Genomic DNA, 115,343 nt, shown 5'->3' with positions numbered 1-115,343 from the left:
TTCAGTGTTCATCAGATGTACCAGCAGCAGATATCACTGTAGTAACAGACGAGGCCGATAACTGTGGAACGCCAACAGTAGCGCACGTAAGTGATGTAAGTGATGGCGGATCAAATCCAGAAGTAATCACCAGAACATATAGTGTTACCGATGCAGCAGGAAATAGCATCAATGTAACCCAGACGATCACGGTAAATGATACAACAGATCCAACAGCGAGCAATCCAGCAGCAGTTAATGTTCAGTGTTCATCAGATGTACCAGCAGCAGATATCACTGTAGTAACAGACGAGGCCGATAACTGTGGAACGCCAACAGTAGCGCACGTAAGTGATGTAAGTGATGGCGGATCAAATCCAGAAGTAATCACCAGAACATATAGTGTTACCGATGCAGCAGGAAATAGCATCAATGTAACCCAGACGATCACGGTAAATGATACAACAGATCCAACAGCGAGCAATCCAGCAGCAGTTAATGTTCAGTGTTCATCAGATGTACCAGCAGCAGATATCACTGTAGTAACAGACGAGGCCGATAACTGTGGAACGCCAACAGTAGCGCACGTAAGTGATGTAAGTGATGGCGGATCAAATCCAGAAGTAATCACCAGAACATATAGTGTTACCGATGCAGCAGGAAATAGCATCAATGTAACCCAGACGATCACGGTAAATGATACAACAGATCCAACAGCGAGCAATCCAGCAGCAGTTAATGTTCAGTGTTCATCAGATGTACCAGCAGCAGATATCACTGTAGTAACAGACGAGGCCGATAACTGTGGAACGCCAACAGTAGCGCACGTAAGTGATGTAAGTGATGGCGGATCAAATCCAGAAGTAATCACCAGAACATATAGTGTTACCGATGCAGCAGGAAATAGCATCAATGTAACCCAGACGATCACGGTAAATGATACAACAGATCCAACAGCGAGCAATCCAGCAGCAGTTAATGTTCAGTGTTCATCAGATGTACCAGCAGCAGATATCACTGTAGTAACAGACGAGGCCGATAACTGTGGAACGCCAACAGTAGCGCACGTAAGTGATGTAAGTGATGGCGGATCAAATCCAGAAGTAATCACCAGAACATATAGTGTTACCGATGCAGCAGGAAATAGCATCAATGTAACCCAGACGATCACGGTAAATGATACAACAGATCCAACAGCGAGCAATCCAGCAGCAGTTAATGTTCAGTGTTCATCAGATGTACCAGCAGCAGATATCACTGTAGTAACAGACGAGGCCGATAACTGTGGAACGCCAACAGTAGCGCACGTAAGTGATGTAAGTGATGGCGGATCAAATCCAGAAGTAATCACCAGAACATATAGTGTTACCGATGCAGCAGGAAATAGCATCAATGTAACCCAGACGATCACGGTAAATGATACAACAGATCCAACAGCGAGCAATCCAGCAGCAGTTAATGTTCAGTGTTCATCAGATGTACCAGCAGCAGATATCACTGTAGTAACAGACGAGGCCGATAACTGTGGAACGCCAACAGTAGCGCACGTAAGTGATGTAAGTGATGGCGGATCAAATCCAGAAGTAATCACCAGAACATATAGTGTTACCGATGCAGCAGGAAATAGCATCAATGTAACCCAGACGATCACGGTAAATGATACAACAGATCCAACAGCGAGCAATCCAGCAGCAGTTAATGTTCAGTGTTCATCAGATGTACCAGCAGCAGATATCACTGTAGTAACAGACGAGGCCGATAACTGTGGAACGCCAACAGTAGCGCACGTAAGTGATGTAAGTGATGGCGGATCAAATCCAGAAGTAATCACCAGAACATATAGTGTTACCGATGCAGCAGGAAATAGCATCAATGTAACCCAGACGATCACGGTAAATGATACAACAGATCCAACAGCGAGCAATCCAGCAGCAGTTAATGTTCAGTGTTCATCAGATGTACCAGCAGCAGATATCACTGTAGTAACAGACGAGGCCGATAACTGTGGAACGCCAACAGTAGCGCACGTAAGTGATGTAAGTGATGGCGGATCAAATCCAGAAGTAATCACCAGAACATATAGTGTTACCGATGCAGCAGGAAATAGCATCAATGTAACCCAGACGATCACGGTAAATGATACAACAGATCCAACAGCGAGCAATCCAGCAGCAGTTAATGTTCAGTGTTCATCAGATGTACCAGCAGCAGATATCACTGTAGTAACAGACGAGGCCGATAACTGTGGAACGCCAACAGTAGCGCACGTAAGTGATGTAAGTGATGGCGGATCAAATCCAGAAGTAATCACCAGAACATATAGTGTTACCGATGCAGCAGGAAATAGCATCAATGTAACCCAGACGATCACGGTAAATGATACAACAGATCCAACAGCGAGCAATCCAGCAGCAGTTAATGTTCAGTGTTCATCAGATGTACCAGCAGCAGATATCACTGTAGTAACAGACGAGGCCGATAACTGTGGAACGCCAACAGTAGCGCACGTAAGTGATGTAAGTGATGGCGGATCAAATCCAGAAGTAATCACCAGAACATATAGTGTTACCGATGCAGCAGGAAATAGCATCAATGTAACCCAGACGATCACGGTAAATGATACAACAGATCCAACAGCGAGCAATCCAGCAGCAGTTAATGTTCAGTGTTCATCAGATGTACCAGCAGCAGATATCACTGTAGTAACAGACGAGGCCGATAACTGTGGAACGCCAACAGTAGCGCACGTAAGTGATGTAAGTGATGGCGGATCAAATCCAGAAGTAATCACCAGAACATATAGTGTTACCGATGCAGCAGGAAATAGCATCAATGTAACCCAGACGATCACGGTAAATGATACAACAGATCCAACAGCGAGCAATCCAGCAGCAGTTAATGTTCAGTGTTCATCAGATGTACCAGCAGCAGATATCACTGTAGTAACAGACGAGGCCGATAACTGTGGAACGCCAACAGTAGCGCACGTAAGTGATGTAAGTGATGGCGGATCAAATCCAGAAGTAATCACCAGAACATATAGTGTTACCGATGCAGCAGGAAATAGCATCAATGTAACCCAGACGATCACGGTAAATGATACAACAGATCCAACAGCGAGCAATCCAGCAGCAGTTAATGTTCAGTGTTCATCAGATGTACCAGCAGCAGATATCACTGTAGTAACAGACGAGGCCGATAACTGTGGAACGCCAACAGTAGCGCACGTAAGTGATGTAAGTGATGGCGGATCAAATCCAGAAGTAATCACCAGAACATATAGTGTTACCGATGCAGCAGGAAATAGCATCAATGTAACCCAGACGATCACGGTAAATGATACAACAGATCCAACAGCGAGCAATCCAGCAGCAGTTAATGTTCAGTGTTCATCAGATGTACCAGCAGCAGATATCACTGTAGTAACAGACGAGGCCGATAACTGTGGAACGCCAACAGTAGCGCACGTAAGTGATGTAAGTGATGGCGGATCAAATCCAGAAGTAATCACCAGAACATATAGTGTTACCGATGCAGCAGGAAATAGCATCAATGTAACCCAGACGATCACGGTAAATGATACAACAGATCCAACAGCGAGCAATCCAGCAGCAGTTAATGTTCAGTGTTCATCAGATGTACCAGCAGCAGATATCACTGTAGTAACAGACGAGGCCGATAACTGTGGAACGCCAACAGTAGCGCACGTAAGTGATGTAAGTGATGGCGGATCAAATCCAGAAGTAATCACCAGAACATATAGTGTTACCGATGCAGCAGGAAATAGCATCAATGTAACCCAGACGATCACGGTAAATGATACAACAGATCCAACAGCGAGCAATCCAGCAGCAGTTAATGTTCAGTGTTCATCAGATGTACCAGCAGCAGATATCACTGTAGTAACAGACGAGGCCGATAACTGTGGAACGCCAACAGTAGCGCACGTAAGTGATGTAAGTGATGGCGGATCAAATCCAGAAGTAATCACCAGAACATATAGTGTTACCGATGCAGCAGGAAATAGCATCAATGTAACCCAGACGATCACGGTAAATGATACAACAGATCCAACAGCGAGCAATCCAGCAGCAGTTAATGTTCAGTGTTCATCAGATGTACCAGCAGCAGATATCACTGTAGTAACAGACGAGGCCGATAACTGTGGAACGCCAACAGTAGCGCACGTAAGTGATGTAAGTGATGGCGGATCAAATCCAGAAGTAATCACCAGAACATATAGTGTTACCGATGCAGCAGGAAATAGCATCAATGTAACCCAGACGATCACGGTAAATGATACAACAGATCCAACAGCGAGCAATCCAGCAGCAGTTAATGTTCAGTGTTCATCAGATGTACCAGCAGCAGATATCACTGTAGTAACAGACGAGGCCGATAACTGTGGAACGCCAACAGTAGCGCACGTAAGTGATGTAAGTGATGGCGGATCAAATCCAGAAGTAATCACCAGAACATATAGTGTTACCGATGCAGCAGGAAATAGCATCAATGTAACCCAGACGATCACGGTAAATGATACAACAGATCCAACAGCGAGCAATCCAGCAGCAGTTAATGTTCAGTGTTCATCAGATGTACCAGCAGCAGATATCACTGTAGTAACAGACGAGGCCGATAACTGTGGAACGCCAACAGTAGCGCACGTAAGTGATGTAAGTGATGGCGGATCAAATCCAGAAGTAATCACCAGAACATATAGTGTTACCGATGCAGCAGGAAATAGCATCAATGTAACCCAGACGATCACGGTAAATGATACAACAGATCCAACAGCGAGCAATCCAGCAGCAGTTAATGTTCAGTGTTCATCAGATGTACCAGCAGCAGATATCACTGTAGTAACAGACGAGGCCGATAACTGTGGAACGCCAACAGTAGCGCACGTAAGTGATGTAAGTGATGGCGGATCAAATCCAGAAGTAATCACCAGAACATATAGTGTTACCGATGCAGCAGGAAATAGCATCAATGTAACCCAGACGATCACGGTAAATGATACAACAGATCCAACAGCGAGCAATCCAGCAGCAGTTAATGTTCAGTGTTCATCAGATGTACCAGCAGCAGATATCACTGTAGTAACAGACGAGGCCGATAACTGTGGAACGCCAACAGTAGCGCACGTAAGTGATGTAAGTGATGGCGGATCAAATCCAGAAGTAATCACCAGAACATATAGTGTTACCGATGCAGCAGGAAATAGCATCAATGTAACCCAGACGATCACGGTAAATGATACAACAGATCCAGTAATAACCTTAACAGGCTCATCTACGCAAACCATAGAATCTTGTGGTACTTATACAGAAGAAGGAGCTACGGTTACAGATTGTGAGGCAAATTTAGCAGTAACAATCGGAGGCGATACAGTTGATACGACTACACCAGGTGTTTATACAGTAACCTATAATGTAACTGATACAGCAGGAAATGTAGCGACAGAGGTAACGAGAACGATAACTATAATAGGATCAGATACTGATGGTGATGGAATTACTGATTGTGTTGATCCAGACGATGACAATGATGGTAATCCAGACGGCACAGATTCAAACCCACTAGTACCTATGGTAGCAGATGATACCTTAACAGTAGTAGCAGGAACAATAGGAGTAGTGAATGTATTGTCGAATGATGATTTCTTAGCAGGAGCTGATACAAGTTTAACACAAGTAGGCGGAACCGCTAGTGGAACAGTAAGTTTAAATCCAATAACAGGAGAGTTAAGTTACGCGCCAGCAGTAGGAGAAGCAGGAACTACGGTAACAGTAGAGTATCAAGTATGCAACACAGGTGTAACACCAAATGTATGTGCGATTGCTACAGTAACAATAACGGTAAACGAAGCGCTTGTTGACACCGACGGCGACGGTATCCCAGATGTTATAGACGTAGATGATGACAATGACGGTATTCCTGATGTAGAAGAAGGAGATGGTTCGGTAGATACAGATGGCGATGGTATACCAGATAGTTTAGATTTGGACAGTGATAACGATGGTATTAATGACGTAATAGAAGGAGGAAATGGAGATTTAGATACCAACGAAGACGGTGTTATAGACTCTGGCGATTCAGGATATTCAGATACAAATGGAGACGGACAAGCAGATGCTTCAGTAGATAATAATGAAGAGCCAGATACAGATGGCGATGGAGTTCCAGATTATCAAGATTTAGATAGTGATAACGATGGTATTAACGATGTAATTGAAGGAGGGAATGAAGAATTTGATACTAACGGAGATGGTGTTATAAATACAGAAGATACTGGAGGTTTAGATTCTGATGGAGATGGAATTTCTGATAGCGTTGACGGTGATACTACCAGGTTTGGTGAAGGTAATGGAGGAGATGAAGGAACTATTGATTCGGATGGAGATACTATTCCTGACTATCAAGATTTAGATAGTGACAATGATGGAGTGAATGATGTTGTTGAAGGAGGAAATCCAGATACAGATGGAGATGGTCAAGTTGATAATCCTCATGACGATTCTGATAATGACGGTATAGCAGACAGTGTTGATGATTTAGATGGTTTTGGTGATGCTGATAATCCAGATTATAACTCTAATCCTACAGACCCTAATGATGGAGGAAATGGAGTAGTAGATGGAGATGATTCTGATGGAGATGGAATACCAGATCCTGTAGATGGTCTTGAAGGATTTGGAGATGCAATCAATGAAGATACTTGTGTAAAGGTAAATAACTTGATGAGTCCAAACGGAGATGCTGCAAACAATTATTTACATATCGATTGTATTGAAAACTTCCAAAGAAACACTATTGAAATTTTTAACAGATGGGGTAACACTGTATTTAGAATGGAAGGGTACTCAAATAATAATCCAAACAAGAGATTCGAAGGTATTTCTAACGGACGCGCTAATATAAATGTTAATGATAAATTGCCAGTTGGAACTTACTTCTATATCTTAGATCTTGGAAACGGAAGTAAAGTTAAAAAAGGTTGGATTTATATAAATAGATAACATGAGTATGTTACAACAAAATAAGCTGATAAATAAAAGTTTTAATCAAATGAAATTATATATAAGTTTACTACTAGTATCTGTAATGAGTATCTGTATAACTACAGATATTCATGCGCAACAAGATCCTCAGTACACACAATACATGTACAATACCATGAATGTGAATCCAGCTTATGCAGGATCTAGAGGTCATACTGTAATTACTGCTTTAGGAAGAATGCAGTGGGTTGGTTTTGAAGGAGCGCCAAATACTCAAAACTTATCTTATGATACACCCTTAGGCTATTCTGGTTTAGGGTTAGGAGTGAATTTGATGAATGATCAAATAGGACCTTCTAGTGAGATATATTTAGATGCGAATGTATCGTACAACATCCAAACAGGAGAAGAAGGCAATTTAGCTTTTGGTTTGCGTTTAGGAGGAAGATTATTAAACATAGATTGGTCAAAAGGAACACAAGCAGACCAAAATGATCCTTCTTTTGCTCCTGTTAATAATAAATTTCTTCCAACAGTAGGAGCAGGTATTTATTATCATCAACCACAATGGTATGTCGGATTGTCTGTTCCAAATATTTTAAGAATGGAACATTACGATGCTGAAACTCCAGGAGAAGTAGCAGTTGAGAGAATGCACTTTTTCTTAATAGCAGGATATGTTTTCGATATTAATGAAGATTTAAAATTTAAACCAGCAGCTTTATTAAAAGGAGTTTCAGGAGCACCTTTATCATTAGATATTTCAGCAAATTTATTATTTAATGAAAAGTTCAGAATAGGAGCATCTTGGAGGTGGGATGATTCTGTAAGTGCACTTTTAGGTTTCCAAGCAACTGAATCGCTATTAATAGGATATTCATACGATTTAACAACATCAAATTACAATGTAACAAACTCAGGAACGCATGAGATTTTGTTACAATACGAAATATTCCAAGATATTAGATATAGATCCCCTAGATTCTTTTAAAAAAGAAAAACATGAATTTTAAAAAAGTACTAGCATCATTTTTATTGATGTTGGCAGTAAGTAGTTTTGCACAAAGTAAAAAAGTAGCAGATCGTTATTTTGAAGAGTTTTCTTACGTGCAATCAGCTAAACTGTACAAGGATTTAGTATTGATTAAAGGAGATACTTCTAAACATGTGTTGAGTAGATTAGCAGAATCGTATTACAATAATTCAGATACAGAAGAAGCAGAAGTTTGGTATGAAAAATTATTAGCGAATTATAATGATTTAGATGATAAACATTTATTTAAATACGCTCAAACGTTAAGAAGTAACGGAAAATATAAAAAATCTGATTCTATTTTTTTAAAGCTTACTGAAAATCAAAAGGGGAATTTAAACGAAGCATTAAACAGAGAAGGATATTTACAAGATTATTCTAAGCAAGAAAAGAGAATAGGAATAAGAAACTTGGCAATAAATACTCCTTTTTCAGATTTTGGAGGATTTTTATTAAACGGTAAATCATACTATTCATCTTCTGTTCCAAGTGGAGATAAAAGAGAGAATATTTATAAGTGGAACAATCAACCATTTTTAAATATTTATAAGGCTGAAGAAGATATTCAAACATTAGAAGGAAGAGAACAAGATACCGTACTAGTACTAGCAAATAGCCAAAAATTAGAAGCGCCAATATCTTCTGAATTGCATGAGTCTACTCCAGTATTTACGAAAGATGGAAAAACAATTTATTTTACCAGAAATAATTCAGACGGTAAAAGAGCTAGAAAGAGTAAAAAGAATACTTCTAACTTAAAAATATATAAGGCTAGCTATATAAACGGATATTGGGTAAATGTTAAAGAATTACCGTTTAACAATGACGAATATTCTACAGGACATCCAGCATTAAGTCCAGATGAAAAAACATTATACTTTGTTTCTAACATGCCTGGTGGTTATGGAGATTCAGATATTTATAAAGTTGAAATCAAAGGAAAAGACGAATACGGAACACCTGTTAATTTAGGAAGTACAATTAATACATCAGAAAAAGAAGTTTTTCCTTATGTAGGAGGTGACAATGTGTTGTATTTTTCATCAAACGGACATTTAGGATTAGGTCTTTTAGATGTTTTTCAATCAAAAATAAATGATGATGGTACTTTAACTTCACCAGAAAATTTAGGATACCCTTTTAATAGTAAGAAAGACGATTTTTCATTTTTTATAAGTGAAGATGGTAAAAGAGGATTTTTCTCATCGAATAGAGATAAAGGAAAAGGAGACGATGATATTTACAGTTTCTTTATTTATACAGATCCTCCTGTTTGTACTCAAATAGTAGAAGGTGTTATCAGAGCAAAGAATACTAACGAGATTATTGAAGCTGCTGTTGTCAAATTAATTGATAAAAATAAAGAAATTGTAGCAGAGGTAATTTCTGATGTTAATGGTAAATATGTTTTTAAAGAAGTTCCTTGTAATAACACTTATACAGTTACAGCAACAAAGTTAGATCATCGAGCAGGAAAAAATAAGGTAACTACTTTAAATAATCGAAACGAGGTAATTAAAACGAATATCGAGTTAACTCCATTAATTGTTGGTGATCAAATCGTGATTAATCCTATCTATTTTGATTTTAATAAGTCAATTATTAGAGAAGATGCTGAGTATGAATTAGAGAACATTATTACTGTTATGACTAATCATCCTGAATTAGTTATTAAAATTGAATCTCATACAGATAGTAGAGGACCTAGAGAATATAATAGAATGTTGTCAGACAAAAGAGCTAAATCAACTAGAGATTATATCCTATCTAGAGGAATAGCTAATGATAGAATTGAAAGTGCTATAGGTTATGGAGAAGACAAACCTTTAAATGATTGTGTTGATGGAAGAAAATGTTCTGAAAAAGAGTATCAATTAAACAGACGATCTTATTTTTTTATTGTAAAAGGAGGAGAAAATATAGAAAAGAGACACGAAATAGAAGAACGAAAAGTAAGGAGAAGAATATCTACAAGAAAGAGTAATTTCTTAGAATACTTGAGAAAGAATTTTAAAAAATCAAATAATTCAAGACCTGAAAGTAGAAAATGTTTCAAAGAAGATGATGAAAATTGTGAGACACCAAAAAAGGAGATTAATGTGAATTATAAGAGGTAATTTACTATGCTAAAAACTTACAATTAATAAAAGAAGAAAGTCCCTTTAAAAAGGGGCTTTTTTTTATTGATAATATAATATTATAGTAAAAATTAAGTTATAGGTGTACATTAACTTATTATATCATTATTATTAATTATGAAAAAACTATTTATCCCCCTAGCGTTATTAGCTTTGACAATGACGTCGTGTGTGTCAAAAAAGAAGTATGTTGAGTTAGAGCAAAAGTACAATGACACTAGAGGTAACTTGCAAAAAACAACTCTAGAGAAAGAGCAATTAGAAGCAAAGTTTGCTAAAATTGAGAAGAGAGTTGATGACTACAACCAAAAAATAAACTCGTTAAAAGACGTAAACGAGTCGCTGCAAGAAGAAAATAATGTTAAGTTAGATATGGTTGGTAATTCGGCTGTAATTTCTAACACTATGAAAGAAAAAATGAGAGAGACACTTAAAAATGTTGATCCAGCAGAATTAGCTAATGCAAAAACATTAAAAGACTCAATGAATGTTGCAGTAGCTTATAACCTTAAAAAGTCAATTAACTCTTCAGAATTAGAAAATGATGAAGATGTAAATATTGACATAGACCAAACAGTTGTAATGATTTCTGTATCAGATAAAATGTTATTTAACACAGCTAGTTATAGAGTTAAGAATAATGCTCATAAACTAATTAAAAAATTAGCAGATATCATTAACTCTGAGCCTAGTATGGATGTTATGATTGAAGGACATACAGATGCTAGATCATATAACTCAGGTGTATTACAAGATAACTGGGATTTAAGTGTAAAAAGAGCAACGTCTATTGTTCGTCTTTTAGAGAAAAAATACGGAGTTGATCCAAGTAGATTAATTGCTTCTGGTAGAGGTAGTGCAGTTCCTTTAGTAGAGAATAACTCAGCTAAAAATAGAGCAAGAAATAGGAGAACAAGAATTGTAATCTTACCTAATTTAGATAAGTTCTTTGGTTTAATGGCTAAAGAAGAAACTATCAAACCTTAATTACATCTTTTAGAAGCAAAAAACCAGCATTAGGCTGGTTTTTTGCTTATTTCAAGTGACTTATAATAATAAAAGTGTCTTACAATATATTAACCCAATCTATTAATTAAATTATGAAAAAACTACTGATTTTAACATTTGGAATCCTTTTTATGATTTCATGTACAGACAAAAAGAAAAAAGAAGATGAAAAGAAAGTTGAAACCGCTATTCAAAAAATAGATTCTATAGAAAAGAATCTTGAAGAAGGTATGGATAAGCTTAACGAAGCAGCGGAGAATGTAGAAGAGCAGTTACAAGAGTTAGATAGTATATAAACTAAAAATATGATTACAATGAAAAACATAAAAATTATAGTATCTATTGTAATGTTTTTTGCATTCATAAGTACACAACAAGTGGTAGCACAAGGTCAAGGAAAAGAAAAAGACAAGAGCACAGAGGTTAAGCAAAAAGGAAAGGATAAAGCTAATGAAGCAAAAGAAGAATTAGAGCAAGAAGTTAAAGAAAAGAAAAACGATAAAGCTCAAGATAAAAAAGAGAAGAAAAATAAAAGAGAGGAGCTTCACCAAAAAAACCAAAAAGAGTACAAAGGAAAAGGGAATGCTTACGGTCGTGATAAAAATGGAATGAGCGGAAGAGAGTTTGGTCAAATGAGGTCAAATGAAGCTAAAGAGAAAATAGAAGAGCAAGAGCGAAATATTCGTGAAAGTGAAGATGTTTTAAGAAGAGGAAGATCAAGAGTAAAAAACGCGAACGATAGAATTAAAGAATCTAGAGAGAAAAAAGAAATAACCGACGAAGAAGTTAAGGTCAAAGAAGAGGTAATTCGCAAAACGAATGAAAGACTTAGTGAGTTGAGTAAAAAAATTGAAGAGCAAAAGGAGAAAGTAAAAAAAGATAAAGAAGCTTTAAGTAAAATACTTTTTCCTAAAGAAGATAAATAAACACTCTTTTTTTTACTCTAAAGTTTAAGAGTATTAGAAACAAAAAAGCAACCTTTAGATTACTGAGCGTAGTCGAAGTAAGGTTGCTTTTTTTGTTTATGGTATATTTAAATACTTATGTGTTTGTAAGGATATTTTCCATTTCGGATTTTCCATTACATAATCAATAATTTGTGGAGTCATTTTTTCTTTTTTACTCCATTCGGGTTGTAAAAATAACTTACACTTTTCACCAACTTTAGCGGCTTGTTCTTCTGCAAACTGAAAATCATTTTTGTTGTGAATAATCATTTTCAATTCATCAGCCTCTTGGTAAGCACGCTCTAATGGTAATTTCGTTTTTTTAGGAGATAAACAAAACCAATCCCAAACCCCAGAAAAATCATAGGCTCCAGAGGTTTCAATATGTGTTTTAATACCTTCTTTTTGTAATTGTTGGGTAATATGATCTAAACTCCACATTAAAGGTTCTCCACCTGTAATTACCACAGTTTCGGCATATTTTTTAGCATTCTCAACAATAATATCTGTTTTTGTAGGCGGATGTAAATTAGCATCCCAACTTTCTTTCACATCACACCAGTGGCAACCAACATCGCAACCACCAATACGAATAAAATATGCAGCAGTACCTGTATGCGCACCTTCTCCCTGAATTGTATAAAATTCTTCCATTAACGGAAGCATTTCTCCCGTATTAATTAACTCTTGTACTTCTTTTTTCAACATAAGGGTGCAAAGATAGGCAACATTAAAATTTAATGAATGATTTTTGTTACTTTTACGTGTTTTTATCACAAAAAAGTTCAAAAAAGAATGAGTAAAACCGAAGAGTTTTTCAAGTACATCAACGAAGGATATACCACTAAAGGAGAGTTTATTACGTTAGGGGCAGGAATGCTAGGTGAAGAAACCGTAACCAATGCCTTGGTAAATATTCCTTTAAAAACGTTAAATCGTCACGGATTAATAGCTGGCGCAACAGGAACAGGAAAGACAAAAACCTTACAAGTATTGGCAGAAAACATGTCAGAAAAAGGAATTCCTGTATTGTTGATGGATGTGAAAGGAGATTTGAGTGGATTAGCACAACCCAGTCCAGGACATGCAAAGATTGATGAACGTCATGAAAAAATCGGGATTCCATTTACAGCAACAAAATTTCCAATAGAAATTTTATCAATTTCAGAACAAAACGGAGTTCGTTTACGTGCTACAGTTTCTGAATTTGGCCCTGTTTTATTATCACGTATTTTAGATTTAACGGAGACACAATCTGGTATTGTAGCCATCATTTTCAAATATTGTGATGACCATCAGCTACCGTTATTAGATTTAAAAGATTTCAAGAAAATCCTTCAATATATAACCAATGAAGGAAAAGAAGAAATTCAAGGAGAATACGGACGAATTTCTACGGCTAGTACAGGAGCAATTCTTAGAAAAATAGTAGAAATAGAGCAACAAGGAGGTGATTTATTCTTCGGAGAAAAATCGTTTGATGTTGATGATTTAACTCGTATCGATGAAAACGGACGCGGTGTTATTTCTGTGCTACGTTTAACCGATATTCAAGATCGACCAAAGTTGTTTTCAACCTTTATGTTACAGTTGTTAGCAGAGGTATACGAAACTTTTCCTGAGCAAGGCGATAGTGGTCGACCTGAACTTGTTATTTTTATAGACGAAGCTCATTTAGTGTTTGATGAAGCTTCGAAAGCACTTTTAAGCCAGATAGAAAGTATTGTAAAGTTAATTCGTTCAAAAGGAATAGGATTATACTTTGTAACACAAAATCCGAAAGATGTTCCAGAAGATGTGTTAGCACAATTAGGAATGAAGATTCAACACGCTCTACGTGCATTTACGGCAAAAGATAGAAAAGCAATTAAATTGGCTGCTGAAAACTATCCAGATTCTGAATATTACGATACTAAAGAAGTATTAACGCAGTTAGGTATAGGGGAAGCATTGGTTTCAGTATTGAATGAAAAAGGAATTCCAACTCCGTTAGCACGAACGATGTTACGTGCTCCGATGAGTAGAATGGATGTGTTAACAGAAAAGGAAATTAAACAAGTATTAGACAATTCTAGATTAATTCCTAAGTACAATGATACTCTAGATAGAGAAAGTGCTTATGAAATACTAAATAAGAAAATTGAAAAGATAAATAAAGAAGAGGAAGCAGTAGCAAAAAGAGAAGAGGAGGAGAAGACGAGAAGGAGAACTTCTTCAACTCGAACTAGCACGCGTATGAATCCAGTAGTAAAGGTGTTAACCAGTGCTACATTTATAAGAGCTGCTTTCGGAATTTTAAAAAAGGTACTAAAATAACAAATAGAAAAAATAGACGTTTTAAATATAAAAGAAGAACAATGAGAACATTAATGAAACCTTTAGTAATTGCTGTAATGGCAGTAGTATTTGTACAATGCGGTAATAGTAAGTTTGATATTGCTAAAGGAAAAGTAGGGGAATTAACTACAAAAACAACGGTGCAAGAAATTGAAGGTATTTTCAAGCAAGATTCAATAGTAAAAGTTTTAAGTGAAGGAGCTAAAGGAGATAATCTTTTTCAAGAAGATGACAAATATTTAGTGTACGAAAAAGGAGGAAAGCATTTGTTAACTATTACTCCTAAAGAGCAGTTAGACTCTACTTCAACAATTAAGAGTATCGAAATTTTTGATGAGCGTTTTAAGACAAAATCTGGAGTAAATATTAAATCTACTTTCCAAGACATTGATGCAAATACGAAAGTAAATAAAGTAGAATCATCTTTTTCATCAGCAACGCTATTTATAGATGATTTAAACGCGACAATTACAATTGATAAAGAAGACTTAGGATTAAAAGAGTTTAGTACTCAAAAAGTAACCAAAGAACAAATTCCTGATTTAGCAAAAATTAAATCGTTTACCATTTGGTTTAACTAAAATATACGAAGCCGAAACAACTGTTTCGGCTTTTTAATTAATAATAGCTATGTAAATTTTAAAAGATGGAAGTAATAAAAATAGTATTTTTTGTATTGGGTGTTTTTTTTGGAGAAGATAGTAGAATAGGAGCAGAGAAAACAACAGTAACAGTAAATTCAAAAGAAAAAGAGGTAATAATTGTTCAAGAAGGGTTGTTTACACTTATAAAGAAAGAACAAGACAGCGTACAAGTTAATTCAGAGCTAGAGAAAATTATAGCTAGAAATTGGAGAAAAGAAATTAAGAGTTATCCGTCAAAGTCATGTACTTTTCATACTACGAAAGAGGGTAATTTAAATGCAACAATCATTTTAAATTATTCATCAGTAAAAGACTTAAAAGATTTTGCTCTAGAATTTAATGAAGAGACCAATGAGTTTTCGTTAATAAACATTCCTAATTGGAATATTGAAACAAAGCAAGGTGAGTTAAATGACAACTATTGGAAGTTTAAAGCAAACGACAAGTTTACTTTTGTTGTTACACCTTTTAAAAACATGCCCGAACAGCTTATAAGTGCTAAAAGAAATCTTAGACCAATTTTAGAAGCTAAGGAGTCAAAATAAAACGATATGAATAAAAAATATACAATTCAAAAAAATCCCTTTGTAGTGCCAACTACCGATGGAAAGTTAATTGAAGAACATTTTGGAAATGCTACCGATGGAAATTCAAATGTGAGTATTGCACACATGATAGCACCTCCAGGTTGGAGTGAGCCTTTTCAAACACCAGAATTTGAAGAATTCACGTATATTATTAAAGGAAAAAAACAATTCAATATCGATGGAGAAATAGTTGTGCTAGAAGCAGGACAATCTATCAAAATTGAAAAGAATGTGCGTGTACAGTATTCTAATCCTTTTACAGAGCCTTGTGAGTATTTAGCCGTTTGTTTACCAGCTTTCTCAATGGGGTTGGTGCATCGTGAAGATAGTTAACAACACCCCTAAAATAATAGCTGCAAACTTTTTATAGTTGAATTTGTGGTTTTCAGTACTTTCAAAAAGGATAATAGTTGAAATATGTAAAAACACTCCGATAATTAACGCCGTAATTTCAGTGTTATACTCTATAATTACAGGTACTTTATCAGCCACTAAAATCCCTAAAGGACTCATCAACGCAAATACCGTTAAAAAGAAAAAGATTATTTTTTTCGAATAGTTAGCGTGTAATAAAAAAGTGGTTAATACAATAGCAATTGGAATTTTATGTACGATAATTGCCCACAATAAGTTATCATCAGCATGATGAATTGGTAGTCCTTCAGAAAACGCATGAATACATAAACTTACAAATAGCATCCAAGGAAATTCAGAAGAATCTGAATGTAAATGAATATGTCCGTGTTCAGCACCTTTAGAAAATGATTCTAATATCGATTGTACAATGATTCCTACTAAAATCAAAATACCTGCTAATTTAGTATTGTCGGTATGATGGTATACTTCTGGTAATAAATGTAAAATAGTAACAGAAAGAAGGTAAGCACCACTAAAAGCTAATAACAAACGGACGAAGTTATTGCTTGGTTTTATTATAAAAACTAATAAAACACCTACTAAAACGGCTGAAATTAATAAGAAGTAACTCATTTAGCAACGATAATTAAACGATCAGAAGATTGTGAATTGAATTTATTCAGGCTATAGTCGCCAAAAATATGTATTACTTGCAAATTCACTTTATCAAAGTACGATTGCAATTTTTCTAAGGTTAAAAACTTTACGCGTTCGGTATACAAATGTGATTTTTCTTCCGCAGTAAAAGAAATGTGTTTTAAGATGAATCCGTCTTTGATTTCTTTTTGAATATTGAATTCAATATCATCAATAATTTTTACTTCTTCTTTAACCAACGTGTTTTTTACTTTTTCAACATTTAAGAAATCCAAGACAAAAACACCGTCTTCTTTTAATCCGTTTTTAATACTTCTTAAAACAGCAATGTCTTCATTGTCATCTTCAAAATAACCAAAACTAGTAAATAGATTAAATACGGCGTCGTATTTATTTTCTATAGGTTTTCGCATATCCCAAACCTCAAAATGAAGCGTATCATTTTCAAATTGTTTGGCGTGTTCAATACTCTTTTCGCTCAAATCACCACCTACGACATCGTAACCTAATGAGTTTAAATAAACTGCATGACGCCCTTTTCCGCATGGTAAATCAGCAATCTTACTCGATTTTGGTAATTGTAAAAAAGAAGTAATGTTTCGCATAAAAAACTGAGCGTCGGCATCGTTTCTATGCTTGTATAAAATATGATAGTATGGTGTGTTAAACCAAGAAGTAAACCAATCTGTTGTTGAATTCATAACTCTAAGGTCTGCAAAAATACATAAAACTTACGTTTTTTGTATTCAAAGTAGAAAAGATTGATAACAACCCAAAATTAGCTGTACTTTTGCAGTGAAATTTTACAGTTACATGGAAAAAGATTTTAAAATGACCGCCGTTACCATGGCAGGTTTAGAAGGGGTTTTAGCAGACGAATTACGTCAGTTAGGAGCAATGGAAGTGAAAGAAGGGATAAGAAGTGTTGCTTTTAGAGGTGATAAGGGCTTTATGTATAAAGCCAATATTGCGTTGCGTACTGCTATTCGTATCTTAAAACCAATTAAACGCAGTAAAATTTATGATGAAGAAGATTTATATGAAGCGATTCAACGTGTAAAATGGGAACGTTTTTTAGATGTTGACGGAACATTTGCTATCGGAGCGGTGGTAAATTCGAATAATTTCACGTCTAATTCACATTATATCAGTTTAAAATCGAAGGATGCTATTGCTGATTATTTTATGCATAAGTATAAAAAGCGTCCGAATGTAGATTTAAAATATCCTGATGTTAAGGTTCATATTCATATTCATAAAGAATGGTTGACTATTTCGTTAGATTCTTCAGGTGAATCGTTACACAAGCGTGGATATCGTAGTGCTACGAATATTGCACCGATTAACGAGGTGTTAGCTGCAGGATTATTATTACTTTCAGGGTATAAAGGAGAAGAAAACTTTATAGATCCGATGTGTGGTTCTGGTACTATTTTGATTGAAGCTGCGATGATTGCTAATCAAATTCCAGCAAACATTAATCGTAAACATTTTGCTTTTGAAAATTGGAACGATTATGATGAAGATTTATATTTCATTATTCAAGATTCATTGTTGAAGAAAATACGAAGTTCTCATTTTAAAATTATGGGATTTGATAAGGCTCCATCGGCAGTTAGAAAAGCGCAGCAAAATATTATCAATGCTAATTTGGATGAGTTTATAGGAGTACATCACGTAAACTTTTTCAATTCAAAAAAAGAAGTATTTGGTAAAACTACAATTTTGTTCAATCCGCCTTATGGAGAGCGTTTAAATATTGATGTAGAAGAGTTTTATAGAAAAATAGGAGACACGCTAAAGAACAATTATCCTAATTCAACAGCGTGGTTAATTACGTCGGATATTCAAGCCTTAAAACATGTAGGATTACGAACGTCGAAAAGAGTTCCGTTGAAAAATGCCGATTTAGATTGTCGTTTTGTAAAGTATGAGTTGTATGAAGGTAGTAAGAAAGAAAAAAAGAATTCTTCATTTAACGATGAGGAAGAATAAAAATAAAACTCCGCTGAAAAGCGGAGTTTTATTATTTATAGTTTAAGAGAAAGTTTTCTAAGATTATTTTTTCAGTAAGTATTTGTTAAAACTTATACCATTTATTTTAGTGTATTTTGAATCAATATCAAAGGCGACTTCCATACCTGTTATATCAAATTCGCCTGATACTTTGGTGTATTTTATGTTTAAGTCTTCTTCAAACTTTACATTTCTAAATGATACCCCGTCTTTAAAATCAGTGTATTTAAAAATAGCACTTTCGTTAAATATTGAGTTTTCAAAACTTACAAAACGCTTAAAGTTTGCATATTTAAAAGTAGATGGTTCTTCAAATAAGGTGTTCTTAAAAGAAATGTCTCTATTAAACTTAGCATATTTAAAAGTAGAGTCTCCTTTAAATTTAGAGCCAGAAAAGTCTGTGTTTTTCTCAAAGTCAGAATATTTAAACATTGCTTTTTGTTCAAAGGTACAATCCTTAAAGATTACGAAGTCTTCAAAATTAGCAACAAACGTATATCCGCTTTTTTCATCAGGAATATAGGCTAACACATCATCTTCAAAAACACAGTTTATAAATGAAACTTTATTGGTAATTTGTTTTTCAATAGTGTTTGAGCCACCGTTGTTCCACCAACTTTTTCTGGTAGGAAGTTTAGAAAGTGCTTCTTCCATAAAAGTAAAATCTAGTGTCCCTTTAATTGTAGCATTTGAAATGGTTATAGCTTCACCGTTTTTAACATCTTTTATAATATCAGATGCATTTATGGTTTTTTGAGCAAAAGTAGTTGAGAAACAAAATAGCAGTACGATAAGAGTGGCTATATTTTTCATTGTATAATTGTTTTAAGTTCTATTTTAAAGACAATAGCTGTATGTTTTTGTGACACTAAAGATAAAAAAAACAGCATTTAGTTGCCTAAATGCTGTTGTGATATGTTTTGAGGAGGATATTAGTTTACAGAGTCACTTAAACCAGCACCAGCTTTAAATTTAACTACGTTTTTAGCAGCAATTTTGATTTCTTTTCCAGTTTGAGGGTTTCTACCAGTTCTAGCAGCTCTCTCAGAAACAGACCAAGTTCCCCATCCAACTAAAGCAACTTTACCACCTTTTTTTAGAGTATTAGTTACGTTAGCAGTTAAAGAATCTAATGCAGCTTTAGCAGCAGCTTTTGAAATTCCTGCATCAGCAGCCATCGCATCGATTAAATCTGATTTGTTCATAATTTAAATAGATTTTAAAATTAATTAATATTTTTTTGCTTCAATAGCTCAACAAATATAGACGGAATGCGGGATTGTGCAAGATTTGGCCTAAAAAAAACACTCTTTTGTTAATAAGTTACTTCGAATTGTTAATAACCCTGATTGTTTTTTTGTTAAAAACGCTAAAACCTTATAAATAAAGGGCTACAGCATTTTAGCTCCTTTTTCAAATTGGTAGCCATTTAATAAACTTTGAGCATCCATTAATTTTTTACCTGAAATTTTAATTTGATGAATATTTAAGTAACCATCTGTAACCGCTACTTTTAACTCTTTTTTTGAGGTAATAATTGTTCCGTTATCTAAAGAATGTGAAGTGTTTTCTTTTGAAACCTCATAAATTTTAGCTGAAACTTCCTCTTCGCCGTTTATAATGGTTGTCCAAGCGGCAGGATATGGGTTTAATCCACGGATATGGTTGTATATATCTTGTAATGGCTTAGACCAATCAATTTTACAGTTGTCAGGATACAGTTTAGGAGCTGATTTTTCTTCTAATTCTGGTTGCTTGGTAGTGGTTACATCACCTTTTGCAATTAAATCAACTGTCTCAGCAACTAAGTTGGCTCCTAAATACATTAGTTTGTCATGTAATTCACCTACAACTTCATCTTCTTTAATATCAACTTCACTTTGTAAGATGATTTCACCTGTATCAATCTTATCATCAATAAAGAACGTAGTAACGCCTGTTTTGGTTTCACCATTAATAATTGCCCAGTTAATAGGTGCTGCTCCACGATACTCTGGTAATAAAGAAGCGTGTAAATTAAACGTACCATATTCTGGCATTGCCCAAACCGATTTTGGTAACATTCTAAAAGCAACTACTATTTGTAAGTTGGCGTTCCATTTTTTTAGTTCTTCTTGAAACTCTTCACTTTTTAAGTTTGTTGGTTGAAGAATAGGTAAGTTTTGAGATAACGCATATTTTTTAACTGCAGATTGATTTAGTTTACGACCTCTTCCTGCAGGTTTGTCTGCCGCGGTAATAACTCCCACAACATTATAATCATTCTCTACTAAGTGTTGTAAAATAGTAGCAGCAAAATCTGGGGTTCCCATAAAAACAATGCGTAAATCTCTCATTTATATCAAATAATATTTATTGTTATTCGTGTGTATTTTTTCTTCAGCCAGTAGCTGTCGCAAAAGTATTAAAATGTTCGCTTCTTTTTCATTAAGAAGCGAGCAGATTTCAATAACTGTATAGCTTTTTCCGTCTTTAAAAAGAGATAATACATCTTGCTGATTTACATTAGTTCTAGTTTTCTTCTGTAAACAAACATCACAAATTCCACAGTTTTGAGCATTCTGCTCATCAAAGTAGGAGAGAAGCTGCATACTACGGCAAACTGTATCGTTTTTAATAAACTGAAGTAAATCGTTGTTTTTTTGTTCTTTCTGCTTGATGTATTGCTGAATGTTTACTGAAATTCGGTTAATGGTTTTGTCATCTTCTCTAGGGTGCAAAAAGAACAATTCAGCATTGTTGGTTGATTTTGTATAGGTAATCAGTTCTTCTTGGGCTAATTTTTCTAACATAGTAATGACACTCCAAGAAGTAGAGCCTAGTTTTTTAGCGATATAGAATTCATCAATTTTTACAGGGTTTTCAAAAATTCCACCATATAAACGTAAAATTTGCTGAATAAAGTTTTTAAGCTGTATGTTTTGATGCGTTTGAGAAATGACTTGTTTACTCGTTGCTAAAAACTGAACGGTAGACTTTTGTTGAAAGTTATGGTTGAGTTCTATAATTCCATTATTAGTTAGAATTTGAAGCGCATTAAAAGTTTTATTGGGTATAAAACCATATTTGCTACAAAAATCCAAAAAGTTGAAGTCAAAAGCAGATTCGATCAATTCTCCCTTGGCAATTTGAAAATGTTGATATAACTTTTGATGAACAATTTTTATTTCATCAATACTAGGAAGCGATTTTTTAAGTAATTCACTACTTAGAGAAATATCACTGTTATTTGTTAATACTACAGAAAAAGCTTTGTTTCCATCACGACCGCCACGACCTGCTTCTTGAATGTAATTTTCGATAGAAGAAGGTAAATTGATATGCACAACTACTCGAACATTTGGTTTGTCAATTCCCATCCCAAAAGCATTTGTAGCAACGATTATGGGAGTTTTTTCTGTCATCCAATTATCAAAAGCAAGTTTTTTTTCTACAGCAGATAGTCCGCCATGATAAAAAGAGCTTTTAAAACCTTGTGCATTTAGGTAACTACTAATCTCTTTTGTTTTGCTACGTGTATTCACATATACAATCGCAGGAGCTTTTGTTTTAGTGAAAATTTGATTCAGCTTACCAAGTTTGTCTTCTGTCTTATAAATTTGATAGGCTAAATTTTCTCTAAAAAAAGATTTTTTGAAAACAGTTGGGCTTTCCAACTCAAGTGAACTAGTAATATCTGAAATTACTTTTTGTGTAGCAGTTGCGGTTAAAGCAATTATAGGGGCAGAAGGTTGTAATTCTTTTAAAATTGTAATATTCTGATACGACGGACGAAAATCGTGTCCCCATTCAGAAATACAATGTGCCTCATCAATAGCAATCAAATTAACATCTAATTGCTTAATTTTCTCTTGAATAAAACGAGATTGTAATCGTTCGGGCGAAAGGTATAAAAACTTAGTTTTTCCAAATCGGATGTTGTCAAAAAGTGTAATGATTTCATCCTGGGTACTTCCAGAAGGAATTAAAGTAGCTTTAATACCTCTTTCAGTAAGATTTGCAACTTGATCTTGCATCAAAGCAATTAAAGGAGAAATGACAATACAAATACCTTCTTTTGCTAAAGCAGGTACTTGAAAACAAATAGATTTACCACCACCAGTAGGAAGTAGCGCAACTACGTTGTTTCCTGCTAATACTTCTGTAATTATATTTTGTTGAGGTTCTCTAAACGAGTTGAACCTCCAGTAGTGTTTTAGTATTTGAAGCGCTGTATCATACATCGTGTTTTAACGTATGTAAAATAAAATCGCAACGCTCATGTACCGTCCCAAAAGGAACATCAATTATGTTATAGCCTATTTCTTCGTAAGCTTCTTTTAAAAAAGTATCAATTTTTACTGATTGTTCAAACGTTTCATAACGCTCGTTGTCAGATTTATAAATATCTTCCCAAGGGGCACACATAAATACTTTGGTGTATAAGTATTTATTGCTTTTTTCTATAAAAATATCAGGAAAGTCAGAACCCAAATAATTCATATAGGCATGTATATCAGGAATTCCTCTATCAAAAAAGATAATTTCAGCATCACTTTGGTGTGCATCTATATATTGTTGTTCTCGTCCTTCTAATAAAAGTTGACTAAATAGTAAGGGTTGCTCTAAAAAAAGTTGATCTATTCCATCTTTTTGAGCTTTTAGGGTAACCTCTCTTGAAATCTCTGGCATACATTCATATCCACGCTTAATAAATTCTCTTAAAATAGAGGATTTACCCGTACCAGGACCACCTATTAAAACTATTTTTTGTTGCATGGGGCAAAAATAAAAGTTTCAAGTTATAAATATAATAAATAGTGTAATTTTGTGCTTCATCATCATGAATTCTATATTTTTTGATGATTTTTAATAAAAACAGTAATTATTGAGTTATGCAAGATAGAGAGGCTTTTTACGCAAAATTAAAATCACAGTTAGAAGACACTACAACTTTTCCAGCTAAATACTTATACAAGTTTATTGTTCCTACGGATGGAAATCAAGTACAAGAAGTACAAGATTTATTTAATGAAGGTGGAGCGGTTATTGATACCAAAAAATCTAAAACAGGCAAGTATGTAAGTGTTTCAATACACTTAACGGTTAAAAGTTCAGACGAAGTTATTTCTTATTACAAAAAAGCAGAGGCTATAAAAGGAATTATTTCTTTGTAAATTTATAGCATGAAAAATCTACTTTTCATACTAGCTGTTTCATGTACAATTCTTCCAACTTTTTCACAAAGAGATCAGGAATTGTTTCGGATTAATGATACTCCTGTATTAGTTTCGGAGTTTAAGCAAGTGTATGAAAAGAATTTACCTTTAGTAGAAGACGGAAAAGGTAATAGTCTTGATGATTATTTAGAGCTTTTTATTAACTATAAACTGAAAGTAAAAGAAGCCTATAATTTACGCTTAGATACTGTAAAAAGCTACCAAGAAGAGTTGGAAATATATAAGAATCAACTCATTATTCCATATTTATACGATAAAGAGACGCTTAATGAATTGGTAAAGGAAGCCTATGAACGTACCCAAACAGAAATTAAGGCGAGCCATATTTTAGTGAAATATCCGAGTAATGGAATAGCTGTTGATACTTCGTTTTTAAAAAGCAAAATTGACAGATACAGAAGTAGAATAATACAAGGAGAAGATTTTGCTAAAGTTGCAAGAGAAGTGTCTGAGGATCCGTCTGCGAAAATTAATGGAGGGAATTTAGGGTACTTTTCTGCTTTTCAAATGATATATCCTTTTGAAAATGTAGCTTACAAAACAAGAATAGGAGAAATCTCAGAGCCTTTTCAAACCAAATTCGGACTCCACATCATAAAAGTAACAGGAAGCAGATTATCTAAAGGAAAATTTGAGGTAGCTCATATTTTAGTGACGAATTCAGCAAAAGGTAAGTCTAAAATAGAAGAGATCTATCAGCTTTTAGAATCAGGAGCTTCTTTTGAAAAGTTAGCAAATGAATATTCAGATGATTTAGGCTCTGCAAATAATGGAGGAAAGTTACCAAGGTTTGGAACTGGAGAAATGATAGAGAAATTTGAGAATGAGGTATTAAAACTTGAAAAAATAGGAGATTATAGTAAACCTTTTAGAACAAAATACGGTTGGCATATAGTTAAGCTATTAAAGAATTATCCTATAGCTTCTTTTGAAGAAATGAAAGAAGAGCTAACAACAAGAATAAAAAACTCAAGTAGGGCAAAAGCTTTAAGTATTGGAAGCATAGAAAAGATAAAAAAGAACTACAAAGTAAAAGAGTACCCTCAAGCTTTCAATATTCTTAAAGAAGCTACAGAAGTAAAAAAGAATGGAAAGTTGGACAAGAGAGTACTTTCTATCAACGGAAAAGAATGGTTGCAAAAAGATTTAGTTATGTTTGCTGCCTCTAAAAAGCAGCAAGTAGATCAAAAGCTGTTTAAAGAGTTTGTAAATACCAAAGTGATAAACTATTTCAAAGAAGATTTAGCGAATAAGAATTTTGAATATAAAAACATTCTGCAAGAATATAAAGAAGGATTGCTATTGTTTGATTTAATGGAAGCTAAAATTTGGAACAAGGCTTCAACTGATGAGGTAGGATTGAGTCAGTTTTACTCAACTCATAAAAACAAATATGGCAAAGAACTTGATGAAATTAGAGGGCAGGTGATGAGCGATTATCAAGATGAATTAGAAAAAGAGTGGATTAAAGATTTAAGAGAAAAGAATACTATCAAAGTAAAAGAAAAGGTTTTAAGAAAATTAAAGAAAACGTATAACCAATAGTATAAAGTGAAGAAATATATTTTTCTAATAGTGTTAATAAGTATAGTTTCATGTGATCTTGTTAGTTTAAAGAAAGAAAAAACAAGAGAAGATAAACCTATAGCCACAGTTTATAACAAACATTTATATAAGAATGATATTAAAGGGTTATTACCTAAAAATCTTTCTAAAAAAGATAGTTTAGTTCTTGTTAAAGGGATTATCAATTCATGGGCTAAACAAGAATTGTTGTACATAAAAGCTGAAGAAAATATATCAGAAGTAAATAGCGAGCAGATTGAAGGCTTAGTAAACGATTACAAAAAAAGTTTATATATAAACGGTTACAAAGAACGATTAATAAAGCAGCAATTAGACACTGTTGTAGGAGAAGAAGAAATAGCTTCATACTACGAAGAAAACAAAGAAAACTTTAAGACAAATGAAGAGTTACTACAATTTGAGTATATAAACTTTGGTAAAAAGTTTTTAGATAAAAAGGAAACCATAGCACAGTTTAAATCAGAAAAAGAAGAAGATAAAGTAGATTTAGAAAGACACTTGTTGAACTTTAAATCATATCGTTTACAAGATTCAACTTGGGTAACTTTTGATTATTTAAAGAAAAAAATACCTCCTTTTCGTAACGAATCAAAGGAAAACTTGTTAAAAATATCAAAATTCATACAAAAAGAAGATACTTTAGGAGTATATTTGGTCGCTGTAAAAAATATATTGCCTAAGAATGCAACTGCTCCTTTAAGCTATGTTAGCCCTAGAATTAAGCAAATTATTTTACATAAAAGAAAATTAGAATTAATACGAGATATTGAAAAAACACTAATAAATGATGCAATCCAAAACAAAAACTTTAAAGAATACTAGTATAGCTTTTGCCTTGTTTTTAGCAGGTTTAACAACGTTAAACGCACAAGAAAAAATAGACGGAGTAGCCGTTGTGGTAGGTAAAAACATTGTTTTAGATTCTGATATTGATAAATTTAAGCAAGAAGTAGAGTTGCGAAGTGAAGGAAAAGTAAAGATTTCTAACTGTGAAATGCTTGAAGAGTTAATGCAACAAAAATTATTAGCACACCATGCTGTAATTGATAGTGTAGTAGTGTCTCAATCTGAAATAGATGGAAGAGTAGACCGAAGTATTGCTTTTTTCACGCAAGAATACGGAAGCGAAGAAAAAGTAGTTGAAGCATATGGTTTTAACGATATCGAAGATTTAAAGAAAGAATTAGCTAGAGTTCAAAAAGAAAACTTACTAATAGAAAAAGAGCAACAAAAGATAACAGAGGATATTGATGTTACTCCAGAAGAAATTAGAGTATATTTTAAGGGTTTAAAAGAGAAAGGAGAACTTCCTGAAATTCCTGCAGAAGTAGTATTAAATCAGTTAATCTTAAAAGCTGAACCAACTCAAGAGGAGGTAGATCGTGTTGTTAATAAGTTAAAAGAAATTAAAAAGGAGATTGAAGAGGGAGCTAGTTTTAAATTAAAAGCGATTATTAACTCAGAAGACCCTGCTGTAGCTCAAAACGGAGGGAAATATGTGATAACTAAAGATAGTCCGTTTATTAAAGAGTTTAAAGAAACTGCTTTTTCGTTAGATGTAAATCAAATTTCAGAGCCTATTAAATCAGCATTTGGATATCATATTCTTCAATTACATAAAGTAAAAGGGAATCAACGAGAAGTATCTCATATTTTAATGCAACCTCAAATTTCTGATGAAAAATTAAAAGAAACTAAAGAGGAAATTGAAAAAATAGTAGCAGAAATAAAAGAAGGTAAAATTACATTTGAAGAAGCTGTAGCAAAATATTCAGAAGACGAAGAAACTAAAAATAGTGGAGGTTTAATTGTAAACCCATACACACAAGAACCTTCTTTTGAATTAACAAGAATGCCTCCAGAATTATATCCAAGAATTAGTGAATTAAACAAAGGAGATTTATCAGATATTTATTATGATGAAACTCGTGAAGGAGAAAAAATGTATGGGGTAATCTTAATGAAAGATAAAACAGATAACCATACGGCTGATTTAGTTCAAGATTATGTAAGAATGCAACAGTTTGCTTTAGCTAAAAAGAAAGAAGAAGAAATAGCTAAATGGACAAAGGAAAAAATACAAGAAACCTATTTAAAGTTAGGAAATGATTATAAAGATTGTACTTTCAAGAAAGATTGGAAGAAAGAAAATAAATAAGAAGTAATAAATTTAGTATATTGTCATTCCCGCGAAAGCGGGAATTTCATTTTATAAAAGTTTGTAATTAAATTTATTGAATAAAGAAAAACTTTCATTTATGTCTGACGTAACAGCAGTAAACACACTGGTAGAAAAATATAGCCAATTACAACAAGAAATAGGAAAAGTTATAATAGGGCAGCAAGAAGCTGTAAATTACACGTTACTTTCGATTTTTTGCGGAGGTCACTCGTTATTAATAGGAGTTCCTGGATTAGCAAAAACCTTGTTGGTAAATACAATTTCAAACGCATTAGGATTAAATTTTAGTAGAATTCAGTTTACGCCCGATTTAATGCCTTCTGATATTTTAGGAAGTGAAATACTGGATGAAACACGTCATTTTAAATTTATAAAAGGACCTATTTTCTCAAATATCATTTTAGCAGATGAAATAAATCGTACACCACCTAAAACACAGGCAGCTTTACTAGAGGCTATGCAAGAGAAGTCGGTAACTGTGGCGGGACATCATTATAAGTTAGATTTACCATTTTTTGTGTTAGCAACACAAAACCCAATAGAACAAGAAGGAACATACCCGTTACCAGAAGCTCAGTTAGACCGTTTTATGTTTTCAATTAACTTGGAGTATCCAAGTTTTGAAGAAGAGGTGCAAGTGGTAAAAAATACGACATCAATAACTGAACAAACAGTAAGTGCTATTTTTTCTTCGGAAGAAATTATAGAAGTCCAAAAATTAATTCGTAAAATTCCTGTAGCTGACAATGTAGTAGAGTATGCTGTTAAATTGGTAGGTAAAACACGCCCTAATTCTGATAAAGCAACAGAATTAATCAAAAAGTATATTGATTGGGGAGCTGGTCCAAGAGCCTCACAAAACTTAATTTTAGCAGCGAAAGCACATGCTGCGGTTAACGGAAAGTATTCTCCAGATATTGAAGATGTTCAAGCAGTAGCAATTCCTATCCTATCACATAGGATAGTGAGGAATTATAAAGCAGAGGCAGAAGGAATTACTATTAAAGAAATCATAAACTCTCTATTTTAAAATGAAGAAATTTGTTAGCATTTTTTTATTTGTTGTAGTATTTGTTTCATGTAAACAAGAAGTAGCCAAAACAGTTTCAGAGGAAACAGAAAAGCAAGAAATTTTATTGGTGATGAAAGCTCAGGAAGAAGCTTGGTCCAAACACGATTTAGAAGGCTTTATGCAAGGATACTGGAAAAGTGATTCATTAAAATTCTATGGAAGAAACGGAGTTACTTTTGGTTGGCAAAAAACTTTAGATAACTATAAAAAAGGGTATCCAACAAAAGAACATTCAGGAACGTTAACTTTTAAGATTAATGATATTTCTAAAATTACTGAAGGAGCCTATTCTGTTATGGGGGAGTATCACTTAAAAAGACCTGTAGGAGATGCTGATGGTGTTTTTATGATTATCTTTAAGAAGATACAAGGAGAATGGAAAATCATCGCGGATACTTCGTGTTAATTTAAAGTAATGTACTATCAGGTCATTTCGAACGAATGTGAGAAATCTCACATATCTTATAAAGTAAAAAAGGGAAGTTTTCAATTGAAAACTTCCCTTTTTTTATAGTTGTAAGCTAAAGTTTACGAAAACATTTTCGCTACTTTCTCTGCTTTTCTACTTTCAGAATAGTCATAAAAACCTTCACCAGATTTAACACCTAATTTACCAGCTGCAACCATGTTTACTAATAACGGACATGGAGCATACTTAGGATTTTTAAATCCGTCGTACATTACGTTTAAGATAGATAAACAAACATCTAATCCAATAAAATCAGCTAATTGTAATGGTCCCATTGGATGTGCCATTCCTAATTTCATTACAGTATCAATTTCAGCAACACCAGCAACACCGTTGTATAACGTTTCAATACTTTCGTTAATCATTGGCATTAAAATACGATTGGCAACAAAACCTGGGTAATCATTTACTTCAACAGGAACTTTATTTATTTTCTTAGTTAAATCAACTGTAAAGTCCATTACTTCATCAGAAGTGTTGTATCCTCTAATAATTTCAACCAATTTCATAATTGGCACAGGATTCATAAAGTGCATTCCAATTACTTTTTCAGGTCTATTGGTAGCTGCTGCAATTTGAGTAATTGAGATTGATGAAGTGTTGGTAGCTAAAATAGTATCTTCAGCACAAGCTTCATCTAAATCTTCAAAAATCTTAAGTTTTAAGTCAATATTTTCAGTAGCAGCCTCAACAACTAAACTAGTATTCTGTACACCTTCTTTAATAGAAGTGTAGGTAGTAATATTGTTTAAGGTATTATTTTTATCGTCTTCAGTAATTTTTTCTTTCGCTACCATTCTATCTAAGTTTTTAGTAATGGTTGCTAGCCCTCTATCTAAGGCAGCTTGCGAAATGTCGATAAGTTGAACATTGTATCCAAATTGAGCAAACGTATGCGCAATTCCATTTCCCATTGTTCCTGCTCCAATTACGGCGATATTTTTCATGTTGTTGTGTTTTGGTATTTATATGGGCGTTCCCCTCTGGGGCGGGCTTTCCGCTACAATCTTTTTTGGTGTATTCTTCGCTTTACTCAGAATAACAAAAAAGGATTTTCACTGCAATCCCTAACGCGGTTGTTTCTTATTTACTTTATTCTAAAAACAGTCTATAATCTGATGTGCTACACGTAAAGCTTCTGTACCTTGACGTAACGAAACAATAGGCGTAGTATTATTGTGAATAGCATCTGCAAACGATTCTAATTCATCTAAAATAGCGTTGTTAGCTACTACTTCAGGATTATCGTAATAAATTTGCTTTTTAATACCTTCAGCATTCTGCAAAATCATAGCAAACTCATCAGGTTTTTCTGGTACGTCTTTCATTCTAACAACTTCTGATTGCTTTTCTAAGAAGTTTACTGAAATGTATGCGTCTCTTTGGAAAAAACGGCTCTTACGCATGTTTTTCATCGAAATTCTACTTGCTGTTAGGTTCGCAACACAACCATTTTCAAATTCAATACGAGCATTAGCAATATCAGGAGTTTCTGAAATTACTGATACACCACTTGCATGCACACTTTTTACTTTTGAGTTTACAACCGATAAAATAATATCAATATCATGAATCATTAAATCTAAAACTACAGGTACATCTGTTCCTCTAGGGTTAAATTCAGCCAAACGATGTGTTTCAATAAACATTGGCGTGTCAATCAAGTCTTTTACAGCCATAAAAGCAGGGTTAAAACGCTCTACATGTCCAACTTGACCACGAACATGGTGTTGACTTGCAAGGGTTCTAATAGCTTCTGCTTCTAGTACGGTATTGGTAATTGGTTTTTCAATAAAAATATGTCTTCCTTTTTCAATGGCTTGTTTGGCACAATCGAAGTGAGAAAGTGTAGGAGTAACAATGTCAACTACTTCAACAGCATCAATTAATGCTTCGACTGAATCGAATAATTTATAGCTAAACTCATCAGCTACTTTTTGTGCGTTTTCTGTAAAAGGGTCATAAAACCCTACTAATTCATATTTTTCTGATTGTTGTAACAAACGCAAATGGATTTTTCCTAAGTGACCTGCGCCTAAAACTCCAGCTTTTAACATAAGTGAAAGATTATTAGTTATTTGATTGGTTTGTTGAAAAAGAAATGATTTCTACAAAAAATCAACGCAAACAAAGATACACTTTTATACAGATTTATTACTACTTTTATCCTCCCGAAATTTTATAATTAGTAAGCCCTAATAATGGGGATTTAAAATAAGAGATAATAGGTTTTATAGTAATTTAACTAGTAATTCCTGTTGGTAGCGTAATGTAAGAATGAAGGATACAACCAAACATCAAGGACTTAGAAATCAATTAGGAAACGTTTTAGAAGCAAAAGGAATTAATGACGAGAGAGTATTAAAAGCTATCAGAAAAATTCCGAGACATTTGTTTATGGATAGTAGTTTTGAAGCGCATGCGTATCAAGACAAAGCTTTTCCTATTGCTGCAGAACAAACGATTTCTCAGCCTTATACAGTAGCGTTTCAATCACAAGTATTAGAGGTAAAGCCAGGAGAAAAAGTATTAGAAATAGGAACCGGATCTGGATACCAAACAGCAGTATTGTTAGAATTGGACGCAGAGGTGTATTCAATAGAAAGACAACATGAGTTGTTTAAAAAAACTTCGATGTTTTTACCAAAATTGGGATATAAACCTAAGCGATTTATCTTTGGAGATGGTTATAAAGGATTGCCAGAGGAAGCTCCTTTTGATAAAATTATTGTTACAGCTGGAGCACCGTATGTGCCTAAAGCATTATTGGCGCAAATTAAAGTAGGAGGTAGGTTGTTGATTCCTGTGGGGGATCAAGAGCAAGTAATGACACTTTTTATAAGGAAATCACCAAAAGAATTTGAAAAGCATGAGTTAGGTGATTTTAGGTTTGTGCCAATGTTAAAAAAGAAAAATTAATCATTAAAACTAAATTATATTATGAAAAAAGAGAATGAAACAAAATATTACGTTATTACATGTGTAGGAGTTATGTTGTTATTAGTAATGGTGTTTGCCTTTGAAAAGGGTGCTCTGTTAGGAGAAATTATAGCAAAGTAAAAAACTAACACATATAAGATAAGCTCAAATCCTTTTCTATTTTAGAAAAGGATTTTTTGTTATGAGAAAAATCAAAATAAAAAAATCCGCCTAAAAAAGCGGATTTATTGAATTTGAATAAAGAAACATCAACTTATTCAGCGATTGCTATTTCAGTTGCATCTGCAACTACTATCTCTTGTTGTTGATGTTGTTTTTGTTTGTTTTGATTAGTTTTTGCTAATCCACAAGGACTAGTACTTCCGCAAGAAGAAAAACCTAATAAACTAACAGTACAAATTGCAATAAATACTACTTTTTTCATCATTATTCCGTTTTATAAAAATCAAATATACATATTTCTGATTAAGTCACCAGAATTTTCCTTCTTTTCAATAACGTTGAACTCCACCATTTTATTTTGTATGTCCGTAATTAAATTTTCGGAAATAGCTTCGCCATCATTCCATTCAGTAATAGATAACCATTCCTGAATATCATCTATTTGTTGTTCATACCTATTGGAAAGAACTTTATCAATATTATCGAAGTCTTTAAAGTCTTTAGTACAAGCGTTAATGATATCGTGTACTTTTTTTACTTCTTCAAAATTATTTTCTAAGATTTCATCACGAACAGCAATTACAAAACAAGGCCATGGGGTAGGGCAGTTACCAACTCGCCTAAAAGTACCGTTATCAACCAATGGTTTTGTGGTAAAGTGCTCCCACATAAAATAATCGGCTTCTCCATTAGTTAAAGCGTCTATTCCTCCTTGTAAGTCTCCAACTACTTTAAATTGTAGTTTATTAACATCCCAACCATTGTTATGGGCATTTACAATTGCCATAAGTTGAGAACCTGAACCAAATCGGCTAATAGCTACTGTAGCATTCTCTAAGTCATTAATGGTTTTGAATTTTGAGTTCGCAGCAACATGAATTCCCCAAACAAGTGGACTTTTTACAAAAGTTTGTGTAATTTTTGAAGGATTGCCATTGATGATATCTTTTATAATTCCTTCAGTAAGCACCAAGGCTATGTCAACTTCACCAGAGCGTAAAGCTTTCGTCATAGCTCCAGTACCTCCAGGATAATCTTTCCAGCGTAAGTTGATTCCTTCTTTGGTGTATTCTTTATTTTTCAATGTGATGTACCATGGATAATTAAAATGTTCTGGAACACCACCTATTTTTAATTTCAGCATTTATTCAACTAATTTCTCAAGAGTATATACAATTAAATCGTTTACTACTTTGTACGGATCTTTACTAAATGTTCCGTTGGCTCTGTTAGCAATAATAGCATTCATTGATGCAGCATTATGACCTAGTAGTTTAGCCAACCCATAAATGGCAGATGTTTCCATTTCAAGGTTGGTAATTCGATTGTTGTTATAGTTAAAACTATCAATCTTCTTATTTAAATCGGGGTCTTGTAAAGGTAAGCGTAAAACACGTCCTTGAGGACCATAAAAACCACCAGCGGTAGCTGTAATTCCTTTATATACCTTGTTAGATATTAATTTGTCTTCTAAAGCTTTTCCATTAGAAACAATTAAAGGGTATGATTTTTTAGCACTCCAATTGGTATGCTTTATAAAAGCTTCTTCTATATCTGGATGTGAAATTTCATCCACTTGATAAGATTGAAGTAGTCCGTTTAAATCTAACCCATGAGAACTTAATAAAAAACTATCAACGGGAATATCACTCTGTAAAGAACCAGAAGTTCCAATTCTTGTAATGTTTAACTGGGTGTGGTTTTCTTTTACTTTACGCGTGTTTAAATCGATGTTTACAAGAGCGTCTAACTCGTTTAAAACAATATCAATATTGTCAGGACCTATACCTGTAGAAATAACAGAAATTCGTTTTCCTTTATAGGTACCGGTCGTAGTTTTAAATTCTCTTTTTTGGGTACTGAATTCTATAGTGTCAAAATGTTTCGTAACCTTATCCACACGATATTGATCACCAACGAAAATGATATCGGTAGCAATATGTTCAGGTCTTAAATTCAAATGATAGATACTACCATCTGGATTTAAGATGAGCTCAGAATGTTGTATACTCATTTATGATGTAATTTTTAACAGCTTATCGGTAGAGTTTACATAGAGATAGCTGTACTTTTTTGCGCCACCAAGATACGAAAAATCAGAACGAATTTTAGCATAATAATTGGTTTGGTTTTGCAATACCTTTTTTCCTGTCTTGCTTAATTTAACAGGATCAAAAGAAGTAAATAGTTTTTTTAATTCATCTAGCTTATGAAAATATTGACTGTCGCCAAATCCATAATTTTCTTGATGCGTTAACATATAGCCAACTAATTCGTTTTGATTCGCAAAATTGTGTTCGTTAGCTATTTTTAATATGTTGTTTTCTAAGTGATTTAATCCGTTTTCAATTGAAGGAAAACGAAGTAAGTGCGCTTTAATGGCACTTTCTAAGTAAACAAAAGGTGATTTTGGATTGAATTTATGAGCATTTTCAAGAGGAAGTGGACTGTCAGAACAATATAGTTGCCATATATAATCAGCATATTCAATATCGTTGTTAGTTAGCTCTATTCTGTTTTCAAAATGCTGTTGTAATTGTGTTTCAGATAATTCTCCTAAACCGAATAATTTTTCTTCTCCCTGAATTTTACCACTTGTAACTAGAGATACTTTGTGACCAGAACGATAGCGTTTTAACCAACTAATTACAGCAACCATGTTTATTTGACAAAACAAATCATATTCAAACCATAAAACAATTTCATCATGTTGTTTTTGATTACAAAGATTTCTGTATTCTTTTAAAGTGTAATCGATGAATTTCTTTTTAGTAATTTTATAGGAATCTTTTAAAAAGTCAAAGCGGATTTTCCAAAAGTTTTCACTTCCAACATCGACAGAAGTTTTTCCTTCACATAACATTTCACGCCAAGTAATAATATCGCCTTCAATAGTTAATTTTTGAAGTCTTTGAGTTGTGTAATCTCCATTAGTTATGTGTAATAAAGAATGTTTCATGATTTTTTAAGGGAATTAGTTGATTTCTTTATTGTATAAAATAAACGCATTATTTTATACGTTATTATTTATTGGTTGATTTTTAACACTTTACAAAAAGTTGTAAATATAAAAAAAATGTCGAGGAATCAAATTCCTGACATTTTTTTGTTTATCCACCAACGCGTTTTACGTTGAATCCTTTATCTTTTAAAAGCTGCATTATAGTATCTCTATAATCACCTTGAATGATGATTTGGTCATCTTTAAAACTACCACCAACACTTAGTTTGGTTTTAATTTCTTTTGCTAATTTCTTGAAATCTTCGGTAGCTCCGTTATATCCGTCTATAATTGTAACTGGTTTCCCTTTTCGCTTTTCATATTTGCATAAAATAGGATCATCTTGAAGCCAGATATCAGGTTTTTCTTCGATAGGATTTTCTTCAAATTGATGATCAGGGAAAAGGTTTTTTAATTGATCTTGTAAATCCATTAGATTTATTTTTTCAATCCTAATTCACGTAAACGTTCATCTAAAAACTCACCAGCAGTAATATCTTCAAACTGTTTTGGGTTGTTTTCATCAATACAATTTTCTAAAACATCTAATTTCATGTCTGAAACTGGGTGCATAAAAAATGGAATTGAGTAACGAGAAGTTCCCCATAATTCTTTAGGAGGGTTTGTTACTTGGTGAATGGTAGATTTTAACCTGTTATTACTGTGACGTGATAACATATCACCAACATTAATCATTAATTCATCTGGTTCAGCTATAGCGTCAATCCATTCTCCTTTATGGTTTTGAACTTGTAATCCTTTTCCTTGAGCTCCCATTAATAAGGTGATTAAGTTAATATCGCCATGAGCAGCAGCTCTTACAGCTCCTTTAGGTTCTGTAGTAATAGGAGGGTAGTGGATTGGACGTAAAATACTGTTTCCGTTTTTGATATAGTTGTCAAAGTAAGTTTCCTCTAAACCTAAATGCAATGCTAAAGAACGTAAAACATATTTAGCTGTTTTTTCTAACATTTGGTAAGCTTCTTTACCTACTTTGTTAAATTCAGGTAACTCCTCAACCTCTACATTTTCTGGATATTCTTTTGCGTATTTTGAATCAGCATCAACATACTGACCAAAGTGCCAAAATTCTTTTAAATCTCCTTCTTTCTTTCCTTTTGCACTTTCTTTACCAAAAGAAACATATCCTCTTTGACCTCCAATACCTGGAATTTCATATTTTTCTTTTACTTCTGTAGGTAAATCAAAAAACTTCTTGATTTCAGCATATAAGTTATCTACTAATTGATCGTCTAAAAAGTGTCCTTTTAATGCTACAAATCCTATATTCTCATAAGCGTCACCAATCTCGTTGATGAATTTTTGTTTTCTTTCAGCATCATCCGATAAAAAGTCGGCTAAATTTACGCTTGGAATTTTATTCATTGTTAATAAGTTTTATTATTCAAGCTGTAAAGTTAGTGAAATCAACTGTGTGTTGATAATTTATTTATTAACAAAAGGGATTAAGTACGATATTGTATAGTTAAATCCGAAACCAGTATTGCTTTCAAAAACACGGTTAAAACCAGGAGTGTACAAGGTTTTAAAGTTTTTTTGATCGTCTACACTTAACATAATTTTATACGAAAAACTAAAACCTACGAACAGATTTTTAAAAGTTTCTGCTTTTATACCTAGTTGTAATTCAGTCCAGTGAGCAGTTAAACCAGATTCTTTAATAGGAGTTTCTACAGGGTTGGAAGGAAAGTAAGGAGGAAGGTTTTCTGTTCCTGAAGAAACATTAGGTTTGTAACTGTTTAGTGAATGATCAAACATAGCAAAACCGTAACGCATTCCAACGAAAATTTCGTTGTTCATATCAAGCCAATTTTCATAAGCGTTGTAATTAGCTCCAATTTTAATGTAGTTTCCTTTGGCAGAAGACGATAAAAAATCTTCAAAAGTAGTTTCATCTTCATGTCCTATTTCCGCAGCAACATACCATTTTTTTGAGAGGCGATAATCACCTACAAGTTCAAAACCACTATAACTTTTATCAACAATAGCAAGTGCGGGTTTACTAACATCAATTCCAAGACGTAAACCATATCCTGTTTTATAAGTAATGGTATCTTTTTTTTCTTCGGATTTTTCTTCAGATGTGTTTTGTTGCGAATAACCGTTTATAAACACAAAAGCGAAACATAAACTAATGAAATACTTGTACATGAGCTCTAGCTTGATTGTCGATTAAAGGAATTTCTTTGGTAGATAAACTGTCTATCCAACCTGTATGATCTAAAGTAGCATTTTTATAAATAACTCTAAAACCACACGAGCGAGATACAAAATCATCTTCAGGATTGTACTCAATAGTTAGTGTAGCGGTTTGATTATTGGCAGTATTACCATCTACATCATTCATTTTTAAGGTATAAACTGTTTTTTGAGATGTAGCATCTAAAGGGATAGCAATACTGTCATTGGTGTTGTTTGTGAAAAGGCTGTCTGTTTTTCCTTCGGCAATGATAGAAAGACGTTCAAATTTCTTTAAATCATTTGTGTTGTCCATATCGTAAAAGCGAAGTACTAAATTAGGAGTCACAGGATTTTGCGTACAAAAATCATCTTTTTCACAAGCTGTTAAACCTGCTATAAGTAAGAATAGAGCAATGTATTTTTTCATTAATTTTTATTTTTCAAATAAAACAACCGTTTCTATGTGTGATGTATGTGGAAACTGATCTACTAAACTAATCTTTTTTAATTGATATCCGTTATTCATTAACTCTTCCGTATCACGAGCTTGCGTTGCTGGGTTACAAGATACATAAACCATTCTATCTGCATTTAAGTTTATGATTTTCTTAAGCGTTTTAGGAGCAATTCCTGCACGAGCTGGATCTAAAATAATGGTTCTGATTTTGTTTTTATATTGTGGATGTTCGTTTAAGAACTTTCCTACATCAGCAGCATAAAATTGTAATCCTTCAATGTTATTTCGTTCAGCATTTTTCTTAGCATCTTCAATTGCTGAAGCAACAATATCTACCCCAACAATTTTAGTGTTATTTGCTTTTGAAGCGATAATTTGCCCGATGGTTCCTGTACCACAGAATAAATCCATTACAACTGTGTTGTCTACAGCTTCTTTGTTTTCTAACGCGTAATCAACTACTTTGGCATATAGTTTTTCGGCTGATTTAGGATTGGTTTGAAAGAAGCTTTTCATGCTAATTTCAAAGTTTAAGCCTAGTAATTCTTCTACAATTTTATCTTTTCCGTATACCAATGTGATACTTCCAGAAGTTGCAATAGTTCTATCGCCAGTTTCATCGTTGATAGTATGCAATAAACCAGCTACTCTCTCTCCAAATAATTCAACCAAATAGTTAGCAAAATCTTGCAAATCAAATTTTGATAAACCGTTTGAAGTGGTAACCAAATTGAATAATAATTCATTAGTTTTGTATGATTTTCTCACTACAAAATACCTGAAAAAACCTTCTTTTTTAGGTCCGTGCCAAGGTGCTAAACCAGTTTTTTTACAGTATTCTCTAATGTTTTTGATGTTATCTTCTACTTGTTTGTCAAACAACCCTGAGTCTTTCTCTAAATTATCTCCCATCCACCAAACACCACGACGTTTGAATCCTAGGGTAAACTCATCAATGTCGGTTTTGTTTTCACGATCGTAACCAATGGCAGAGAATCCATATTCCATTTTATTTCGGTAGTGGAATACATTAGGAGAAGAAATAAATTCATCAAACAAATCTTCTATGTTTTCAACTTTACCAATACGTTTGAATAAAGACAACGTACTTTCTTGTTTGTATTGATGTTGTAATTCGATAGGTAATTGAATATATGGAGCTCCAGGGATGTCTTGATACGGAACTTCAACTTCATCTTTTGAGTGTTGTAAAACATCAATTAATTTACATTCTGCATATTTCTTTTTAGATTTTTCTACACGTGTTTTTACCAATTGTCCTGGTAATGTATTTGGCACAAAAACCACGAAAACACCTTCCTCAGAACGTATTCTTCCAATTCCTTTTCCGCCGAAGGCATAATCTTCAATTAAAATCTCAATGATTTGTCCTCTTTTTACAAACTTATTTCGCTCTCTTCTTGGCATTTTCTACTAAAATTTATGGTATGCAAAATTAGGAAAAGATATGGTTTGATGATAAAAAAAAAGACTACTCATTTAGAGTAGCCTTTTTAGATTGTTTTTGCGTGGATTTTGATTATTGACCTGCTTCTTTTTTAGCTTCTTGAATCATTTGTTCGTTAGCAACGATGGCAAATTCAACACGTCTGTTTTTACTTCTACCTTCAGCAGTTTCGTTAGTAGCGATAGGGTCGTTAACACCTAAACCTTTCGTTTCAAAACGGCTGTTGTTTAATCCTTTGCTAGCTAAATAATTTTTCACCGAATTAGCTCTTTTTTCAGAAAGTGTTTGGTTGTACTCAACAGCACCAGTGCTATCTGTATATCCGTAAATTACAATATCTGTATTTTGATAATCTTTAAAAACAGGAACTAATTTATCTAAATTCGCTTTAGCTGTTGAAGTTAAACTAGCTTTGTTAGTATCGAAACGCACCGCATTTTCTCCTAGTGTAAGTTTAATACCTTCACCAACTCTTTCTACTTCTGCACCAGGTAAAGCTTCTTCAATTTCACGAGCTTGTTTGTCCATTTGGTTACCGATTACACCACCAGCAACTCCACCAACAACACCACCTAAAATGGCACCAAGTTCAGAGTTGTTTCCGCTACCTACATTGTTACCTATCACAGCACCTATTACAGCTCCAGCCGTAGTACCAATAACAGCTCCTTTTTGAGTGTTGTTAGCATTTTGAACTGATTTACAAGAAGTGAAAATACTACCTGCTAAGAATAAAATTGATAAACTATAAATGATTGATTTTTTCATAATGCTTTTTATTAATTATTGTCTTTGAAATGAATATGTAATGTCTTTTACTTGTCCTGCAACGTTAACTTTGTCAATTAAATCAAAACTAGTTTCAGTAACGTTTCGTAAGTCTAAAATATATCCAGTATTAACGTCTTTAGCTTTGTGATTATTGATGATTTTTAATACAAAGTTTCCATCTTTATTAACATACCAAGTAATTGGAGAGTTAAAATCTTTACAATCTGTGCTTGGATTGTTTAAACTCATTTCTCCTTTGTTATTGTTTGAAACAAAACTCCAGTTACTACCAATAAAACAGCTAGAATCTTCTAAATTAAACGAGTTTACTTTTAAGTATTCTGATCCTGAAAAGTTAACCGCAGTAATTGTCCAGTTACCTTTTAGCATTCGTTCAGTTTTGTTGTCTAGTTTAGTGTTGGTTGCAGATGTTGATTTACATCCAATTACAGCTGCAGAAAGCAGTAATAAAAAAATGATTCTTTTCATAAAATGATATTTAGTTAATTTCCTTAAAGATAAAAAAACTATTTAACCTTGTTTTTATTGTTTATTATAAAAAAGTTAAGCTGTTTTGTTTTTTTAGACTCACCAAACCTGAATAAAGTCACTTAAATTTGATAATTTTGTAGTTAGGGATGATTTCTTTCCCACGCTGAATTTTCGAAACTTCTTTTTCGAAAGGATAAAGGTAGATAAGGAATGGTTATTTTATAAATTTAAAAAAAATTAAGAAAAATGGCTGTTTTAGACCAATTAACTTCGCAACAAGCGATCGACTTAGAAAACAAATACGGAGCGCATAACTATCACCCATTACCTGTAGTATTAAGTAAAGGAGAAGGAGTGTATGTGTGGGATGTTGAAGGAAAAAAATACTACGATTTTTTATCAGCTTACTCTGCAGTAAATCAAGGACATTGTCATCCTAAGATTGTAGGAGCAATGGTAAATCAAGCGCAAACTTTAACCCTAACTTCTCGTGCATTTTATAACGATATGTTAGGTAAATATGAAAAATTTGCAACTGAATACTTCGGATTTGACAAGTTGTTACCAATGAATACTGGTGCTGAAGCTGTTGAAACTGCTCTAAAGATCTGTAGAAAATGGGCATACGAAGTAAAAGGAATCAATGAAAATGAGGCACAAATAATTGTATGTAAAAATAACTTCCACGGAAGAACAACTACAATTATTTCTTTTTCAAACGATCCTGTAGCTCGTAAGAACTTTGGTCCGTTTACTGACGGATTTATCAAAATTGAGTACGATAACTTACAAGCTTTAGAAGAAGCGTTAGAAAATAACGATAATATTGCTGGTTTTATGGCTGAACCTATTCAAGGGGAAGCTGGAGTATATGTGCCTTCTGAAGGATATTTAGCAGCTGCTAAAGCTTTATGTGAAAAGCACAATGTATTATTTATTGCTGATGAAGTACAAACAGGAATAGCACGTACAGGAAAATTATTAGCAGTAAACCACGAAAATGTACAACCAGATATTTTAATTTTAGGAAAAGCATTAAGTGGAGGAGCGTATCCAGTATCAGCAGTGTTAGCAAACGATAGCATTATGAATGTTATCAGACCTGGTAACCATGGTTCTACTTTTGGAGGAAATCCAGTAGCAGCAGCAGTAGCAATTGCAGCTTTAGAGGTAGTTAAAGATGAAAAATTAGCTGAGAATGCTGAACGCTTAGGTAAAATCTTTAGAGAAGAGTTAGCTGAATTTGCTAAAGAAAACGATTTAGTAACTTTAGTTCGTGGTAAAGGATTGTTAAATGCTGTTGTAATTAACGATACAGAAGATAGCTCAACTGCTTGGGATATTTGTATGAAATTACGTGATAACGGATTGTTAGCAAAACCAACACACGGAAATATCATTCGTTTTGCACCGCCATTAGTAATGAACGAAGAGCAATTAAGAGATTGTATCTCAATAATTAAAAACACAATTTCTGAGTTTAAAAAGTAAACTCAAAAAATGAATAGATAAAAAAAGGAGCAATTTATTGCTCCTTTTTTTATGAACTAATTAGCCATTTCATAAATGTTTAAATGCTTTTTTAAGATTCCGGAGGGTGTATTTTTAGTTTCATCAAAAATTCGGGTGTCTCCAAAAAGAATAAAACTCTCTTTAGCTCTTGAAACTGCCACATTTAGCATGTTAGGTTTGTTGTCTTTTTCAAAAAACAATGTGCCTTCATCTTCATTGGAATATACAGAACTGAACAAAATGATGTTTCGTTCTGCTCCTTGTAAAGCGTGAACGGTACCTAGTTTAATGTCGTTTACCTTATAACCAGCATCCGTTAATGCTTTGGATAGTTCTCCTTTTTGACTTGCAAAAGGAGTAATGATTCCTAATACACTTTCAATAGAAGTTACATCATAGGCCTCCTGAATAGTTTCTTTGTTTTGTTGTAACCAAGATACGATGGCTTTTACTTCGGTAATATTGCAACGACTGTTATACTTACGCTCGCTAACCCCTTCGATATGATATGCCATCATTGATGGAAATGCTTGGTCTTCTTTAGCTTTTCCTTTCATTGGTTTTAAAATACCGTCATACGCTAGTTCGTTACAAAAGCTAATAATTTCATCATTACAACGTCTGTGTTCTAGCAAAACCAATCCTTGTTCGTTGTTGTTAGGTAGTGGAGTTTCAAATTCGCAGGCGTTTTGTGCCATTCTCATGATACTTCCACTGGAAGCTAAAAAACCTAAATCTTCTAGATATTCATCGTTTTGATTTTCAATAATATTTAAGCTTGTTAGATTTCCTTGGTCAATTTTTTTAGGAATAGACCAAATAGGTTCAATTTGTTTTAAATCGCCTATCACAAAAGCTTTTTGAGCTAAAGAGAACACAGGAATACTGACTTCTGGAGTTACCTGACCTGCTTCGTCAATAATTAATAAATCTAAAAAGTTGTACAGCGGCAAGTATTCGAAAATAGGTTTTCCGTTTTCATTTTCTCCTTGAAACTGACTGTATAAAAAATGGCTAGGAGCCATATAAAAAGTAGCCACAAAACAAGGAGTTAGCATCGCTCTTCGTTTCCATCTTGCTTTTATAGCATTTTCACCAGTTCCTTTTTCGGTATCATGTTCTAGCATTTCTTTGGTCTCAAGTAACCATCTAGCCTCCCAATAGTGAGTTGCCAACAAAAAAGCTTTATGACGTAAATTAATGTCTAACTCATCGTAAAAGAAGCGTTGTGAGGCATCGTTTGATTTGAGTTTCTCATATTCATTATCCCACATTTCTTCTTCGGAAACAAAAGGGAACCCTTGAATGTCATTTTCATACTTCCAGTTTTTCAGTTTTAAATTAGACTGAAGTAACAAATTCATATGAGCAATACTTTCTTTGATAAAAGCAATCGCTTTTTTATTATCTGAAAGAACAGTGGTGTCAACTTTAAAAATATATTCAGAAGAATTGTTAGAAGTTGAAATTTGTGACTCTGAAACACAATAATGTTTCACTTTATCAATAAAGTCTACATCTTTTGAAGCAGATTTTAAATCGTTTAAAATGGTTCTCCATTCTTGTAGTTTAGAGATTTCAAACGTATTTTTTTGAATATAATCTTCTTCGCGTGCAAGTATGTTGTTGATGTTGTTTATTGAGTTAATATAATTGCTTGAAAACTCAACACCATCCGCTAAAATATTCTGAATAGCTATGATTTCCTCCTGTAAATGATAGCATACATCTTCTAGCGAGTTTGTTTCTGTATGGAAGTAATGACAATAATTGGTAAGAAAGTAATACTCTGCTTCAGAAACATATTTTTCATCTTCTAAATTACACAAGGTACCTTCATATCCGAATAAATTTCCTTTTAAAAAATTAATGTCGGCTAAGTTTTTCTCACTCTTTGAGTTGGATGGAAGATAGGTTGCATATCCATTAAAATCAGGAATCCAACGGTCAGATAGTCCTTCCATAGAACTTTCAGAATTGATAAAACTATCAATAATATTGGTTACAGCTTGATTGTTGTTAGAGCAAGCGAGAATGATAGGAGCTTCTTCTCCCTCAATAGCAGCTCTTACAAATTCGGTGGCAACTAAACTTTGTAAAAGGGTGGTTTTACCAGTTCCAGGAGGTCCGTTTACTGCAGTAACTGCATTTTCTTCAGCTACCAAATACGACAACAATGTTTTACGTTGACTGACAGATAAAGGGAACTCGTTAGACATCTGCCCTAAATGCAAATGGTTATAATTTAAGAAATCATGATCAGTAATGGCTATTTTACGTTCTCTTGTATACGGATTGATAATTTTTGACAAAACAGGAAGTTCTTCTGTATTTTTCAATAAGTTTTCATATAGAAAAAGAATGCTTTTTGCGGTAGAAATTTTTGAGCTTAACGCAAAATAGGTCAACTCATATTTCGTGGTGTACTTATCAACTTGGTAGCGGTATAGGTTGCTATGTGTTATGGAAGTAAAAATGTCATTAATGTAGTTCCAGTACTCATCCCAAGGAACAGTTTCTTCTTCATTTTCAAAATCGGGAGATGCTAATTCTTTTGCATCTAAAACGGTATCGATAGAAGAAAAAATGAAATCATTTTTTACATCGGCAATAGGAGTGAGGTAATTGCGAACAATTAAAGGAAAAGCATCTTTAGGGGTTGATAAATTTCCTGAACGATTAACAATAGCACTAATCCAAAACGGATGAATAGTACGTTGTTTAAATTTTGTATTATCTGTTTGATATACTAAATGAAAAGGAGCTATTAATATTTTAGTTTCTTCTACCTTATGCCACTTAGGGTTGTCTTTTTTAGTTATTCCTTTTAATCGATTAATTCTACGTTCTTCAACATCTAGCAGTTGACTTGCTTGTTTAGAGTTGATGAGTGCGTTACTTAAATCGGAAGTTTTTTGATGAAAAAGGTTTTTTATTTTACTAATGTCGATAGCTAAATTTTCACTGTCAGATAAGCTGTTTTTATAATATTGAAGCCAGTTTTTCTCGTTGTTCATAGTTTTTCTCGTACCCTAGAATTGTAATTTTTTCAATAAGAAAGGTTACGAAAATAGTGTATTCAACGCCGTGAAAAATAGTTTCTATCAGCTTTTTATTAACGAAAAAAATAAGGAAGAGGATAGTAGGTTTGTTTTCAGTAAAATAAATGTTGAAAAATTATTGACGCGCGTAATAATGATAATCTTTAATCACAGTGTTTACAAATTCTGCTGGTTTTTGTTCAGAAGAAATTCCTGTGAGTTCGATAATTTTCGCATGCAGTTTTAAAATCACTTTATGATTTCTTTTTCTCATGGCGTCCTTATATACGTTTGAGATAGTGTGAATATCGTTATCAGTTAACAACGTTACTTGCGAGTAGGTAGGAGTATAATTGTCTACTACATCACTAGCAATGGTGTCTTTTAAGGTGATTCTTTTCTTTTCAGAAATAACAGTAGTTCCTGCAGCAATGTCACCTAAGCGTTGCCCTTTTCCGTTTAGTAAAATGGTTAGTACAGCAACCGAACCACTTGCCAATGTGAAATCTACAACTCGCAACAACCAACGAACTAAATAGCTTCCAAAAGTAGGTTTAGAACCGTCTAACTTTACCACTCTTGTTTGATTGAAATATTTTCCAGGTGTTTGTCCGTTCATTAAAATTTCAAAAATCAAGCTGTAAAAAAATATAGGTAATCCAAGTAGCATGTACAAACTCAGGTATTCCATACTAAAAGGAATATCTAACATTCCTATAATAATGGCTATGATGATGTAATATCCGAAAATAAATAAAGCATCAATTAAGTACGAACCAATACGAGTGGTAACATGTGCCACATTTTGGCTAATAGCAATGTTCTGAGCAGTTTCTATTTGAAATTTATCCATGAATTAGTTTTTCAATTTTTTTATTGATATTTCTACAACTTTTTTTTAGTTTAGCGAAGATAAAAATATTCTATGATTAAGGAAACTTCTCAACAAATACACTTTAATTTTTTGAGTAGATGAGAGAAGCTGCTTTTGTAAATAAAAACAAAGAAAAGTGGCAGCTTTTTGAAGATGCGTTGTATCAAAAAACAATAATTTCTCCAGATAAATTATCAGATTTATATGTGGAGTTGACAGATGATTTAAGTTATGCCAAAACGTTTTATCCTAACGGAAATACGGTTGTATATCTAAATTCTATTGCTTCTGCTGCGCATCAAAAAATCTATAAAACAAAAAAAGAAAGTAAGAATAGATTTGCCAGTTTTTTTAAAACTGAGTTTCCTTTGATGTTTTATGGTTATCAAAAAGAATTGTTTGTTGCTTTTATCGTTTTTGCTTTTTTTACCATATGCGGAGTATTTTCAGCAGCGACTGATACCGATTTTGTACGTCTTATTTTAGGGGATAGTTATGTGAATATGACCTTAGAAAATATTGAAAAAGGAGATCCTATGGCTGTTTACAAAGATGCAAATGAAATTAATATGTTTGTAGGAATTACTATGAATAATATACGAGTTGCTATGTATGCCTTTGTATTAGGAATACTGTTTTCGGTAGGAACTTTATATATAATGATGCAAAACGGAATAATGTTAGGATCGTTTTTGTATTTCTTTTATGAGAAAGGTTTGTTTTGGGAATCTTCAAGAACTATTTGGATTCACGGAACCATAGAAATATCAGTAATTGTAATTGCAGGTTGTGCAGGTTTGGTGTTGGGGAATAGTATATTATTTCCTAAAACCTATTCACGATTAGAGTCGTTTAAAAGAGGAATGAAAGACGGATTGAAAATTATGGTAAGTACCGTTCCGTTTTTTATTGTAGCAGGTTTTTTAGAAGGGTTTGTTACTCGTCATACTGAAATGCCCGATTGGTTAGCCATTTTAATCATAGGAACTTCGTTAGCATTAATTATATTTTACTACGTTATATATCCAATTAAAGTTTATAAAAATCAACTAACACATGAATAAAGAATACATAGAGTTTAAAAGAGAAAGAGATTTAGGAAGTATTATTTCAGATGCTTTTAAATTTATCAGGTTAGAAGGAAAGCAATTCTTTTTATCTATTTTAAAAGTAGCTGCAATACCAATAGTTGTGGCTGTAGCTTCTATGATTTATTATATGATGTCTATGTCATCAATAATTACTGAAGACGCAAGTGCTGCCATTGGTATGCTAGGATCTGTGTTTATTATGATGATAGCTTATTTAGTAGCTATTGTTTTTATAAACTTAGCGGGGATGTACTATATTAAATCTTATATAGATAACAAAGGAGTGGTGAATCAAGAAGAAGTTGTAACCAACACAAAAGCAAAATTTTGGTCGTTTACAGGTTTTGGAATTTTAGCAGGATTGATATTGTTTGCAAGTGCCATGTTATGTGTATTACCAGTATTTTACACTTGGCCAGCATTATCTTTAGGAGCTTCAATCTTGGTGTTTCAAAATGAAACAGCTTCAGGAGCGGTAGGTAAATGTTTTAACTTTATTAGTGGATATTTCTGGGAAGTTTTCGGAGTAGTTTTCGTGGTATCTATTTTAGTAAGTGTTCTAGGATATGTATTCCAAATTCCAGCAATGATTTATCAATTTGCAAAAATGGGATTAAGCATGGGAAGTGATGATCCAACAGAGGTTTTCGGATTTTTTAGTGATCCTATTTACTTAATTTTAAATGTTGTTTCAATAGCAGGTCAACTAATGTTTTACTCAATAACATTAATCACTAACGTGTTTTTATATTTTGATGTTAACGAGAAAAAGAATTTAACAGGAACTATTGAAAGAATTGATAGCTTAGGACAATAATCTTTTGAAACAGTTTCTTTTTTACATAACGTTTTTTATTTGCTCAATCGCTGTTTTTTCTCAGGAGGAAAAAACAGTGATTCAGTATGATGATACTATAATTGAGCAAAAGAAGTTTGATGCTCAAAAAATAGAAGAGTACAAACAAAAAGACGAGTTTATATATGTTGTAGAAAAAAGAGAACCTACCATTTTAGAGAAAATATGGGATTGGATAAAGCGAACAGTTATTAAAATACTTTCGTACGTTTTTGATGATATTACACCAGCAGTAGGATTTTTACGTGTTGTTTTAAAGATTTTACCTTACGTAATAGCAGGACTCGTACTTTTCTTCATTATTAAATTCTTTTTAAAAGTAAACGCAAGTAATATTATAGATGGTAAAAGAGTAAAACCTATCGTACATCTTTCGGAAGAAGAAGAATTGATAAAAGAGAAAGATTTACCAAAGCTAATAGAACAAGCTATTACAGAAGGAAACTACCAATTAGCAGTGCGTTATTACTATTTATTACTGCTGAAAAACTTATCAGATAAAGAGTTTATTTCTTGGCAACAAGAAAAAACAAATGAAGATTATATAAAGGAGTTGGCAACTAAACAACAATTACACGGTGACTTTAAAAAGTTAACCTATTTGTATGATTATGTATGGTACGGAGAGTTTTCAATAGATAAAGAAAAATTCGTGCAAGCAGAAAGTAAGTTTAAAAATACCCTAGCTAAAATTTACTAATTTGGATAAGAAACTTAAAATATACATTGGTTTATTGGTGTTTATACTGCTAGGTATTATTTACATCGAGTCTGTAAAGCCTAAAGAAATCAATTGGTATCCAAGTTATGCTGCTAAGCATAAGATTCCGTATGGTACGTATGTATTGCATAAAGAAATGCCAAGTTTATTTCCGAAGAAAAAAGTAAAAGACATTCATCAAAATCCGTATACATTTTTAAAAGACTCAACCAATAACGGAACTTATTTTTTTGTTGATAATGCATTGAATTTTGGAGAAGATGAGTTTTCTGAACTGCTCAAGTTTGTAAAAAGAGGAAACAATGTTTTTATAGCTACAAACGGAGTACATATTGATACGTTACAAACAGAAACGAGTATTTTAACAACATCAGCTTTTGAAGAAAAAGCGTATCAAAAAATGAGTAACTCAATTTTTGGTGAAACAGAATATCATTTTGATAGAGACTTTTCTAAATTCTATTTTTCCAAAGTAGATACCCTAAATACTACTATTTTAGGTGAGTTAGTAGTTAGAAATGAAAACGATTCTATCATCAGCAAAAAACCAAATTACATTAAAGTAAAACACGGAAAAGGAAATTTCTATTTGCATACTTTTCCACAGGCTTTTACCAACTACAACATGTTGTTAAACAACAATTACGAGTATGTAGCAAATGTATTATCCTATATAAGTACTCCTCAAAAAAAAGGAGTTAATGCAAGTACTATAAATGGGGGTGAAAGTACTGTTTTGTGGGATGCCTATTATAAAACGGGAAAGAGTAGTATTACTTCACCGATGCACTATGTTTTATCAACCCCACCGTTAAAATGGGCATATTATATAGCGTTGATAGGTGTGTTGTTTTTCATTATTTTTAAAGGAAAACGAAATCAGCGATTGATTCCTGTAATTACACCGTTAAAAAATCAAACGTTGGCTTTTACACGTACTATAGCAAATATGTATTATGAAAAGTCAGACCATAAAAATATAGCAGAGCATAAAATCAACTATTTTTTAGAGTATATAAGAGTCAAATACAGACTATCAACTCTAAAGATAGATGAGAGTTTTTATAAAAATGTAGCTAGTAGAAGTGGCAATTCTGAAGAAAAGATAAAAGATTTATTTCAGAAAATAAAACAAATACAATCAAAATCAAACATAACCGAAGATGATTTGATAGCCTTAAACAAAGCTATTGAAGATTTTAAAGCATATAAAAATAGTTAATATGGATACAGAAAATAATTCAGTAGAAACAACAAATGAGTTGTTTACAAGCAGAGTTGACTTGTCAAAATTAAAAGAAGCTGTAGTTAAGATAAAAGAGCAGTTAGGAAAAGTAATTGTAGGGCAAGAGGAGTTTATGGAGCTGTTATTAGTTTCTTTATTAGCTGATGGTCATGTGTTAATTGAAGGAGTTCCAGGGGTAGCTAAAACAGTAACTGCAAAATTATTAGCTAAAACAATTGCTACGGATTTTAGCCGAATTCAGTTTACACCAGACTTAATGCCTTCGGATGTGTTAGGAACTTCAGTGTTGAATATGAAAACTTCTGATTTTGAATTTAAAAAAGGGCCAATTTTCTCCAATATTGTATTGATTGATGAAATCAACAGAGCGCCTGCAAAAACACAAGCGGCATTGTTTGAGGTGATGGAAGAAAAACAAATTACGATGGATGGTGAGCGTTACGCAATGAACCCGCCATTTATGGTATTGGCTACACAAAATCCAATAGAGCAGGAGGGAACCTATGCTTTACCAGAAGCGCAGTTAGACCGTTTTCTATTCAAAATAAATGTTGGATATCCAAGTTTAGACGAAGAAATACAAATAATTACTGCTCATAATGATCGTAAAGGGGCGCTACCTCAAACTCAGGTGGAAGCTGTGTTAACCGAGTCAGAATTGTTAGAATATAGAAGCAAGGTTTTTGAAGTATTGGTAGAAGAAAAGATTATTAAATACATTGCCCAGTTAATTTCTAATACACGTAACAACGCGCATTTATTTTTAGGAGGTTCGCCAAGAGCAAGTATTGCGGTATTGATGGCTTCTAAAGCTTTTGCAGCGATTAACGGACGAGATTTTGTAATACCTGAAGACGTGAAGAAGAGTATTTATCCGGTATTGCGTCATAGAATCATGTTAACTCCAGAACGCGAAATGGAAGGTATGACTCCTGACAAAGTAATTGAAATGATTGTACAATCTGTTGAAGTTCCAAGATAGTGATTCAATTCTTTAAATCGTTATACATACACAACCGCTTTTTTGTTTACATCAGCGTAGTTTCAGCATTGTTTTTAGTGTCGTTTTGGATTCCTGTGCTGTATTCTTTAGTATGGATGTTAGTATGGTTGTTTGTTATAGCGATGTGTATCGATCTAATCATTTTATATCGATTTAAAAACGGATTTTCAGCAAAAAGAATAGTATCAGAAAAGCTATCAAATTCAGATGATAATGAAATAGCGATTACACTTGAAAACAACTATCCGTTTCAAGTTTTTATTTCGTTGATTGATGAGTTGCCTGCACAATTTCAAAAAAGAGATTTTGGACATACAATGTCTTTGAAGCCTGGAGAAAAATCAACGTATGCTTATACTGTTCGACCTGTTGAAAGAGGAGAGTATAACTTTGGAAGAGTAAATGTGTTTGTGTCCTCTATTTTACAAATGTTTTCTAAACGTTACACATTTTCTGCAGAAGAAAGCGTAAAAGTATATCCGTCTTACGTGCAAATGAAAAAGTACGAGTTTTTGGCAATGCACAATAACTTAACTGAGTTTGGTATGAAGAAAATCCGACGTATTGGACATACTATGGAGTTTGAGCAGATCAAAAATTATATTCCAGGAGATGATATACGTACGATAAATTGGAAAGCCACAGCAAAGAGAGGGGATTTGATGGTGAATCAATACCAAGATGAAAAATCGCAACCCATTTATTCGATGATTGATTTAGGGCGTGTTATGAAAATGCCTTTTGAAGGATTGAAATTATTAGACTATGCGATAAATTCAACCTTAGCGTTTTCAAATATTGCTTTATTAAAAAATGACAAAGCAGGAATGCTAACGTTTTCTAAAAATGTAGAGAAAATAGTTGCAGCGAGTAGTAAGAAAACAAATTTATCAGTCATTAATGAAGAGTTATATAATATAACTACAGATTTTTCAGATGCTAATTATGCATTGTTGTATGCTAATATTAAACGAAAAATAAATCAGCGAAGCTTACTGATTTTATACACGAATTTTGAGCATATTTCAGCTTTAAAACGTCAATTACCTTACTTAAAGGCGATTGCTAAAAAGCATTTATTGGTAACTGTTTTCTTTGAAAACACAGAATTAGATACGTTAATTAAAGAAAATGCAGAAGATTTACAAAGTGTGTATCACAAAACGATTGCTGAGAAATACGCATACGAAAAACGTTTGATGATAAAAGAATTAGAGAAAAATGCAGTACATGCTATTTTAACCAAGCCACAGCATTTATCGGTGAATGTAATAAATAAATACCTAGAGTTTAAAGCGAAAGGAATGATATAAAAAAAGCGACCATTTGGTCGCTTTTTTATTATTATAGAATTCGCTACTATTGTAGCTCTTGTAATCTTTCTTGTAATAATTCAGGGCTACCTAAAGCATCCATTCCTATCATAGAAATAACCCAAATGATATAAGCGATAAAAATTACGTTTAATACAATACCAACTATACCCAATGTTTTACCAGTACTAGCATTTTTTACTCCTTCATATAAATCAGGATTTTCATTATTTAATTTAATAGCTTTATTACCTAAAATAACAGCAATAATACCAAGAGGTAATCCAATAACTCCGTAACAACAACAAGTTAAAATAGAGCAAATACCTAATACTAATGAAGTGGTTGAATTTGGTAGTTTTTGTTTTTCCATAGTTTTTCTAAAATTTAAATTATTTGATTCATTTTTATTACATAGCTAGTCACAATAATGGCTATGTTAACGATAGCCAATATACTGATTATTTTTTGGGCGTATTTTACTTTATAAAAGAAGTTAATAGCAACAACAAAAGCTAATGCTAGTAAGGTATATATAGCAGGGTACATTTTAAAAGCTGCTATAAATTCCCCGTGAAAAACTAAGCTTAACGCACGTTGTATGCCGCAACCTAAACAATCCATTCCAAAGAATTGTTTGTTTAAGCAGGGTAGCATATAATCTTCTAATTGTAAAAACATAGCCTATTATTTAAACATATCCATTCCAGGAATGTTTGGCATACCGCTTTTTGCAGCAACTGCTAATTCTTGTTCGTTAATTTCACCAGCACGCTTTAACGCTTTGTTTAAAGCTAAAATTAAGTAATCTTCTAGCTCTTCTTTATCTTCTAATAAAGATTCGTTAACAGTAATAGCTTTTATTTCTCTATTTGCCGTTACGGTAACTTTTACATTTCCATCAGCAATACTTTCATCAATTAAAACGGTATCTAAACGTTTTTTAGTTTCTTCTACTTTTTGTTGGGCTTCTTTTAATTTACCCATCATTCCAGAAATATCTCCGAACATAATCCTTCTTTTTTTATGATTTACTTAACAACAAAAATAGTATTTTCACAAGAAATATAAACCAACTTTAAAAATGAAAAAATTAATGCTACCAGCTTTGGCATTTAGTCTTATTTTTGCGTCTTGTAAAAAGCAAGAAATGAAGAATGATATCAAAGCTCCAGTTGCTGAAAAACAGCCGACAAAGTTAGAGAAACATGGAGATGTACGTACTGATAATTATTTTTGGATGCGTTTAACCGACGAGCAAAAAAATGCTGAGGTTAAAGATGAGCAAACTCAAAAAGTATACGATTACCTAAACGCAGAGAACACTTATTATAATGAAATGACGAAAGAAACGAAAGAGTTTCAAGAAGAGTTGTTTCAAGAAATGAAGGGGCGTATAAAAGAAGACGACGAGTCTGTTCCGTATAAAAAAGATGGGTACTTCTATATTACTCGTTACGAAAAAGGGCAACAGTACCCAATTCATAGCCGTAAAAAAGAAACTTTAGAGGCTGAAGAAGAAATCATGTTCAATGTGAATGATGAAGCTAAAGGATATGATTATTTTCAGTTAGGAGGATTGAATGTATCTCCAGATAATAAAATGATAGCTTTTGCTACAGATACAGTAAGCCGTCGCCAGTATTTTATCAGAATTAAAAATCTTGAAACAGGAGATATTTATAAAGATATTATTGAAAACACGACTGGAGGTTCTGTATGGGCAAATGATAATAAAACGTTGTTTTATGCTAAAAAAGATCCTGTAACATTACGTTCTTCAAAGATTTACAAACATACGTTAGGTTCTGATGCATCCTTAGATGAATTAGTATATGAGGAAAAAGATGATACGTTCGGAGCTTTTGTTACCAAGTCAAAATCTAAAGATTATATCATAATAGGTTCGTATAGTACTGTTTCTACAGAGTACCATGTATTAGATGCTAATAACCCTGATGGAGAGTTACGCATTATTCAACCTCGTGAGCGAGATTTAGAATATGACGTAGCACATTACGGAGATCATTTTTACATTAAAACGAATAAGGATGGAGCGACTAACTTTAAGTTAATGAAAACTCCTGTAGACAAACCAGGAAAAGAAAACTGGGTAGATGTAATTCCTCATAGAGATGACACTTTATTTGAAGATTTTTCAATTTTTAAAGACTATTTAGTTTTAGAAGAAAGAAACGAAGGATTGAATAAAATCCGTATCAAACGATGGGATGGAACAGAAGATTACTACTTGCCTTTTGATGAAGAAACGTATTCAGCAGGGGTATATGGAAATCCTGAATTCGATACAGAGGTAATTCGTTATTCTTACAATTCAATGACAACTCCAAGTTCTGTGATTGATTTCAATATGAAAGATAAATCAAAAGAAATTAAAAAAGAACAAGAAGTTTTAGGAGGAAAGTTTGATAAAAACAATTACGTAAGCAAGCGTATTTGGGTACCTGCACGTGATGGTAAAAAAGTAGCATTATCAATTGTACACCATAAAGATACTAAGCTTGATAAAAACACGCCAATTTTACAATATGCATATGGGTCTTACGGATATACAATTAATGACGGATTTTCAACAACACGTTTAAGTTTATTAGATCGTGGATTTGTATATGCATTAGCACATATTAGAGGAAGTCAGTATTTAGGACGTGAGTGGTATGAAGATGGTAAAATGTTAAACAAGAAAAACACCTTTACCGATTTTATTGATTGTTCTAAATATTTAATAGATAATGGTTATACATCACCAGAGCATTTGTATGCTATGGGAGGTTCTGCTGGAGGTTTATTAATGGGAGCTGTTATAAACATGAATCCAGAGTTATATAATGGGATAATTGCAGCAGTACCGTTTGTAGATGTAATTTCTACGATGTTAGATGATAGTATTCCATTAACAACAGGTGAGTATGATGAGTGGGGGAATCCTAACAATAAAGAATATTACGATTATATCAAATCGTATTCTCCATACGATCAAGTTGAAGCAAAGGCATATCCAAATATGTTAGTAACTACAGGTTTACATGATAGTCAAGTACAATACTGGGAGCCAGCAAAATGGGTAGCTAAACTACGTGAGTTAAAAACTGATAATAATTTATTATTCTTACATACAAACATGGAAGCAGGTCACGGAGGAGCATCTGGAAGGTTTGATGCTTTAAAAGAAACTGCAGAAGAATACACGTTCTTTTTAATGTTAGAAGGTAAGTTAAAAAAATAATTATATTTTTGCGCTCTATTGAGTGTAAGTGTCATTGCGAAAGCAACGAACAATCTCAACAGATTTTTCGTGTCCGTTTTTCGTAATGACACTTTTTCTTATTTATAAAACATAATGAAAAGACATCAAGGTATTACCAATTCAATAATAGATTTAGTAGGTCAAACTCCCATGATTCAACTGCATCGAATTACCCAAGATTTACCGGGTACTTACTATGCAAAAGTTGAAGCTTTTAATCCAGGTCACTCTGCTAAAGATAGAATTGCACTTCATATTATAGAAACTGCTGAAGAAAAAGGAATTGTAAAAGAAGGAGATATTATTGTGGAAACAACTTCTGGTAACACAGGGTTTTCATTAGCAATGATCAGTATTGTAAAAGGGTATCGCTGTATATTAGCAGTAAGTGATAAGTCTTCTCAAGACAAAATAGACATGTTAAAGTCTATGGGAGCAGAAGTACATGTTTGTCCTGCAAATGTTACTCCTGACGATCCTCGTTCGTATTACGAAGTAGCTAAAAGATTGCATAGAGAAAATCCAGGGTCTATTTATATCAATCAGTATTTTAACGAATTAAATATTGAAGCACATTATAAGAGTACGGGACCAGAAATTTGGGAACAAACCGACGGAAAAGTAACCCACGTAGTTGCAGCTAGCGGGACAGGAGGAACGATTTCTGGAACAGCACGTTATTTAAAAGAACAAAATCCTGATATTCAAATTTTAGGAGTTGATGCTATGGGGTCTGTGATTAAAAAATACCACGAAACTGGTGAGTTTGACGCCAATGAAATCAGCCCTTATAAAATTGAAGGATTAGGTAAGAACTTAATTCCTACCTCTACAGATTTTGATGTAATAGATGTATACGAAAAAGTATCAGACAAAGAAGCAGCTTTAAAAGCCAGAGAATTAGTAAAAGCTGAAGGAATTTTTGCTGGATATACTTCAGGAGCAGCCTTACAAGCTACACAGCAATACGCAGATAACGGATTTTTTGATGAAAATAGTGTAGTGGTAGTAATTTTACCAGATCATGGTTCTCGTTATATGAATAAGATTTATTCTAATAAGTGGATGAAAGAGCAGGGGTTTTTATAGAAGGCACTTATTTACTCTAGTAGTCCTTAGGAAGGGTTTCCTTTAATTGACAATCTTGCAAACTGGGGAATTAACTATAGGCAATCGATGTGTGAAGAGAAATGATTTGAGTATTACTATAGGTAAGATTAAGGAGTAAATTTTATATATTTTGATTAATATCAGTAGTAATTATAAATTTTTGTAACAATTGAATAATATTAATTCTAAAGTTATAATTTTTGTTGTGTCTTCTGAATGTTTAAAATTATAAGTTATTATTGTTTTAAACTTTTCTTCTACAAATGAATCATAAAGTTCATGTTCTTCAATTGTTTCTTTAGCAATTTCAATAACTTTTGTAAAATCTTTGTTATCCTTGTTGAATATAATAAGAGCAACTTTTTCATCTCTCCATAAAACATATCTTTCAAAAAGTTGATTAATTGCTGAACTTAAATAAGAACTTCCTTTCCATAACTTACATTCAGCAATAAAGATATTACAAGCATTTAAATCTTGAATTAAGATATCGGTTTTACCATTTTTGTTAAATGTTTCGCCAGTTGTTATATGGTTTTTAGATATTTGAGTTAAATGAGGAAGAAAATAATCTCTAAATTCTTCTTCACCAAAAGCATTATGAAGATGATTTAATTTTTCTAAACTTTGACCAAAAAAGAATATTTGTTGAATTAAAAAAGAGTGAAAGCTTTGCTCTGTAATTTTATCAAAAATTGGTTTTAACTCACCGATAAATTCCTTTTCATTTTTCAACCATTTTTTTAGAACTTTAATATATTTTAATTCTTTTTTTGAAAAATTTTCTAATAGTAATAGTTGTTCAATTTTGTGTTTTTCGGTAACAATCTGAACTTCATATTTTTCTTTATCGGTTATATTTAAGCTTTTGTAAATGTTTTCAGATGTTAATTGAGATAATATTTTTCTTGTATGATTGAAAAGTATTTCAATTAGTTCGCTTTGTGTTCGACTTTTGAATTTTGTTAAGCCTGTAAATCTATTATATTCACCATCATACAAGAATAAATTCATAGGTAGTTTACCTTTGTATGCGATTTTTATATTGTTAAATAAGGGGATTTCAGGAATAAACTTTATCCAATTTTGAAAAGTTGAGTTTAATAAATTTAAATCTGTATTTTTTTTAACTTTTTCTTCAGTTAAGGAATTAAAATAATCTAATAATTGATTTCTTTTCCATTCAATTTCTTTTGGTATAACTAGACTATTTTTTGTCCAATATTTAATGGCGCTAAAATACCTTTCACCTCCAACATTAGGCGCTCCAAAACTATCAATTGAATAGTCTATATAGTCTGTTATTTCTTTATACCAACTATCTTTTTGAATACTGAGTTCAATAAAACTATTTGTGAAACTAACTGAATTCACTACTTTATTAGGAATATTGACATATAGTTCCTTTTTGAACCATTTCTTTTTCAATAAATTTTTATGATTGTCACAGCAATTAGGAAATGAGTCAAACCATTCATTCAAATTTGAAAGAATTTCTTTATGATAATTACAACAGTTTGGAAAACCCTCAGGTTGTTTGTAGTCATGGTATGGTTTAGTAGAGTAACCTAAATCCCAAATATCACTAGCTGGGATTTGTATAAATTTTTTGTTTTCAATATCTGAAATAAATTTTTTAGGATTTGAAATTTCAAAATTTATACTTCTTTTCATAAAGACTTTTTTTTAAGCACCTTATAGGTGTAGTAACCGTAATATATGTTAATAGTTAAATATAATAATTATCTATCTATTCATACAACAAATACTGCTCACGTACTTTTTTAAAGTCGTTTAAACCTTGTTGCCAACTTGTTTTAATTTCTTCTTCTGAAAGTCCTTGTTCAATTTGTTCTTGTAGTTTTTTAGTTCCTGCTAGTTTGGTAAAAAAAGCATTGAAAAAATCTTTTTTAGGAGACTGTTCGTACGCTTTTTTAAGCCAGCTAAGATCTAAGTTAGCTAAACGGATGTGAGTGCTTAAATCTTCTCCAAAACACACTTCTCCTTTATATTTTGGGTGTTTTGCTCCCTCATTCGGTTGCGGAGTAAAACTAAAACCAGTTTTTTCTAAATATGGTGAACCGTAAATTTGAAACTGTTTGTCAGTTCCTCTACCAGCAGAAACGTTTGTTCCTTCAAAAAAGCACAAACTAGGGTATAAGTTAATAGAAACATCATTCGGTAAATTAGGCGACGGTTTTATGGGTAAACTATAGGTTGATTGATGTGTGTAATTTTCTAAAGGAATTACTGTTAAATCACATTTCACTCCATTAGCTAACCATTTTTCGCCGTTAATCATTTGTCCGTATTCTCCAATCGTCATTCCGTAAACAACAGGTACAGGGTGCATCCCCACAAAACTTGTATGTTCAGGCTCTAACATAGGTCCGTCAATATAATGTCCGTTCGGATTTGGTCTATCCAATAAAATCACAGGAATATTTGCCTCGGCACAAGCTTCCATCACATAATGTAAGGTAGAAATATAGGTGTAAAAGCGAGCGCCCACATCTTGAATATCAAAAACAACAGCATCAATTCCGTTTAATTGTTCAGGTGAAGGTTTTTTGTTTTTTCCGTACAACGAAATAATCGGAATCCCTGTTTTTATATCTTTTCCATCAGCGATTGCTTCACCAGCATCAGCTTTTCCTCTAAAACCATGCTCAGGAGCAAAAACCTTTTGTACGTTAACTCCTTCGTAATTATGTAAATAATCTACTAAGTGATGTTGTACCATTTTAGAGCCCATGATATTTGGAGCAACTTCAGCTCGTTGTAACACTTGTAAAACCGAGGTTTGATTGGCTACAATGGCAATGTTTTTATTTTTTAAAAGAGGAAGGTAGGCTGTGGTTCTGTCAGCACCCGTTTTAATAGTTTTTGGTTCTTCTTGTTTTGCGACTTCTTTAATGGGTGATTTTTTTTGCGGTTGCGCACAAGAAGTAAGTTGAAAACTGAATACTAAAAAAAGTAAAAAAACGGAATTAAAAGAAAGCTTCATCTATAAAAAATTAAAAGATAAAGGTACAGATTTCTATTTTTTAAGAATAATAAAAGTTAAAGAATTAAAACCTAGGTATTCTTCTCTTTCTTTCCGTAAGAATTAGTTACTTTTGGTTTTGTAAAAAAGAAAACATTTGAATTTCGAACTATTTATAGCAAAACGAATCATTGCTGGAAAACAGTATAAAAGCAGTATTTCATCACCTATCATTACCATTGCAACCATTGCTATAGCACTAGGAGTGGCAATTATGCTGATTGCGGTATCAATAACCTCAGGTTTTCAGAATAAGGTACGCGATAAAATGACCGGATTTAAAGGTCATATTCAAATTGTAAATTATGATAATAACAATTCGGATGTTTCTACAGTTCCGATTGATATTAATCAAGAGTTTTATCCAGAGTTTAAAAATATTGAAGGAATAAAAAAAGTGCAACCTTTTGCCAATGTGGGAGGAATCATAAGAACTCCATCCGATTTTGAAGGAATAATACTGAAAGGAGTTTCAGCCGACTATGATTTTACTTTTTTCAAAGAATGTTTGGTTGAAGGTCGCTTGCCTAATTTCAATCAAGAAAGAAATAGAGAAATTTTAATTTCAGAATCGATCGCTAATCGATTAAACTTTAAACTAAACGACACGATTCAAACATGGTTTGGTGCGGAAAATAGCCAAGTAAAATTCAAAAGAAGAAAACCCGTAATTGTAGGAATTTACAACACAGGGTTTGAGCAGTTTGACAAAATCATGGTGTTGGGTGATTTAAGAGAAGTGCAACAGATTATTCGTTGGGAGGAAAATCAAGTAGGAGGTTTTGAGGTGCTGATTGATGATTATGATGAGTTAAGACAAAAAGGAGACGAAGTATATTCAAGTATTGGAGCAACCCTAAACAGTATTACTATTGTTGATAATTATCCTGCAATTTTTGAATGGTTAAAGTTATTAGATAACAACGTATGGTTTATTATCGGAATTATGGTGTTGGTTGCAGGAATAAACATGGTAACAGCCTTGTTGGTTCTTATCTTAGAACGTGTACAAATGGTTGGGATTTTAAAAGCCTTAGGAAGTGTAAATTGGAGCATCAGAAAAATATTTTTATACAATGCTTCGTATTTAATTTTAAAAGGATTGTTCTGGGGAAATCTTATCGGATTGAGTCTTCTTTTAATTCAGAAGTACACAAAATTAATAAGCTTAGATCCTGAAACCTATTATGTGTCTACGGTACCTGTAGATATTAATTTACTAGCGATTTTATTGTTAAATATAGGTACGCTAGCATTATGCTTTTTAATGTTGATTGTACCTTCGTATATCATAACCAAAATCCGCCCTTCAAAATCCATTCGATTTGCTTAGTTTTGCATAACATTAATTAGATATGAAGTACGCAAAAAATATATTAGAAACTATTGGTAACACACCTTTAGTTCAATTAAACTCTGTAACAAAAGAAGTTGATGCTTTGGTGTTAGCTAAAGTAGAAACGTTTAACCCAGGAAACTCTGTAAAAGACCGTATGGCATTAAAAATGATTGAAGATGCTGAAGCAGATGGTCGTTTAAAACCAGGAGGTACTATTATTGAAGGTACTTCAGGAAATACAGGAATGGGGTTAGCTTTGGCTGCTATTGTAAAAGGGTACAAGTGTATTTTTGTAATTTCAGATAAGCAGTCAAAAGAAAAAATGGATATTCTACGTGCAGTAGGAGCAGAGGTAGTTGTTTGTCCTACGAATGTAGAACCAGATGATCCTCGTTCATACTATTCGGTTTCTAAGCGTTTAGGTGAAGAAACTCCTAATTCTTGGTACGTGAACCAATATGACAATCCATCAAATGCGCAGGCACATTACGAACAAACAGGTCCTGAAATTTGGGAGCAAACCGATGGTAAAATCACACATTTTGTGGTTGGAGTAGGAACAGGAGGAACGGTTTCAGGTACTGCTAAGTTTTTAAAAGAAAAGAATCCAAATATTAAAATTTGGGGAGTAGATACATACGGATCTGTCTTCAAAAAATATCACGAAACAGGTATTTTTGATGAAAATGAAATCTATCCTTACATTACTGAAGGAATTGGAGAAGATATTTTACCTAAGAACGTTGATTTCTCATTAATTGATGGGTTTACAAAAGTAACAGACAAAGATGCGGCTGTTTATACACGTAAGATAGCGAAAGAAGAAGGTATTTTTGTAGGAAATTCAGCAGGTTCAGCAATTAAAGGATTATTACAGTTAAAAGACGAGTTTAAACCAGATGATGTAGTGGTAGTGTTATTTCATGATCACGGTAGTCGTTATGTTGGGAAAATGTTTAATGACGATTGGATGCGTGATAGAGGTTTCTTAGAAGAAGAAATTACGACTGCAGAAGATTTAATTAAAGATCATATTGAGAAACCGTTAGTAACTGTTCAAACAGAAGAGTTGGTTGCACATGCAATTGAGAGAATGCGTGCATTTAAAATATCACAGATTCCTGTAAGAGATGCAAGCGGATTTGTAGGTTCTGTTGATGAATCTGCTTTGTTACATAGTTATTTAGAAGATAAAAATGTAGCATACAAGCCTATTAAAGAGGTTATGGGGAAAGTATACCCTATAGTTAAAAAATCGGCTTCAATAGAAGATGTGTCTAAATTAATAGATAAAGATAGTCAAGCTGTATTGGTTGATTTAGAAAACGGAAAGTATCATATTGTTACTAAATACGACATTATCAGAGCAATATAAGTTGTAAAGTATTATAAAATCAAAAAGCCCACTCAATTGAGTGGGCTTTTTTGTTAATCAACTAATTCAAATAATTTACACAATGAAAACAATGTTACTTGTTTACATAAATATTGTTTCCAATATCTGTGCCAAAATTAAAAAGAAAAAACGCACGTTAGTGCGTTTTTTAAATATTTGACATTTTTTTAACGTTGAAACGTTAAAAAGTTAAGGATTATTTAATGTGAAAATTAGCTTGCGTGCTTGTGTGCTTTGTATGAAGAACGTACTAAAGCCCCGCTTTCTACGTACATAAAGCCCATTTCTAATCCTAAAGTTTCGTATTTCTTAAACTGTTCTGGAGTTATGAATTCCTTAACAGGTAAGTGTTTTTTACTAGGTTGTAAATATTGACCTATAGTAATAACATCTAACCCAACACCACGTAAATCTTTCATAGTTTGAATTACTTCTTCTTCAGTTTCTCCTAAACCAAGCATAATTCCAGATTTAGTACGCATACCGTTATCTTTTAAGTATTTTAAAACACCTAAACTACGGTCGTATTTTGCTTGAATACGAACTTCACGAGTTAAACGACGTACCGTTTCCATGTTGTGAGAAACTACTTCAGGAGCTACTTCAATAATACGGTCTATTAATTTTTCATTTCCTTGAAAGTCAGGAATCAAAGTTTCTAAAGTAGTATTTGGGTTTGCTCTACGGATTGCTTGTACTGTTTCAGCCCAAATAATAGAACCTCCATCTTTCAAATCATCACGATCAACAGAAGTAATTACAGCATGCTTAATATCCATTAACTTGATAGAGCGCGCAACTTTTTCTGGTTCATCCCATTCAACAGTATCTGGTCTTCCTGTTTTTACACCACAAAATCCACAAGAACGCGTACAAGTATTTCCTAAAATCATAAAGGTAGCAGTACCTTCTCCCCAGCATTCACCCATGTTAGGGCAGCTTCCACTGGTACAAATTGTATTCAGTTTATATTTATCAACTAAACCTCTTAGTTCGGTATATTTTTTACCAACAGGTAATTTTACACGTAACCATTTTGGTTTTTTTGTTCTTTCTGGTGCTACTATAGATTCGTTTGCCATTCCATAAAAAATTGAACTGCAAATTTACAAAGAAAAGATTTATAAACTAAGCAAAAACCAAATACTAAACCCAATAAGAAAAGCAATGCCAACTAAGCTTAAAATACGCAAGCCTATTTCTGGTCGGTGCTTTTCAGGTGTATGCTTTCCTGTTATTAAAATGTAGTTTAAAATTGCGTAAAAAGGTGCTGTTAAAAACGATAAAACAGTGGCGATTCTTACAAGAAAAACCATATCACTTAAAAAATAGCGAAGGATTATATACGTGCCAATTGTTAAAAGTATGATCCAAAACCAGTAGTTTAATTTTATTCTTTTTGAAAAGAGCAAAGAAGACGATTTTTCCATCGCTCTTGGTGAAGCATCTAAGGTGGTAATAGTGGTGCTAAACATAGTTGTAAATGCAGCAGCAGCTATAAATATACCTGAGAATTCACCAAGGTTCTCAGTATATAGATTAATAAGTTGTGAAGCAAAAGTAGCTCCTTTACTAGAAAAAGACTGTCCTGATTGATACATTACTAAAGCGCCTAACATCACAAAACAAACCCCTAAAAATAAGCCTCCAATGTATCCTACATTAAAATCAAAAATAGCTTGTTTAGGTTTAATTTTTTCAAAAGTAATTTTATCTTTTTCAACCGACCATAATGAATGCCAAATAGAAATATCTAACGGAGCAGGCATCCACCCTAAAAAGGCAATTAAAAAAGTTACTTGTGCTGTTCCACTAGGAATAATTTGTTGAAAGCTGAATCCTTTTTTCAGTTTTAAATAAGGCTATAGCTACAGCAACAATGGTGCTTACAGTTAAAATGGCTATGATATACTTCATTAAATTGTCTAAAAAAGTATACTTACCAACTCCTAAAAAAAGAATACTAACTAGCATAATAGCTAATGACCATGCAACCAAATCGTGTGAAAAACCAAAGAGATTAGCTGCTAAACTAGCGGTAACAATCGTTACAGCAGCTTGAATGGTAAATATGGTAGCAAAATTTAAAATATAGTAACTTATTAAAACGCCTTTGCCTAGTTTTTTGTAACCATCTAACAGCGTTTCTCCGGTTGCAGCAGCATAGCGTGGTCCGAATTGGAAAAAAGGATATTTAAAAATATGAACTAAGAGAAGCGCCCAAAGTAAACCAAAGCCAAAATCGGCACCAGCTCTGGTAGATTGTACTAAGTGCGAAACACCAATGGCAGCTCCAGCAAATAATAATCCAGGACCTAATAAACTTAAGAGGGATTTTTTCATAAGAAAAGAGAAGGTTTAAAAGTTTAGATAATCACTATTTCTTAGCTTTTTTAAAATAGCGCTTACATGCTCTTTTCTTCCTCTTTTTAATCGAAGCTCTTTATATAATTCTTTTTTGTATACGTTTTTTGCGTTTGCATGAAACTGTAAAATCATAAGTTTTTGATTTTAATGTTCTTGCAATTTATGATTTCTTTATTATTTCAGCTAATAATTTTTTTGCACGCAATAATTTAACTTTAACATTGTTAATAGGCTCGTTAATTTGCTCAGAAATTTCCTTATAACTCAATTCCTGAAAATAACGAAGATTGATAACTTCTTGATATTTTGGCTTCAGTTTTTTGATATCTTTTAGAAGCTTGGCTAAGTTTTGTTCAGTAATAATTTTATCCTCCGGTGAGGGCGCGTCATCAACAACAGCATACACCTCTTTTTCTTGTTCTTCGGTGGTTTGTGTGTAAATAGAAGACTTTTTCTTCCGAAGAAAATCGATATATACATTTTTAGAAATGGTAATCAGCCAAGTTTTAAATTGATAATCTTCATCAAAAGTTTCAATTCTATCAAAAGCTTTAGAAAAAGTTTGAATGGTAATATCTTCAGCGTCATTATCATTCTGAGTTTGTTTTAATTGAAAAGCGTATACGCTTCCCCAAAAAGTGTCTAACAAATAATTAAAAGCTATTTGATTTCCTTTTTTTGCTTGCTGAATATTGTGAAGTACTTTTTCTTGATTTATTTCCAATGTTTTGGTTTCGAAATTTGGTTTGATATAAATATACTAATTTGTACTAATACGAAACAAATATCTAAGAAAGGTAGTAATAGAATTACGTTTTTTTCTTGAAGTTTTGAAGCCGCTTTTCCTAAAGCTACATATTGTAAAATGAAATATCCTATTACAACTGGCAAGGCAATTACCCAATTAATTACCGCGATGTAAATAGCTAAAATGTAGAATACTACTTTAGAAATTTTGAATAAACGGAGTAAAAATTGATGTTTGGTTTTGTATAATGAATTTAGGATGGTTTCTTTTTTCTGAAGAGAAATCCATTCTTTAAAAGTGATTTTTTTTCTAGCGCTAACAAAACTGTTGACATTAGTAGTGTAGGTTGTATTGGTTTTGGTAGCAGCATCTTTTATGAATAAATCGGCTTCACCAATAAAAAGATTTACGTGATTGATGTATCCGTTAACTCTAAAAAACTCACTTTTTGTGTAAGCTAGATTATGGTTTGTAGCTTTGTACGGATTTCCAAATTTGGTAAAAGTAAAAGCTTGAATGCTGTTTAATAAATGATGAAATCGTATAAATAGATTACTGAACGAATTCTTTTTACGTTTTAACTTTTGATGCCCAATAACTATTGATTTTTCTTGTGAAAAATTACTCGACATTTCACTAATCCAGTCTTCAGATAAAATTTTACTACTTATTTCGGTAAACAATAGGTGTTCGTGTGTAGCAGCTTTCACACCAAGAGTAAGTGCATACTTTTTGTTTCCCCAAAAAGCCTCCGTATTTTTTACATCTACAATTTTTAAGTTAGCGTGCTTTTTTTGTAGTTTTTCTAAGATATCTAAGGTATTATCTGTAGAAGCGTTGTTAACAAGAACAATTTCAAAATTGTGGTATTTCTGTTTAACCAAATGTTGAATGTATTCAGTTAAAACATCACCATTGTTTTTTGTATATACAATTACTGAAATAGGGATATTTACATCTTTGTTTTTTTCTTCACTTTTCTCAAAAGCAAAAGAACAGAAGAACAAATAATACACTACTTGTATAGCCGTAGCTACCACAAAAGTGTAGAACAGTATAGTAAATACCATAAAAATAAAAAGGTTAGTTGAGTAAGACTGTTAGTTGTGTTGAGGCTCGCTACAAGTATCGAACTGGTCTGGGGTTTTACCACAAAATCCGCAAGCTTCACCACTTTCGTTTAACATTGGATTTTGACTAGCACAAGTACCAGCAAACTCTCCGTCTTTTTTTGCCCAAATTTTAATGGCAATTCCAGCAAATGCTAACGCTAATAATCCTATGGTAACAAAAATTAATTTCATCTGTTCGTTTTTAATTGTTTCTCAATGGTCAGATGTAACCTTAAATGTTTAAAATACTTATTTTAAACCTACAGGTTTCATGATGTATTGTTTTGTATTGCAAAGATACGAACTTCCTATTTCTCCTGTATGAATTTAAAAGAGATTTATACAAGTGAAATTAAAACAGAGGAGGAGGAGTATTTCTACTATGTCCTTATTGAATAATATTCACTTCTATTTCAAGATTAATATCAAATGTATCTTTAATAGTATGTTGAATTTTTTGCGCCAATTCATAAATTTCTTTTCCTGTTGCTCCACCATAATTAACCAATACCAAAGCCTGTTTTTCGTGAACTCCGTAGTCGCCAAATCGTTTTCCTTTAAATCCGCTTTGTTCAATTAGCCAACCCGCAGGAACCTTAATTTCAGTATCAGAAACTACGTAACTAGGAATATTTGGAAATGCTGTTTTAAGTTTTTCAAAATGTTCTTTTGAAATTATAGGATTTTTAAAGAAACTACCGCTATTACCAATTTCCTTCGGATCTGGTAATTTTGATTGACGAATAGCTATAACAGCGTCAGAAATATCTTTAATAGTCGGATTTGTAATATCTTTTGAAGATAGCTCAGATTCAATTGCTCCGTAAGAAGTATTAAGATTGTGATTTTTTTTTGTTAGTTGAAAACTAACAGAAGTCAATACATATTTTCCTTTGGCTTCGTTTTTAAAGATAGAATTACGGTATCCAAACTGGCATTCTTCCGCAGAAAAATAAACGAGCTTTCCTGTTTCAATTTCAATAGCTTCAACTTTTGATATGGTATCTTTCACTTCAACACCGTAAGCCCCAATATTTTGAATAGGGCAAGTACCTACATTACCAGGAATTAATGATAAGTTTTCTAAACCGCCATAACCTTGAGAAACACACCATAAGACAAACTCATGCCAGTTTTCGCCAGCATTAGCGGTAATGTATATATCGTTATGATTTTCTCTATCGATAGAAATTCCTTTAATATCAATATGTACAACCAAGGTGTCAATGTCTTTGGTGAGTAGCATATTACTTCCTCCAGAAATTAAAAAAATGTCTTTTTCTTCTTTTAAAAGTTGTTGTAGCTGATATACAGAGGTGACAGAAACAAAACGTTTGGCATTAACATTAATACCAAACGTGTTGTACTCTTTTAAAGGTATGTTTTCTTGAATATTCAATTAGCTATTGTATTTTTCTAAAGCAATTTTTAATATTTCAACCGAGCGTTTTAAGTCTGTTTTATTTAAAACGTATGCGATACGAACTTGGTTTTTTCCTTCACCTTCGGTAGAATAGAATCCACTTGCAGGAGCTACCATTACCGTTTCGTTGTTATCGTTGAAGCTTTCTAAAATCCACTGAGCAAAATCGTCGCTATCTTTTACTGGTAATTCAGCAACACAGTAAAATGCTCCTTTAGGATTCGCAACTTTTACACCTTCAATTTTTTGTAATTCTGTAATTAAGGTATTTCTACGATCTTCGTATTCTTCAATTACTTCATCAAAATAACTTTGAGGAGTTTCTAAAGCAGCTTCACTAGCAATTAAAGCATAAGTTGGTGGACTTAAACGTGCTTGCGCAAATTTAAGAGCAGTATTGATGAATTCTTCGTTTTTAGAAACGATACAACCAATTCTAGCACCACACATACTATAACGCTTCGAAACAGAATCGATCATAATAGCATTTTGCTCTAATCCTTCTAAAGACATTACCGAATTGTGTTTTTCTCCGTCATAAGTAAACTCACGGTACACTTCATCAGCAATTAAAAATAAATCGTGTTTTAATACAATTTGTTTTAATTTTTCAATTTCTTCTTGACTGTATAAATAACCTGTAGGATTACCTGGGTTACAGATTAAGATTGCTTTGGTTTTAGGAGTAATTAATTTCTCAAAATCTTCAATTGCAGGTAACGCAAAGTTATCTTCAATTTTAGAAATAACAGGAACTACTTTTACTCCTGAAGCTGTAGAGAAACCATTATAGTTCGCATAAAAAGGTTCAGGTATAATTATTTCATCTCCTGGATCAGTAATACTACCAATACTAAAAAGTAAAGCTTCAGACCCTCCTGTAGTAGCAATTATGTTGTTAGCTGTTACATGAATACCGTTTTTTGCGTAGTAATTAGCTAATTTTGTTCTGTATTCTTCTGAACCTTCAGATCTAGCGTACGATAATACTTCAATCGTATTGTTTTTTACCGCATCTAAAGCAACTTGCGGAGTTTTGATGTCTGGTTGCCCAATGTTTAAGTGATAAACTTTTGTTCCGTTCTTTTTAGCAGCCTCTGCAAAAGGAACCAATTTACGTATTGGTGATTGAGGCATTGCATTTCCTTTACTAGAAATTGATGGCATTTTTAATTAAATTAGTCGTTTGAGTGGCAAATTTGCGAAATATATTTGATAAAATAAGAGTGTTCTTAAGGAAAAAGTGGGTTAAAAAAATCATAAAAACCAAAAAAAATGAGTAGAAGATTGTATCTTTAAGTACAGAACCCTAAAACAAGTTCTCTTGACTAAACTACTACTACATACGTTAGCACTATTTTTTAGTGTGTCTATTTTTGCACAGCAAAATTTTAATTTTTTTGGAAGTAATACAGATAAACAATCGGTTAATTTTCAATTAATAAACAACCTTATTGTTATTCCCTTAGAAATTAACGGACATCAATTGTCGTTTATTTTAGACACAGGGGTGAGTAAAACAATTTTATTCAATCTCACGTCAAAAGACAGTGTTGGGTTAAATGAAATAGAAAGAGTATTTATTCGTGGTTTAGGTGTTGGCGAACCTGTAGAAGCTTTAAGGTCTAAAAATAATACGTTCAGAATTAAAAATATTAAAAGTTCAAATGAAGAATTATACGTTATTTTAAAAGATGCTTTTGATATTTCTGCTAAAATGGGGATTACAATTCATGGCATAATTGGTTATGATTTATTGAAAGATGTTATTGTAAAAATAAATTATAACAATAAAAGAATTGATTTTTACAACCCGAAAACTTACAAAAAGTCAATTTGTAGAAGTTGTGAAAGTTTCCCTTTACAATTTTACCGAAACAAACCTTATATAGACACTTATGTGCAGTTAAATTCTCATTCAAGCACGATGATACCTGTAAAGTTGTTGATTGATACAGGTGGAAGCGATGCAATTTGGTTGTTTGAAGGAACGAAAGAAGAGTTACAAACTCCTGAAAAATTTTTTAAAGATATTATTGGTGAAGGTTTTAGCGGAACGATTTATGGAAATAGAAGTAGAATACAAAAAATAACAATAGGTAAATTTGAAATTGAAGAGCCGACAGCGTCTTTTTTAGATTCCTCTTCAACATTTAACGCTCGGCAATTTAAAGAACGAAACGGAAGTATAGGAGGTGCTATTTTAAAGCGATTTAAAATTTGGATTGATTATCCTAACGAGAGAATTATTTTAAAGAAAAATACTTCTTTAAAAAAAGGTTTTTACTACAATATGAGTGGTTTGCATATTGCTTATGACGGACAAGAATTAATAAAAGAACAAAAACCTGTTAAATTCACTGATAGTTATAATCCAACCAATCAAACACCAAAAAACAATGTAATATCGTTTATTAGTAGTTATTTTTATCAGTTTAAACCAAAGTATAAAATAGATAAAATTGTAGAAAATTCTCCTGCAGATAAAGCAGGACTTAAAGTAGATGATGTAATAAAAAAGATTAACGGTAAAGCAGCACACGAATATCAACTGAATGGAATTATTGAAATGTTTCATACCAAACCTGGCAGAAAAATAAGAATAGAAGTTGAAAGGGCAGGATTGAAGCTAAAGTTTGAATTTAAATTAGAACAGCGTATATAAATAAAAATCTCAACTTGTTAAAGTTGAGATTTTTATATTTTATAAAGTGTAGTTTTTAGCTATCACTCACAGTACTTTTTTCTTTCGATGGTGTTGCATCTTTTGCGATAAATCCTTTTATCTTAATCATTTTTCTACTTTTCTTAGCGTTAGAAATAATGGTAATGGCTTTAGAAAAACCTCCTGGTCTTTTGGTGTCGTAAGAAACTTCAATTTCTCCTTTTTCTCCTGGCATGATTGGTTTTTCAGGCTTTTGAGGTACTGTACACCCACAAGTAGAAATAATATCTTTTATAATTAAAGGAGCATCTCCTACGTTAGTGAACTCAAATACACGTTTTCCTTCAGATCCAAGAGCTATTTTTCCGTAGTCGATTGTTTCAGTTTCAAATTTAAATTCTTGAGCGCTTACTGTTAACGTAATAAAGAAAACAGCGACAAATGATAAAATTGTTTTCATAATGTTAAAATTAATTTTAGAGGTATAAACCAGTACAAATTTAGTATTATTTATTTAAGTTCTTAAAAAAACAACTTCTAATTTTCTGTACCTCATAGATAGTTGTATTTTTGCTTATCAATTTTCAAAAACAATGCCAAAAGCTAATTTTATTAGCAAATAGGCAAAACAAGATATTTTAATACATATGAATATTCCATCAAAATACAATTCTAAAGAAGTAGAAGGTAAGTGGTACGATTACTGGATGAAACACAATTATTTTCATTCTGAAGTAGATGAAAGAGAACCATACACAATAGTAATACCACCACCAAACGTCACAGGAGTGTTGCACATGGGGCATATGTTAAATAATACGATTCAAGATGTATTAATTCGTCGTGCTCGTTTACAAGGAAAAAATGCATGTTGGGTTCCAGGTACTGATCATGCTTCGATTGCTACTGAGGCTAAAGTAGTAGCGAAGTTAAAAGAGCAAGGAATAGATAAAAACGATTTAACTCGTGAAGAGTTTCTAGAGCATGCTTGGGAATGGAAACATGAGTATGGAGGAATTATCCTTGATCAATTAAAAAAGTTAGGAGCTTCTTGTGATTGGGAACGTACTGCATTTACGATGGATCCTGCATTGTCAGAATCAGTAATTAAAGTATTTGTAGATTTATATAACAAAGGATTAATTTACCGCGGATACCGTATGGTAAATTGGGATCCTGAGGCAAAAACTACACTTTCTGATGAAGAAGTTATTTATGAAGAGCGTCAAGGAAATTTATATTATTTACAATATGATATTGTAGGTTCTGATGAAAAAGTAACTATAGCAACTACACGTCCTGAAACTATTTTAGGAGATACAGCTATTTGTATCAATCCAAATGATGAGCGTTTTACACATTTAAAAGGAAAGAAAGCTATTGTTCCTCTTTGTAATAGAGAAATTCCAATTATCGAGGATGAATATGTTGATGTTGAATTTGGTACAGGTTGTTTAAAAGTAACGCCTGCGCATGATGAAAACGATAAGGTTTTAGGAGATAAGCACAATTTAGAAGTAATTGATATTTTTAATGAAGATGCTAGCTTAAATTCTTTCGGATTGCATTACGAAGGAAAAGACCGTTTTGTAGTTCGTAAAGAAATTACAAAAGAACTAGAAGAGAAGGGTTACTTAGTTAAAACTGAAGTTCATATAAATAAAGTAGGAACTTCAGAAAGAACTAAAGCTGTAATAGAACCAAGATTATCAGATCAATGGTTCTTAAAAATGGAAGAGTTGGTAAAGCCAGCTATCGAAGCTGTTTTAGGTGAAGATAGAGAGGTGAAGCTGTTTCCAAGAAAATTTGAAAATACATACCGTCACTGGATGGAAAACATTCGTGATTGGAATATCTCACGTCAGTTATGGTGGGGTCAGCAAATTCCTGCTTTTTACTTTGGAGACGGAAAAGAAGATTTCGTAGTTGCTGAGAATATTGAGGATGCAGTTAAATTAGCTCAAGAAAAAACAGGGAATTCTTCGTTGTCTGCTTCTGATTTAAAACAAGATCCTGATGCGTTAGATACGTGGTTCTCTTCTTGGTTATGGCCAATGAGTGTTTTTGACGGAATTCGCAACCCTGAGAATGAAGAAATCAAATATTATTATCCAACTAACGATTTAGTAACGGGTCCAGATATTTTATTCTTTTGGGTAGCTCGTATGATTATTGCTGGATATGAGTATAAAGATGCACGTCCGTTTGAAAGTGTTTACTTAACAGGTTTAGTTCGTGATAAGCAACGTAGAAAAATGAGTAAATCCTTGGGGAACTCACCAGATGCTTTAAAGTTAATTGAAGATTTTGGAGCTGATGGGGTACGTGTTGGATTGTTATTAAGTGCTGCTGCAGGAAACGATTTATTATTTGACGAAGATTTATGTCAACAAGGTAAAGGGTTTGCAAATAAAATATGGAACACCTTCCGCTTAATCAAAGGGTGGGAAGTTGATGAAAGCTTAGCGCAACCAGAAACAGCTAAAATAGGGTTAGCTTGGTATGAAGCTAAGTTTAATAAAGTGTTGTTAGAAATAGAAGATCACTTTAGTAAGTATCGTTTATCAGATGCGTTAATGGCAATTTACAAGTTAATTACTGATGATTTTTCGTCTTGGTTATTAGAAATTGTAAAACCAGGGTACCAACAACCGATAGATGCTAAAACATACAAAGCTGTAATAGAGGTATTAGAAAACAACTTAAAAGTATTACACCCTTTTATGCCTTTCTTAACAGAAGAAATTTGGCAACACATCACAGAAAGAACTCCAGAAGATGCGCTAATTATTGCTAAATATCCTGCAATTGGAGAAGTGAATGATGAATTGATTACCAATTTTGAATTTATGACCGATGTGGTTTCAGGAATTAGAACGATTAGAAAAGATAAAAATATTTCGTTTAAAGACGCTGTTGAATTAGCTGTTGTAAATAACGAAAGCTATACTAAAGATTTTGATGCGGTAATTCAAAAGTTAACCAATGCTTCTCAAATTATTTATGTATCAGATAAAGTTGAAGGAGCTGCTTCATTCCGTGTGAAGTCAAATGAATATTTTGTTCCAATTTCATTAGATACAATTGATGTAGAAGCTGAAATTGAAAAACTAAATGCAGAATTAAAACGTGCAGAAGGTTTCTTAACAGGAATTCAAAAGAAATTATCTAACGAACGTTTTGTAAGTAATGCACCAGAGCAGGTAATTACGTTAGAACGTAAAAAAGAATCGGATACCTTAGCTAAAATTGAAACGATTAAAGCGAGTTTAGCTTCGTTACAATAGATTAACAATTTAGAATAATAAAAAAATCCGCTGTTTACAAACAGCGGATTTTTTATTGTAGTTAGTTTATACTGAGTTTAGTTTTTGTCAACCACGTCTCCAGAACCTAAAGAGTTACTATCTATTTGGGTTGGGTTTCCTTTATAGTAAATATTCCCAGATCCAACTACAGTTGCTTTAATTTTATTTTTAACTGAAACTTGCACATCACCTGATCCTGCAATACTAGCTTTTAAAGAATTAGTGTCTAATTCGTATGCTTTCACATCTCCTGAACCTCCAATTGAACATTTTAAATAGTCAGTTTTCCCTTTTAATTTAATATTTCCAGAGCCTCCAATTGACGTCTTAACAGTGTTGGCATCTACATTGGCTACAATAATTCCAGAACCTCCAAGGGCGAAATCTACTTCATCAGCTTTAATACGCTTTTTGGTAATTATATTTCCTGAACCACCCAAAGAAACAGACTCAAGGTTTTCAAAAGGAACTGTAATTGTTAACTTCTTAGTCATGCGAATATTGGTGTTGTCTTTAAAACCAAGGTGAAGTTTTCCATTTTTAACTTCAGTTTCAACATATTTTAAAACATTTTCTTCTCCTTCAATTGTTAATTCACCTTCAACACCATCAACTAAATAAACATCGAATGAACCTCCTAGACTTACTTTGTTAAAAGAACCGATATTTCGTGTTTCTGTAGTAACTTTTCCGTTTCCTCTTACTTTTTTAGTATTCCACCAACTTTGTGCTTGTGATTGTAAGCTGAAAGTAAGGGTAAGTAAGATAATTGCTAATTTTTTCATAATGATATAATTTTAAGTTGGTTAATCATTTAGTTTTAAAGAAACACCACCATAGTTAGATTTAATGGTGATCTTTGAATTCGAATTTCCTTTACCAAAAGTACCTTCATAGTATTTTTTAGATGTTTTTTTGATGCTTTTGTATAGCTCTACATTGTTATCAGGATAGCCAAAACTAGCATAAGATAAGTCGATGTTGAAATTAAAGTTATTATTGCTGTTGGTTCCTAATTTAATACTAGCATAGTTTCCGTCAATAGTAATGTTATCAAATCCTTTAGCAATGTTTTGAACTTTAATTCCGCCATAATCGCTATTAATTTTCAAGTTCTTTTTAAGTGTACCTACTTTAACACTAGCATAATCAGAATTTCCAGTTAAGTTAGAAATTTCTTCTACAGAAATACTTCCATAATCGCTATTAAATGTAACATCTGTAGCTAGGTCAATCTTTATGGTTGAATAGTCTGCACTTACTTTTAAGTTGTTAGATTTTCTAATGTTTAATTTTGAATAATCAACATTAAGATTTCCTGATTTCATGTAATTGATTTCAGAAGTACCGCAATAATCTAAGCTAATATTATTGTTGCTGTTTAACAGTTGATCGATTTGAATTTTACCATAATCACAGTTAATATTCGATTTTCCTTCAAGTTCATCTAATAAATAAATGTCTCCATACTTATTGTGTAAGTCAGCATTGTTAGTAATAGGCATTCTTACAGAATAATTAATTTTATAATTGGTGTTATTGCTTCCCCACCAAGACCAAGAAGATTTACTTTTTTCTATAATTGTTCTAGCTTCTACTAAATTAGAAGTAGCTTCAAACTGAATATCAATGTCTTTTAGTTTACGTTCAACACTTGAAAGATCATCACCTTTTACAGTTATTTTAACATTGATTTCGATACGATTTTCATTCCATGTAGTTACGTTTACATTTCCATACTTGTTGTTAATGTATAGGGTAGCGTTTTTGTTAACGTTAAACGTTTTGCTAATGTTCTTACTTTTTTCGTGTTTTCTATCGTTAGCGATAAGAACGGTAGGAATAAGTAAGAATAAGAAAAGTAGTTTATATAATTTCATCGTCTAATAATTCTAATTTTGCTGGGTTTTGTAATTGCTCTAACTGTAAAAGAAGCCTTTCTAACACATCTAATCGTTGTTGATAATTTTGTATCATTTCTCGGATGATTTGATGTTTGTTTTCTTTTTTAGAAAGCTCTTTTTCAAGAGAGTTGTATTGGTCTTCTAATTCTTCAATTTCATTTAAAGAATCTTCAATAACTGTTTCGGTATCTAAATTTCTATATTGTTCAACTTCTTTTAGCTCTTGATTAAGAGTTGTAACAAAAAAGTTTTGAGCCTCAGCCATTTTAGGTGATACATCGGCTAGAGTATACGTTTTTTGTTGTTGGTAATTACCAAGATAAAAACCTAATATTAATACAGTTGATGCCGCTATACTCATCCAGAAAATTGAAGGTTTTTTATTTCTCTTCGGGTTTTTTAGTTTACGCTGAAAACGTTCTAAATGTCCTTGATGAGGTTCAAAAACATCGAAATCATTTTCTTTAAAAAATTGATGTAATTTATCCTCCATATCCTTGTGTTTTATTAGTATCGTTAACCAATACTTGTTTTAATTTCTTTTTAGCTCTTGATATTGTTGTGCGCACATTTTCATTAGTATAATTCAATATCTGAGCTATTTCTTCATAATCATAGCCTTCAATTAAGTTCAAAGTCAATACAATTCTGTAATTATCTTTCAAACTTTGCAAACAACTTAATACTCTTTGTACTTCAAGTGAGCTATAATCTATTTCAACTTCTTCGATTTCATAATTAGGAATCACATCTATTTTAACTTCATCATATCGAGTTACCTTTTTTAGTTGGGTTAAACTTTTATTAATAACGATTCGCTTTAACCAAGCACCAAAAGTAACTTCTCCCTTAAAAGAATTTAATTTTGTAAAAGCAGTTAAAAATGCTTCTTGAATTAAATCTTCAGCCTCGAACTCGTCTTTTAAAATACGATACGATGTGTTATACATAGCTTTATAATAGCTTTGATACACCTGCATTTGTGCAGTGCTATCGTTTTTCTTACAGCGTTCGATTAGTTGGTTGATATGTGTTTTCTGCGACTCCAATGAAATCATTCTATACAAGAGACAATTCAACTTTTAAATTGTGACAGTTTGTTTCAATAAAAATAGATTTTTTTAAGATTCTAGCTTTTTTTATATGTATTTTATTGATAGTTAAATGGTTGGTGGTATGTTTTTTTATTGAAGTTGCGTAAGTAATGCTAAGTAAAAAAATGAATCAAAATATGTATATTTGACACAATGGTTAACAGTGTTAAAATTATTGAATGCCCAAGAGATGCAATGCAAGGAATTAAAAGTCATTTTATTCCTACAGAGGCCAAGGCAAAATACATCAACTCACTGTTAAAGGTGGGGTTTGATACGATAGATTTTGGAAGTTTTGTATCACCAAAAGCAATACCTCAAATGAGAGATACCGCAGAGGTTTTGTCAAAATTAGATTTATCATCTACTACAAGTAAACTTTTAGCTATTATAGCTAACGTACGTGGTGCAAATGATGCATCACAGTTTGAAGAAATTGATTATTTAGGATACCCTTTCTCAATTTCTGAAAACTTTCAAATGCGTAATACACATAAAACAATAGAACAATCTATTGATACGTTAAAAGAAGTTTTAACGATAGCTAATAGAACAAATAAAGAAGTAGTAGCGTATTTATCGATGGGGTTTGGGAATCCATATGGTGATCCTTGGAACGTGGAGATTGTAGGTGAGTGGACAGAGAAACTTTCTAACTTAGGTGTTAAGATATTATCTTTGTCAGATACCATTGGAAGTTCAACACCTGAAGATATAGATTATTTATTTTCAAACTTAATACCTAGTTATCCTCAAATAGAATTCGGAGCACATCTTCATACAACTCCAACAAAATGGCACGAAAAAGTAGATAGTGCTTTTAAAGCAGGTTGTAGACGCTTTGATGGAGCTATAAAAGGTTATGGAGGCTGCCCAATGGCAAAAGATGAATTGACAGGTAATATGCCTACAGAGAAATTACTGTCGTATTTTACCGCAAATAAAGTTGAAACCAATATAAAACCAATGAGTTTTGAAAGTGCCTATAATAAAGCACTTGAAGTTTTTTAAAAGATTATGAAATTAATACATATTATTTTTCTTTTTTTCTTTTTTTCAGCCTTTTCTCAAGCTACAGATAGTGAAAGAATAGGTACATGGAGTGTGAAAAATGGAGAGATAATACGAAATAGATCTAAAAACGATCAACTGGCAATTTATTATTGGAATGAATTTAATAGAATTTTTCCTCAAGAGTTAACCAAAAAATACATCAAGCGAATTGTTTTAATGACGGATGGACTTGATGAAAAAACAGGAGCTTTGGTGGCCTTGAGTTCAAAAAATGACAAATGGCAACTAGAAATAGACGTTAATGATGTTAACTTTTATTCTAAAGATAAAAAAAGACTTCACGAGTCTGTTTACACTTTAGTGCACGAATTCGGACATTTACTTACCTTAAACAGAACACAAATACGCCCTACCGATAAAAAGCTACAAGACGAAGGTGAGTTGTATTTAACTCTCGAAGGAGAAGCATATAAAAATAGTTACATAAATAGGTTTGTTAATTTGTTTTGGAAAGGAGCATTGTTAAATCGTTGGGATGTAATTCAGCGTAAGTATTGTTATACCGAAGCGAATTGTGTTGAAAAATTATATGATTTGTATTTAAACAATCGTACAGAATTTTTAACAGATTATGCTGCCGAAAGCCCAGAAGAAGATATTGTAGAAAGCTGGACGGCTTTTGTATTAAGGCCAAAGATTAAAAAACCTAGAACGATCGCACATAAGAAAATCAACTTCTTTTACGAATTTCCAGAACTGGTAGAATACAGAAGAATGATTCGACAAAACACACGCCAATATCTTCATTAGAATTTGTAAATTTGGTTTCTTTTTAAAGTAAAATCAAATGAAACAGATTAGAATCCTTTTAGTACTTTTTATCACCTTATTTATAGTTAGTTGTAATACAAATAAAAAAACGGCTAACACTTCAACAAATAAATATCAGTTTACAAAAGATGCTGATAAAACGTACTTTACAATTCTTCAATTAAACGATGTATATGAAATAGCTCCAATACAAGGAGGTAAATATGGTGGAATGGCTAGGGTAGAAACTGTACATCAAGATTTACTTAAAGAAAACGAGCAAACAATGTTAGTGTTGGCAGGAGACTTTTTATCGCCTTCTTTAATAGGAACCATGAGTCATAATGGTGAACGTGTTAGAGGTAAGCAAATGGTAGAAGTAATGAATGCAATGAATTTTGATGTGGTTGCTTTTGGTAATCATGAATTCGATTTAAGTTACACACATTTACAAGCTAGATTGAATGAAAGTAATTTTGAATGGATTTCGGCTAACGTTTTACATAATATAAATGGTGAACATTCGTATTTTCATAAAACTATTGATGGAGAAAAGCAAAGTTTAAAAGATTCTTACATAAAAGAATTTGTAAATCCAGACGGTACAAAGTTAAAAGTAGGTTTAATAAGTGTTTGTATTCCATCTAACCCTAAGAGTTATGTACACTATGGCGATATGTACGAAGAAATAAAACGTGCATATAATGAAATTAAAGATAATGTAGATATAGTTATCGGTTTAACTCATGCTTCGTTAACGCAAGACAAAGAGATTGCAAAATTATTACCTAATGTACCTTTAATAATGGGAGGACATGAACACACAAACAGCTACGATAAAGTAGGAGAGGTAGTAATTGCGAAAGCCGATGCAAATGCTAAAACGGCTTATATTCATAGGTTTGAATATGATCCAGCAACTAAGAAAACTCAATTTAAGTCAGAGTTAAAAGAGATTAATGACTCGATAGCTTCAAATAAAAAAGTACAAGATGTAGTTGATAAATGGCAGGTTGTTTTGCAAAATAAAATTCAAGAAGTAGTTTCTAATCCTTATGAAGTTTTATATACTGCTAAAGAACCACTAGATGCAAGAGAAAGTACTATTAGAAGTGTTCAAACCAATATGGGAAAGATTATAGCAGAGTCTATGAGTTTAGCTTACAATAATGAAGTTGACTGTGCATTAGTAAATGGAGGTTCTGTTAGAATAGACGATGTATTAGCAGGAGATGTAAACGCTGTGGATATTTTTAGAGTTTTGCCTTATGGAGGCGAGGTTTTAAAAGTAGAAATTAAAGGAAGTTTATTGAAAGAAGTATTAGACTTTGGAGAAGCAGCTTCAGGAACAGGAGCTTATTTACAACGATTCAATGCTAAGAAAGAAAATGAAGAATGGATACTTAAAAATGGTAAACTTGAAGAAGATAAAGTCTATACAGTTGCCTTTTCAGACTATTTGTTAAGAGGACTTGACATACCTATGCTTTCAGACAAAAGCGAAGGAGTTATAAGTATTTATACCCCTAAAAAAGAAGAAATAGCATACGACATACGTAAAGCTGTTGTTAATCTTTTTAAAGTAGAGTAGGCTTAATTTATTGTATGTTAAGTGAATACTAAAAACTGTTAAATTTTATTTAAAATAAATCTTAATAAAATTTGTTAGATTGATTATCTCTACTAATTTTGCGGTCGTAAAACAAAATTAGTTTAAAATTAATCTAAATAAAAATGAAAAAAGTATTTTTCGGTTTATTAGCAGGAGTATCATTATTTGCAACAGCGCAAACGGCTCCAACAGATAGTATTCCAACTAACCCGCAAACTCAGCAGAATGCTGCGCAACGTCTTTTATCTTCAAACTTAAGTCAACAAGGACTTACAGTTGGGGGGTATGCAGAAGCACATTTAAACAGAGCTACTGGTGAAAACGCTAAACTAGATGTTCATAGATTAGTAATGCTTTTCGGATACAAGTTTAATGAAAGAACTCAATTCGTAACAGAAATTGAATTTGAACACGTAAAAGAAGTATATGTAGAGCAGGCTTTCTTACAATATACAATTGCTGATAACGTAAACTTACGCGCAGGTTTAATGTTAGTACCAATGGGTATTGTTAATGAATACCACGAACCAACTACCTTTAACGGAGTAGAAAGACCAAGTATGGATAAATCTATCGTTCCATCTACATGGAGAGAATTAGGTTTAGGGGTTTCAGGTAAATGGGATGCAGCTTCTTTACGTTACCAAGCTTATATGTTTAACGGATTCAAATCTGAAAACGACGGTAAGTTTTTAGGAGGAAAAGACGGATTCCGTAGTGGACGTCAAAAAGGAGCAGAATCTATGATGAACAATATCAATGTTTCTGGTAAAGTAGATTATTACGGATTACCAGGTTTACGTTTAGGTTTATCAGGATACTTTGGAAGAACACAATCTGAAAACGATGTAGAAGATTTAGAAGGAGCTGATGTAGGAATTGCTATGGTTGGTTTAGATGCTCGTTATGCGTACCAACGTTTTACAGCACGCGGTCAGTTTATCCATGCTAGTATATCAGATGCTAAAGAATACAATGACTTTTATGAGTACACTAATGGAGATGGAGAAATTGTTCGTCCAGATTTAGGAAGCGCATTACAAGGCTGGTATTTAGAAGCAGCATATAACTTATTACCACAAGATAAAAAGCAACAATTACATGCTTTTGCACGTTACGAAGATTACAATACACACGCATCTGTAGCTGAAGGAACTGTTAAAAACTTAGCTTACGATCGTGATGAGTGGACGTTTGGGTTAACGTATAAAGTAGCACCAGGAGCTGCATTTAAAGCAGATTATCAACTTAAAAATGATGCTGTATCAGGTAGCCAAACAATTAAGCAATTAAACTTAGGTTTCGGAGTTTGGTTCTAACCTAACTAGAAACATATCAAATAAAAAAACGAATCAAATTATGTTAATATGGTTCGTTTTTTGTTTTTTATTTAGACTAATTCCAATATTTTTGTAACATGAGAAAACAACTATTATTTCCTTTAGTACTGTTCGTAGCTTCTTTTAGCTTGCTGTCGTTTGTCATTCCTAAAAATGTACAAAAAAAAGTAACTAAAGAAATAACTAAAACCTTTGAGATAGAGACTTTCAATTTAGAGGAAATAAAGATTTCAAAAAATGTAAACGATTTATTAGTTCGAAAAATTGAAGAGGATAAGCTTTTTAAAATTCATGTAAAGAACGAACTAATAGGGTATGCTTATGTAGATAAAGCTCCGAGTAAAACAGATGAGTTTGATTATTTAATTTTATTAGATAAAAACTTAATCATAGTAAAAACTAAAATATTGATTTACCGCGAAGATTATGGCGGAGAAATAGGAAGTAAGCGTTGGTTAAAACAATTTAACGGAAAAACTTCTACAGATGTCTTACAATACGAAAAAGATATAATGGCAATTTCAGGAGCAACAATTTCAGCTTCTTCAATGACTATTGCGGTAAATACATTTCTTCAAAATTTAGCAGTTCTTCATCAAAATAAGGTATTATAAATGCAAGTACACGGAGTTATTCATCAGTTTCCTAGAGAAATAAAATTTTTAATAATTGTTTTTGTAGCCACGTTAAGTATAGGCTATTTTGGTGGACTTTCATTTGTAAATGATACTACCAATGCGAGTTCTAAAGGAATTCAAGAGCGTTATTTAGGAAACGAAGACGATGAAGAGGCTACCAAAATGATGTTTAAAAAATCTGAAGGAGAAATAAAAACATTGGTGCACAACCATATATTATCAATTTCAGTAATTTTCTTTTTATTGGCAATTATTTTATCTACAACAAGTATTGGAATGAAACTTAAATTATTTTTAATGATTGAGCCTTTTGTTTCGGTAGTTTGTACTTTCGGTGGTATTTATTTAATGTGGACAGGTATTACGTGGATGAAATACATAGTAATGGTTTCTGGCTTTTTTATGACAGCTACATACATACTCTCTTCATTCTTTATTATAAAGTCGATTTTAGTACCAAAAAAAGACTAACGTTAAATTAACCGATATTATATATTTTGTAGTATATTTGCATGCAATTAATTAACAACACACTAAATTGATTGCATATGCAAGCTCATCAAAATAAAATATTAGGTGAAGGATTAACGTACGACGACGTTTTATTAGTTCCTGCCTACTCAGAAGTACTTCCAAGAGAAGTTTCAATCCAAACAAAATTTACAAGAAACATAACAATCAATGTCCCTATAGTGTCTGCAGCAATGGATACTGTAACCGAATCTGCTATGGCAATTGCTATTGCAAGAGAAGGAGGAATAGGCGTGTTGCATAAAAACATGACAATAGAGCAACAAGCTCTTGAGGTTCGCAAAGTTAAACGTGCAGAAAGTGGTATGATTATCGATCCGATAACCTTATCATTAACTTCAATTGTGTTAGATGCAAAACAAGCAATGCGTGAGCATAAAATTGGAGGAATTCCTATTGTTGATGAAGGAGGAAAGTTAGTAGGAATCGTAACTAACCGTGATTTACGTTTCGAAAAAAATAACGAGCGTCCTATCGTAGAAGTAATGACTTCGGAAAATTTAGTAACTGTTGCTGAAGGAACTTCGTTAAAAGACGCAGAAGTAATTTTACAAGAAAATAAAATTGAAAAATTACCTGTTGTTAATGATGATGATAAATTAGTAGGGTTAATTACCTTTAGAGATATTACCAAATTAACACAAAAACCAATTGCTAATAAAGATTCTTACGGGCGTTTACGAGTAGCTGCAGCGTTAGGTGTAACGCACGATGCTGTTGATAGAGCAGAAGCGTTGGTAAAAGCAGGTGTTGATGCTGTAATTATTGATACTGCTCACGGACATACCAAAGGAGTGGTTTCAGTATTAAAAGAAGTAAAGGCTAAATTCCCAACATTAGATGTTGTTGTAGGTAACATTGCAACACCAGAAGCCGCTAAATATTTAGTTGAAGCAGGAGCAGATGCTGTAAAAGTAGGAATTGGACCAGGATCTATCTGTACTACTCGTGTAGTAGCAGGTGTTGGTTTTCCTCAGTTTTCAGCAGTGTTAGAAGTTGCAGAAGCTATTAAAGGAAGTGGAGTTCCTGTAATTGCAGATGGAGGTATTCGTTATACAGGTGATATCCCTAAAGCAATCGCAGCAGGAGCTGATAGTGTAATGTTAGGATCATTATTAGCAGGAACTAAAGAATCTCCAGGAGAAACTATTATTTACGACGGAAGAAAATTCAAATCATATCGTGGAATGGGATCTGTTGAAGCAATGAAGCAAGGTTCAAAAGACCGTTATTTCCAAGATGTAGAAGATGATATCAAAAAATTAGTTCCAGAAGGAATTGTAGGACGTGTACCGTACAAAGGAGAATTACAAGAAAGTATTCACCAGTTTGTTGGAGGTTTACGTGCAGGAATGGGATACTGTGGAGCAAAAGATATTAATACGTTAAAAGAAACAGGAAGATTTGTTCGTATTACTGCAAGCGGTATCAACGAAAGTCACCCACACGATGTAGCAATTACTAAAGAAGCGCCTAATTACAGTAGAAGATAATTCTGGCAAAATAATCGCAATAAAACTCAAACTCTGTTAATAATTAAATTAACAGAGTTTTTTGTTTTTACGTTGTAAACACTATTTTAGCAAAGACTTCAATTTCCTTTATTTTTATGACTCAAGAAACAAAATATACCGAAGATAATATTCGCTCGCTCGATTGGAAAGAACATATCCGTATGCGTCCTGGGATGTATATTGGTAAATTAGGAGACGGTTCTTCACCCGACGATGGTATTTATATTTTGGTTAAAGAAGTGCTCGATAACTCTATAGATGAGTTTGTTATGGGTACAGGAAAAACGATTGAAGTTTCGGTACAGGGCGATAAAGTAATTGTACGCGATTACGGTCGTGGTATTCCGTTAGGAAAAGTTGTCGATGTAGTATCGAAAATGAATACTGGAGGTAAGTACGATTCGCGTGCCTTTAAAAAATCGGTAGGATTAAACGGAGTAGGTACCAAAGCGGTAAACGCCTTGTCTACTTACTTCAGAGTTGAGTCTACTCGTGATGGTAAATCAGCAGCAGCAGAGTTTGAAAAAGGAAATTTAACGAATGAAGAATTTCTTGAAGAAACATCGCGTCGTAGAGGTACCAAAGTAACCTTTATTGCAGACGAAACCATTTTTAAGAACTACAAGTATCGTCCAGAGTATATTATAAAATTACTGAAAAACTATGTATATCTAAATCCAGGACTAACCATCGTTTTTAACGGTGAAAAGTTTTATTCAGAAAACGGATTAAAAGATTTATTGGAAGACAACAACAATCAAGATGATATGTTGTATCCGATAATTCATTTACGCGGTGATGATATTGAGATTGCGATGACACACAGTAAAACGCAATATTCAGAAGAGTATCACTCGTTTGTAAATGGTCAAAACACCACACAAGGTGGTACACACTTAAATGCTTTTAGAGAAGCAGTAGTAAAAACAGTACGTGAGTTCTTTGGAAAGAATTTTGATGCATCAGATGTTCGTAAATCTATCATTGCAGCCATTTCTGTTAAAGTGATGGAACCTGTTTTTGAAAGTCAGACGAAAACTAAATTAGGATCTACTGAAATGGGAGGTGATTTACCAACCGTTCGTACCTATATCAATGATTTTGTAAAAACACAGTTAGATAACTTTTTACATAAGAATACCGAGATAGCCGATAAGCTTCAGAAAAAGATATTACAGGCTGAAAAAGAACGTAAAGAATTATCAGGAATTCGAAAATTAGCTCGTGAACGTGCTAAAAAAGCGAGTTTACACAACAAAAAATTACGTGATTGCCGTATTCACTTTGGAGATACCAAAAAAGATGGATATTTAGATACAACCCTATTTATTACCGAGGGAGATTCGGCAAGTGGATCGATTACTAAATCACGTAATGTAAATACCCAAGCAGTATTCAGTTTAAAAGGAAAACCCTTAAATTCGTATGGATTGTCTAAAAAAATTGTGTATGAAAATGAGGAGTTTAACTTGTTACAAGCTGCTTTAAATATTGAAGACGGACTAGAAGATTTACGATACAACAATATTGTAATTGCTACCGATGCCGATGTAGACGGGATGCATATTCGTTTGTTATTAATAACCTTCTTTTTACAGTTCTTTCCAGAAGTTATCAAAGAAGGGCATTTATATATTTTAGAAACGCCACTATTTAGAGTTCGAAATAAAAAGGAAACAATTTATTGTTATTCAGAAGAAGAAAAGCAAGCTGCAATTGATAAGCTAAGAGGAAAACCAGAAATAACTCGATTTAAGGGATTAGGGGAGATTTCTCCTAACGAATTTGTTCATTTCATTGGTGATGATATTCGTTTAGATCCCGTAATGTTAGATAAAGAAATGTCGATAGAACAGATGTTAGAGTTTTATATGGGTAAAAACACTCCAGACAGACAAAAATTTATCATCAATAACCTAAAAGTAGAGTTAGACTTAGTAGAAGAAAATTAATATGAAAAAGTTAAGAATAGTAATTTTAATTGCGGCATTAATACTATTGGTTGTGAATGTTTTAGAAATCGATTTAGGTAAGTTAACTAATTTAGAGGTTAATTTAAATCCATATTTAGGTGCGTTATCAATGGCGTTAGTTTCACTATCAATGATACTATCAATCAAATCGTCTAAAAATAAAGAGGAGAATAGTTAAATGAAAAGCTTAAAATAGAAATATGGTTTATCTAGTTGGTTTTATCATTTTTTTATTACTCTTTTCTATTGATTTTAAAGATTTAACTGCTGAGGGTAATTTTGCATCATATATAGGAATTATAGGATTGTCTGTTTTTATTATTTTAAAATTGAAAAAATAAAACTAAATGAAAAGCGTAGGAAAAATTTTTGATGCTATGTCGATCCTTTTTGGAGTCATCTTAATTGGATGGTTTACACAAATTGATTACAGTAACTTAAGTTTCAATAATAACTTATCTCCGTACTTAGGAATCATTTCTGCTGTTTTATTCATCTTTGTGATGCAGTTTACAAAAAAACATCAGGTAAATAAACAGCTTGTAATTAAGAACAAGAAAAAATAATGGATAGAAATAGAAGAGCTAGAATATATTTATTAATAGCATTTTCAATTTTTTTTGTCAACGTATTTAATGTTGATTTTGATAATTTAAATTGGGAGGCAAATAGGGCGTCTTATATCAATATGATAGTTGCAGCCTTAGTTTTTATAGCTATTTTTTTACTAATTAAGAAGAAACAAAAGAACTCTTAAACGAATAAACGTTTAAACATTCATATATGAGTGAAGAAAACAACAATTACGAACACGACGAAGAATTAGATCAACCTATTGAAAGTACTGAAACCATTACCAAGGTAACCGGTATGTATAAAGAATGGTTTTTAGATTATGCTTCGTATGTAATTTTAGAACGTGCAGTACCATCGATTGAAGACGGATTCAAACCCGTACAACGTCGTATTATGCATTCGATGAAAGATTTAGACGATGGTCGTTACAATAAAGTAGCGAACATTGTTGGGCATACCATGCAGTATCACCCGCATGGAGATGCTTCTATTGCCGATGCAATGGTACAAATGGGACAGAAAGAATTGCTGATTGATATGCAAGGTAACTGGGGTAATATTCTTACAGGAGACCGTGCTGCAGCTTCTCGTTATATCGAAGCACGTTTGTCTAAATTCGCTTTAGATGTTGTTTTCAACGCCAAAACTACCGAATGGCAAGCATCGTACGATGGGCGTAAAAAAGAACCCGTAAACTTACCTGTAAAGTTTCCATTGTTATTAGCACAAGGAGCAGAAGGTATTGCCGTTGGTTTATCAACGAAAATTCTTCCACATAACTTTAATGAGTTGATAGATGCTTCTGTTAAATATTTAAAAGGAAGAAGTTTTACCATTGTTCCTGATTTTTTAACTGGAGGTATCGTTGATGTAACTGATTATAAAGACGGAAAAAGAGGAGGGAAAATTCGTGTACGTGCTAAAATATCAGCGCTAGATAAAAAAACACTGGTAATTACCGAAATTCCATTTGGTACTACTACCTCTTCGTTAATTGATAGTATTTTAAAAGCGAATGATAAAGGTAAAATCAAGATTAAAAAGATAGAAGATAATACGGCTGCTGAGGTAGAAATCTTAGTACATCTTCCACCTAATGTATCTCCAGATAAAACGATTGATGCTTTATATGCTTTTACCAGTTGCGAAAACTCCATATCACCACTATGTTGTATTATTGAAGACAACAAACCTATTTTTATAGGCGTAAGTGAAATTTTAAGAAAGTCGACAGACTTTACAGTTGAATTACTCAAACGAGAGTTAGAAATTCAGTTACATGAGTTAGAAGAGCAATGGCACTTTGCTTCGTTAGAGCGTATATTTATTGAAAATAGAATTTATCGTGATATTGAAGAAGTTGAAACTTGGGAAGGTGTAATTGAAGCTATTGATAAAGGGTTGCAGCCGCACATCCAACATTTAAAACGTGAAGTAACTGAAGAAGATATCGTACGTTTAACAGAAATCCGAATTAAAAAGATTTCTAAGTTTGATATTGACAAGGCGAAACAATTTATTGAAAGTTTAGAAGAAAAAATAGCAGAGGTAAAGAATTACTTGGCAAACCTTATCGATTTTGCGATTGATTATTTTAAAGAATTAAAAACTAAATACGGTAAAGGAAGAGAACGTAAAACTGAAATCCGAATTTTTGATGACATCGTAGCTACTAAGGTAGTTATGCGTAACTCAAAGTTATATGTAAACAGAGAGGAAGGGTTTATAGGAACATCGTTGAAAAAAGACGAATATATTACTGATTGTGCAGATATTGACGATGTGATTGTGTTTAGAGAAGACGGGTCGATGATTGTAACCAAGGTTGATTCGAAGACTTTCGTAGGAAAAGGAATTATACACGTTGCAATTTTCAAAAAGAAAGATAAGCGTACTGTTTATAACATGATATATAGAGACGGAGCTAAAGGAGCTTCGTTTATGAAGCGTTTCAATGTAACATCGGTTACACGTGATAAAGAGTACAACTTAGCAAATGACGATTCTAAATCAAAAGTATTGTACTTCTCAGCAAACCCTAATGGAGAAGCGGAAGTAGTAACTATTTTACTGCGTGCTGTTGGAAGTATTAAAAAACTGAAATGGGATATTGATTTTGCTGATTTAGCGATAAAAGGTCGTAGTGTTCGTGGTAACCAAGTAACTAAATATGCGATTAAAAAGGTAGAATTTAAAGAAGCAGGAGTGTCTACTTTAAAACCACGTAAAATTTGGTTTGATGATACAGTTCAACGCTTAAATGTAGATGGAAGAGGTGAGTTGTTAGGAGAATTTAAAGCAGAAGATAAAATTTTAATAGCAACACAATCAGGAAAAATAAAAGCGGTAACTCCAGATTTGGCAATGCATTTCGAAGATGATATGATTGTTTTAGAAAAGTGGAAACCAAACAAACCGATTTCAGCAATTTATTTTGATGGAAATAAAGAACGTTATTTCGTAAAACGTTTTTTAATAGAAGCTCCTGATAAAGAAGAAATTTTCATTTCAGAACATGAAAAATCAAAGTTGCAAATCATTTCAACGGATTACCGACCAGTAGCTGAAGTAATTTTCTCAAAGCGTAGCTTAGAGAATGTCGAGGTGAATTTTGAAGAGTTTATAGCTGTTAAAGGGATTAAAGCTTTAGGAAATCAGTTAACTGCTGAAAAAATAAAAACGGTTAATCTCTTAGAATCTCTTCCGTATGAAGAACCAGAAGAAGAGAAAGTAGAAGATATTGAGGTAAACGAAGAGGAAGAAGTAGTTGAAGAGTCTTTAGTACTAGATGTAGATGTTCCTGAGATTAAAAAAGAATTTGAAGAGTCGAAAGATGATAAAGCCAAAAAAGCTTTAGAACGAGCGCTTCAAAAAAAGAAAAAAAGTAAAGACGACGAAAGTCAAACCGCATTATTTTAATGAGTGAATTAATACCATATCGTTTCAATTTAGATACTTTTTTTGGTGTTTTAGGTTACATTATAGTTGTTTTTCTAACCTCATGGCTTATGTCCAGATTAGTTAGAGCGATTATTTGGCGATTAATTAAAATCAAAAAAGAAGACCGTTTTGGTAGAACCAGTATTCAGTTTTTACGTAATTCGGTAACCTTTGTAATAGGGCTTTTAACTGTCATATATATTATTATGACAGTGCCTGCTTTTAGAAGCAAGGCAACGTTAATTTTTTCTGGAGCAGGTATTATTGCGGCGATTATAGGTTTTGCTGCACAAGCAGCGCTCTCTAATTTAATAGCGGGAGCGTTTATTGTTATTTTCCGTCCGTTTCGAGTAGGCGATTATATTAAGTTAGATGAAACTCGTGTTGGAATTGTTGAAGATATTACGCTACGTCATACAGTAATTAATAATTTTGAGAACAAAAGGTTAATTATACCAAACTCTGTAATTAGTACCGATTCTATTTTAAATCATACGATAGAAGATTCTCATATTCTAAGTTTTAATAACTTTAAATTAGGCTTAAAAGCAGATATAGATTTAGCGCGAAAGATTATACAAGAAGAAGCCGTAAAATTGCCTACGGTAATAGATTATCGAACGCCCGAGCAAGTAATGGCAGATGTAAACCAAGTAGATGTTCGTGTTATTGATATACATTCAGACCACATACATGTACGTGCTTACGTATGGTTAAACGAGCCTTTTCAGGAATTTAAAACAAAATGTAACCTAAAAGAAGCAGTACACAAGCGTTTCTTAAAAGAAGGAGTAGATTTGCCTATTCCAATCAATATAAATGAAATAATTAACAAAGTAGACTAAGTTTACTTTGTTAATAGATTTCAAAAGTTATAAAAAGCTTTTTATCAGAAGGTTTAGGAATTTCAGAAATTAAACCATAAATACCTTTGTCTAGTATTGCTTTTTGTAAAGTTTTCATACGAAATTAGGTTTTGTTAGTGATTCTATTAAAGAAAAGGGAACTAATAGAGGAGGTATTACAAATCTAATCGACGTACGAAGGTAAGAAATTATAAAAACAAAAATAAAGGTAAAATACTGATTATTAGGTTTTTTTTAGTTGTTTTTCTTGAAAAGAAATCCTAATCCAAGTCGACTTAAAAACTTCTTTTCAAAGTCCCAGAAAAAATTAAATTGACCAAAAACCCAACCTACTAAAGGCAAAGTAGTTTGATAAATAGGAAAAATAAGTAAAATTCTTAAAGGATAATACAACCAAGGAGACATGGTTTCTGGTGATAAACCAAGTAAGCCAGTAATAGGTTTAGCTACCCAAGCAGCAAAAGAACCGTTAATAGCAAATACAATAAAAATTGCAGCCAAAGACCAGTTATTGTCTACTCCCCAACGTTGTTTTAATTTTTCCATACAGTAATAATCGTGGCAAAAGTAATTAAAAGAAAAAGGGCAAACAAATGTTTGCCCTTTGATTCATCATTAAAAGAGAAAGTTTATTTTTTTCCAAAAACACCACCTAATAATCCGCCTAATAAACCACCTGATTTTTGTTGACTACTGCTAGCATTTCCTAATACCATTCCTGCTACATCATCAACAATACTACCGTCACCATCGGCATCTAAAATTTGTTCTAAGAAGCTTTGTTCTCTTTCGTTAGAGTTTCCTCCAAGCAAACCACCTAACAAACCTCCCAAGTCACCAGCGTTATTTACATTGGTTTCGCGTTTTTGTTTTCCTAATAGGCCTAATAAGATCGGAGCCGCAGTTTTTAAGATGTCTGCTACTGCGTTAGCATCAATACCTGCTTTTTGACCAATTACTTGTTCAACACCTTGTTGTTTGTTTCCTAAAACATGTCCTAAAATTTTACTTCCATCTTGTAAAACGTCTGAATTTACACCGCCGTTAAATAAATCACCAAGATTATCTAAAATTCCTCCATCATGCTTGTTTAATGCGCTCATTAATCCTTCTGCACCTTCAGAAGAAGAAGCATTACGTTGCATAGCTTTCATTAAAACAGGCAAAGCCATTGTTAATACACTGTTTGTTTTATCAGTATCTTGACCAGTAGATCCTGCTACACCAGAAACAATTGTTTTACCTAAGTCGCTGTTTAATAAGTCTAAAATTCCTGCCATTTTTAATTTTATAAGGTTAGTACTAAGTTCTTATTTTATGAGACACAAGTTACAAATTTGAGGTCACTTTTTTTTAAATATTTCTTTTTACCTTACAGCCTCAAAAAAAACGAACAGATTACATGAGGAAACTTGCACTACACTGGCAAATTTTAATAGGAATGATTTTAGGAATTTTATTTGGCTTAGCGATGACTTTCGTTGAAGGAGGAGCGTCATTTGTAGCTGACTGGATAAAGCCTTTAGGAACTATTTTTGTGAAATTATTAAAATTAATAGCAGTTCCATTAATTATAGCGTCTTTAGTAAAAGGGATATCAGATTTAAAAGATATTTCTAAATTTAAAAATATAGGTTTACGTACTATACTAAATATATATAGGTACTACGGTAATCGCTATAACGGTAGGGCTTATGTTGGTTAATATCGTACAACCAGGAAACGGAATTTCTGAAGAGACTATAGCAAAACTAACAGAAACCTATGCGAATAGCGGAGGAGTACAATCAAAAATAGCAGAAGCAAGCAAGCAAAAAGCAAGCGGACCTTTACAGTTTGTGGTAGATATGGTTCCTGATAATGCAATGCAGGCAATGAGTAACAACAAAGCGATGTTACAAGTAATTTTCTTTACCATTTTCTTAGGAATATCAATGTTGTTAATTGGAGAGAAGAAATCTAAACCATTAAAGAAGTTTTTCGATTCTTTAAATGAAGTTGTACTAAAAATGGTCGATTTAATTATGTTAACTGCTCCGTATGCAGTGTTTGCATTATTGGCTAACGTAGTAGTATCTTCAAATGATCCAGATTTATTATTAGCATTATTAAAATACGCATTAACTGTGGTAGGAGGATTATTATTACTTGTTGTTTTCTATATGATTTTAATAAGTGTATTTGTAAAAAAGAATCCATTTTGGTTTTTACAACAAATTAGTCCAGCGCAATTGTTAGCTTTTTCAACAAGTTCAAGTGCAGCAACGTTACCAGTAACAATGGAGCGTGTTGAAGAACATGTGGGAGTAGATAAAGAAGTGTCGAGTTTTGTATTACCCGTAGGAGCTACTATTAACATGGATGGAACGAGTTTATATCAAGCAGTAGCAGCGGTATTTATTGCGCAGGCTTTGAGTTTCGATTTAACTTTTGGGGATCAATTAACCATTATACTAACGGCTTTATTGGCTTCTATAGGTTCTGCAGCAGTACCAGGAGCGGGTATGGTAATGCTAGTTATTGTATTAGAGTCTGTAGGTTTTCCAGCAGATAAATTAGCAATTGGTTTAGCGTTAATTTTTGCTGTAGATAGACCTTTAGATATGTGTAGAACAGTAATTAATGTTACGGGAGATGCTACAGTATCTACTTTGGTGGCAAAATCTGTAGGAAAATTAGGGAAACCACATCCTAAAAATTGGGATGATCATTATGATGAAGTAAAGTAAAATTGAAAGATTACTTATAGATAGAATAATAATTAAAGAAGAAAGAATAAACAAATCAGGCTAAATGAATATTTGTTTTTTAATGTATCCTTGGGAGGAAATAAATCCTGAAAAAGATTCAACATTAACGTTGATACATGAATGTGCAAAAAGAGGGCATGGAGTAGCAATATGTACACCATCTAACTTAACAATACGAAATAGCGTAACCAATGCGTTTTGTACCATTGTTGGAAGAATGGATAAAGTACCAGTAAGTATAAAATCATACTATAAAAAAGCAACAACAAGAGAAGAAATGCTTCCTTTAGCAGGGTTTGATGCTATTTTCATGAGAGCAAATCCACCGTTAGATCCGCTAATGTTGAATTTTTTAGATTCAGTAAAAGATGATGTTTTTATCATTAACTCGGTTCAAGGAATGCGTGAAGCAAATAACAAGTTGTATACTGCTGTTTTTGAAGACCCAAACAATGAGATAATTCCTGTAACACATGTTTCTAAAAACAAAGATTATTTAATTAATATCATTGAAGAATCTGAGTCAGATAAAATGATTCTAAAACCGTTGAACGGGTACGGGGGTTCAGGTGTAATTTTGATAGAAAAGTCGGCAATGGGTAATATTAATTCGTTATTAGATTTTTATATCAATAAAAGTGATGGATCTTCTGATTATGTTATTCTTCAAGATTATATTGAAGGAGCCGATCAAGGTGATGTGCGTATTTTATTGTTAAACGGATTACCTATTGGAGCAATGAGACGTATTCCTGGAGATAAAGACCATCGTTCAAATATTACCGCTGGTGGTAGAGTTGAAAAGCATAAATTAACCAAAGCAGAAAAACTACTGTGTGATAAGATAGGTCCAAAGTTGGTTCAAGACGGACTATATTTTGTAGGAATTGATGTGATTGGAGGTAAACTAGTAGAGGTTAATGTGATGAGTCCAGGGGGTATTGTTTATATCAATAAAGTATCAAAAGTCAAGATTCAAGAAAAGGTAATTGACTTTTTAGAAAGTAAGATATTAGAAAAAAATGCAGCATTCAGAAGAATGACTGATTTAAAACGTAAAGTAGATGATGCTTAAAGTAATTACACCTCTTGTTTCAGTTGAATGGCTGCAAGAGAATTTAGAGGCAGAAAATCTAATTATTTTAGATGCTACAATTCCTAAAGTAGGAGCAATAAAAGACGTTATAAAAGAAAAACAGCAAATCAAAAATGCTGTTTTCTTTGATTTAAAGAATGTTTTTTTAGATGCTGAAGGAGAGTATCCGAATACAATTCCTTCGGAAGATCACTTTGAAAAAGAAGCTCAAAAAATAGGCATAAACAACGATAGCTGTATTGTAGTTTATGATGATTTAGGTGTGTATTCATCACCTAGAGTTTGGTGGCTGTTTAAAGCTTTCGGATTTACAAATATTACTGTTTTAAATGGAGGATTGCCTGCATGGGAAGCAGCAGGTTGTTCTGTAGAACTTCCAGCAAAAAAAGAAGTAGTAGAAGGAGATTTTACAGCAAAGTTTCAAAAAGAGTTGTTACGAGTAACTGAACAGATTTTAGAAGCTTCAAACAATAAAGATTTGATTGTTGATGCGCGTTCAGAAGGGCGTTTTTATGCTACTGAACCAGAACCAAGAGCTGATATGCGAGGAGGACATATTCCAAATTCGAAAAGTTTGCCTCACGGGAAATTACAGTCTGATGGAAAAATGAAATCAACAGAAGAACTTCAACAGTTATTTTCTGAAATAAACCCTAAAAATGAACACATGACCTTTTCTTGTGGTTCAGGAATTACAGCTTGTGTTTTAGCTTTGGGGGCAGAAGTTTCAGGATATACAAAGTATAGCGTGTATGATGGTTCTTGGACGGAGTGGGCAAGTAGGTTAGAGTTACCTGTTGAAAAAATAGTAGTATGATGGAAAAGCTTTCAATAACAGCAATTATAGAGAAGATTCAAAATGAAGAAATTTTTGAAGCCGTTTCTAGCGATTATTCATTTACCATAAAAATTGAAGAGTATGTTCCGTATGTATGCGGAGCGGTTCATGATGGGCATCAATTCAGACAAGAGTTGTGGGAGAACTGTATACATACCGAATACGAACGTTGGTATGAGGAAGATCCAGAAACCAAAACGATGGTGCAATCGCATCCAATTGTTATTGCAGGAATGGACTCTCGTTTTGAATACGATTTAAATCGTGCTCCAGAAACAGCTATTTATACTGACGCTTGGGGTAAACAGTTATGGCAAGAGTCACTTTCTGAAGAAATGAAAGCTAAAAGTTTAGCTAAACATGCTGATTTTTATAAGGTTGTTCATACATTGATTTCAAAAATTGAGGAGAAGTTTAGTACTTGCATCGTATATGATATGCATTCGTATAATTGGCAACGTTGGGAGAGAGAAGTACCAACTTGGAATTTAGGCACAGCAAATGTTGATAACAATCGTTTTGGTAATGAAATTGAAGGCTGGAGAAGTGTTTTAGAAAAAATGCCACTACCAAATAATATCAAATCAACGTCTAAAATCAATGATACTTTTCAAGGAAATGGATATTTCTTAAAGTATATCACGCAAAACTTCAATAATACTTTAGTATTGGCAACAGAAATAGCAAAAGTATATTGTGATGAATTAGTACAAATTACGTATCCAGAAGTGGTTAGTGCAGTAGAAAATTACTTAAAAAAGGAGTTGAAATTGCATGCACACTCATTTTATGAAACGCATAAAAAGTAAATTTGCAACCGCTTAATAAATTAGAATGAAAGAAATTAATGCTACTGCAGAAGCGATTGCTGATATAGACAAAAGAATAGACAAACTCGTTAAAAAAATAGAGTTATTACGTTACGTAAACCCTGTTAATATAGAGGAAGAAAAGCAACGTTTTTTTGAGTCGAAATACTTAACCGATCCTGTTTTTGAATACCCAAAAAGAGATTTTGACAAGTTTAAATTACATAGAGAGTTTTTTACACTTCCGTTAGAGTTGATAGAGGATGAAAAAATTCGTAATCTATATGAAGAGATCATTTATTACTACTCGGGAATTGTACAGTGTATTGAAACTGTAGGCGAAGGAAAAAAATTCTATTATAATAGTTTACGTTCCTTCGGAAAACCTACGGAACAAGATGTAGAGAATGCTAAGTTCATTCTTCATTTTGATGCTGAAGATACTTCCGAAGAAATATTTCAACCAGAATACTCTATAGAAGAAGCAGAAAAATTATTTAGAGAATACGGAAGTAGGTATGATTTTTCGTTCAATATAAAAGAGTCTGATACTATGGGTGCGATTGCTATGGTATTAAATAGTACGCAAACCTTAGTGCTAAACAGTAATCATACGTTTTCAAAAAATGAAATGGGTATTTTAACTAATCATGAAATCGGAGTGCATATGGTAACGACTATGAATGGTGTGTTGCATCCGTTAAAAATATTTTCTCATGGTTTTCCTAATAATGTTGAAACACAAGAAGGATTAGCTGTTTTTAGTGAATATATGTCGGGTAATTTAACGATTAAGCGCTTAAAAGAATTGGCATATCGTGTAATTGCTGTGAATAGTTTGGTAAAAGGATCTTCATTCTCTAAAACCTTCAGGTTATTACATAATAATTATGACTTAGAAAGAGAACAAGCGTTTTATATTACGACACGTATTCATAGAGGAGGCGGGTTTACAAAAGATTATCTATACTTAACAGGATTGAAAAAAATCTATGATTATTTCCATTCAGGTAAAGATTTAAGTGTGCTGTTAACAGGAAAAGTTTCGTTAGAATATGTTAATGATATTGAATACTTGATTAATAGAGGGTATGCAGAGCATGCAAAATATATTACGGATTCTTATGTGGCGAATTCAAATACCAATCCCAAAATTGATTTTATTCTAAATAATTTAAAATAAATATGATGAAGAAAAATATGCTACTAATAACCCTATTGTTTTTAACAATAGGTATTTTTGCGTATGATTCCGAAGTGAATAAAACGATAGTTAAAAACGGAATTGGTTTAGGAAGTGTAATTGCAGTGGTAATTTCTTGGGATAGAAATAAATCGATATTATTAGCAATTATACATGGAATGTTAAGTTGGTTGTATGTAATATATTACTTTTTTACAAGAGAAGATTCATAAAAAAAGCCTCCGTTAGGAGGCTTTTACTATATCAGTTTTTTTACTTCTTGTTTAAGAAAAGAAACGGCTGTGTTTGCAGGACTTTCTTCTTGTGAGTAATCTATGAGTACATTTTCACGCAAATCTTTTGCAGTACTTACGTTATCTGCTGTAGATCGAAGCTTTGCAATAATCGCCAGTTTAGCAGCTAAAACAGCTTTCCAACTATCTTCAGAAATATATAATTGTTGAACCAAGTTATGTTCAAATTCTTGCTCAATATTTCCTATTAAAAGTTGTAAATAGTTATCAGGATCATCTCCAATAGGGTTTACCCTCAATAATAATTTTGATGGATTAATACGTTCACAAAACAATAACATACGTTCGTATGCTTGTAGTTTTACAGGTAAACTTTCACGCTTTTTTTCAACCAAAGCGTTGAAGGTTTTTTCTTTGTTGTCTTGTTCTATAAAACGACCTAAAATAAGATAAGCTACACCACCAGTTACTAAAGCGGGTAAGGCATAGGCTAATCCTTCTATAATTTTATCTTCCATAATGCGAATATACGAGTCCTGTTAAAATTGCCAATCCAAAACTTAATAAAGTTCCGACAAGCACATACTCTGTTAATTTTCTATCTTTTGATGCGGTTAAATCTCCAAACCTGAATATTGATTTTGCTGCGAGTAAAAACCCAACTCCTGCCCATTGATTAATTGCTATAAACACAAAAACCAATAAACGTTCTAAAAATCCAATATATTTTCCTGCATTAGCTAACGATTGTTCTTCTGATTTATTATTTTTCTCAGGATTCCAACGTGAAATTAACGTGTTTATAATGATTGATGAGGTAAACGTAACAAAAAGCAAGCAGCAAGCTAAAAGTAAATTGTGTTCATTTACTATTGTTGAAAATTTAATAGCAAAAGGTTGAAAAATATAAGTGGCGATTCCTAAAAAAAGGAGATGGAAAGCTTGGTCTAAAAAGAAAAATAAGCGTTTGTTTTTCTTTTTCTGAAGATAAAGTTTGCCTAAGTCAACTATAAAATGAGAAATGATAACCAACAAGAAAATACCCCAATAATGTAAATTAAACTGTAATAAGATTAATAGCAAAACTGCATGAACTCCTATGTGAGCGTACAGTTTGGGTGATTTAATTTTCTTCTTTTCTTTGTCTTTTACCCAGTTTTTAGGTTGAAAAACAAAATCACCCAATAAATGAGCAACTAAAAGTTTTAAAAACAATATCATAAGTTGGTTAGTTTCTTATTCATAAGAGTTCTGTAACGTTTTTCTAACTTCATAATTTCATCAAAACCAGCACGTTTTCTTCGTTCGCTAGCACTACTTTCTGAAATGGCTAATTTTTTAGCAATCACTTTTTGAGTGCTATTAGGATTCTCTAAATACATGTTTACAAACTCAGCTGAATTTACAGTCCAATTGTCCATAATCAACAAGCTCAAACCTAAAGAAACTTCAAACTCTTCATTAATGTCTTTCCAAGGTGTTTTTAGAGCTAAATTTTGCTTTTTTAATAAATGATCAAAAGCGTATCCTGAATTAACAAAAGCTTCGCCATTAGCTTCTGTAATTTTTGAAGCCTCAAAATTTTTAGAGCCAATTCCAATAGCTAAACGAATATCTAAATCTTTTATTTTTTTAATAGCAGCTTTTAATTCAATTGCAAAAAGTAAAGCGTTAGCAATATGTTCAATTTCAATTTGAAAACTATCACCACGAAAAATTTCCCATGTTTTAGAAGTTTTTCCAATTTTGTTAAAGCTTTGCTTTAAAATTGGAAGCCATGTTTCAGCCAACACATCTCTAGAGTTTATGATATCTCCTGTTATTACACTTGTCATACCGCTAAATTTTAGTAAAAATAGTTTTTTATAATCACAAAACAAAACAATTCGGGTTTAAAAACGAATTTTAGTTTATTCGGTTATAAAGGCGAATTTTAAAATATTCGGTAAATGTGTCGAATTTTTTGAGAATAAAATTCGTGAATAAAAAATGGTTCAGAATCTTTAATAAACCTAAAAGAATGGTTAATTTTCCATTTTTAAAATCTTTCAATTTATTTTTCATTGAGTACTTATTTAGAGCAACTTAACGAGCCACAGAGAGCTGCCGTTTTACAAAAAGACGGTCCAATGATTATTATTGCCGGAGCAGGATCGGGTAAAACAAGGGTATTAACTTACAGAATTGCTTATTTAATGGAGCAAGGAGTAGATGCATTCAACATTTTGTCACTTACCTTTACCAACAAAGCTGCCCGTGAAATGAAAGACCGTATTGGTAAAGTGGTAGGTTATAGTGAAGCTAAAAACTTATGGATGGGAACGTTTCACTCGGTTTTTGCACGTATTTTACGTTCGGAAGCTGACCGATTAGGATATCCATCCAATTTTACAATTTACGATACACAAGATTCAGTTCGATTGATAACAGCGATTATCAAAGAAATGAATTTGGATAAAGATAGATACAAGCCAAAGCAAATTCTAAGTAGAATATCTTCTTTTAAAAACAGTTTAATTACGGTAAGAGCGTATTTTAATAATTCTGATTTACAGCAAGCAGATTTAGAAGCAAGTAGACCTAGAACAGGTGATATCTATAAAGAATATGTAGATAGATGTTTTAAGTCAGGAGCAATGGATTTTGATGATTTGTTACTACGTACCAATGAATTATTAGCGCGTTTTCCTGATGTGTTGGCAAAATATCAGGATCGTTTCCGCTATATTTTGGTAGATGAGTACCAAGATACCAACCATTCGCAGTATTTAATTGTACGTGCGTTGGCAGATCGTTTCCAGAACATTTGTGTGGTGGGAGATGATTCGCAAAGTATTTATGGATTCCGTGGAGCTAATATTCAAAATATCTTGAATTTCCAGAAGGATTATCCAGATGTAAAAACTTTTAAGCTTGAACAAAATTACCGTTCTACAAGTAATATTGTGCGTGCAGCGAATAGTGTTATTGATAAGAACAAAACGAAGTTAGATAAAGAAATTTGGACGGCAAACGATGCAGGAGATAGTGTAAAAGTAATGCGCACCATTTCTGATGGAGAAGAAGGGCGTTTTGTAGCACAATCTATTTGGGAAAACCAAATGAATCATCAGTTAACAAGCGATCAATTTGCTATTTTATACCGTACCAATGCACAATCGAGAGCAATAGAAGATGCATTGCGTAAAAAAGATATCAAGTATAAAATTTACGGAGGAATCTCTTTCTATCAACGTAAAGAGATTAAAGATTTACTATCGTATTTACGAATTTTAATCAATCCGAATGATGAGGAAGCGTTAAAGCGTATTATTAATTATCCAGCAAGAGGTATTGGTGCTACAACGATAGATAAGTTGACAATTGCCGCAAATCATTATAAAAAATCGATGTTTGATATTTTAAAGAATATCGGTACAATTGATATTAGTATTAATTCGGGAACTAAAACAAAGTTGCAAAACTTTGTCAATATGATTCAGCGTTTTCAAATAGAGGCACAAACTAAAAATGCATTTGAAATTGCAGATTTAGTGGTAAAACAAACACAATTAGTCAAAGATTTACAGAAAGACGGAACTCCTGAAGGAGTTAACAAGGTTGAAAACGTTCAAGAATTATTAAACGGAATTAAAGATTTCATTACAGATAAAATTGAGACTGGTGAAGATGCTTCGCTAACATCATTTTTAGAAGACGTAGCATTAGCAACCGATTTTGATTCTGATAAACAAGATGAAGAGCCTCGAGTTTCGTTAATGACAATTCACTTATCAAAAGGTCTAGAATTTCCGTATGTATATATTGTAGGGTTGGAAGAAAGTTTATTCCCTTCTGCAATGAGTATGAATACTCGTAGTGAACTTGAAGAAGAACGTCGTTTGTTTTACGTGGCTTTAACAAGAGCTGAAAAAGGAGCCTATTTAACTTATGCACAAACACGTTATCGTTGGGGTAAATTAACGGATGGTGAACCAAGTAGATTCTTAGAAGAAATAGATGAACAATATTTAGAGTATTTAACTCCTAAAGTTCCTGAACCATCAGCAAATAGGTTTATTGATGCAAGTTTGTTTGATGATACTCCGAAGCAAATTCGTTTCCAAAAACCTATTCAGAAGAAAAGAAAAGAGTTTTTAGAGAAGAAAGAAAAACCGATGACGATTCCTCCAAAAAGTAAGATGAAAAAGGTTTCAGAAATGAATCCAACAATGAATTTATTTGATGGAGAAATTACTGTTGGGAATTTGGTAGAGCACAACCGCTTTGGAACAGGAAGAGTAATAGCTTTAGAAGGAAAAGGACCCAATAAAAAAGCTGAAATAGAGTTTAGTACTGTAGGTAAAAAGAAATTATTGTTACAATTTGCAAAATTGAAAGTAGTCGGATAGCTAATTCGTAAATAATTACCTATTTTGCATGGATAAAAATATAGAGAAATGACGTTTGATTTAGAATACAATTCAGAAAGATCGAAATTAATTATTCCTGAATACGGAAGGCATATACAAAAACTCGTAAATCATTGTGTTGCTCTAGAAGATAGAGAAGAGCGTAATACAATGGCTAAGGCGATTATAGACGTGATGGGTAATTTACAACCACATTTACGTGATGTTCCTGATTTTAAGCATAAGCTTTGGGATCAGTTACATATCATGTCTAATTTTAAATTAGATGTAGATTCTCCTTATGAAACTCCTTCTAAAGAAGAGTTACAAGAGGCTCCAGAAAGAATGGCATACCCTAAATCAGCTTCAAAATATCGTTTTTACGGAACGAACATTCAAACGATGATTGATGTTGCTTTAACATGGGAAGATGGTGATATGAAAGAAGCGTTGGTTTTTACGATTGCAAATCATATGAAAAAATGTTATCTAAACTGGAATAAAGATACGGTTGATGATAATGTAATTTTTGATCATTTGTATGAATTATCAGACGGAAAAATAGACATTCGAAGTATAGAAGAAGATTTAACAGATAGTAAAAGCTTGTTAAGAAAACGCAGTACGCAAGGTCAGCACAAATCAAAAGGAAAAGCAAACACTAAATACAGAAAAAAATAAATGGCATCATTTAAAATTGAAGGAGGTCACAAATTAAAAGGAACAATAACACCACAAGGAGCAAAAAACGAAGCATTACAAGTAATTTGTGCGGTGTTATTAACTTCAGAAAAAGTAATAATAAACAACATTCCTGATATTATTGATGTCAATAAGTTGATTTTCATCTTAGGAGAATTAGGAGTTAAGATTGAAAAACTCTCTAAGAATTCGTATAGTTTTCAAGCAGATGATATCAATTTAAAATATCTAGAATCAGCAGACTTTAAAAGAGATGGGAGCTCATTAAGAGGTTCAATTATGATTGTTGGTCCGTTATTAGCTCGTTTTGGAAAAGGATATATTCCACGCCCAGGAGGAGATAAAATTGGTCGTCGTCGTTTAGATACACACTTCGAAGGTTTCATCAATTTAGGAGCAAAATTCCGTTATAACCGTGAAGAATATTTCTACGGAGTAGAAACAGAAACAGGTTTGGTTGGTACAGAGATGTTGTTAGATGAAGCTTCTGTAACCGGTACTGCAAATATTATTATGGCAGCCGTATTAGCAAAAGGAACTACAAAAATATATAATGCAGCTTGTGAACCATATATTCAGCAATTATCAAAAATGTTGAACTCTATGGGAGCGAAAATCTCAGGAGTAGGTTCTAACTTGTTAACTATTGAAGGAGTAGAGTCTTTAGGAGGTTGTGAGCATACCATTTTACCAGACATGATTGAAATTGGTAGTTGGATAGGTATGGCTGCTATGACACGTTCTGAATTAACTATTAAAGATGTTAGTTGGGATGATTTAGGACAAATTCCTAATGTGTTTAGAAAGTTGGGAATTAAACTAGAAAAAAAAGGAGATGATATTTTTATTCCTGAACAAGAAAGCTATGAAATTCAAAGTTATATTGACGGATCTGTATTAACTGTTGCCGATGCACCTTGGCCTGGGTTTACACCAGATTTATTAAGTATAGTTTTAGTAGTAGCAACCCAAGCAAAAGGAACGGTATTAATCCACCAAAAAATGTTTGAAAGCCGTTTGTTCTTTGTCGATAAGTTAATTGATATGGGGGCAAAAGTAATTTTATGTGATCCACATAGAGCTACGGTAATTGGTCACGATTTCAAGTCGCAATTAAAGGCTACAAAAATGACTTCACCAGATATTCGTGCAGGTATTTCACTATTAATAGCAGCACTTTCTGCTAAAGGAACGAGTATCATCGATAATATTGAACAAATTGATAGAGGCTATGAAGATATTGAAGCTCGTTTAAAGTCTATCGGGGCAAAAATTGAAAGAATTAATTAACTAAATACAAATCAAAAACAATTTTAAAAAAATGAAAATGATTAAGAATTTATTTCTTTTTACAGTTTTATTGGCATGTGCTAGTGTCTTTTCTCAAAATACTCAGTTTAAACCTCATAAGTTTGAGTTAGAGTTTAATCAACCAGAGTCTTTTAAGAATTTAAAAACTATTAGCTATGAAATTCAAGATGATGGTGAATATTGGAATAATGAATATGATGAAGATGACAACAAACCAGAAAACTATCGAGATTTTCCAACTTTAGAATCTTTTACTGAAGGTTTAAAAGTAAAAGGATATGAGTATGTTAAAAAAGATGGAGACATTCAAATAGTGGTAGGTTTTACTGGAAATCAATTGCAATATGTAGAAAATGGTTTACAGTTGCAAGGTACTATGAACTTAATGGTATTGGTAGATGGAAATAAAATGATTCATAATGAGGTGAGAAGAATAAAATCTGTTGTACCTAAATCAAAAGAATACCCAACTGGAACTAGGTTTTATAGAAATAAAACAAAGGCTATACTATTAACTAAAAAAGTACAAGATTATATAGATAGTTATATAGGTGTTCTGTTTACAGGTAAGTCAGAGATTGAATTATACTTCGGTTTGTTCAGGAATGCTAAAAAAGGAGGTACTCAAGAATTCAATGATATTTCTACACCTTTAATTGAAGAAATAAAGACAACACAATCTAGAGAAGCTTTAAAGAAAGCAGTTGAGTATTGGCAAGAGCAAGTAGATGTTGATTACGGGAAAAAATTAAAGTTAAAAAGAAAGCTTAAGGTGATTTATGCGAATTTAACTACTGCAAGTATTTTACTAGGAGACATAGAAAAAGCTAAAGAGTATGAAAAAATTGCAAGAAAAAATGCAGGTTTCTTAGATTACTTTAGTAATGGTTATAATGATTATGAAAAGAAATTGAAATATGTAGAGGAAAATCAAGATCTTATGATGTATGATATAACTAAAGAAGGTAAATACGCATATGAAATTGATATTAAAGTAGAAGGTGAATTTGATTTTGGTAAAAAAGCAACAGGTTTTTCAAGAATAATTATACAAAGATACCTTCCCGTAGCAAGTTCAAACTCAGGAATGATGTCTTTAGATGCAGGAGAAAGTCCAACAGCAAAATTATTTGTTGATGGAGAACCAAAGTATATTTATAACTGTAGTAATAAGCACTCTATAAAACTTAAAAATGGTAAGACTATTATTTTTAAATTACAAAAGGGGGAGTATGTTCCTTATGTAACAGTTGATGGAGCAGAAGTAGGAAGACTTTATTAAGATTAACTACATTTTATAATAATAAAAAATCGTGTCAACTTGACACGATTTTTTTATTGGCAACATTCTTGTTAATCAAAAGAGAGAAAATAAAAGAAACTATTTACAATGAGTAAAGATCAATATACAAAAGAAGACGAAATTAATGACGCTGTAAAAAGTGGGGAATTAGGAGGAGAGCAAGAAGAAACTCAAGAAAATAAGGAGGTTGAATCAAAAGAAGCACCTACTGCTGAAGAGTTAATTCAAATAGAAAAAGACAAATACTTACGTTTGTTTGCAGAGTTTGAAAACTATAAAAAACGTACTTCTAAAGAACGTATCGAGCTTTTTAAAACTGCAAGTCAAGAATTAATGACAGCTTTACTGCCAATTATGGATGATTTTGATAGAGGTTTGGCAGAAATTAAAAAGTCTGAAGATTCTGAGTTATTAAAAGGAATGGAGCTTATCAATAACAAGTTTAAAAGCACATTAACTCAAAAAGGATTAGTAGAGATAGAGGTAAAGCCGGGAGATGATTTCGATGCTGAAATTCATGATGCAATTACACAAATACCTGCTCCAACAGAAGATTTAAAAGGAAAAATCATCGATTGTGTAGAGAAAGGATACAAATTAGGAGATAAAATTATTCGCCACCCTAAAGTAGTAATGGGGCAAGCGTAAACGGTTATCATAAGCAGTTTGATAATAGTTTAATTTAAGTTGTTAGTAAAAAACTAAAGACTAATAACTAAAGACTAATAACTAATAGAATGGCAAAACAAGATTATTACGAAATATTAGGAATATCAAAATCGGCATCGCAAGCTGAAATAAAAAAAGCCTATCGAAAGATGGCTATTAAGTATCATCCAGATAAAAATCCGGATGATAAAGATGCTGAAGAAAAATTCAAATTAGCTGCTGAGGCGTATGAAATATTAAGTGATGAGAACAAAAAAGCTCGTTACGATCAATATGGTCATGCTGCTTTTGAAGGAGGTCATGGAGGCTTCGGTGGTGGTGGAATGAATATGGATGACATTTTCAGCCAATTTGGAGATATTTTTGGAGGAGCTTTCGGTGGTGGTTTCGGAGGTTTTGGTGGCGGTGGTCACCGTCAAGCGCGAGTTAAAGGTAGTAACTTACGTATTCGTGTAAAACTTACCTTAGAAGAAATTGCCAAAGGAGTAGAGAAGAAGGTAAAAGTTCGTAGAAAAGTTCAAGCCGAAGGAGTAACGTATAAAACTTGTTCAACCTGTAATGGTACAGGGCAGCAAATGCGAGTTACTAATACCATTTTAGGTAGAATGCAAACAGCTACTACTTGTGGTACTTGTCATGGAGCAGGAGAAATGTTAGACAAGAAACCTAGTGGAGCAGATGCTCAAGGTATGATTGTAAAAGAAGAAACCGTTTCTATTAACATTCCTGAAGGAGTTACAGAAGGAGTTCAATTAAAAGTAGGAGGAAAAGGAAACGAAGCTCCTGGTAAGAACTCTATTCCTGGTGATTTATTAGTGTTGATTGAAGAAGTACCACATGATACTTTAAAGAGAGAAGGAAGTAATATACATTATGATTTATACATAAACTTCTCAGAAGCTGTTTTAGGAACTTCTAAAGAAATAGATACAGTTACAGGAAAAGTTAAGATTAAAGTTGATGCAGGAACGCAATCTGGTAAGATTTTACGATTAAAAGGAAAAGGATTACCAAGTATTGAGCGTTACGGACATGGAGATTTCTTAATTCACATAAATGTGTGGACACCACAAGAATTAACAAAGGATCAACGTAAGTTTTTTGAGGAAGTGCAAGAAGATGAGAACTTTAGCCCAAACCCTCAAAAGTCAGACAAGTCGTTCTTTGAAAAGGTTAAGGACATGTTTTCTTAAAAAAAATATAAAATTTGATTTTTTTTTGATTTAAAATTTTTTTAAAACAAAAAACGTTTATATATTTGCAGTGTCTAGGAGACGTTCTAGACACTTTTTCTTTTTCATAGCAATTTTCCCACTCAATTTTTTGAGTGGGTTTTTTTTATGAATAAAGTTGTGAACTAAAAACATATTAAGCAGACCTATCTTATCGACTTGCAGTACATGTAAGTAGGAAAGTCTGGACACCATAGAGTAGCATAGCGGATAACATCCGTCCGGTGTAAACCGAGGACAAGTGCAACAGAAAGTATGTACAGGTAATGCTGTAGTGAAACCAGGTAAACTCTATGCGGTGCAATGCCATGTACATTAGAGCTTGAGCGCTACTCGCGCGATTCTAAGGGGTAGGCAGATTGATTCCGAGAGTAATTTCGGAACTAGATAAATGATAAGAGCCTCATTTTTTGAGGGACAGAATCCAGCTTATGGGTCTGCTTTTTTTCCTATTTAGAATCATTATAGTCTTTTCAATACTATCTTTAAAATACCTCAATTATCAAATTGATAATTAATTAGCTGGTTTTTAAGTGTTTTTTTGAGATATTTTTAAAAACAGCTATTTCAAATTGAATAAATTCATTATTTCTGCTGTTTTGTTGTTTATTTTTAAAATTGAGGTTAAAATAGTACTTTTGCTAGGCAAAAAATAACAAGATATACTCGTGTGTAAACTTGATATATGTGCTTTCATATAAAAGTTTATATACAAATAAAATCAAGAAATAATAAGGGCAGTTTTTATAGTTGTATATCAACTTCAATAAAGCCTAGTTTTTAGAGTTTCTTTCAAATATTAAATAATAAACCTTTTATGAACACATACTCAGATTACCTAAAGGAGATTGAAGTAAGAAAAGGGCAAGGTCTACATCCTAAGCCAATTGACGGAAGTGAATTGTTAACTGAAATCATCTCACAAATTAAAGATGAAAATAACGAGCACCGTAAAGAGTCTCTTAATTTCTTTATTTATAATGTTTTACCAGGTACAACAAGTGCTGCTGGTGTAAAAGCTGATTTCTTAAAAGAGATTATCTTAGGAGAATCTGTAGTAGAAGAAATTACTCCAGCTTTTGCTTTTGAACAATTATCTCATATGAAAGGTGGACCTTCAATCAAGGTTTTATTAGACTTAGCTTTAGGAAATGATGAAGCAATAGCAAAAGAAGCTGCTAAGGTGTTAAAAACTCAAGTATTCTTATATGAGGCGGATACTGAGCGTTTAGAGGAGGCTATGAAAGCTGGAAGTGCAATAGCTAAAGAAATTATTGAGAGTTATGCACAAGCAGAATTTTTCACAAAATTACCAGAGATAGAGGAAGAAATTCAAATAGTAACATTTGTTGCTGGTGTAGGTGATATTTCTACAGATTTATTATCTCCAGGAGCAGATGCACACTCTAGATCTGATCGTGAGTTACACGGACAATCTATTTTTGAGCACAATAAAGAAATGCAACAAGAATTGTTAGCGTTAAAAGAGCAACATCCAGATAAACGAGTGATGTTAATTGCTGAAAAAGGAACAATGGGAGTAGGATCTTCAAGAATGTCAGGAGTAAATAACGTTGCTCTTTGGACAGGAATTTCTTCTAGCCCTTATGTACCATTCATCAATATAGCACCAGTAATTGCTGGTACTAACGGAATTTCTCCAATTTTCTTAACTACTGTAGGGGTAACTGGAGGTATTGGTATTGATCTTAAAAACTGGGTGAAACAAAAAGATGCTGAAGGAAATACAGTATTAGATGCTGATGGAGAGCCAGTTTTAGAACAAATTTATTCTGTTGATACAGGAACTGTGTTAACTATTAACACAAAAACTAAGAAATTATATAACGGAGATAAAGAATTAAAAGATATTTCTGATGCTTTAACTCCACAAAAAATGGAGTTCATCAAAGCAGGTGGTTCTTATGCAGTGGTTTTTGGTAAAAAATTACAAACATTTGCTGCCAAAGTTTTAGGAATTGAAGCTCCACAAGTATATGCAGCTTCTAAAGAAATTTCTGTTGAAGGACAAGGATTAACAGCGGTTGAAAAAATCTTCAATAAAAATGCTGTAGGAACTACTCCAGGAAAAACATTACATGCAGGTTCTGATGTTCGTGTAGAAGTTAACATTGTAGGATCTCAAGATACTACAGGGTTAATGACATCTCAAGAATTAGAAATGATGGCTGCTACGGTAATTTCTCCAATTGTTGATGGAGGATACCAATCAGGATGTCATACGGCTTCAGTTTGGGATGATAAGTCAAAAGCGAACATTCCCAGATTAATGAAGTTTATGAACGACTTCGGTTTAATTACTGGTCGTGATCCTAAAGGACAATATCACGCAATGACGGATGTAATTCATAAAGTATTGAATGATATTACCGTAAGTGATTGGGATATCATTATTGGAGGTGACTCTCATACACGTATGTCTAAAGGAGTTGCTTTTGGTGCCGATTCAGGAACAGTTGCTTTAGCCTTAGCGACTGGAGAAGCTACAATGCCAATTCCTCAATCGGTAAAAGTTACGTTTAAGGGAAACATGAGAAGTTTCATGGATTTCCGTGATGTAGTGCACGCTACACAACAACAAATGTTAAAGCAATTTGGAGGAGAGAACGTTTTCCAAGGAAGAGTTATTGAAGTACATATTGGTACGTTAACAGCTGACCAAGCCTTTACATTTACTGACTGGACTGCGGAAATGAAAGCAAAGGCTTCTATCTGTATTTCTGAAGATGAAACATTAATTGAATCACTAGAAATTGCTAGAGACCGTATCCAAATCATGATTGATAAAGGAATGGATAATGAAAAGCAAGTATTACAAGGTTTAGTTGATAAAGCGAATACTAGAATCCAAGAGGTTAAAACAGGTATCAAACCAGCGTTAAAACCAGATGCGGATGCTAAATATTATGCAGAAGTTGTGATTGATTTAGATGAAATCGCTGAGCCAATGATTGCTGATCCAGATGTAAATAACGAAGATGTTTCTAAACGTTATACGCACGATACAATTCGTCCATTATCATTCTACGGAGGAACTAAAAAAGTAGACTTAGGATTTGTAGGATCTTGTATGGTTCATAAAGGAGATATGAAAATCTTAGCTCAAATGTTAAAGAACATTGAAGCGCAACAAGGTAAAGTAGAGTTCAATGCTCCATTAGTAGTTGCGCCACCAACCTATAACATTGTAGATGAGTTAAAAGCAGAAGGAGATTGGGAAGTATTACAAAAATATTCAGGATTTGAGTTTGACGATAATGCTCCTAAAGGATTAGCACGTACGAAGTATGAAAACATGTTATATTTAGAGCGTCCAGGTTGTAACTTATGTATGGGTAACCAAGAAAAAGCAGAACCAGGAGATACGGTAATGGCAACTTCAACACGTTTATTCCAAGGAAGAGTAGTAAAAGACTCTGGTGAGAAAAAAGGAGAATCGTTATTATCATCTACTCCAGTAGTAGTATTATCAACTATTTTAGGAAGAACTCCTACCATGGAAGAATACGAAAAAGCTGTTGATGGAATCGTATTAACGAAATTTAAACCATCTCAAAAGCAATTAGTAATGTAATCACAAACATTATTTATAAATAGAAGCCCGAGTTTTAACTCGGGCTTTGTTGTTATTAATTAATTTCTGGATTAAACTCTACTATAGAAAAAACTTATGTAAACTTATTATAATTATATAGCTACTTCATCTTTTATACTGTTTTTTTTGGTAAATTCGTACAGCAACAAAAAAATTACATATATGGCTTTTGATATTAATATGATAAAGGAGGTATACAATAAAGTAGTTGAGCGAGTAGATGCTGCCCGTAAAATTACAGGTAAACCTTTAACATTAGCAGAGAAAATTTTATATACACATCTTTGGGATGGAACACCAACGAAAGCTTTCGAAAGAGGAAAGGATTATGTTGATTTTGCTCCAGACCGTATAGCTTGTCAAGATGCAACAGCACAAATGGCGCTGCTTCAGTTTATGCAAGCAGGAAAAAGTAAAGTAGCAGTACCAACAACGGTACATTGCGATCACTTAATTCAAGCAAAAGTAGGTGCTTCGGTTGATTTACAAACTGCGTTAAATAATTCAAATGAAGTCTTTAATTTCTTAGAATCGGTTTCTAATAAATATGGAATTGGTTTCTGGAAACCAGGAGCAGGAATTATTCATCAAGTAGTATTAGAAAATTATGCATTTCCTGGAGGAATGATGATTGGTACAGATTCTCACACGGTCAATGCAGGAGGATTAGGAATGGTGGCCATTGGAGTAGGTGGAGCTGATGCAGTAGATGTAATGGCAGGAATGCCTTGGGAATTAAAGTTTCCTAAGTTAATTGGTGTAAAATTAACAGGGAAATTATCTGGATGGACAGCACCTAAAGATGTAATTTTAAAAGTAGCTGAAATTCTAACCGTAAAAGGAGGAACAGGTGCTATTGTAGAATATTTTGGTCCAGGAGCTACGGCAATGTCATGTACAGGTAAAGGAACTATTTGTAACATGGGAGCAGAAATTGGAGCTACAACCTCTACTTTTGGTTACGATGAATCTATGGAACGTTATTTACGTGCTACGGATAGAAATGATGTAGCTGATGCAGCAAATGAGATTAAAGAATATTTAACGGCAGACCCTGAAGTATACGCAAATCCTGAGCAATATTTTGATCAAGTAATAGAAATTAATTTATCAGAATTAGGACCTTTATTAAACGGACCTTTCACGCCAGATTTATCTACCCCAGTAGGAAAAGAAATGACAGAAAAGGCGCAAGCAAATGATTGGCCATTGCAAGTAGAATGGGGGCTTATAGGTTCTTGTACAAACTCTTCTTATGAAGATTTATCACGTGCAGCTTCTATTGCGCAGCAAGCAATCGATAAAGGATTGAAGACGAAAGCTGAGTTTGGTATCAATCCAGGATCTGAACAAGTACGTTATACAGCTGAAAGAGATGGTATCTTACAAGTTTTTGAAAACTTAGATGCTAAAATATTTACCAATGCATGTGGACCGTGTATTGGTCAGTGGGGACGTTATGAAGATCCGAAGAACGCACCAAAAAACTCAATTGTACACTCATTCAATAGAAACTTTGCAAAGCGTGCTGATGGAAACCCAAATACACATGCATTCGTGGCTTCACCAGAATTAACAGCAGCTATTGCGATTGCAGGACGTTTAGATTTTAATCCATTAACAGATACTCTAATCAATGAAAATGGAGAAGAGGTGATGTTAGATGAACCAACAGGTTGGGAATTACCTCCAAAAGGATTTGAAGTTGATGATAACGGTTATTTAGCACCTGAAGCAGATGGAAGTAACATAGAAGTGGTTGTAGATCCAAATTCAGAGCGTTTAGAATTGTTAACACCGTTTGAGCCAATTGGAAATGAGATTAAAGATGCTAAATTGTTAATCAAAGCATTCGGAAAATGTACAACTGACCATATATCTATGGCAGGTCCTTGGTTACGTTACCGTGGACATTTAGATAATATTTCTAACAACATGTTAATTGGAGCAGTAAATGCTTTCAATATGAAAACAAACTTCGTGAAAAACCAATTAACAGGGGATTATGATGCAGTGCCAAAAGTACAGAGAGAATACAAAGCGAAAGGAATAAAAACAATAGTTGTGGGAGATCATAATTATGGAGAAGGTTCTTCACGCGAGCACGCAGCTATGGAACCTCGTCATTTAGGTGTTGCAGCGGTGTTGGTAAAATCATTTGCGCGTATTCACGAAACAAACTTGAAAAAACAAGGGATGTTAGGCTTAACATTTGCGAATGAAACAGATTACGATTTAATTCAAGAAGATGATACCTTCAACTTCTTAGATTTAAATGAATTTGCGCCAAACAAACCATTAACTATTGAAGTTGTTCATGCTGATGGTTCAAAAGATAGAATTATCGCGAATCATACCTATAACGAAGGACAAATAGAATGGTATAAAGAAGGTTCTGCTCTAAATTTAATTAAGAAACAGAACGCTTAATATATAAACTAGTTTATTTATAGAAAGTGCAGTAATTACTGCACTTTTTTAATTTTTAATTATGACAGACTTTTTAAGTAATATTTCTGAAATTTCATTGAACGTAATAGATACCAACATATCTTTTGATGAATATATTCCAATTTCAATAGCAGCATCTAACAAAGAATTAAGCTTTGATGTTTCTTCATCAAAAGAATGGGAGGCTTATTTGGAAGATTATTTTTCAAAAAATAAAAAAACAGTTGCTTTTGGGGGATATTTGGAAGTAAGAGATATTTATAGTAGAAGTGAACATTTCAATAAATTGTCCGAAGAAAACCAACGAAATATTCACTTAGGAATTGATTTGTGGTGTGATGCAGGTACTGAAGTATTAGCTGTGCTAGATGGAGAAATCCATAGTTTTAAAAACAATACAAACTATGGAGATTACGGTCCAACAATTATTCTTAAACATTCAATTGAAGGAAATGAATTTTACTCATTATATGGTCATTTATCGTTAGAGTCTATAAAAAACTTAGAAGTTGGAACCAAGGTGATTCAGGGAGAAAAGATAGGAACTTTAGGAGATAGTTCTGTCAATGGAGATTATGCGCCACATTTACACTTTCAATTAATTATAGATATTGAAGATTATTATGGCGATTACCCAGGAGTATCTTCAAAAAAGACCTTGGATTTTTACAAGCAAAATTGCCCTAATCCTAATTTATTATTAAAATTGCCGAATGAAACCCTCATTGAGGATTAAAAAAACAAGATAATCACCCTAATTAAAGAGAATGAATAAAAGCTAGGGTTAGTTAATTATTAAAATTTGAATTTTTGAAATATAGACAACTTACAAAAGAGCAGTTTGAAGGATTACATGAAGAGTTTGCACGTTTTTTAGCTTCACAAAACATCGATAAAAAAGAATGGGATGAGCTAAAAGAAGAGAAACCTGATGTTGCTGAAGATGAAATGAATGTGTTTAGCGATGTCGTTTGGGACGATGTATTGACCAAAACGAATTATTTAGAGCATTTTTCTCCAAAAGTGGTTAACTTATTTAAATGTGATGAAAAAGAAATTCATCGTATTGTAATAACGATTGATAAAGAAGTAAACGTACTTGAACAAGAAGGGTTTGAGTGGTTATTAAAAAATCCACAAGATGAAGCCATAGAATTTTTAAGAGGATCAAAGCCGTATCAAGAAGAACGTAATGTAGAGTTGTTTGATTTGATTGAAAAAGGAAGTACTATTTCTAAAGGAGAACTGTACGAATATTTCGATCGATTAACTTCTAATGCCTAGTCAATATCATGTTGAGCTTATCGAAGCATATTGAGTAATATATCAGTGCCAGTACTGGCAACGTCTTTAATAATCGTTAAATTATTAAAGGCGTTTTTGTTTACAGCAGGATTAGGATCAATAAAGTAAATAGGAGTGTTAGATTTTACATAATCCACCAAACTTGCTGCAGGATATACTTGCATAGAGGTTCCGATAATAACTAAAATATCCGCTTGTAAAGTAATTTCAACTGCTTTTTCTAGTAGCGGAACATCTTCTCCAAACCAAACAATGTGTGGACGTAATTGCGCATTTTCTTCACATGTATCTCCTAAAAGTATATCCTTTTTCCAATGATATACCAAGTTTTCATTTTTTGTACTGCGCACTTTTAATAATTCACCATGCAAGTGTAAAACCTTAGAACTACCAGCGCGTTCGTGTAAATCATCTACATTTTGAGTAATGATATCAACATCAAAAGTGCTTTCT

Annotated in this window: 106 protein-coding genes, 1 other RNA gene and 1 pseudogene (2 of these 108 cut by a window edge); 60 read left to right on the top strand and 48 right to left on the bottom strand. The window is 32.9% G+C overall.

What is annotated here, in order from left to right:
* The 6 genes from ACR9ES_RS03515 to ACR9ES_RS03490 form a co-directional block, all read left to right on the top strand.
* Positions 1 to 7,001: the 3' portion of an HYR-like domain-containing protein gene (locus ACR9ES_RS03515; RefSeq protein ID WP_435255116.1), read on the top strand. The gene continues 8,257 nt to the left of window position 1, outside the view; 7,001 of the gene's 15,258 nt are visible here — the last part of the coding sequence; its start codon lies off the left edge, out of view; it ends in the stop codon at positions 6,999 to 7,001.
* A 49-nt stretch (positions 7,002 to 7,050) separates the two neighbouring features.
* Positions 7,051 to 7,974, top strand: coding sequence for a PorP/SprF family type IX secretion system membrane protein (locus ACR9ES_RS03510; protein ID WP_435255115.1), 924 nt, complete (start codon positions 7,051 to 7,053; stop codon positions 7,972 to 7,974).
* Between the two features lie 11 nt (positions 7,975 to 7,985).
* Positions 7,986 to 10,133 carry an OmpA family protein gene (locus tag ACR9ES_RS03505; RefSeq protein WP_435255114.1) on the top strand — a complete coding sequence of 716 codons (2,148 nt, stop codon included), beginning with the start codon at positions 7,986 to 7,988 and terminating at the stop codon, positions 10,131 to 10,133.
* A gap of 138 nt (positions 10,134 to 10,271) precedes the next feature.
* Entirely contained in the window at positions 10,272 to 11,141 is an 870-nt protein-coding gene (locus tag ACR9ES_RS03500; RefSeq protein ID WP_435255113.1) for an OmpA family protein, read from the top strand.
* A 113-nt stretch (positions 11,142 to 11,254) separates the two neighbouring features.
* On the top strand, positions 11,255 to 11,458 hold the full coding sequence (locus ACR9ES_RS03495; protein WP_435255112.1) for a hypothetical protein: 204 nt from the start codon (positions 11,255 to 11,257) through the stop codon (positions 11,456 to 11,458).
* Between the two features lie 18 nt (positions 11,459 to 11,476).
* On the top strand, positions 11,477 to 12,088 hold the full coding sequence (locus ACR9ES_RS03490; RefSeq protein WP_435255111.1) for a hypothetical protein: 612 nt from the start codon (positions 11,477 to 11,479) through the stop codon (positions 12,086 to 12,088).
* 96 nt (positions 12,089 to 12,184) lie between these two features.
* On the opposite strand, the gene ACR9ES_RS03485 is transcribed toward ACR9ES_RS03490, so the two are convergent.
* The gene (locus ACR9ES_RS03485) at positions 12,185 to 12,817 is read right to left on the bottom strand and encodes a 7-carboxy-7-deazaguanine synthase QueE (protein ID WP_274635187.1); all 633 of its coding nucleotides are present in this window, start codon (positions 12,815 to 12,817) and stop codon (positions 12,185 to 12,187) included.
* Positions 12,818 to 12,904: 87 nt separating this feature from the next.
* Here ACR9ES_RS03485 and ACR9ES_RS03480 point away from each other — a divergent pair, with 87 nt between their 5' ends.
* The 4 genes from ACR9ES_RS03480 to ACR9ES_RS03465 all read left to right on the top strand — a co-directional run bounded on the left by ACR9ES_RS03480 (position 12,905) and on the right by ACR9ES_RS03465 (position 16,010).
* Entirely contained in the window at positions 12,905 to 14,425 is a 1,521-nt protein-coding gene (locus ACR9ES_RS03480; protein WP_435255110.1) for a helicase HerA-like domain-containing protein, read from the top strand.
* Positions 14,426 to 14,466: 41 nt separating this feature from the next.
* A complete protein-coding gene (locus ACR9ES_RS03475; RefSeq protein ID WP_435255109.1) occupies positions 14,467 to 15,027 on the top strand; it encodes a hypothetical protein in 561 nt (186 codons plus the stop codon).
* 65 nt (positions 15,028 to 15,092) lie between these two features.
* Positions 15,093 to 15,635 carry a hypothetical protein gene (locus ACR9ES_RS03470; RefSeq protein WP_435255108.1) on the top strand — a complete coding sequence of 181 codons (543 nt, stop codon included), beginning with the start codon at positions 15,093 to 15,095 and terminating at the stop codon, positions 15,633 to 15,635.
* A 6-nt stretch (positions 15,636 to 15,641) separates the two neighbouring features.
* A complete protein-coding gene (locus ACR9ES_RS03465; protein ID WP_435255107.1) occupies positions 15,642 to 16,010 on the top strand; it encodes a cupin domain-containing protein in 369 nt (122 codons plus the stop codon).
* On the opposite strand, the gene ACR9ES_RS03460 is transcribed toward ACR9ES_RS03465, so the two are convergent.
* The gene (locus ACR9ES_RS03460; RefSeq protein WP_435255106.1) at positions 15,978 to 16,667 is read right to left on the bottom strand and encodes a ZIP family metal transporter; all 690 of its coding nucleotides are present in this window, start codon (positions 16,665 to 16,667) and stop codon (positions 15,978 to 15,980) included. The genes ACR9ES_RS03465 and ACR9ES_RS03460 overlap by 33 nt on opposite strands.
* Complete coding sequence (locus tag ACR9ES_RS03455; RefSeq protein ID WP_274634892.1) at positions 16,664 to 17,392, bottom strand: class I SAM-dependent methyltransferase; 729 nt, start codon at positions 17,390 to 17,392, stop codon at positions 16,664 to 16,666. Before ACR9ES_RS03455 ends, ACR9ES_RS03460 begins: the two co-directional genes overlap by 4 nt.
* A gap of 112 nt (positions 17,393 to 17,504) precedes the next feature.
* On the opposite strand from ACR9ES_RS03455, the gene ACR9ES_RS03450 reads away from it, so the two are divergent.
* Positions 17,505 to 18,686, top strand: coding sequence for a THUMP domain-containing class I SAM-dependent RNA methyltransferase (locus ACR9ES_RS03450; RefSeq protein ID WP_435255105.1), 1,182 nt, complete (start codon positions 17,505 to 17,507; stop codon positions 18,684 to 18,686).
* Positions 18,687 to 18,749: 63 nt separating this feature from the next.
* Here the strand turns inward: ACR9ES_RS03450 and ACR9ES_RS03445 are convergent, their stop codons facing one another.
* From ACR9ES_RS03445 to ACR9ES_RS03425, 5 genes are all read right to left on the bottom strand, one after another.
* Entirely contained in the window at positions 18,750 to 19,520 is a 771-nt protein-coding gene (locus ACR9ES_RS03445; RefSeq protein ID WP_435255104.1) for a pentapeptide repeat-containing protein, read from the bottom strand.
* A 119-nt stretch (positions 19,521 to 19,639) separates the two neighbouring features.
* Positions 19,640 to 19,912 carry an HU family DNA-binding protein gene (locus ACR9ES_RS03440; protein ID WP_299002958.1) on the bottom strand — a complete coding sequence of 91 codons (273 nt, stop codon included), beginning with the start codon at positions 19,910 to 19,912 and terminating at the stop codon, positions 19,640 to 19,642.
* Between the two features lie 186 nt (positions 19,913 to 20,098).
* Positions 20,099 to 21,043: a methionyl-tRNA formyltransferase gene (gene fmt / locus ACR9ES_RS03435; RefSeq protein ID WP_435255103.1), complete on the bottom strand. Its 945-nt coding sequence runs from the start codon at positions 21,041 to 21,043 to the stop codon at positions 20,099 to 20,101.
* The gene (locus ACR9ES_RS03430; RefSeq protein WP_435255102.1) at positions 21,044 to 22,930 is read right to left on the bottom strand and encodes a RecQ family ATP-dependent DNA helicase; all 1,887 of its coding nucleotides are present in this window, start codon (positions 22,928 to 22,930) and stop codon (positions 21,044 to 21,046) included. It abuts the gene before it with no gap.
* Positions 22,923 to 23,465 carry an AAA family ATPase gene (locus ACR9ES_RS03425; protein WP_435255101.1) on the bottom strand — a complete coding sequence of 181 codons (543 nt, stop codon included), beginning with the start codon at positions 23,463 to 23,465 and terminating at the stop codon, positions 22,923 to 22,925. Before ACR9ES_RS03425 ends, ACR9ES_RS03430 begins: the two co-directional genes overlap by 8 nt.
* Before the next feature lie 116 nt (positions 23,466 to 23,581).
* Here ACR9ES_RS03425 and ACR9ES_RS03420 point away from each other — a divergent pair, with 116 nt between their 5' ends.
* The 6 genes from ACR9ES_RS03420 to ACR9ES_RS03395 all read left to right on the top strand — a co-directional run bounded on the left by ACR9ES_RS03420 (position 23,582) and on the right by ACR9ES_RS03395 (position 29,173).
* Positions 23,582 to 23,863, top strand: coding sequence for a DUF493 family protein (locus ACR9ES_RS03420; protein WP_133534358.1), 282 nt, complete (start codon positions 23,582 to 23,584; stop codon positions 23,861 to 23,863).
* A 9-nt stretch (positions 23,864 to 23,872) separates the two neighbouring features.
* Positions 23,873 to 25,471 (top strand): peptidylprolyl isomerase, encoded by a 1,599-nt coding sequence (locus ACR9ES_RS03415; RefSeq protein WP_435255100.1) that lies wholly within the window; start codon positions 23,873 to 23,875, stop codon positions 25,469 to 25,471.
* A 6-nt stretch (positions 25,472 to 25,477) separates the two neighbouring features.
* A complete protein-coding gene (locus tag ACR9ES_RS03410) occupies positions 25,478 to 26,335 on the top strand; it encodes a hypothetical protein (RefSeq protein WP_435255099.1) in 858 nt (285 codons plus the stop codon).
* Positions 26,298 to 27,671, top strand: a complete 1,374-nt coding sequence (locus tag ACR9ES_RS03405; RefSeq protein ID WP_435255098.1) for a peptidylprolyl isomerase — start codon at positions 26,298 to 26,300, stop codon at positions 27,669 to 27,671. The genes ACR9ES_RS03410 and ACR9ES_RS03405 overlap by 38 nt, the downstream gene beginning before the upstream one ends.
* Before the next feature lie 100 nt (positions 27,672 to 27,771).
* A complete protein-coding gene (locus ACR9ES_RS03400) occupies positions 27,772 to 28,725 on the top strand; it encodes an AAA family ATPase (protein ID WP_435255097.1) in 954 nt (317 codons plus the stop codon).
* 1 nt (position 28,726) lies between these two features.
* Positions 28,727 to 29,173 (top strand): YybH family protein, encoded by a 447-nt coding sequence (locus ACR9ES_RS03395; RefSeq protein WP_435255096.1) that lies wholly within the window; start codon positions 28,727 to 28,729, stop codon positions 29,171 to 29,173.
* Between the two features lie 122 nt (positions 29,174 to 29,295).
* Here the strand turns inward: ACR9ES_RS03395 and ACR9ES_RS03390 are convergent, their stop codons facing one another.
* Positions 29,296 to 30,183, bottom strand: coding sequence for a 3-hydroxybutyryl-CoA dehydrogenase (locus tag ACR9ES_RS03390; protein ID WP_435255095.1), 888 nt, complete (start codon positions 30,181 to 30,183; stop codon positions 29,296 to 29,298).
* 150 nt (positions 30,184 to 30,333) lie between these two features.
* A complete protein-coding gene (locus ACR9ES_RS03385; RefSeq protein WP_435255094.1) occupies positions 30,334 to 31,293 on the bottom strand; it encodes a Gfo/Idh/MocA family protein in 960 nt (319 codons plus the stop codon).
* A 220-nt stretch (positions 31,294 to 31,513) separates the two neighbouring features.
* Here ACR9ES_RS03385 and ACR9ES_RS03380 point away from each other — a divergent pair, with 220 nt between their 5' ends.
* Positions 31,514 to 32,155, top strand: coding sequence for a protein-L-isoaspartate(D-aspartate) O-methyltransferase (locus ACR9ES_RS03380; RefSeq protein WP_435255093.1), 642 nt, complete (start codon positions 31,514 to 31,516; stop codon positions 32,153 to 32,155).
* Between the two features lie 274 nt (positions 32,156 to 32,429).
* On the opposite strand, the gene ACR9ES_RS03375 is transcribed toward ACR9ES_RS03380, so the two are convergent.
* The 11 genes from ACR9ES_RS03375 to ACR9ES_RS03325 form a co-directional block, all read right to left on the bottom strand.
* Positions 32,430 to 32,600, bottom strand: coding sequence for a hypothetical protein (locus tag ACR9ES_RS03375; protein WP_164506702.1), 171 nt, complete (start codon positions 32,598 to 32,600; stop codon positions 32,430 to 32,432).
* A gap of 21 nt (positions 32,601 to 32,621) precedes the next feature.
* Positions 32,622 to 33,482, bottom strand: a complete 861-nt coding sequence (locus ACR9ES_RS03370; protein WP_047789016.1) for a substrate-binding domain-containing protein — start codon at positions 33,480 to 33,482, stop codon at positions 32,622 to 32,624.
* A complete protein-coding gene (locus ACR9ES_RS03365) occupies positions 33,483 to 34,352 on the bottom strand; it encodes a nucleoside phosphorylase (protein WP_435255092.1) in 870 nt (289 codons plus the stop codon). It abuts the gene before it with no gap.
* Positions 34,353 to 35,297 (bottom strand): DUF1835 domain-containing protein, encoded by a 945-nt coding sequence (locus tag ACR9ES_RS03360; protein WP_435255091.1) that lies wholly within the window; start codon positions 35,295 to 35,297, stop codon positions 34,353 to 34,355.
* Positions 35,298 to 35,448: 151 nt separating this feature from the next.
* Positions 35,449 to 35,772: a translation initiation factor gene (locus ACR9ES_RS03355; protein ID WP_435255090.1), complete on the bottom strand. Its 324-nt coding sequence runs from the start codon at positions 35,770 to 35,772 to the stop codon at positions 35,449 to 35,451.
* A gap of 5 nt (positions 35,773 to 35,777) precedes the next feature.
* Positions 35,778 to 36,725: an isopenicillin N synthase family dioxygenase gene (locus ACR9ES_RS03350; RefSeq protein WP_435255089.1), complete on the bottom strand. Its 948-nt coding sequence runs from the start codon at positions 36,723 to 36,725 to the stop codon at positions 35,778 to 35,780.
* Between the two features lie 60 nt (positions 36,726 to 36,785).
* Positions 36,786 to 37,511, bottom strand: coding sequence for a DUF6048 family protein (locus tag ACR9ES_RS03345; protein ID WP_435255088.1), 726 nt, complete (start codon positions 37,509 to 37,511; stop codon positions 36,786 to 36,788).
* Positions 37,492 to 37,968 (bottom strand): DUF6452 family protein, encoded by a 477-nt coding sequence (locus ACR9ES_RS03340; protein WP_435255087.1) that lies wholly within the window; start codon positions 37,966 to 37,968, stop codon positions 37,492 to 37,494. Before ACR9ES_RS03340 ends, ACR9ES_RS03345 begins: the two co-directional genes overlap by 20 nt.
* 6 nt (positions 37,969 to 37,974) lie before the next feature.
* Entirely contained in the window at positions 37,975 to 39,426 is a 1,452-nt protein-coding gene (rlmD, locus tag ACR9ES_RS03335; protein ID WP_435255086.1) for a 23S rRNA (uracil(1939)-C(5))-methyltransferase RlmD, read from the bottom strand.
* A 112-nt stretch (positions 39,427 to 39,538) separates the two neighbouring features.
* A complete protein-coding gene (locus tag ACR9ES_RS03330) occupies positions 39,539 to 40,234 on the bottom strand; it encodes an OmpA family protein (RefSeq protein ID WP_435255085.1) in 696 nt (231 codons plus the stop codon).
* Between the two features lie 15 nt (positions 40,235 to 40,249).
* Positions 40,250 to 40,726 (bottom strand): hypothetical protein, encoded by a 477-nt coding sequence (locus ACR9ES_RS03325; RefSeq protein WP_435255084.1) that lies wholly within the window; start codon positions 40,724 to 40,726, stop codon positions 40,250 to 40,252.
* A gap of 249 nt (positions 40,727 to 40,975) precedes the next feature.
* On the opposite strand from ACR9ES_RS03325, the gene rocD reads away from it, so the two are divergent.
* On the top strand, positions 40,976 to 42,220 hold the full coding sequence (rocD, locus tag ACR9ES_RS03320) for an ornithine--oxo-acid transaminase (RefSeq protein WP_274634317.1): 1,245 nt from the start codon (positions 40,976 to 40,978) through the stop codon (positions 42,218 to 42,220).
* A 56-nt stretch (positions 42,221 to 42,276) separates the two neighbouring features.
* Here rocD and ACR9ES_RS03315 read toward each other — a convergent pair whose 3' ends face one another.
* A complete protein-coding gene (locus tag ACR9ES_RS03315) occupies positions 42,277 to 45,258 on the bottom strand; it encodes an AAA domain-containing protein (protein ID WP_435255083.1) in 2,982 nt (993 codons plus the stop codon).
* Between the two features lie 160 nt (positions 45,259 to 45,418).
* The gene (locus ACR9ES_RS03310) at positions 45,419 to 46,135 is read right to left on the bottom strand and encodes an RDD family protein (RefSeq protein WP_299002172.1); all 717 of its coding nucleotides are present in this window, start codon (positions 46,133 to 46,135) and stop codon (positions 45,419 to 45,421) included.
* Positions 46,136 to 46,254: 119 nt separating this feature from the next.
* Between ACR9ES_RS03310 and ACR9ES_RS03305 the strand changes: the two genes are divergently transcribed.
* The 6 genes from ACR9ES_RS03305 (at position 46,255) to ACR9ES_RS03280 (ending at position 52,386) form a co-directional block, all read left to right on the top strand.
* Entirely contained in the window at positions 46,255 to 47,220 is a 966-nt protein-coding gene (locus tag ACR9ES_RS03305) for a stage II sporulation protein M (protein ID WP_435255082.1), read from the top strand.
* The gene (locus tag ACR9ES_RS03300; protein WP_435255081.1) at positions 47,213 to 48,064 is read left to right on the top strand and encodes a hypothetical protein; all 852 of its coding nucleotides are present in this window, start codon (positions 47,213 to 47,215) and stop codon (positions 48,062 to 48,064) included. The genes ACR9ES_RS03305 and ACR9ES_RS03300 overlap by 8 nt, the downstream gene beginning before the upstream one ends.
* Positions 48,065 to 48,140: 76 nt before the next feature.
* The gene (locus ACR9ES_RS03295; protein ID WP_435255080.1) at positions 48,141 to 48,803 is read left to right on the top strand and encodes a DUF4129 domain-containing protein; all 663 of its coding nucleotides are present in this window, start codon (positions 48,141 to 48,143) and stop codon (positions 48,801 to 48,803) included.
* A 1-nt stretch (position 48,804) separates the two neighbouring features.
* Positions 48,805 to 50,046: a DUF4350 domain-containing protein gene (locus ACR9ES_RS03290; protein WP_435255079.1), complete on the top strand. Its 1,242-nt coding sequence runs from the start codon at positions 48,805 to 48,807 to the stop codon at positions 50,044 to 50,046.
* A gap of 1 nt (position 50,047) precedes the next feature.
* Positions 50,048 to 51,052, top strand: a complete 1,005-nt coding sequence (locus ACR9ES_RS03285) for an AAA family ATPase (RefSeq protein WP_299002167.1) — start codon at positions 50,048 to 50,050, stop codon at positions 51,050 to 51,052.
* Positions 51,053 to 51,054: 2 nt separating this feature from the next.
* Positions 51,055 to 52,386, top strand: coding sequence for a DUF58 domain-containing protein (locus ACR9ES_RS03280; RefSeq protein WP_435255621.1), 1,332 nt, complete (start codon positions 51,055 to 51,057; stop codon positions 52,384 to 52,386).
* Positions 52,387 to 52,432: 46 nt separating this feature from the next.
* Here the strand turns inward: ACR9ES_RS03280 and ACR9ES_RS03275 are convergent, their stop codons facing one another.
* Genes ACR9ES_RS03275 through ACR9ES_RS03265 form a run of 3 tightly spaced genes read right to left on the bottom strand, consistent with a single transcriptional unit; the run spans position 52,433 to position 53,397 of the window.
* On the bottom strand, positions 52,433 to 52,759 hold the full coding sequence (locus ACR9ES_RS03275; RefSeq protein ID WP_299011429.1) for a CCC motif membrane protein: 327 nt from the start codon (positions 52,757 to 52,759) through the stop codon (positions 52,433 to 52,435).
* 14 nt (positions 52,760 to 52,773) lie between these two features.
* Positions 52,774 to 53,067: a DUF2752 domain-containing protein gene (locus tag ACR9ES_RS03270; RefSeq protein WP_299011434.1), complete on the bottom strand. Its 294-nt coding sequence runs from the start codon at positions 53,065 to 53,067 to the stop codon at positions 52,774 to 52,776.
* A 6-nt stretch (positions 53,068 to 53,073) separates the two neighbouring features.
* Positions 53,074 to 53,397 (bottom strand): YbaB/EbfC family nucleoid-associated protein, encoded by a 324-nt coding sequence (locus tag ACR9ES_RS03265; RefSeq protein ID WP_435255078.1) that lies wholly within the window; start codon positions 53,395 to 53,397, stop codon positions 53,074 to 53,076.
* A gap of 73 nt (positions 53,398 to 53,470) precedes the next feature.
* Between ACR9ES_RS03265 and ACR9ES_RS03260 the strand changes: the two genes are divergently transcribed.
* Positions 53,471 to 55,633 carry a S9 family peptidase gene (locus ACR9ES_RS03260; RefSeq protein WP_435255077.1) on the top strand — a complete coding sequence of 721 codons (2,163 nt, stop codon included), beginning with the start codon at positions 53,471 to 53,473 and terminating at the stop codon, positions 55,631 to 55,633.
* A gap of 114 nt (positions 55,634 to 55,747) precedes the next feature.
* Positions 55,748 to 56,743, top strand: coding sequence for a PLP-dependent cysteine synthase family protein (locus tag ACR9ES_RS03255; protein WP_435255076.1), 996 nt, complete (start codon positions 55,748 to 55,750; stop codon positions 56,741 to 56,743).
* A gap of 171 nt (positions 56,744 to 56,914) precedes the next feature.
* Here ACR9ES_RS03255 and ACR9ES_RS03250 read toward each other — a convergent pair whose 3' ends face one another.
* Together ACR9ES_RS03250 and ACR9ES_RS03245 are read right to left on the bottom strand one after the other, a co-directional pair.
* Positions 56,915 to 58,438: a hypothetical protein gene (locus ACR9ES_RS03250; RefSeq protein WP_435255075.1), complete on the bottom strand. Its 1,524-nt coding sequence runs from the start codon at positions 58,436 to 58,438 to the stop codon at positions 56,915 to 56,917.
* Positions 58,439 to 58,514: 76 nt separating this feature from the next.
* Positions 58,515 to 59,771 (bottom strand): exo-beta-N-acetylmuramidase NamZ family protein, encoded by a 1,257-nt coding sequence (locus ACR9ES_RS03245; RefSeq protein WP_435255074.1) that lies wholly within the window; start codon positions 59,769 to 59,771, stop codon positions 58,515 to 58,517.
* 136 nt (positions 59,772 to 59,907) lie between these two features.
* Here ACR9ES_RS03245 and ACR9ES_RS03240 point away from each other — a divergent pair, with 136 nt between their 5' ends.
* Together ACR9ES_RS03240 and ACR9ES_RS03235 are read left to right on the top strand one after the other, a co-directional pair.
* A complete protein-coding gene (locus ACR9ES_RS03240; protein WP_435255073.1) occupies positions 59,908 to 61,143 on the top strand; it encodes an ABC transporter permease in 1,236 nt (411 codons plus the stop codon).
* A gap of 22 nt (positions 61,144 to 61,165) precedes the next feature.
* Positions 61,166 to 62,524 carry a pyridoxal-phosphate dependent enzyme gene (locus ACR9ES_RS03235; RefSeq protein ID WP_435255072.1) on the top strand — a complete coding sequence of 453 codons (1,359 nt, stop codon included), beginning with the start codon at positions 61,166 to 61,168 and terminating at the stop codon, positions 62,522 to 62,524.
* A gap of 233 nt (positions 62,525 to 62,757) precedes the next feature.
* Here ACR9ES_RS03235 and lipA read toward each other — a convergent pair whose 3' ends face one another.
* From lipA to ACR9ES_RS03190, 9 genes are all read right to left on the bottom strand, one after another.
* Positions 62,758 to 63,627: a lipoyl synthase gene (gene lipA / locus ACR9ES_RS03230; protein ID WP_274634163.1), complete on the bottom strand. Its 870-nt coding sequence runs from the start codon at positions 63,625 to 63,627 to the stop codon at positions 62,758 to 62,760.
* Between the two features lie 39 nt (positions 63,628 to 63,666).
* Complete coding sequence (locus ACR9ES_RS03225) at positions 63,667 to 64,314, bottom strand: hypothetical protein (protein WP_435255071.1); 648 nt, start codon at positions 64,312 to 64,314, stop codon at positions 63,667 to 63,669.
* Between the two features lie 43 nt (positions 64,315 to 64,357).
* Entirely contained in the window at positions 64,358 to 64,888 is a 531-nt protein-coding gene (locus ACR9ES_RS03220; RefSeq protein ID WP_435255070.1) for an Nramp family divalent metal transporter, read from the bottom strand.
* A 15-nt stretch (positions 64,889 to 64,903) separates the two neighbouring features.
* A complete protein-coding gene (locus ACR9ES_RS03215) occupies positions 64,904 to 65,044 on the bottom strand; it encodes a hypothetical protein (RefSeq protein WP_408035974.1) in 141 nt (46 codons plus the stop codon).
* Positions 65,045 to 65,072: 28 nt separating this feature from the next.
* Positions 65,073 to 65,636: an RNA polymerase sigma factor gene (locus ACR9ES_RS03210; protein ID WP_299002155.1), complete on the bottom strand. Its 564-nt coding sequence runs from the start codon at positions 65,634 to 65,636 to the stop codon at positions 65,073 to 65,075.
* Complete coding sequence (locus tag ACR9ES_RS03205) at positions 65,627 to 66,730, bottom strand: glycosyltransferase (protein WP_435255069.1); 1,104 nt, start codon at positions 66,728 to 66,730, stop codon at positions 65,627 to 65,629. Before ACR9ES_RS03205 ends, ACR9ES_RS03210 begins: the two co-directional genes overlap by 10 nt.
* A 30-nt stretch (positions 66,731 to 66,760) precedes the next feature.
* Positions 66,761 to 66,964 carry a hypothetical protein gene (locus ACR9ES_RS03200; RefSeq protein WP_028892532.1) on the bottom strand — a complete coding sequence of 68 codons (204 nt, stop codon included), beginning with the start codon at positions 66,962 to 66,964 and terminating at the stop codon, positions 66,761 to 66,763.
* Between the two features lie 196 nt (positions 66,965 to 67,160).
* Positions 67,161 to 68,171, bottom strand: coding sequence for a UDP-N-acetylmuramate dehydrogenase (murB, locus tag ACR9ES_RS03195; protein ID WP_435255068.1), 1,011 nt, complete (start codon positions 68,169 to 68,171; stop codon positions 67,161 to 67,163).
* On the bottom strand, positions 68,172 to 69,362 hold the full coding sequence (locus tag ACR9ES_RS03190; RefSeq protein WP_435255067.1) for a pyridoxal phosphate-dependent aminotransferase: 1,191 nt from the start codon (positions 69,360 to 69,362) through the stop codon (positions 68,172 to 68,174).
* Positions 69,363 to 69,519: 157 nt separating this feature from the next.
* Between ACR9ES_RS03190 and ACR9ES_RS03185 the strand changes: the two genes are divergently transcribed.
* Positions 69,520 to 70,860 (top strand): aspartyl protease family protein, encoded by a 1,341-nt coding sequence (locus tag ACR9ES_RS03185; protein ID WP_435255066.1) that lies wholly within the window; start codon positions 69,520 to 69,522, stop codon positions 70,858 to 70,860.
* Positions 70,861 to 70,915: 55 nt separating this feature from the next.
* Here ACR9ES_RS03185 and ACR9ES_RS03180 read toward each other — a convergent pair whose 3' ends face one another.
* Positions 70,916 to 71,320, bottom strand: a complete 405-nt coding sequence (locus tag ACR9ES_RS03180; protein ID WP_435255065.1) for a DUF1573 domain-containing protein — start codon at positions 71,318 to 71,320, stop codon at positions 70,916 to 70,918.
* A 187-nt stretch (positions 71,321 to 71,507) separates the two neighbouring features.
* On the opposite strand from ACR9ES_RS03180, the gene ACR9ES_RS03175 reads away from it, so the two are divergent.
* On the top strand, positions 71,508 to 74,147 hold the full coding sequence (locus tag ACR9ES_RS03175; protein WP_435255064.1) for a valine--tRNA ligase: 2,640 nt from the start codon (positions 71,508 to 71,510) through the stop codon (positions 74,145 to 74,147).
* A 77-nt stretch (positions 74,148 to 74,224) separates the two neighbouring features.
* Here ACR9ES_RS03175 and ACR9ES_RS03170 read toward each other — a convergent pair whose 3' ends face one another.
* Genes ACR9ES_RS03170 through ACR9ES_RS03155 form a run of 4 tightly spaced genes read right to left on the bottom strand, consistent with a single transcriptional unit; the run spans position 74,225 to position 77,130 of the window.
* Positions 74,225 to 74,953 (bottom strand): head GIN domain-containing protein, encoded by a 729-nt coding sequence (locus ACR9ES_RS03170; RefSeq protein WP_435255063.1) that lies wholly within the window; start codon positions 74,951 to 74,953, stop codon positions 74,225 to 74,227.
* Positions 74,954 to 74,974: 21 nt separating this feature from the next.
* Positions 74,975 to 76,048 (bottom strand): hypothetical protein, encoded by a 1,074-nt coding sequence (locus tag ACR9ES_RS03165; protein WP_435255062.1) that lies wholly within the window; start codon positions 76,046 to 76,048, stop codon positions 74,975 to 74,977.
* Positions 76,035 to 76,565 (bottom strand): hypothetical protein, encoded by a 531-nt coding sequence (locus ACR9ES_RS03160; protein WP_435255061.1) that lies wholly within the window; start codon positions 76,563 to 76,565, stop codon positions 76,035 to 76,037. The genes ACR9ES_RS03165 and ACR9ES_RS03160 overlap by 14 nt, the downstream gene beginning before the upstream one ends.
* Entirely contained in the window at positions 76,555 to 77,130 is a 576-nt protein-coding gene (locus tag ACR9ES_RS03155; protein WP_435255060.1) for an RNA polymerase sigma factor, read from the bottom strand. Before ACR9ES_RS03155 ends, ACR9ES_RS03160 begins: the two co-directional genes overlap by 11 nt.
* A 189-nt stretch (positions 77,131 to 77,319) precedes the next feature.
* Here ACR9ES_RS03155 and ACR9ES_RS03150 point away from each other — a divergent pair, with 189 nt between their 5' ends.
* The 12 genes from ACR9ES_RS03150 (at position 77,320) to ACR9ES_RS03095 (ending at position 90,959) form a co-directional block, all read left to right on the top strand.
* Entirely contained in the window at positions 77,320 to 78,177 is an 858-nt protein-coding gene (locus tag ACR9ES_RS03150) for a hydroxymethylglutaryl-CoA lyase (RefSeq protein ID WP_028892520.1), read from the top strand.
* Between the two features lie 6 nt (positions 78,178 to 78,183).
* Positions 78,184 to 78,990, top strand: coding sequence for a hypothetical protein (locus ACR9ES_RS03145; protein WP_435255059.1), 807 nt, complete (start codon positions 78,184 to 78,186; stop codon positions 78,988 to 78,990).
* 37 nt (positions 78,991 to 79,027) lie between these two features.
* Positions 79,028 to 80,581: a bifunctional metallophosphatase/5'-nucleotidase gene (locus ACR9ES_RS03140; protein WP_435255058.1), complete on the top strand. Its 1,554-nt coding sequence runs from the start codon at positions 79,028 to 79,030 to the stop codon at positions 80,579 to 80,581.
* A 143-nt stretch (positions 80,582 to 80,724) separates the two neighbouring features.
* Positions 80,725 to 81,921 (top strand): porin, encoded by a 1,197-nt coding sequence (locus tag ACR9ES_RS03135; RefSeq protein WP_299011501.1) that lies wholly within the window; start codon positions 80,725 to 80,727, stop codon positions 81,919 to 81,921.
* A 98-nt stretch (positions 81,922 to 82,019) separates the two neighbouring features.
* Complete coding sequence (locus ACR9ES_RS03130; protein ID WP_435255057.1) at positions 82,020 to 82,556, top strand: FMN-binding protein; 537 nt, start codon at positions 82,020 to 82,022, stop codon at positions 82,554 to 82,556.
* The gene (locus ACR9ES_RS03125) at positions 82,557 to 83,051 is read left to right on the top strand and encodes a hypothetical protein (RefSeq protein ID WP_435255056.1); all 495 of its coding nucleotides are present in this window, start codon (positions 82,557 to 82,559) and stop codon (positions 83,049 to 83,051) included.
* A gap of 77 nt (positions 83,052 to 83,128) precedes the next feature.
* Positions 83,129 to 84,604, top strand: a complete 1,476-nt coding sequence (gene guaB, locus ACR9ES_RS03120; RefSeq protein ID WP_274634144.1) for an IMP dehydrogenase — start codon at positions 83,129 to 83,131, stop codon at positions 84,602 to 84,604.
* Between the two features lie 116 nt (positions 84,605 to 84,720).
* Positions 84,721 to 86,577 (top strand): DNA topoisomerase IV subunit B, encoded by a 1,857-nt coding sequence (locus ACR9ES_RS03115; protein WP_435255055.1) that lies wholly within the window; start codon positions 84,721 to 84,723, stop codon positions 86,575 to 86,577.
* A gap of 1 nt (position 86,578) precedes the next feature.
* Positions 86,579 to 86,776, top strand: a complete 198-nt coding sequence (locus tag ACR9ES_RS03110; protein ID WP_435255054.1) for a hypothetical protein — start codon at positions 86,579 to 86,581, stop codon at positions 86,774 to 86,776.
* 169 nt (positions 86,777 to 86,945) lie between these two features.
* A complete protein-coding gene (locus tag ACR9ES_RS03105) occupies positions 86,946 to 87,164 on the top strand; it encodes a hypothetical protein (RefSeq protein ID WP_435255053.1) in 219 nt (72 codons plus the stop codon).
* 217 nt (positions 87,165 to 87,381) lie between these two features.
* On the top strand, positions 87,382 to 90,093 hold the full coding sequence (locus tag ACR9ES_RS03100) for a DNA gyrase/topoisomerase IV subunit A (RefSeq protein ID WP_435255052.1): 2,712 nt from the start codon (positions 87,382 to 87,384) through the stop codon (positions 90,091 to 90,093).
* Complete coding sequence (locus tag ACR9ES_RS03095) at positions 90,093 to 90,959, top strand: mechanosensitive ion channel family protein (RefSeq protein WP_435255051.1); 867 nt, start codon at positions 90,093 to 90,095, stop codon at positions 90,957 to 90,959. The genes ACR9ES_RS03100 and ACR9ES_RS03095 overlap by 1 nt, the downstream gene beginning before the upstream one ends.
* A 255-nt stretch (positions 90,960 to 91,214) precedes the next feature.
* On the opposite strand, the gene ACR9ES_RS03090 is transcribed toward ACR9ES_RS03095, so the two are convergent.
* Together ACR9ES_RS03090 and ACR9ES_RS03085 are read right to left on the bottom strand one after the other, a co-directional pair.
* Positions 91,215 to 91,526, bottom strand: coding sequence for a DUF6787 family protein (locus ACR9ES_RS03090; protein WP_435255050.1), 312 nt, complete (start codon positions 91,524 to 91,526; stop codon positions 91,215 to 91,217).
* A gap of 83 nt (positions 91,527 to 91,609) precedes the next feature.
* Entirely contained in the window at positions 91,610 to 92,260 is a 651-nt protein-coding gene (locus tag ACR9ES_RS03085) for a DUF937 domain-containing protein (RefSeq protein ID WP_435255049.1), read from the bottom strand.
* A 122-nt stretch (positions 92,261 to 92,382) separates the two neighbouring features.
* Here ACR9ES_RS03085 and ACR9ES_RS03080 point away from each other — a divergent pair.
* From ACR9ES_RS03080 to ACR9ES_RS03055, 6 genes and pseudogenes are all read left to right on the top strand, one after another.
* A pseudogene (locus ACR9ES_RS03080) lies at positions 92,383 to 93,709 on the top strand (dicarboxylate/amino acid:cation symporter).
* Positions 93,710 to 93,773: 64 nt separating this feature from the next.
* Entirely contained in the window at positions 93,774 to 94,805 is a 1,032-nt protein-coding gene (gene gshB, locus ACR9ES_RS03075) for a glutathione synthase (protein ID WP_435255048.1), read from the top strand.
* Positions 94,795 to 95,643 (top strand): sulfurtransferase, encoded by an 849-nt coding sequence (locus tag ACR9ES_RS03070; protein WP_435255047.1) that lies wholly within the window; start codon positions 94,795 to 94,797, stop codon positions 95,641 to 95,643. The genes gshB and ACR9ES_RS03070 overlap by 11 nt, the downstream gene beginning before the upstream one ends.
* Positions 95,643 to 96,473 carry an N-formylglutamate amidohydrolase gene (locus tag ACR9ES_RS03065; protein ID WP_435255620.1) on the top strand — a complete coding sequence of 277 codons (831 nt, stop codon included), beginning with the start codon at positions 95,643 to 95,645 and terminating at the stop codon, positions 96,471 to 96,473. Before ACR9ES_RS03070 ends, ACR9ES_RS03065 begins: the two co-directional genes overlap by 1 nt.
* Positions 96,474 to 96,498: 25 nt before the next feature.
* Positions 96,499 to 97,656, top strand: a complete 1,158-nt coding sequence (locus tag ACR9ES_RS03060; protein WP_435255046.1) for a flavohemoglobin expression-modulating QEGLA motif protein — start codon at positions 96,499 to 96,501, stop codon at positions 97,654 to 97,656.
* Between the two features lie 5 nt (positions 97,657 to 97,661).
* Positions 97,662 to 97,889 carry a hypothetical protein gene (locus ACR9ES_RS03055; protein WP_435255045.1) on the top strand — a complete coding sequence of 76 codons (228 nt, stop codon included), beginning with the start codon at positions 97,662 to 97,664 and terminating at the stop codon, positions 97,887 to 97,889.
* 26 nt (positions 97,890 to 97,915) lie between these two features.
* On the opposite strand, the gene ACR9ES_RS03050 is transcribed toward ACR9ES_RS03055, so the two are convergent.
* Genes ACR9ES_RS03050 through ACR9ES_RS03040 form a run of 3 tightly spaced genes read right to left on the bottom strand, consistent with a single transcriptional unit; the run spans position 97,916 to position 99,745 of the window.
* Positions 97,916 to 98,428, bottom strand: a complete 513-nt coding sequence (locus ACR9ES_RS03050; RefSeq protein ID WP_274634133.1) for a hypothetical protein — start codon at positions 98,426 to 98,428, stop codon at positions 97,916 to 97,918.
* Complete coding sequence (locus tag ACR9ES_RS03045) at positions 98,418 to 99,131, bottom strand: DUF3307 domain-containing protein (protein ID WP_435255044.1); 714 nt, start codon at positions 99,129 to 99,131, stop codon at positions 98,418 to 98,420. Before ACR9ES_RS03045 ends, ACR9ES_RS03050 begins: the two co-directional genes overlap by 11 nt.
* Complete coding sequence (locus ACR9ES_RS03040; RefSeq protein ID WP_435255043.1) at positions 99,128 to 99,745, bottom strand: SatD family protein; 618 nt, start codon at positions 99,743 to 99,745, stop codon at positions 99,128 to 99,130. Before ACR9ES_RS03040 ends, ACR9ES_RS03045 begins: the two co-directional genes overlap by 4 nt.
* Before the next feature lie 228 nt (positions 99,746 to 99,973).
* On the opposite strand from ACR9ES_RS03040, the gene ACR9ES_RS03035 reads away from it, so the two are divergent.
* From ACR9ES_RS03035 to ACR9ES_RS02985, 11 genes are all read left to right on the top strand, one after another.
* A complete protein-coding gene (locus ACR9ES_RS03035) occupies positions 99,974 to 102,301 on the top strand; it encodes an ATP-dependent helicase (RefSeq protein ID WP_435255042.1) in 2,328 nt (775 codons plus the stop codon).
* Positions 102,302 to 102,349: 48 nt separating this feature from the next.
* Positions 102,350 to 102,982 (top strand): DUF4290 domain-containing protein, encoded by a 633-nt coding sequence (locus ACR9ES_RS03030; protein WP_408035910.1) that lies wholly within the window; start codon positions 102,350 to 102,352, stop codon positions 102,980 to 102,982.
* Positions 102,983 to 104,293, top strand: a complete 1,311-nt coding sequence (murA, locus tag ACR9ES_RS03025) for a UDP-N-acetylglucosamine 1-carboxyvinyltransferase (RefSeq protein ID WP_435255041.1) — start codon at positions 102,983 to 102,985, stop codon at positions 104,291 to 104,293.
* Between the two features lie 37 nt (positions 104,294 to 104,330).
* Complete coding sequence (locus ACR9ES_RS03020) at positions 104,331 to 105,596, top strand: hypothetical protein (protein ID WP_435255040.1); 1,266 nt, start codon at positions 104,331 to 104,333, stop codon at positions 105,594 to 105,596.
* Positions 105,597 to 105,704: 108 nt separating this feature from the next.
* Positions 105,705 to 106,265, top strand: a complete 561-nt coding sequence (locus ACR9ES_RS03015) for a nucleotide exchange factor GrpE (RefSeq protein WP_435255039.1) — start codon at positions 105,705 to 105,707, stop codon at positions 106,263 to 106,265.
* Positions 106,266 to 106,354: 89 nt separating this feature from the next.
* Positions 106,355 to 107,479, top strand: a complete 1,125-nt coding sequence (gene dnaJ / locus ACR9ES_RS03010; RefSeq protein ID WP_435255038.1) for a molecular chaperone DnaJ — start codon at positions 106,355 to 106,357, stop codon at positions 107,477 to 107,479.
* 176 nt (positions 107,480 to 107,655) lie between these two features.
* An RNA gene (gene rnpB, locus ACR9ES_RS03005) (RNase P RNA component class A) lies at positions 107,656 to 107,966 on the top strand.
* A 369-nt stretch (positions 107,967 to 108,335) separates the two neighbouring features.
* A complete protein-coding gene (locus ACR9ES_RS03000; protein WP_435255037.1) occupies positions 108,336 to 111,113 on the top strand; it encodes a bifunctional aconitate hydratase 2/2-methylisocitrate dehydratase in 2,778 nt (925 codons plus the stop codon).
* 183 nt (positions 111,114 to 111,296) lie between these two features.
* Entirely contained in the window at positions 111,297 to 113,564 is a 2,268-nt protein-coding gene (locus ACR9ES_RS02995; protein ID WP_435255036.1) for an aconitate hydratase, read from the top strand.
* Positions 113,565 to 113,625: 61 nt separating this feature from the next.
* Positions 113,626 to 114,321 (top strand): peptidoglycan DD-metalloendopeptidase family protein, encoded by a 696-nt coding sequence (locus tag ACR9ES_RS02990; protein WP_435255035.1) that lies wholly within the window; start codon positions 113,626 to 113,628, stop codon positions 114,319 to 114,321.
* Positions 114,322 to 114,395: 74 nt separating this feature from the next.
* Entirely contained in the window at positions 114,396 to 114,869 is a 474-nt protein-coding gene (locus ACR9ES_RS02985) for a DUF6495 family protein (RefSeq protein WP_435255034.1), read from the top strand.
* Between the two features lie 17 nt (positions 114,870 to 114,886).
* On the opposite strand, the gene ACR9ES_RS02980 is transcribed toward ACR9ES_RS02985, so the two are convergent.
* A protein-coding gene (locus ACR9ES_RS02980) for an SIR2 family NAD-dependent protein deacylase (protein WP_435255033.1) crosses the window boundary here: on the bottom strand, positions 114,887 to 115,343 show its 3' portion. It continues 227 nt past the right edge of the window; the window shows 457 of its 684 coding nt (coding positions 228–684); its start codon lies beyond the right edge, outside the window; the stop codon is at positions 114,887 to 114,889.

Origin of the sequence: Tenacibaculum sp. A30, assembly GCF_051200845.1 — a bacterium.
In the GTDB taxonomy this organism is placed as follows: domain Bacteria; phylum Bacteroidota; class Bacteroidia; order Flavobacteriales; family Flavobacteriaceae; genus Polaribacter.
The sequence above is the reverse complement of the archived record's forward strand: the minus strand, read 5'-3'. Positions and strand labels throughout refer to the sequence as shown.

Bases quoted from the DNA above. Each gene is read 5' to 3' on its own strand.
- ACR9ES_RS03245 (WP_435255074.1), bottom strand. From the start codon at position 59,771: ATGAAGCTTTCTTTTAATTCCGTTTTTTTACTTTTTTTAGTATTCAGT.
- ACR9ES_RS03040 (WP_435255043.1), bottom strand. From the start codon at position 99,745: ATGACAAGTGTAATAACAGGAGATATCATAAACTCTAGAGATGTGTTG.
- ACR9ES_RS03015 (WP_435255039.1), top strand. From the start codon at position 105,705: ATGAGTAAAGATCAATATACAAAAGAAGACGAAATTAATGACGCTGTA.
- ACR9ES_RS03430 (WP_435255102.1), bottom strand. From the start codon at position 22,930: ATGTATGATACAGCGCTTCAAATACTAAAACACTACTGGAGGTTCAAC.
- ACR9ES_RS03125 (WP_435255056.1), top strand. From the start codon at position 82,557: ATGCAAGTACACGGAGTTATTCATCAGTTTCCTAGAGAAATAAAATTT.
- ACR9ES_RS03065 (WP_435255620.1), top strand. From the start codon at position 95,643: ATGGAAAAGCTTTCAATAACAGCAATTATAGAGAAGATTCAAAATGAA.
- ACR9ES_RS03420 (WP_133534358.1), top strand. From the start codon at position 23,582: ATGCAAGATAGAGAGGCTTTTTACGCAAAATTAAAATCACAGTTAGAA.
- ACR9ES_RS03215 (WP_408035974.1), bottom strand. From the start codon at position 65,044: ATGATTTTACAGTTTCATGCAAACGCAAAAAACGTATACAAAAAAGAA.
- ACR9ES_RS03460 (WP_435255106.1), bottom strand. From the start codon at position 16,667: ATGAGTTACTTCTTATTAATTTCAGCCGTTTTAGTAGGTGTTTTATTA.
- ACR9ES_RS03465 (WP_435255107.1), top strand. From the start codon at position 15,642: ATGAATAAAAAATATACAATTCAAAAAAATCCCTTTGTAGTGCCAACT.
- ACR9ES_RS02990 (WP_435255035.1), top strand. From the start codon at position 113,626: ATGACAGACTTTTTAAGTAATATTTCTGAAATTTCATTGAACGTAATA.
- gshB (WP_435255048.1), top strand. From the start codon at position 93,774: ATGAATATTTGTTTTTTAATGTATCCTTGGGAGGAAATAAATCCTGAA.
- dnaJ (WP_435255038.1), top strand. From the start codon at position 106,355: ATGGCAAAACAAGATTATTACGAAATATTAGGAATATCAAAATCGGCA.
- ACR9ES_RS03300 (WP_435255081.1), top strand. From the start codon at position 47,213: ATGAATAAAGAATACATAGAGTTTAAAAGAGAAAGAGATTTAGGAAGT.
- ACR9ES_RS03260 (WP_435255077.1), top strand. From the start codon at position 53,471: ATGAAAAAATTAATGCTACCAGCTTTGGCATTTAGTCTTATTTTTGCG.
- murA (WP_435255041.1), top strand. From the start codon at position 102,983: ATGGCATCATTTAAAATTGAAGGAGGTCACAAATTAAAAGGAACAATA.
- ACR9ES_RS03325 (WP_435255084.1), bottom strand. From the start codon at position 40,726: ATGAAAAGAATCATTTTTTTATTACTGCTTTCTGCAGCTGTAATTGGA.
- ACR9ES_RS03395 (WP_435255096.1), top strand. From the start codon at position 28,727: ATGAAGAAATTTGTTAGCATTTTTTTATTTGTTGTAGTATTTGTTTCA.
- ACR9ES_RS03145 (WP_435255059.1), top strand. From the start codon at position 78,184: ATGAAATTAATACATATTATTTTTCTTTTTTTCTTTTTTTCAGCCTTT.
- ACR9ES_RS03510 (WP_435255115.1), top strand. From the start codon at position 7,051: ATGAAATTATATATAAGTTTACTACTAGTATCTGTAATGAGTATCTGT.
- ACR9ES_RS03470 (WP_435255108.1), top strand. From the start codon at position 15,093: ATGGAAGTAATAAAAATAGTATTTTTTGTATTGGGTGTTTTTTTTGGA.
- ACR9ES_RS03425 (WP_435255101.1), bottom strand. From the start codon at position 23,465: ATGCAACAAAAAATAGTTTTAATAGGTGGTCCTGGTACGGGTAAATCC.
- ACR9ES_RS03170 (WP_435255063.1), bottom strand. From the start codon at position 74,953: ATGAAAAAATTAGCAATTATCTTACTTACCCTTACTTTCAGCTTACAA.
- ACR9ES_RS03345 (WP_435255088.1), bottom strand. From the start codon at position 37,511: ATGTACAAGTATTTCATTAGTTTATGTTTCGCTTTTGTGTTTATAAAC.
- ACR9ES_RS03505 (WP_435255114.1), top strand. From the start codon at position 7,986: ATGAATTTTAAAAAAGTACTAGCATCATTTTTATTGATGTTGGCAGTA.
- ACR9ES_RS03030 (WP_408035910.1), top strand. From the start codon at position 102,350: ATGACGTTTGATTTAGAATACAATTCAGAAAGATCGAAATTAATTATT.
- ACR9ES_RS03355 (WP_435255090.1), bottom strand. From the start codon at position 35,772: ATGGATTTACAAGATCAATTAAAAAACCTTTTCCCTGATCATCAATTT.
- ACR9ES_RS03070 (WP_435255047.1), top strand. From the start codon at position 94,795: ATGATGCTTAAAGTAATTACACCTCTTGTTTCAGTTGAATGGCTGCAA.
- ACR9ES_RS03370 (WP_047789016.1), bottom strand. From the start codon at position 33,482: ATGCTGAAATTAAAAATAGGTGGTGTTCCAGAACATTTTAATTATCCA.
- ACR9ES_RS03130 (WP_435255057.1), top strand. From the start codon at position 82,020: ATGAGAAAACAACTATTATTTCCTTTAGTACTGTTCGTAGCTTCTTTT.
- ACR9ES_RS03400 (WP_435255097.1), top strand. From the start codon at position 27,772: ATGTCTGACGTAACAGCAGTAAACACACTGGTAGAAAAATATAGCCAA.
- ACR9ES_RS03250 (WP_435255075.1), bottom strand. From the start codon at position 58,438: ATGAAAAGAAGTATAAATTTTGAAATTTCAAATCCTAAAAAATTTATT.
- ACR9ES_RS03490 (WP_435255111.1), top strand. From the start codon at position 11,477: ATGAAAAACATAAAAATTATAGTATCTATTGTAATGTTTTTTGCATTC.
- ACR9ES_RS03150 (WP_028892520.1), top strand. From the start codon at position 77,320: ATGGTTAACAGTGTTAAAATTATTGAATGCCCAAGAGATGCAATGCAA.
- ACR9ES_RS03085 (WP_435255049.1), bottom strand. From the start codon at position 92,260: ATGGCAGGAATTTTAGACTTATTAAACAGCGACTTAGGTAAAACAATT.
- ACR9ES_RS03180 (WP_435255065.1), bottom strand. From the start codon at position 71,320: ATGAAAACAATTTTATCATTTGTCGCTGTTTTCTTTATTACGTTAACA.
- ACR9ES_RS03105 (WP_435255053.1), top strand. From the start codon at position 86,946: ATGAAAAGCGTAGGAAAAATTTTTGATGCTATGTCGATCCTTTTTGGA.
- ACR9ES_RS03265 (WP_435255078.1), bottom strand. From the start codon at position 53,397: ATGTTCGGAGATATTTCTGGAATGATGGGTAAATTAAAAGAAGCCCAA.
- ACR9ES_RS03485 (WP_274635187.1), bottom strand. From the start codon at position 12,817: ATGTTGAAAAAAGAAGTACAAGAGTTAATTAATACGGGAGAAATGCTT.
- ACR9ES_RS03330 (WP_435255085.1), bottom strand. From the start codon at position 40,234: ATGAAAAAATCAATCATTTATAGTTTATCAATTTTATTCTTAGCAGGT.
- ACR9ES_RS03190 (WP_435255067.1), bottom strand. From the start codon at position 69,362: ATGCCATCAATTTCTAGTAAAGGAAATGCAATGCCTCAATCACCAATA.
- ACR9ES_RS03225 (WP_435255071.1), bottom strand. From the start codon at position 64,314: ATGCCTGCTCCGTTAGATATTTCTATTTGGCATTCATTATGGTCGGTT.
- ACR9ES_RS03415 (WP_435255100.1), top strand. From the start codon at position 23,873: ATGAAAAATCTACTTTTCATACTAGCTGTTTCATGTACAATTCTTCCA.
- ACR9ES_RS03000 (WP_435255037.1), top strand. From the start codon at position 108,336: ATGAACACATACTCAGATTACCTAAAGGAGATTGAAGTAAGAAAAGGG.
- ACR9ES_RS03405 (WP_435255098.1), top strand. From the start codon at position 26,298: ATGATGCAATCCAAAACAAAAACTTTAAAGAATACTAGTATAGCTTTT.
- guaB (WP_274634144.1), top strand. From the start codon at position 83,129: ATGCAAGCTCATCAAAATAAAATATTAGGTGAAGGATTAACGTACGAC.
- ACR9ES_RS03200 (WP_028892532.1), bottom strand. From the start codon at position 66,964: ATGAAATTAATTTTTGTTACCATAGGATTATTAGCGTTAGCATTTGCT.
- ACR9ES_RS03475 (WP_435255109.1), top strand. From the start codon at position 14,467: ATGAGAACATTAATGAAACCTTTAGTAATTGCTGTAATGGCAGTAGTA.
- ACR9ES_RS03495 (WP_435255112.1), top strand. From the start codon at position 11,255: ATGAAAAAACTACTGATTTTAACATTTGGAATCCTTTTTATGATTTCA.
- ACR9ES_RS03115 (WP_435255055.1), top strand. From the start codon at position 84,721: ATGACTCAAGAAACAAAATATACCGAAGATAATATTCGCTCGCTCGAT.
- ACR9ES_RS03500 (WP_435255113.1), top strand. From the start codon at position 10,272: ATGAAAAAACTATTTATCCCCCTAGCGTTATTAGCTTTGACAATGACG.
- ACR9ES_RS03235 (WP_435255072.1), top strand. From the start codon at position 61,166: ATGAAGTACGCAAAAAATATATTAGAAACTATTGGTAACACACCTTTA.
- ACR9ES_RS03305 (WP_435255082.1), top strand. From the start codon at position 46,255: ATGAGAGAAGCTGCTTTTGTAAATAAAAACAAAGAAAAGTGGCAGCTT.
- ACR9ES_RS03360 (WP_435255091.1), bottom strand. From the start codon at position 35,297: ATGAAACATTCTTTATTACACATAACTAATGGAGATTACACAACTCAA.
- ACR9ES_RS03055 (WP_435255045.1), top strand. From the start codon at position 97,662: ATGAAGAAAAATATGCTACTAATAACCCTATTGTTTTTAACAATAGGT.
- ACR9ES_RS03340 (WP_435255087.1), bottom strand. From the start codon at position 37,968: ATGAAAAAATACATTGCTCTATTCTTACTTATAGCAGGTTTAACAGCT.
- ACR9ES_RS03440 (WP_299002958.1), bottom strand. From the start codon at position 19,912: ATGAACAAATCAGATTTAATCGATGCGATGGCTGCTGATGCAGGAATT.
- lipA (WP_274634163.1), bottom strand. From the start codon at position 63,627: ATGGCAAACGAATCTATAGTAGCACCAGAAAGAACAAAAAAACCAAAA.
- ACR9ES_RS03050 (WP_274634133.1), bottom strand. From the start codon at position 98,428: ATGGAAGATAAAATTATAGAAGGATTAGCCTATGCCTTACCCGCTTTA.
- ACR9ES_RS03220 (WP_435255070.1), bottom strand. From the start codon at position 64,888: ATGAAAAAATCCCTCTTAAGTTTATTAGGTCCTGGATTATTATTTGCT.
- ACR9ES_RS03045 (WP_435255044.1), bottom strand. From the start codon at position 99,131: ATGATATTGTTTTTAAAACTTTTAGTTGCTCATTTATTGGGTGATTTT.
- ACR9ES_RS03135 (WP_299011501.1), top strand. From the start codon at position 80,725: ATGAAAAAAGTATTTTTCGGTTTATTAGCAGGAGTATCATTATTTGCA.
- ACR9ES_RS03100 (WP_435255052.1), top strand. From the start codon at position 87,382: ATGAGTGAAGAAAACAACAATTACGAACACGACGAAGAATTAGATCAA.
- ACR9ES_RS03020 (WP_435255040.1), top strand. From the start codon at position 104,331: ATGATTAAGAATTTATTTCTTTTTACAGTTTTATTGGCATGTGCTAGT.
- ACR9ES_RS03275 (WP_299011429.1), bottom strand. From the start codon at position 52,759: ATGGAAAAACAAAAACTACCAAATTCAACCACTTCATTAGTATTAGGT.
- rlmD (WP_435255086.1), bottom strand. From the start codon at position 39,426: ATGCCAAGAAGAGAGCGAAATAAGTTTGTAAAAAGAGGACAAATCATT.
- ACR9ES_RS03090 (WP_435255050.1), bottom strand. From the start codon at position 91,526: ATGGAAAAATTAAAACAACGTTGGGGAGTAGACAATAACTGGTCTTTG.
- fmt (WP_435255103.1), bottom strand. From the start codon at position 21,043: ATGAGAGATTTACGCATTGTTTTTATGGGAACCCCAGATTTTGCTGCT.
- ACR9ES_RS03480 (WP_435255110.1), top strand. From the start codon at position 12,905: ATGAGTAAAACCGAAGAGTTTTTCAAGTACATCAACGAAGGATATACC.
- ACR9ES_RS03155 (WP_435255060.1), bottom strand. From the start codon at position 77,130: ATGATTTCATTGGAGTCGCAGAAAACACATATCAACCAACTAATCGAA.
- ACR9ES_RS03095 (WP_435255051.1), top strand. From the start codon at position 90,093: ATGAGTGAATTAATACCATATCGTTTCAATTTAGATACTTTTTTTGGT.
- ACR9ES_RS03110 (WP_435255054.1), top strand. From the start codon at position 86,579: ATGAAAAAGTTAAGAATAGTAATTTTAATTGCGGCATTAATACTATTG.
- ACR9ES_RS03445 (WP_435255104.1), bottom strand. From the start codon at position 19,520: ATGAAAAATATAGCCACTCTTATCGTACTGCTATTTTGTTTCTCAACT.
- ACR9ES_RS03255 (WP_435255076.1), top strand. From the start codon at position 55,748: ATGAAAAGACATCAAGGTATTACCAATTCAATAATAGATTTAGTAGGT.
- ACR9ES_RS03375 (WP_164506702.1), bottom strand. From the start codon at position 32,600: ATGAAAAAAGTAGTATTTATTGCAATTTGTACTGTTAGTTTATTAGGT.
- ACR9ES_RS03390 (WP_435255095.1), bottom strand. From the start codon at position 30,183: ATGAAAAATATCGCCGTAATTGGAGCAGGAACAATGGGAAATGGAATT.
- ACR9ES_RS03380 (WP_435255093.1), top strand. From the start codon at position 31,514: ATGAAGGATACAACCAAACATCAAGGACTTAGAAATCAATTAGGAAAC.
- ACR9ES_RS03175 (WP_435255064.1), top strand. From the start codon at position 71,508: ATGAATATTCCATCAAAATACAATTCTAAAGAAGTAGAAGGTAAGTGG.
- ACR9ES_RS03385 (WP_435255094.1), bottom strand. From the start codon at position 31,293: ATGTTAAAAGCTGGAGTTTTAGGCGCAGGTCACTTAGGAAAAATCCAT.
- ACR9ES_RS03205 (WP_435255069.1), bottom strand. From the start codon at position 66,730: ATGGTATTTACTATACTGTTCTACACTTTTGTGGTAGCTACGGCTATA.
- ACR9ES_RS03455 (WP_274634892.1), bottom strand. From the start codon at position 17,392: ATGAATTCAACAACAGATTGGTTTACTTCTTGGTTTAACACACCATAC.
- ACR9ES_RS03450 (WP_435255105.1), top strand. From the start codon at position 17,505: ATGGAAAAAGATTTTAAAATGACCGCCGTTACCATGGCAGGTTTAGAA.
- ACR9ES_RS03350 (WP_435255089.1), bottom strand. From the start codon at position 36,725: ATGAATAAAATTCCAAGCGTAAATTTAGCCGACTTTTTATCGGATGAT.
- rocD (WP_274634317.1), top strand. From the start codon at position 40,976: ATGGCTGTTTTAGACCAATTAACTTCGCAACAAGCGATCGACTTAGAA.
- ACR9ES_RS03270 (WP_299011434.1), bottom strand. From the start codon at position 53,067: ATGTTTTTACAATTAGAAGATTATATGCTACCCTGCTTAAACAAACAA.
- ACR9ES_RS03365 (WP_435255092.1), bottom strand. From the start codon at position 34,352: ATGAGTATACAACATTCTGAGCTCATCTTAAATCCAGATGGTAGTATC.
- ACR9ES_RS03165 (WP_435255062.1), bottom strand. From the start codon at position 76,048: ATGAAATTATATAAACTACTTTTCTTATTCTTACTTATTCCTACCGTT.
- ACR9ES_RS03315 (WP_435255083.1), bottom strand. From the start codon at position 45,258: ATGAACAACGAGAAAAACTGGCTTCAATATTATAAAAACAGCTTATCT.
- ACR9ES_RS03060 (WP_435255046.1), top strand. From the start codon at position 96,499: ATGAAAGAAATTAATGCTACTGCAGAAGCGATTGCTGATATAGACAAA.
- ACR9ES_RS03160 (WP_435255061.1), bottom strand. From the start codon at position 76,565: ATGGAGGATAAATTACATCAATTTTTTAAAGAAAATGATTTCGATGTT.
- ACR9ES_RS03310 (WP_299002172.1), bottom strand. From the start codon at position 46,135: ATGGATAAATTTCAAATAGAAACTGCTCAGAACATTGCTATTAGCCAA.
- ACR9ES_RS03285 (WP_299002167.1), top strand. From the start codon at position 50,048: ATGGATACAGAAAATAATTCAGTAGAAACAACAAATGAGTTGTTTACA.
- ACR9ES_RS02995 (WP_435255036.1), top strand. From the start codon at position 111,297: ATGGCTTTTGATATTAATATGATAAAGGAGGTATACAATAAAGTAGTT.
- ACR9ES_RS03140 (WP_435255058.1), top strand. From the start codon at position 79,028: ATGAAACAGATTAGAATCCTTTTAGTACTTTTTATCACCTTATTTATA.